The sequence below is a fragment of the Aeromonas australiensis genome, assembly GCF_000819725.1.
GTDB classification, from domain to species: Bacteria; Pseudomonadota; Gammaproteobacteria; order Enterobacterales; family Aeromonadaceae; genus Aeromonas; species Aeromonas australiensis.
Map to the genome: position 1 here is coordinate 1 of NZ_CDDH01000051.1, position 112535 is coordinate 112535.

Consider the following 112535-nt stretch of genomic DNA (forward strand, 5'->3'; position numbering starts at 1 on the left):
CAGGTGCGGAATGACGGATGATATTGCGAACGCCATATCTGAATTGTTGCCACTGCATGAAAATATGGTTGGTAGTAAGTGCATCCAGACCATTAATGCTCGTGAGCTTCACGCCTTCTTGAAGTCGGGACAAGAATATTCCCATTGGATGAAAGCCCGTATTGCCGAATATGAGTTTATTGAAGGGGATGATTTCGCCAGATTCGATGAAGTCATTTTGAGCACGATAAATTTATCAGATGCAAATGAGTCGCATCTTTATCGGCGAAATAGCGCCAAAGCACGGCGGCGGAGAGTCAAGGGTTACGCCCTTACTTTGGACATGGCCAAGGAGTTGGCCATGGTCGAGCGAAACACTGAGGGCCGCCGTGCGCGCCGCTACTTCATTGACTGCGAACGGCGGCTGGCCGAGGTTGCCCCGCAACAGCAAGTGTCGGCACAAGCCCATTGGCAAGCCGAACGGGACGCCAGCAAGGACTATCACGGGCTAATGTGTCGCGCTCTGCTGCAGCACCGTACCAAGCAGTGTAAGGAGACTGCCGGTCACCATTACAGCAATGAGCTGGGTATGATCAATCGGTTGGTGCTTGGGATGGATGGCAAAGCATGGCTGGCCGAATACGGCCTGAAAGGCGAGGTACGGAAACACCTGAGCGCATATCAACTGGCGTTGGTCGCCTTTCTTGAGCGCAGTAATGCCACTTTCCTGGACGCGGATATGCCTTTCGCGGAACGCAAGATGAGGCTAACAGCCATGCTGGCTACCTGGGTTGAACGCGAGGGTGGCGAAAAATGATATTGCGTGACACGATCCGACACGGTACGATCTTATCCGTTGGGGCTACTAACCCTAACAGTACTACTTCCACGAGCGGTTACCCGCAACCGACAATTAGCGGTTTTTTTGTGCCTGCCATTTGGGCTACTACCCCAGGCTGCCGCACAGATGAACTTCACATTCACGCCCAACGCGGCGGGAGTGTATCCGCTTTTGCGGTATGGTTGAGAGGCCCCAATAAGCCCGCAAGGGTGAATAAGGCCCGCCTTCTCGTGGAGGTAGTTGACGCCATGCCGCATCCCCATTTGCAGCATGGCCGACTCACTAAACCACGAGAGAGTACAGGCCATGATCTACACCTTCTTGATCCAGCATTCCCGTACCTGCCGTTTGGCAGACCTGCGCCGTATCCGCACCATTTCCGCTTTTGCCAACAGCGAAGCACAAGCCCGTTCTGCGCTGGCCGGTCTACCCCTGGTGTTTTTGTCCCGCACCCCGAACAAGGGGGTTGCAGTATGAAACGCATCACTCGAACTCGCCAGGTTATCCAGGCTGAGGCTCTGTTTGAGCAGTCTGCAATGCTTGCTTCTGCCCTGAGCTGCATCTGTGAGTCCAATACAGAGAGGATGCTCTATTTGGAGCTCTCCGACCTGTTGCATCCATTGCAGACCCAACTTGATGAATTGGAGGCTGGTTGTGCCGGGACGCCATTGGCGGAGCCAGCTGAACGCATCAATCGTTATGCCTCCGTCCTGCTCAAGGTGCTCAATGGCAATCAGTCCCATATCGAGCCGTGTGTGATCAGTGTGTTGCTCGCCCCAGTCATTGCGGAGTTTGAGGCTGTCGAGCTGGCCAAGCTCAGGGAGGGTGTATGACCTATTACGCATGGGCTCCAGCGGCTCAACAACCCACATTCATGGGCCCAGCCAACCCCAACACAGGCAAACGCTCACAAGCGGGCAGTCTGAGTGCCTTTGCCAGCCGTCGGCAGCGCGATGAGTTCATTGCCAGCACCGGCGGTATGGCGGGGGCCGTTACCGCCAAACAGGCCCGCCAGCTGAAGGCTGGGTTGGATGAACGCGCTTTCAATGAGCTGGTGACCGTTCTGGTGGGGGGTGATACATGAGCCAGGCAACATTCGTTTCTGACGTGGCCGCCGCGGCCTGTGGCCACTGGCCCGAACTGCTGGCAAATCTGGGGGTGACGGTACCGCCACGTAAGCAGCATGGGCCTTGTCCGGCTTGTGGTGGGAAAGACCGCTTTCGGCTCGATGACAAGGGCGGGCGTGGTACCTGGATCTGTAGCCAGTGTGGCGCGGGTGACGGGCTGGATCTGATCCGCCGTGTAACCGGTAAGTTGCCGAAGGATGCTGCGGAACTGGTTGCAGGGGTACTTGGCTTTTCTCATGTTGTCATATCAGACGCTGACCGAGAGCAATTGCAGCAACAACAGCGGGCGCAGGCTGATGCAGAGCAACAACAGCAGCAGATTAAGCGCCAGAAAGCCGCCAGACGCGCCGCAGATATCCTGCGCGACTGCAAGCCTGGCCAATCCCCTTATCTGGCACATAAACGCTTGAGCTGGCCCAGTGGGCTGTTGAATAGCACCCTGATCCGAGTGGGGGAAGAGGCGTTCCCCGCTGGCTCCTTGGTGGTACCGCTCTACAACGAGACCGGCGAACTGGTGAACGTGCAGCTGATCCGTCATGACGGGGTGAGGCACTACCTTGCCGGTGGCCAGAAGCAGGCTGCTTGCCACCGGATCTCGGGTAGTGCCCTGGTGGCGGTTTGCGAGGGCTATGCCACTGGGCTATCAGTGCATCTGGCGACCGGGGCAACGGTCTACTGCGCCATGGATGCGGGTAACCTGCTGGCCATCGCTCAGGTGGTGAGGGGGATGGATGACCCCTTGCAACCTTGCCGGTTATGGCTTGCCGCAGACAACGATGCCACCACGACGGGCAACCCGGGCAAGACCAAAGCCGAGCAAGCTGCCGCTGCCGTGGGGGCTGTGGTAGCACTACCGCCCACTGCAGGCGACTGGAACGACTATTACCAGGCCAATGGGCTTGAAGAGACCAAGAGATCCATCATGAGTCAGATTGAACAGACCCAGCAGCAAGGCGCCAGCCAGAAGGAAGGGCCGCGAGCCGAAGTGATCCCATTGCATTCTGTGCCAGATGTGCAAGGCGAGCAGGATCAACCAATTGATGGTGAGGAACTGCCTGAGGGCTATGAGATCCGGGACGGTATGCTCTACGTGCATGAATGGGTTGGCTCTGGACAAAACGGTAGGCAGGAGGAAACCCTGATTTCCCCTGAGCTTCGGGTGGTTGCCGAAACTTCTGATGAGGCAGGGTATGGCCAAGGGCGCTTGCTGGAGTGGCAGGATCGGGCTGGCCGTACCCGGCAATGGGCGATGCCGGTCAGCATGTTGGTCCACCGTGGTGGCCAAGAGGCGCTGGCGTCCTTACTCAATGGCGGCTTGCCCTTTGTGAACCTCAAGAAGCTCGACAAGTTGGCGGTCTATCTGATGATGAGCCAACCCGAGCGGCGGGTGACCTGTGTCGAACGTACCGGCTGGCACGGCAAAGCCTATGTGCTGCCGGGTGGGGGTATCGGGCCGGATGCTGAGCAGGTGATCCTACAATCTGCCGGCTATCTGAGTAGCGACTTCACCAGCTCGGGGGAGCTGGCCTGTTGGCAGCGCCAGATCGCTGCTATGGCCGTGGGTAACTCCCGCCTGTGCTTCGCCTTGTCGCTGGCCTTTGCCGCCCCCTTGTTGTCACTGGTGGGGCTGGAAGGTGGTGGTTTCCACCTCAAGGGTGAGAGTACCGATGGCAAGTCCACCATCATGAAGGCAGCAGCCAGCATCTATGGCCAGCCCGATCGCTACTGTCACACCTGGCGGGCGACTGGCAATGCCATCGAGGGGATCGCCAGTCGGCGTAACGATGCCTTGTTGTGTCTGGACGAATTGGGCGAGTTGGACGGGCGGGAAGCTGGGCAGGTGGCCTACATGCTGGCGAATGGCCAAGGCAAGGGTCGCAGCAAGCAGGATGGTGAGCTGAAAGAGCGCAAGGCGTGGCGGTTGCTGTTTCTCTCCACGGGTGAACTATCCCTAGAAGATCATGCCGCCGAAGCGGGTAAGCGTACTCAAGCTGGGATGGAAGTGCGTACTATCCAGATCCCGAGTAGCACCGGTAAGCATGGTGCGTTTGAGGAACTGCACAACCAACCAGACGGGCGCTCCTTTGCCGATGCCCTCAACGAGGCCTGTAAGCACGAATACGGCACCGCATTTCGGGCCTACATCGAGACCTTGGCAACAGGACTGGATGCATACAAGGAGCGCCTGAAGGCGGAGATCAAGCGTCTGGCGGTCGAACTGACCCCCGTAGGGGCCGGTAATCAGGTCGGGCGGGCTATCAATCGCTTTGCCATAGTGGCCGCAGCGGGTGAGCTGGCCACTGAACTGGGGATCACCGGTTGGCCCCAGGGTGAAGCTACCCGTGCTGTGCGGGTATGCCTCAAGGCGTGGTTGGATGAACGGGGGCATCTGGGCAACAAGGAAGACAAGGCCACCCTGGAGCAGGTGCGCGGCTTTGTGGTTGCGCATCAGAATAGCCGCTTTGCCGACTGGTTCGATCACACCCATCGTCCGGCCAATATGGTCGGCTATCGCAAGAAGGATACTGATGGCGTGAGCTTTATCGTGCTGCCCTCTGGTTGGAAAGAGATCACCATCGGTCGGGATCCCAAGCGGGTGGCCCAGCTTTGTTTGGAGGCGGGCTATCTGTTGCCCTCGAATGATGGAAAACGAGTCCAGCGCAAGATCCGTCTGAGGGATGGCAGCGCACCGGTCTGGATCTACATGCTGACCGAGAGAGTGCTAGCCGATGAGGCTGATGGGCCGGAAGACGAATAGCCATCCAGAAGAAAATAAGGGGTCGCCATCGCGCGGTCCTTTACTTTTTCCAGATCATCATGCTATTCGCGCATGTGCGCGCACAGGGAGGATTTAAGAAAAAGTATGGGAACAGTGGGAACAAGATAGATAAATGACCTTCAAAGCCTTATCCAGCAAGTGATACTAATGTTCCCACACTCACAGAGTTTCGTGGGAACACATTGGGAACAGTGGGAACAAGTCGGAAATGTTCCCAACCCATGTTCCCTTTGTTCCCACACCTTCCAGCGATTGTGGGAACAGAGAAACCCAGTCATGGTGCGGGTTAGCGGGAAATGTTCCCATGTTCCCACTGTTCCCATCGTTTTTACATCACACATGCATGTGTGCGTGCGCGAATAGCAAGAAGTGTGGCTGTTCGTCAACTCCTTTCTCTGGCTGGCCGTGTTTAGGGCTCGCTGTTTCCCTCCCAAGATCTGCTGTTGCCAGCCGTGCCCGCGCCCCGCAGGGCCGACGCTTATGCCGAAGAGGACGAAGGACTCAAGCGCATAAGCCAAGTCGGTCACTATGCGTATTTTTCCCACCACCAAATTTCTCTTTTGCAGTAGCGTGGACTGAAATAACGCGGGAGAGCCATGTATGGCGGGATATCAGTTTGCACATATTGACGGGTATGCACGACAAGGCGGGAAGACAAAGACGGGGCGGGTACTGTCAGCACAGCAGATAGCGGATGAGGCTGAGCGCAGACTCGGCGCCCATCCACATGTCAAAGACCCTAAGCCGCCGATCCAACGGTTTGGGGTAACGCCATCGGAGGTCGTACAGCAGGCCACCGCATGGGCGGAGCAGGCCGTAGACCCGCGAGGACGTAAGCTGAGGATTGACGGGCTGTGTTTAGGTGCTGGTGTGGTCAGTGTCCCGGAGAACCTGCCAGATGAGCTCTGGCCAGGGTACCGTGACGCCATGATCGGGTATCTGAAAACCAAGCATGGTGACAGGCTAAAATCGGTGGTCGAGCATAGTGATGAACGGCATCGACACATCCATTTTTATCTGGTCCCGCTGCCCGGAGAATCGTTCGGTGCGGTACATCCTGGTGTGGCTGCTGCGCGGGCCTCAGCTGCGCGAGGGGAGCGAAAGGGTCTGCAACGTCTCGCGTTCAATCAGGCCATGAGAGCTTGGCAAGACGAGATCCACTCGGTATCCGCAGACTTTGGGCTTGCCCGGATCGGCCCGCGTCGGCGGCGACTGTCGAGGGAAGAGTGGAACGCCGAGCAACGGGCGTTGTCTGCCCATGCTGCGCTCATCGGGGCAACGCAACCGAAAGGGCCAGCCATGAGTAAAATCAATCAGATCATCGCTATGCAAGAGGTTGAGCACCGAACCGGGTTGTTGGGACGGGGCGAGCCGCTCTACACAAAAGATCAGCTACTGGCCGCGACGAAGGCTGCTGCGCTGTATGGTGCCAGGCACAATGCCTCCCAGCGTCAAGCCATGCTTGAAACAGTGCTCCTTCGTACCCCCGAGATCGACGCCGCAGAGACCAGATTGGCTGAACTGGCTGCCCATGAGGCCACGATAGCGCACCGGATGATTGAGGTGACCGAGAGGGTCAGGGAGGCTGAGGAACAGGCTCAGGCACGCATAGAGGTGTCTTTGCTGAAGGTCAAGCAGGCCGAGGCAATGGCCATTCGAGCTGAACGCTGGGCCAAGCAGACTGTCACAGCGGCTGAAGCGCGGATGAGAGTAATCTTGTCACCTATCTTGGCCGCATTTGCGGCGATTCTTCGAGATCCCCAGGCGATAGAACCAAAGGCTGAAGCTGATGCCGCGATTGCGGCGTTGGCGGAACTTCGCCCGCTCGCCACAGAGATCCAGCAAGCCCTCTATCCGGTTGCAAAGGCAGTCAAAAAAGCCAACAAAGTTAACCAAGCACTCGGGTTTGACCTGCATCCATAGTGATCCGATCACCGTTAACCCGATTTGGCTTCCCACCTCACCAGTCCCGCCGCAATCTCTGACCCAGCCAGTGTATCTGACAGTGGATACACTGGCTGTCGCTCACATTTCGTTTGATACCTCCGCATCATCGCTTATAGCCGGGATAGTGAAAACCGCCATTGTGTAACGCTGTTTCACAACAGCACTTGATCGCTTCCCTGCCTAAAACATTGCAACCTTCGTAAAGCAATCAACCGCATCATCCGTGGGTGTGTAGCGTCTCCACACACCCGGGCAAGGTCGCTGTATGCACCAGAGTCGTTGCAACATTCAAAGGCGTTAAAAACATCGAGGGATGCAAAATGTCAGATTCCGTATTTATCGAACGAAAAAGGCTAACGGTCCTTATTGGATGCCGTCACGACACGATTGACCGCATGGTTGAACGTGGAGAATTACCGCGCCCAATTCGCCTCGGGCGCAATGGCCGGCACCGCTTCATTCGTGCCGAAATTGAACCTGCGTTAAAGCTGCATGGGATCGATCTGGCAAAGTTGGAAGCCGCCCATGCTGGAAGTGCTGTCTGATCATGCCAATCACCACGACACATGACCGAGGCGGGATCTTCCAGCCCGGCTCGACCTGGTTAACGATTTGCCAGGCTGTGTGTGGTGTATTGCACATAGCAGGACCGCTTTCTCCTGAACAGGCAGGACTGCTACTTACGAGCTTCCGCAGTGAACTGGCGAAAGCCTCCCTACCGGCTCAGTCCGAGGCTAGGTTAGATCCTTGGCACTACCTTACCGAACACACCTGTGGGGTGGTCGTCTTGAGTGCTTCAGGTCAAAACATCTTGCGACAGCAGCCTAATCGAACCGCCCAAACCCTCGTCAAGAACACCATCAACCACTGGAGAGAAAATCATGACCAAGCCGCTTAATCATGGCGCCATTTGCGGTCGTATTTTTGCCGCCATGCCCAAGCTGAATCTGCAACAGGAGGCAGTGTTGCTGGATAACCTGGATGGCATGACCAACAGCGAACTACGCGAATATGCCTCCAATGCCAGCGAGTTGGCAAAGACTCCGCTTCACCTACGTGACGAAAAGATGCTGCTCAGTTTGTCGCAGCAGTTGGGGTCTGTATCCATTGGCCAGGCTGGAGTTATGAACTTCACGGCTGAAAACGTGGAACGCCTAACTAGTGACTTGAAACACCTGACCGAAACAGATTGCTGAATTGCCCCCAATTTGGAGACCGGAAATGAATAACATCACAGACTTAGTACAAGTAGCCCAACAAGCGCACCATGAATATATGGGGTGGCATGAAGGCGAGCATCGGTTGCTGACCTGTATCAGCACCACACGTATCGATGAAATCAAACAGGATATCCAGAGGGGGCGTGAGCTCCGGCGAGCAGCGATCGCCCAAGGGAAGACGTCTGGAAAAGAGTACCGCCAGCTCTCTACTCATATCTCGTCACTTGAGAGTGAGCTGGCTGACATGGAGGTCGTTGCCGAAGAGTTAGAAGGCGGCGCATTTGAGCGCTCATGTTCTGGGCAGGCGTTGTGGCGCCAGCACCTTAAGCAACGTTCAGCTCTTGCACAAACCTATCTGGATGAATTGATCGCCAGTGATTTGGATGAAGCCCGCGAAGCCCTCGCTCCACTCTTGCCAATGCTGGCCAGATTAGTATCAAGAGGCAGACAGAAGGCGGCCATCGGTTCATTCTTGCAAGATGACACCAGTACTGTATTCACTCCAGCCGGCCTGATAGAGCCAGCAGAAGCACACCCGCTCGATATGGTGAAATCATTGGTGGATGAGTTGCTTGAGCCAATCTGGAGAGATACTGACCCGGAACTGGAGCCGGTGGTCATGGAAGAGATTAAGCGTATTCCGCCGAGCAATCTGATCCGTCTTGATTTGGTCGGCAGCCCATCAGCCAAATGTAGTGCTCGTGCAAAACAGGCCGTGCGCATGGATCAAACGGAAGAACCAAAATCTGCAGTGCAGGCAAGCCGCGATAACTGGTCACCGGATGCAATGTTGGCCCGCAGCAAGAATTTGCGAGAGGCATGACTCCGGTTTTCGCACGCAGTGTGCATTGAGCCCGCCCCGCGCGGGCTTTTTTTCGCCATCAAATATAAGAGCAGAGCCTCTTTGGCTACCAAAACACATAGAACTTCTTCGGGAGCAATTTGCTGCATGTAGACATTTCGATCTGACACAGCACTGATTGCAATCCAGCTCGCCACATGACGGGCCTTTATTGGCTTGCACCAGAGCGCCTGCACGGCTCGCTGTAGCATTGGCGGAGTTGTGGCACCTTGCACACTCTCAGATCCTTTCATGCGCCCCCAGAGCGGCTGATGCAGCCTGCCAGCCCCCACAGCGCGCAGAGTAACCCCCGCCACTCCTGCCCGCTTTATGTGTTGAAAATCGTGCACATGACAGATTGGGTGCAAGCCGCGCCATATCTGGGGCGGGATAGCGAAAGTACCCTCGAAAAAATCCTTCAGAATCCTTCAAAATCTTTCACTTTCCGTCATGTCGATTTGGTGGCAGGGGAGTGTTCATGAAAAACGAGGCTAAAACCGCGATTTTGGGCATGGTTGTATCTGTCTTGAGGGTTATGCCGTGTTTGCACTTGGCGTTGCGGAGTTCATATGAATTTTATATCTGGGGGTACTTATGGGGGTACATTCGATCTTTTGGGTGAACTTACACCTTATAAATCATTGCGTTATACTCTAAATTCGATAGAGACCCCGGCACCATCAAATTTATGACAAAAGGCCATCAGCAATGATGGCCTTTTGTTTTTGGCGCTACAGCGCCGTGAGTCGCCACAATTGGTCCGGCGATACTTCCAGTTATTTCCTGGTATTCTGTCCCGCAATCCCGCAATCCCGCAATCCCGCAATCCCGCAATCCCGTAATCCCGCAATCTCCCTTGTTTCCGTTTCTTGCTGGGCTGGCCAACTATATGGCTATCCTCTGCCAGTTTGCCCTGTTGTTCTCGTGGCGGTTATCGCGACGCGATAGCATGCGGCTTTAAAACTCGTATGCGATTTCGACAAACGGGCCAGCCATAGCCTACGTTGCGGGCTCTTCACTTAATTCATCATGATGGAGGCAACGTTTAGTCTCAGGGCCAGATGTCGCAGCCAGGGGCTGTCGGTGGAATTCAGTATCAGGGCAGGGTAAAAAACTGGCCAGCAGAGGCTGGCCAGTGTGAGAGAGGGGGGATCAGAAGCGGTAGGTGCCGGTCAGAGTGAGTTGGCGAGGTGTGCCTGGCATGATCTGGGTGGCCCCGGTCGCGCTGACGAAGTAGTCGTGGTCGGTCAGGTTTTCGGCGCTCAGCTCGGCTTCCCACTGCTGCCAGCGATAACCGGCGCGCGCATCGAAGCGTGCGTAACCGGGCAGTGCCGTGCTGTTGGCGTTGTCGGCGAAGCGATCACCCACCGCTGTCACGCCGGTTTCTCCGAACCAGCCCTGCTCACCACTCTTGTAGCCGAAATAGAGCTGGCCATTCTGACGGGAGACGTTCATTGGGCGTTTGCCCTGCAGGTCCGCATCTGCCTTGACCTGCTCCGCATCCTGAAGGGCGAAGCCGCCACGCAGGTAGATTTCGTCGGTCAGTGCGGCGCGGGCGCTCAGTTCGACACCCTCGGTACGCTGCAGGCCGGTGAGGATCATCTTGGTGGGCTCCAGCGGATCCTTGGTGCGCTTGTTGTACATCTCCAGTCGATAGAGGGAGAGGGTGGTCGCCAGCTTGCCGTTCAGCCAATCACTCTTCACGCCACCTTCGTAGAGGCGGGTGTGCTGTGGTTCCAGCCCGTTGTTCTTGTCACCCGGGGTGATGCCGATCAGCTCGCCGCCCACCGGAGTGAAGGTCTTACTGTAGGAGGTGTAGAAGGCGTGATCCTCGAGGGGGTTCCACACCAGACCAAGGCGCGGGCTCAGGCTGTTGACCGAGACGCTCTCCTCCTTGTTGAGGTCGTAGCGGCGACTGGTGACAGTGAAGTCGTCACGGCGCAGCCCGCCCACCAGATGCCAGTCACCCAGGCTGAGCTGATCCTGCAGATAGAGGCCATTGCCGCGCACCTTGTGTTTGGCGTCGCTGGAGAGCTTCATGGCGCCATTGTAGGTAGGCAGTGAGCCCGGATCGTAGAGATTGCCAGACGGGATGGCGGTGGCGTTCTGGTAGAGCTTGGGTGTGCGCTGCTGCCAGTTCTGCTCGAAGCCAACCAGCAGGCGATGTTCCACCGGGCCGGTCTGGAACAGACCTTCGGCCTCGGTGTTGCTGATCAGGTTCTTCGCTTTCAGATCCTGCTGCCAGCGGGAGCGGGTCACCTTATCCCCTTTGACGCTGGTGACATAGGTGTTGTCAAACTGGCTGTCGAGGGTGGAGTAACCGAGCTGCTGGCGCAACTGCCACTGATCGTTGATATCCCAGGAGAGGCGGGAGCGGGTGGATTGTGCCACGTCATCGATGAAGTCGCGGCTGGTATCGCTGTAGACATACTCTCGCGGCACATCAGCCGGGCGGCCATTGACCCCGGGAATGCCCCGATCCGGGGTGCGATCATGTTCGTTGCGCTCGTACTGCACCAGCCAGTTGAGGTTGTCGCTGATCTCCCAGTTGGCGGAGGGGGCCAGTAGGGTGCGCTTGCTCTTCACGCCGTTGCGGAAGCTGTTTTTGTCCTCTTGCGCCATGTTGAGGCGCAGCTGTACCTGCTCACTCGCCTCACCATTGAGGTCGGCGGCCAGCCGCTGACTGTCAAAGCTGCCGGCCCGGGCGGTGACGCTGGACTCCTGCCCTTTTTGCGGCTTCTTGCTGACCCGGTTGACGATGCCCCCCGTGCTGCCACGGCCGTAGAGCACGGCAGCCGGGCCCTTGAGCACTTCTACCCGCTCGATATTGCCGAGATCCCGGGTGTACTGCATGTCGTCGCGGAACCCGTCGAGATAGAAGTCGTTGCTGGCGCTGAAGCCGCGGATATTGACCCCGTCGAAGCGGGTATCACCGCTGGCGTTGACCCCGGGAATGCCGCTCAGGGCTTCACTCAACGTCGGTTGGCCAAAGGCGGTCAGCTCGCTGACCTTGACGCTGTCGATGGTCTGGGGCACCAGCTTGGCTGGCGTATTGGTACGGGTAGCGGTGGCAACTTCCTGATGCTGGGAACGTTTACCAACCACAGTCATGGTTTCATCGGCGGCCTGGGCAGTGAAGCCGGTGCCCAGCAGTGCCAGCGAGACCAGCGTTCTGCGAAAGTGAGGGTGCTGCATATTCAATATTGACTCTTTGGATGTCGACCTGACGGCTCGAACATATTGATTTAATTATAATTAGCCTGACCCGCAGAAGCGGGATGCCAATGATATTGATTTTCATTTTGCTGGCAAGGTGAAAGTGATTCTGATGCTGTGGTGTTGGTGTAACGACAGGCCTGGAGCGGATGGGGCAACAAGGATGGCTGTGTTATTTAAAATTTCAGGCGGTTTTCACGTATTGATAGGTGAGCATGAGAGCAAGAGAGAGTGAGCAGGTAGCCTGATTTTGAGCTGGTGTGACGGGATCTGCTTCAGCTGTGGTGGTAAATAGAGCGAGGCTGATGCCTCGCTGCTGGTGGGGGGTTACTGATGAGTCAGTAGTTTGGTCTGATTAGCCGCCAATGTGGTGTTACCGGCACTTTCCAGCCATCTCTTAACCTGCTTGGCATCGGCAACCCTGGCCCCAGGTGTGTCTGCATTGAGCAGCACCATGATGACTGGTTCCTGACGAATCTTGGTTTGCATCACCAGACAGCGACCCGCCTCACGGATATAACCTGTCTTGGAGAGGCTGACCGGCCAGTTTTCATGTACCAAGCGGTTGGAATTACGGTAGTGGAGTTGATGCTTGCCTGTGCGCACCTGACTCTGTTCGGCAGAGGAGTATTGGCGTACCAGGGGGTAAGTCGATGCAGCAGTGACCAGTTTTGCCAAATCATGAGCAGTAGACACATTGCGTGGATTCAATCCGGTGCTGTCGGCAAAACGGGTATTCCACATCCCAAGCATACGAGCCTTGGCATTCATCGCCTCGATAAAGGCCTGCTGGCCACCAGGATAGTGACGAGCCAGTGCCGATGCGGCACGATTTTCTGAAGACATCAGGGCAATATGTAGCATCTCGGCACGAGTCAGCTTGCTACCAATGGGTAGCCTGGAGCCGGTACCTTTGAGGCGATCTATATCGCTGTTGGTAATAGTCAGGGTTTCATTAAGCCGCTGGTTGGCATCCAGCACCACCAGTGCCGTCATCAGCTTGGTAATGGATGCGATAGGCATGACCCGGTTGCCGTTACGTTCAGAAAGGATCTCTCCTGTCCCGGGATGCGTGACGACAAAGGCAGCAGAGCTTAGTGAGGGACCATCACGTCGCTCCAGAAAGCGGCTCTGGGAAGGCGCCGGGGGAGTAAGAAATGAGCCCGAGGTGGCGCTGGCTTGCTGGAGTATACCGGGAGCCACTAGTGCTCCAAGAACTAAAGTGATAAGTGAACGCATCATCATCTGCTCTACCGAACAAAGGTTATCTGGTTATTTTATATGTCGTGAACTGACGCGCCACAATCATTCTTCACTATTTTTTACTGGCAAGAAGAGCTGGCGTTTATTATGGCATGATGGTTGAGCGGTCAGCCTTGGTGGGGATGATTCATCCGGAGGGGCGTTATCTCCTGATGTCGACATCGGGTTGTTCAAACGAGTTCATTATCAACCTTGGGTTGGCATCTGTTTGCAGCGGAATATCCTGCAGCTGTGCGCCTTGCTGATGGCGATGGATGATCCCTGCAGCCATCTTGCCGAGTGACTCGTAGCTGCTGATGGTGCCAACGGTGCAGCCGTGTTCTACAAACAGCTCGGCGCTGCAGATGGTGGGGATAGATGCCGCGTTGAGTGCATTCAGCAGGCGAGGGGCGATGGAGAGTAGATAGCTGTCAGTTGCCAGGAAGACGATGTCGTTTTTGGCATCTTGTTGCAGCCGTTTCAGTTCGTTGTCCAGTCGCCGTGGATCTGGAGCAATCCGCCACGTGGCGACTCGCCACTGGTAATGTTTGGCTTCGTTGAGCAAGATATCGGCGATGAGCAGGGTATTTTGTTCCCGCGGATTGAAAGGTAGCAACAGCCGCTTGTCGGTCGAGAGATATCTGCTGGCGTTGGCCAGCTGCAGCGTCATCGGCACCATGTTGCTCACCCCTGCGACCATGCGGTTCTGAGACTTGTCCTCAGAGAGAAAACCCGCACCTACAGGATCTGAAACTGCGTTGAATATCAGAGGTTTGCGATTGGCTATCAGACTCTTGGCCATGGCGGTGGCGGTGGTGCCAAAGGTGTAGATATAGTCGTATTCATCCAGCTTAGGCAGCATCTGCTGGCGCAACAGGGTGGCCAGTGTGTTGCGATCCTGATCGGCGTTATAGGTGGTGATGGTGGCCTGATAGCCAAGGCGGGTCAGCTCAGCCCGAAAGCTCTCTTCGGCTGCGGTTTCGCCGCGCCATAACACCATAGCGATAGAGAGGGCGTGAGCGGGAAGAGCCAGCAGCAACAGCATAACGAAAAGCAGCCTGACCATGATCATCTCTCCGGTGATTCACCTACTGTTGAGCCTAGGCCAGTTTATGATTTTCTGAGTGACTGCGATGAAAAAGCGCGATGGCAAGCCATCGCGCTTTGGGGATCCGCAAAAACTCGATTAGAAGTCGTAGCGGGCAGCCAGCTGGAAGTCATCTTTCACATCAAAGCGACCGCTTTCTTTGCTATCAAGATTGTTGATGCGGTACTCGCCAATCACCCGCAGGTTCTTGTTAAATTTGTACTGGGCACCCAGAGTGTAGTAATCAACAGCATCGGTTTTCTTGCCGCCAGTGACTTCCTGCTCTTGCTTGTTCCACAGAGCCATCAGGCCGAAGCCGTTCTCGAAGTTGTAGCCCAGCGCGGCTTCCCAACCGGTGTGATCGGTGCCGGTTTTGACAAAGTCTGCGCCATCAGCGTAGGTCAGTGCTGCATACAGAGCCTTGTTATCGTATTTGGCGGAGATCAGCCACAGTTTGGCATCCTTGGCGTCTTTATCCTGACGCTGGCCGACGTTGTAGGCGGTACCCAGCGACAGATTGAACGGGAAGGTATAGGAAAGCGCAGCACCATAGGCTGGGTCGCTGTTCTTGTTACCCTTGTCTTCTACTTTACCACCGTCGAACTTGTAGCTGGTGTCGAACTGGAAGCCATTGAACAGGCCGGAATACTTCAGTACGGAGCCAGCGCGGTTAGTGGCAAACGAGTCAGTGCCTGCCCCGGTGGCATCAGCGCCATAACCATCGGACAGTGCCACATCAGTCCAGTCAACCAGAGTTCCCATGGCCCCTTTTTGGCGTCCGAAAGTGATATTGCCCCAATCGGCGCCAACACCAGCAAAAGCCAGGCGGGTACGCAGGTTGTCTGCATTGCCATCTTTACCCAAGGTCCTTTCGCTGTCGTTGATGTACATCTGCACTTCGTACTGGGCCAGTGCCTTCAGACCGCTCTGGATTTGGGTTTCAGCCTTGGCGCCGAAACGGACAAACTGGTTTGCCCCCTGTTTGTTGCTGTATTCCTTGGTAGCATTGGTGTCGTCTTTCTTGTCACCGAAGAAGTGACCCGCGTAGACGCGGCCATAGAGATCGACCAGGGAGCTATCGTTTTTATACACTTCAACGGCTTGAGCCTGGAAGGCGGCAGTCAGAGCCAGAGCCACTACAGTCAGCTTTTTCATCTTAATCCCTTGTGTTGCAAGCTTGTTTGTCCAAGACGGGGTCATCCTAGGTCGCAGGGATGACAGCGGGGTGACAGTTGGATGAACAGTCGATTGCAGTTAGGTTGCATTTGGATGAATCGGCGGCATTTATCGGCCCAATGACACCTTTTATGCGCAAAGGTTTGCCCTTGTGGTAGAATGCCGCCCGTTTTTCGAGCTCCATAGGTTGGATATGCGATGAGACGTGAACTGGCAATCGAGTTTTCCCGAGTGACGGAAGCGGCTGCTCTGGCTGGCTACAAGTGGCTCGGACGTGGTGACAAGAATATCGCTGATGGGGCGGCTGTTGCGGCCATGCGCCATATCCTCAATCAGATCCATATTGATGGTGAGATTGTGATCGGCGAGGGTGAAATTGACGAAGCCCCCATGCTCTACATTGGCGAGAAGGTGGGAACCGGCGAGGGCGACTCGGTGGATATCGCGGTCGACCCCATCGAGGGTACCCGCATGACCGCCATGGGGCAGGCCAATGCGCTAGCAGTGCTGGCTGTCGGTGACAAGGGCTCCTTCCTGAAAGCGCCTGACATGTACATGGAGAAGCTGATCGTCGGGCCCAAGGCTAAAGGTGCCATCGACCTGTCTCAGGCTCTCGAGCTGAACCTCAAGTCCGTTGCCAAGGCGCTGGGTAAGCCGCTCTCCCGCCTGACCGTCATCACCCTGGCCAAGCCGCGTCATGACAAGGCGATCAAGGAGATGCAGGGGTTGGGTGTGCGGGTGTTCGCCATTCCTGATGGTGACGTTGCCGCCTCCATCCTCACCTGTCTGCCGGACAGCGAAGTCGACATGCTCTACGGCATCGGCGGTGCACCGGAAGGGGTTATTTCGGCTGCGGTGATCCGTGCGCTGGATGGTGACATGCAGGCCCGTCTGGTTCCGCGTCATCGGGTCAAGGGCGATAGCCCGGAAGTGCGTGCGCTGGGTGAACAGGAGATTGCCCGCTGCGAAGCGCTGGGTATCGACGTGAATAAGGTGCTCAAACTGGAAGACATGGCGAAGAATGACAACGTCATCTTCTCCGCCACCGGCATCACCAAGGGTGATCTGCTGGATGGCATCACCAGCGATGGCGTGATGGCGACCACCGAGACTCTGTTGATCCGTGGTAAATCCCGTACCATCCGTCGTATCAAGTCGATCCATTACCTTGAGCGCAAAGACAGCGTGGTACGCGATATCATCCTGTGATGATGGCTCGCTGAACCGGCTGTGTTGTCTGAAGCCCGATCGCCCGTACGGTCGGGCTTTTTGTTGTGCGCCAGCTACGTTTGTGCCGCCGCTTCGGCTATGGTGGCTCAGACCGTCCCAAAGGAGTGGAGTCTATGGAGTGTCGTAGCGGCTGCGCTGCCTGTTGCATCGCCCCCAGTATCAGCAGTGCCATTCCCGGTATGCCAGATGGCAAACCGGCTGGCGTCCCCTGTATCCAGCTCGATAGCGCTCTTGGCTGCAAGATCTTCGGTCAACCGGAGCGGCCGGCGGTGTGCGGCGGTTTTCGCCCTATGCCGGATGTATGTGGCAGCCACCGCGCCGAGGCCATCTGGCTGATCGGCGAACTGGAGCGGCTCACCACCTGACGAAGGCAGGGCGAAGAGATAAAAAAAGAGGCCGCATCATGCGGCCTCTCGCGTTTCTGTTCACCGGGGATCAGACCCCTGCCAGTTCCAGTGCTTGACGATAATACTCGTTGGCCTTGTTGGTGAGGCGGCGTTTGTCCATCACCTGACCGAGGGCGTGGTAGGCGGCGGCGCTTGGTTCCCGCACCACCTCCTGCTCCAGCAGCTTCTGGGCATCGTCCAGCTGACCGGCCAGCAGATAGAGCTGGGCCAGTGCGGCATCCACTTCCGGTTGGCCCTGCTGTTTTTGCAGCAGCGCCAGCAGCGGTTGGTAACTGTCGAGTTTCAGCTTGGGCAGGCGAGTTAGCAGTTGGGGCATCGGCTGTTTGCGCAGCGCTTCCTGCCACAGGGTGGCCGCTTCGCTGTCGGCGCCCAGCTGGCGCAGCAGATCGCCGTAGCAGGCCAGCAGTTCCGGCTCAAGGCGCAGCTTGCGCGGCAGATCCTGCCACACCGCTTTGAGGGTTTCGAGGCTGCCGGCAGCCTGTTGCAGCCGACCACCCCAGGCCTGTTGCAGCAGATCCTCTTCCTGTTTCGGAGTCAACTTGCCTACCTTATGCAGCGCCGGGATCAGGTCGCACAGGGCGCTCCACTCCTGACGGGCCAGATGTACCTGACGCAGCTGATCCAGCACCATGGGGTGGCGCGGGTTGAGGGCGTAAACCGACTCCAGCATCGCCAGCGCGGTATCGTACTGGCCCTGCTCGATCTGCAACTGGGTCTGGGTCAGGGTGAGCGCCAGCTCTGCCTTGGGGTTCTCCTCCTGCGCTTTTTGCAGGTATTGATCCCGGCGGGCATCGTCCCCACGGGCCTGTGCCGCCTTGGCGGCGCTCAGGTAGTTGAGCAGCGGGGTGTCGCTGTTGCTGGCCCCCTTGATCATCAGCTTTTCTGCCTGACTGTAGTGCCCTTCGGCCATCGCCAGGGTGGCGGCAACAGTCTGTTGATTGGCTTTGCGGCGGCGGCGCGAGCCGAACCAGCCGAGAGTTTTGCGGCGCAGGCCGAATACCCGGCCCAGCAGCCACTCGATGATCAGCAGGGCGCCGTAGAACAGCACTGCCAGGATCACCGCGCTGGTGACGGAGGATTCAATGGTGTAATTGCCAAGGGCAATCAGCACATAGCCCTTGTTGCCGGAGGCCTGTGGGCCAAAGATGAGGCCCGCCACCATCACGGCTACCAGAATGATTATACGGATCATGGTGCCCTCCTCAGCTACTTGCCAGAATGCGTTGCAGGCGTTCGGTCAGCACCTGCTCCAGCATGGCCTGGGTCTTGAACTGGGCTGGATAGTCGATCTGGATCTGCTCACCCTTGAGCTTGTCGAGCTCGCCCTGCATGTAGCGGGTAGCGCTGTTGTCGGTATCGAAATACTGGGTCAGCCAGCGCTGAGCCTTGTCCAGACTGTCTTCGTAGAGCGCCTGCTGCTCGCGATAGACGGAGAGCTGGGCCTGCAACAGCTTGGTCTTGAGGTTTTCCCGCAGGAAGATCTCCTGCTGCGGCGAGAGCAGCGCCTCTACCGCGCCATCGCGGCGACGGATGGTAATGAAGTTCTCGGTGAACTTGACCCAGTTCTTCTTCAGGTTGCTCTCCCACTCGTCTGGATTGGCGCTGACCGCCTGATCCTGCTCGGCCTTGGCTTCCGGCATGCTGACGGTGGAGAGGGGCAGCAGCTCGATCTGGTTGGACAGGGCAGCCAGCTTGAGAGTCAGCCCCTCACGGTCGATGCGCGGCATCCCCTTGAGCTGGGCGATATCCTCGGCCAGCCCCTTGCGGATCGGCATCAGGCTGGGGTCGTTGAGGGCGGCGATCCGTTCATCGGCGTTGCCGAGCAAGGTGATAGCGGAGACCAGGTCATGCTCCAACCACAGCTTGCGGCCCGCCATCCGAACCAGATACTCGGATTCGGCCAGCATCCAGTCGTTAGGGCGCTTGTCGTTGAGATCCAGCACCCGGTTTTGCAGTCCCTGCATCTCCCCTTGCAGCCGCTGCTGGGCTTGATCCAGCGCGGCCAGCTGTTCGGCGTCCTTGCTGCTGGTCTGGTCGAGCTTGCTCATGGCGCTCGCCAACTGCTGCTTGAGCTGGGCCAGTTCGGCTTGCTGGGCAACGGCATTCTTGTGGCCGTGCAGATAGAGACCGCCGGTCAGACCAAGGGCCAGCAGGATGGCGACCCCGCCCAGTACGGTACCGGAGCGGCTCTTGCTGCCATTGACCGCAGCGGTCGGCTGGGGTTTGAGCTGGGATTCTTGTTGTTCTGTCATTCCATCTTCCTCAGTTCCAGTGCGGCCGTCAGGGCCTGGTTGGATGCACCTTGGGCAATCGTGATATGGATAAAGCCCGCAGCGCTGGCCATCTCGGCCACGCGCGGGCTGGGGACCACCAGCAGGCGGTCAAAAAGCCAGGGCCGCTGGTGGTCGGGAACCAGCTCCAGCAGCCGTTGCAGCAGTTCACCACTGGTAATGAGCAGGCTGTCCAGCCCCGCTGCCTGCCAGTGGCGGGTTAATCTGTCCCCGTCAAACTCGGGGTAGTGGCGCTCATAGGCCGCACAATAGTGCACCAGAGCACCGCGTGAGGCCAGCGTGCTGGCGATGAGATCCCGCCCGCCATTGCCGCGCAGGATCAGTACCCGTTTGCCTGCTACCTGCTGCAGGGCGGGCAGGGCCAGCAGCCCTTCGCTGCGCGGGTCATCCGGGCAGATCGCCGCGATGCCGATGGCGGCAAACGCATCTGCGCTGGCCTGACCCACCGCAAAGTACTCAATATGTGGCCAGGTCTGACCAGTTTGCAACAGAAAATCGTGTGCAAAATGAACGGCATGGATGCTGACGGCGATAACCGCGTCGGCACTGCGCAATAGGTCGGGCAGGAGAGGGAGTTCGCTGCCCGCCACGGTTTCCAGCAGCGGGCAGCAGAGTGGCGCATGGCCGTGCTGGCGCAGCAACTGCACCAGCTCGGCGGCCTGAGTGGCCGGGCGCACCACCAGCGGGGTCATGCGCGGTAGACCTCGGCCAGGATCTCGTCGGCACCGGCAGCCAGCAGGCGCTGGGCCAGTTGCTCGCCGAGGGTCTCTCCATCGGCCAGCGGGCCGCGGATCTCGTCGCGGATTACTTGGGTGCCGTCCGGGCTCCCCACCAGACCGCGCAGCCAGATCTGCTCGCCTTCGACCAGAGCGTAGGCACCGATAGGCACCTGACATCCCCCTTGCAGGGCACGGTTCATGGCGCGTTCGGTCAGCACCCGGGCGCGGGTCTCGGCGTGCTCCAGCGGTGCCAGCAGGGCGTGCAACTCAACATCGTCGAGGCGGCATTCGATACCGACGGCGCCCTGGCCGTTGGCGGGCAGGCTCTGCTCCGGCTCGATAAAGGCGGTGATGCGCTGTGTCATCTCCAGTCGTTTCAGACCGGCGGCGGCGAGGATGATGGCGTCGTACTCACCGGCATCCAGCTTGGCGAGGCGAGTGTTGACGTTGCCACGCAGGTCGCGGATCACCAGGTCGGGGCGGGCGGCGCGCAGCTGGCACTGGCGGCGCAGGCTGGAGGTGCCGACCACTGCCCCTTGCGGTAGTTCGGCAATGGCCTTGAAACGGTTGGAAACGAAGGCATCGCGGGGATCTTCCCGTTCGCAGATGGTGTGCAGGCCGAGCCCCTCGGGAAACTCCACCGGCACATCTTTCATGGAGTGAACGGCGATATCGGCCCGCCCTTCCAGCATGGCGGTCTCCAGCTCCTTGACGAACAACCCCTTGCCGCCGACCTTGGCCAGCGGGGTATCGAGGATCTTGTCACCCTGAGTGCTCATGGGCACCAGTTCGACCACCAGCTGCGGGTGCAGGGCTTCGAGCCGGTCTTTGACAAAGTTGGCCTGCCACAGGGCCAGCGGGCTCTTGCGAGTGGCAATTTTCAGGGTTCGGGCTGCCATATCAATCAGTTGTTTCATTTTTAGAAGGAAATCGATATTACCACCCTTTGCCCGGGCTTTCATGGCGGAGCCGGCAAAAGCGGGGCCAAGCTCAAAAATGCATGCTGAAAATGATTTTCATTAAGTAAGTGGCATTGATTAATTCATTGAATATATTGGAATTTAATAATTTCCCCTGATACTTGGTGTGGTCATACCAGAAATAATCTGACGTTTAGCTGAAGGCTTGTTTACCACCGCTGTTTGCATTGTTAACATGATCACACTTTTTTGACGTATCCCACTTTTGGTGCGTCATTTTTAGCTTGGTGATAGGCAGGGCATTGCAGGAACACATCGATACGCTGGTTGCGCGTTATGACGACATTACCCGTCTCAAGACGCAACGGGCGTTAGGCCTCATGAGTCGCTATGGGCAGCAGGTATTCCAACTGCTGCCTGTCATGCTGCACTTCAATCACCCCCTGCTGCCCGGTTATGTCTCCGGTGATGTCCCTCATGGCATCTGGAGCTTCAGCGCCACTGCCGAGCAGCAAGCCTTTATTGATGACCTCTGCCGCAACGCCAACTGCCAGAGCGGTCTTGCCCCCCATGATCGGGCCATTCAGGGGCTCTACTCCATGGGCAGCACCTCCTCCATCGGTCAATGCTGTCACTCCGATCTCGATATCTGGGTCTGCCACGTGGCTGGTTTGTCGCAGGAGCGGCTCGATCTGCTGGAGCTGAAGTGCCAGCAACTCTCCAAGTGGGCCGAACAGCGCGGGGTCGATCTCAACTTCTTCCTGATCCCGGAAGACAAATTCCGCCAGACCAATGATGCCCAGATGCAGGGAGAGAGCTGCGGCAGTGCCCAGCACTTGCTGCTGCTCGACGAGTTCTACCGCAGCGCCATGCATATCGCGGGTAAACGCTTGGTCTGGTATCTGGTGCCCACCGAGGGTGATCAACGTTACGACGATTATGTGAACGAGCTGTTCGAGAGCGGCACGCTCAAGCAGGATGACTGGCTCGATCTGGGCAGTTTCGACCGTATTCCGGCCGAAGAGTATTTCGGCTCTGCCCTGTGGCAGCTCTACAAGGGGATTGACTCCCCCTACAAGGCGGTACTCAAGTCGGTGCTGATGGAAGCCTACTCCCACGAGTACCCCAACACTCGCCTGCTGTCGATGATTGGTCGCGACTGGTTCCAGCACAACGAAGGGATGCACTACCGGCTCGACAACTACTGTCTGATGCTGGACAAGGTAACCAACTACCTCAAGTCCATCGGCGACATGGCGCGGCTCGATCTGGTGCGCCGCTGCTTCTACCTCAAGGTGTGTGACGGCCTCAGCCATCCCAAGGATGATCACTCCCCCGAGTGGCGTCGCGAACAGATGAACCAGCTGGTCTCCTACTGGGGCTGGAGTCAGGGCAAACTCTATCAACTCGATCACCGCCACGAGTGGAAGATCGAAGAGGTGAAGATCGCCCACGCCGAGCTGCTGGAAGCCCTGATGCAGAGCTACCGCAACCTGATCCAGTTTGCCCGTCGTAACAACATCAGCGAGTCGATCAACCCGGAAGATATCGGCATTCTGTCGCGCAAACTCTATGCCGCGTTCGAGAGCCTGCCGGGCAAGGTACAGCGTATCAACCTCAAGATCGCGCCAGATCTGAGCGAGCCGGATCTCAGCTTCGTACAGGTACCCCACGGCCGCCTCAACCGCGCCGGCTGGTATCTCTACAAGCATTCGCTGGAGCCGGTGGACATCATTGGCCGTGCCCCGCTCGAGTTCAACGGCTACATCAGCAAGCTGGTTTCGTGGGCCTATTTCAATGATCTGCTCACCCCCCAATCGCGGGTGCACCTGTTCAATCAGGGATCAGATCTGCACATCGACAATCTGCACCAATTTTGTCGCGATCTCTCCGGCTGTTTCCCCGAGAAGTACCCGCTGGCCACCAACCTGGCCCTCAGTCGGCCGTGCGAGATCCGTCAGCTCTCCATCTTCCTCAATCTGGAGATGGATCCGACCAGTCACTGGGTCGGTCAGGTGATCGAATTTGACGCCAACACAGTGGATATCTTCTCGTTTGGTCGCAATCAGGAGTGTCTGGTAGGGTCGGTGGATCTGGTCTATCGCAACTCCTGGAGCGAGATCCGTACCCTCCACTTCCAGGGGGACGAGGCGGTGGTCGATGCCCTCACCACCATCCTTGGCAAGATGCATCAGGATGCTGCCGCCCCCGAGATGATCGAGGTGTTTTGCTACAGCCAGCACTTCCGCTCTCTGGTGCGCTCCCGCTTCCAGACGCTGGTAGCGGAGTGTATCGACCTGCGTCTGGCCCGTGACAAGCCGCAGCTGGTCAAGACCATGGCGTTAGGCCGCGAGAAGTACGGCATCTTCTTCGAACGGCGTGGGGTGTCGGTGAAGAAGCTGGAAAACGCCATCGATTTTTACCGCCATATCTCCCACAACAAGCTGGATCACCTGCCGCTGCGGCTCGACAAGACCCACAGCCAGCATCTGCCGAGCATCGTCGATGCCTACGCCAGCGAAGGGTTGGTGCAGTTCTTCTTCGATACCCGGGATGCGGGCACCAACATCTATATCCTCGATGAGGCGAACCGGGTGGAGATCTACCAGCACTTTGCCGGCAACAAGGATGAGCTGGTGGCGGGGGTCAACCGCTTCTACACCTCCAATCACGAGCGGTTCAGCGATGATGGCCAGTTTATCAACTTCAACCTGCCCCAGTACTACGAGATAGTGCAAGTGAATGGGGAGCTGGATGTTATCCCTTACCGTAGTCAGGGGATTCCGCGGGAGTGCGGTGGTTCCGGGCGTGAACTCGGTTCTGCTGCGGGGTAGTGCAGGGGGCGGCACGGCTGGTGCGCAAACATGCCGTGCTTGCTCCCTTGTTGCAGAGGATCATCGCGCATATCAAATAGAACGGCCTGCAGATGCAGGCCGTTTGCTTTACCGGAGAGGCTCAGGCGCCGAGGCGGGCCAGCAGCCAGCTACGAATGTCGCCGAGCTGCGGGCGGCAGATCTCGTGACGCATCGGGTACTCGTGCCACTCGGGGGCGAGTCCGGCGGTTTGCAGCCGGTTCTTGGCATCCCAACCGAGCGACAGGCTAACCACATCGTCGTAGATGCCGTGCATATAGCAGATGGGCAGAGCACGAGCGGATTCGCTCATTTCGCCGAGCAATTTGTCGGGCGCGGCCAGATAGGTGGACATGCAGAGCAGGCCCGCCAGCGTTGCCTGATAGCGCAGCGCGGTGAAGGAGGCAATTACCCCGCCCTGAGAGAAACCTGCCAGCACGATGCGCTCGGGGGCAAACCCGTCGGCCACCAGCTGATCGAGCAATGCGGCAATCTGGTCGGCCGATTCCCGGACATGGGACTCCACGGCCCGCTCGTCGGGATCCTCGAAGCTCCTGATGTCGTACCAGCCGCGCATCTTGTAGCCCATATTGATGGTGATGGGGCGCTCCGGCGCATCCGGCAGCAGGTGACGCACCGGTAGCTCGGCGGGCAGGTCCAGCGCCTCCACCAGCGGGGCGAGACCGGCGCCGGAATCCCCCAGCCCATGCAGCCAGATCACCGCGTGACGGGCGCCCTGCGGGTGCAGGTCGATCATGGGAACACCACCTCTTCGCCCGCCTGGGCGCTGCAGGATTGGCTCAACAGCGCCTTGAGCTCGTGGCCGAAGCGGTTGTCGATCCAGGTGTCACCCTGTAGCTCGAAGTGGAAGCCGTTCTCGCGGGTGGCGACCCAAATCTGGTGCAGTGGCTCCTGCTTGTTGATGATGACTTTGGTCTTGTTCTCGAAAGAGAGGGTCAATACGCCGCCGCTGCGTTCGCAGTCGATATCCGGATACCCCTCGTCGAGCGTGTCTTCCACATATTGGAAAAAGGCGTCGGTCAGGGCGTGATACTCGTGATCCTTCATCGGTTTATCCTGTTGCTTTTAACAATGTGAGTGCGATTATAGAGGGCCAAAAATTTTTTCGCAGCGAACCATTATGATCACTCAGTTCACCAAGTGTCTGCTTGCTACTCTTCTCTCTCTCGGATTGGCCGCCTGCGGTCTGAAGGGGCCGCTCTATATGCCGCCACCCGAGCAGTCCCAGAGCCAGAGTACACCGCAAGCGGCATCGCCTGCGACCCCTGCGACCACCACCGAGGCCGCGCCGCACTGATACCATACTCATGCCGCCCCCGTTTTAGGAAGGAACCGCCCATTTGGATCACTTTAACTACGATGCCGACGGTCAGCTGCTGGCCGAGCAAACCTCACTGCAACAGCTTGCCGAACAGTACGGTACCCCGCTTTACGTCTACTCCCGGGCGACCCTCGAGCGCCACTGGCACGCCTTCGACAAGGCCGCTGGCGATATTCCCCATTTGATCTGCTATGCGGTCAAGGCCAACTCGAACCTGGCGCTGCTCAACCTGCTGGCCCGACTGGGCTCGGGGTTTGACATCGTCTCAGGTGGCGAGTTGTCGCGGGTACTGGCGGCGGGTGGCGATCCGGCCAAAGTGGTCTTCTCCGGGGTTGCCAAGAGCGAAGCCGAGATGCGCCTCGCGCTGGACAAAGAGATCCTCTGTTTCAATCTGGAGTCTGAGGCCGAGCTGGAGCGCCTCAATCGGGTGGCGGGCAGCATGGGCAAGAAAGCCCGAGTCTCGGTGCGGGTCAATCCGGATATCGATGCAGGCACCCACCCTTATATTTCCACTGGCCTCAAGCAGAACAAGTTTGGCATCCCCATCGAGCAGGCCCCAGCCATCTATCGCAAGGCTGCAGCGATGGCGCATATCGAGATCGTCGGGGTGGATTGTCATATCGGCTCGCAACTCACTGAATTGAATCCCTTTATGGAAGCGGCTGACAAGCTGCTGCGGCTGATCGACACGCTGGCGGCGGAAGGGATTCATATCCACCATCTGGATGTTGGGGGCGGCCTTGGGGTCAACTATGGTGCCGAGCAACCACCGCACCCGACCGAGTATGCCGAAGCGCTCAAGCAGAAGCTGGCGGGGCGGGATCTGACCCTGCTGTTCGAGCCGGGCCGCGCCATCGTTGCCAATGCCGGCGTGTTGCTGACCCGGGTCGAGTATCTGAAACCGGGTGAGACCCGCAACTTCGCGCTGATCGATGCCGGTATGAACGACATGCTGCGTCCCTCGCTCTACGGTGCCTGGATGAACATCATCGAGGTGGACAGTCATGCCGGCCATCCCCCGGCGCTCTATGACGTGGTGGGGCCGGTGTGCGAGACTGGCGACTTCCTCGGCAAGGAGCGCACTCTGGCTATCGCCGAGGGTTCCCTGCTGGCGGTGCGCTCAGCCGGTGCCTACGGCTTTACCATGTCATCCAACTACAACACCCGTCCCCGTGCCGCCGAGGTGCTGGTGGATGGTACGCAATCGTTCCTCATCAGAGAGCGCGAGCAGTTGGCCGATCTCTGGCGCGGTGAGCACCTGCTGCCTTAAGCTGCCTTTCAAAGAGCCTTGAGCGCGCGCCCAAATACAGGAACGCACGATGTTGATAGATTTTTCCAAGATGCACGGGCTGGGTAATGACTTCATGGTGGTGGACGGTGTCACCCAGAAGGTCTTTTTCAGCAACGACGTCATCAAGAAGCTGGCGGATCGCCACTTCGGGATCGGTTTTGACCAGCTGTTGCTGGTGGAGCCCCCCTATGACCCCGAGCTTGATTTTCACTACCGTATCTTCAATGCCGATGGCAGCGAGGTGGAGCAGTGCGGCAACGGCGCCCGCTGTTTTGCCCGTTTCGTGCGTCTCAAGGGCTTGATAAACCGGGATCGCATCGCGGTCAGCACCGCCCGGGGCCGTATCGTATTGCAGCTGGAGGGGGAGAATCAGGTCACGGTCAATATGGGGGTGCCCCAGTTTGAGCCGGGCAAGATCCCGTTTCGAGCCCAGAAGGCGGAAAAAACCTATCTGCTACGGGCGCAGGAGCATACCGTGATGTGCGGCGCCGTCTCCATGGGCAACCCCCACTGCGTCATCGAGGTGTCGTCGGTGGCCGATGCGCCAGTGGCGACGCTGGGGCCTATCATGGAACGTCACGAGCGCTTCCCCGAGCGGGTCAACGTCGGCTTCATGGAGATGGTCAACGCCACCGAGATCAAGCTGCGGGTATTCGAACGCGGGGTGGGGGAGACCCTTGCCTGCGGTACCGGTGCCTGTGCGGCGGCGGTGATTGGCATGAGCCAGGGCAAGCTCAAGGAGCGGGTCACCGTCAGCCTGCCGGGTGGCAAGCTGACCATCGCCTGGAAAGGGCCGGGTCAGCCTGTCTATATGACGGGCCCCGCCGAGCATGTGTTTGACGGCCAGATAGAGGTTTAGCCGATAAAGGTTCAGGTACGGGGGGTTGGCCCCCTTTGCCCATGATGTCGGGGCTGCGAGCCCCATTTCTTTGATGGATCAACCAATTTATGAGCGAACTCAAACGGCAGGAGCAACTGGTGGACGAAGCCGGTGTGCTGGAGTACCTGGCCCGTTCCCCCGAGTTTTTCCAGCGCCATGGTGCCGTGCTGGACCGGATCCGCATTCCCCATGAACGCAAAGGGTCGGTCTCGCTGGTAGAGCGCCAGCTGGAGCGTCAGCGCGAGCGGATCGAACAGCTGGAGCAGGAGATCACCGAACTGATGGGGATCGCCAGTGAGAACGAGCGGATCTTTCGGGTCTATGCAGATCTCTATGGCGAGCTCTATGGCTGCCAGACCCTGTTCGAGGTGAGCGCCGTGATGGGCAAGGCTTTTGTCCAGCGGCTGCGCCTGACCGGGCTGCGGCTCTGGCTCAATCCCAAGAAGTTTGCCCTGAGCGGGCCCGAGGCGCGCTTTATGGCCGAGGGCAGGCAGCTGGAATCCCTGTTGGGACAGCGTCTGCCGGGGCAGGATTACTACTTTGGCCGTTTAAGCCAGAGTGAGAAACAGGCGCTGTTTGGCCACGATGTACTGGTCAACTCGGTGGCCCTGATGCGGCTCGGTGATCTTGGTGTGCTGGCCTTCGCCAGCTCGGATCCCGGCCATTTCACCCCCCACAATGACACCCTGCTGCTGGGCCAACTGGGACGCCTGCTGCAACTGCGTCTGCCCGAGCTGACTCATGGCTAGGGCGTCCACCAAGGCTCCCCTCGTCGCGCCGCCACTGCCCGCAGCACTGGCGGACGAGCTGGCGGCCTTTATCGAATACCTGAGGGTCGAGCGCCAGCTCAGCCCTCACACTCGCAATAACTATCAAGCCCACCTGGAAGCGATGACCGCCGAGCTGGTGACGCAGGGGCTCAATGACTGGGGCCGGCTCGAGGCGAGCCAGGTGCGCACTCTGGTGACCCGGATGCACAAGGGGGGGCTGGCGCCGCGCTCGCTGGCCACCAAGGTCTCTGCCCTGCGCAGCTTTTGTGACTGGCAGGTGCGGCAGGGTCGGCTGACCGCCAATCCGGCCCGCGGCATCGTCACCCCCAAACAGGGGCGACCGCTGCCAAAAAACCTCGATGTGGACGAGATGCACCAGCTGCTCAACATCACCGACGAGCAGGATCCGCTGGCGGTGCGGGATCGCGCCATCATGGAGCTGATGTACTCTTCAGGGCTGCGTCTGGCCGAGCTGGTGGGGATCAATCTGGTGGATCTGAAGCTCAACGACCGCCAGCTCAAGGTGACTGGCAAGGGCTCGCGGGAGCGGGTGCTGCCCATCGGCCGGATGGCGGTCGAGTGGCTGCAGAAGTGGCTCAAGGTGCGCCCGCTGCTGGCCGGGGACGAGAGCGAGGCGCTGTTTGTCTCCAGCCGCAAGCAGCGGCTGTCGGCCCGCTCGGTGCAGGCCCGCCTCGATGGCTGGGGCAACAAGCAGGCGCTCAACGCCCATGTCCATCCCCACAAGCTGCGCCACAGCTTCGCCACCCATATGCTGGAGTCCTCCGGCGATCTGCGGGCGGTGCAGGAGTTGCTGGGGCATGCCGATCTCTCCACCACCCAGATCTATACCCACCTCGACTTCCAGCATCTGGCCAAGGTTTACGACAGCGCTCACCCAAGGGCCAAGCGTGACCCGGATGCGCAGGACGATGAATAACGGGCCCTGAGCCCCCGTGCAGAGGAGAGTCCATGCACTTCTATCGCCGCTGGCAGCCGGTTGCTGCCATCTCGTTTGACCTCGATGACACCCTCTATGACAACGGCCCCGCCATCGTGCGGGCCGAGCAGTGGATGCTGAGCCATCTGCGCAGTGAATATCTGGCCACCGCCATGCTCGACCAGCCGCGCTGGCTGGAGCTCAAACGCAGCGTGCTGAACGGTGCCCCCGAGCTGCGCCACGATGTCAGTCTGGCGCGCCAGCAGACCATCCGCGCTGCCATGGTCGAGGGGGGGATGGCCGACCAGCAGGCCAGTCGCGCGGCGGAGCAGGTCTTTGCTGCGTTTTTGGCAGAGCGCTCGAAGATCGAGGTGAGCGAGTCCACTCATCAGCTGCTGGCCAGATTGGCCGAACGCTATCCGCTGGTGGTGATCACCAACGGCAATCTGGATCTGGCGCAGGCCGGGCTGGATCGCTACTTCACGCTGGTCTGCAAGGCGGGGGCGGGCGCCAGAATGAAACCGGCGCCAGATATGTTCGAGCATACTTGCAGCGCCCTCAAGCTGTCAGCTGAGCGGATCCTCCATGTGGGGGATCATCCCGAGACCGATGTGCTGGGTGCCCGCTTGCACGGCTTTCGTACCGCCTGGCTCAACGAACGGCAGCAACCGTGGCAACAGCTGCAACTGTTGCCGGATGTGGAGTTGAGGGCATTGGAGGAGCTGGCCGAGCTGCTGCTCTGATGGCGCTGGCGGGTAGCCAGGCTCAAGCGGCAATGGTTATCGGTAGATGGCTGTCACCGGGGACCATCCAGGCTCACTATTTGCGACAAACCAGCCCGAGCAGGGTGTAGCGGTCGCGCTGGTTGACGCGGCAGTAACTGATGCCGACGGGCAGCGCCTGCTGCAGGGTGATGGCACTGTTGCGATAGTGGCAAACCAGATAGAGGGGGCGCAGGCTGCCATCGAGCTGGCTCCAGTAGTGGGTTTCGTCGCTGTCGCCATTATCCGGTTTGAGTTGGGCCAGCTCGGCAGGATCTCCGTCGAACAGGGCCAGATTGTCGAGCCGGTGGCTGAGGGTTTCGTCCGGTTTGCCATCGTCGTTGCGGGTCACGGCCTGCCAGCCCTGCTGCGGGGTCAGCAGCTGCTGGCGAGTCTCGATGGTGGCTGGACAATCAAATTGCAGGCTGGCGGCCAGGGCCAGGGTGGTCAGTAACATGGCTGCTGTTCTCTCTTCAGATTTTCAATACCGGGCCATGCTACGTTATCTTCCGCCGAACAGCTGCATCAGTTTATCAAGCAGGTCACGTTGTTGTGGTGGTTGTTTCATGGCTTCCGCCTCCCGTTCCAGCAGGGCTCGCTGCTCCTGCTGGCGGTCGCTCAATACCCGGTAGAGGGGCTCGACCAGCGACTCGCGCTGCATCACCAACTCCTGAAACATTGCCTGATTGATGCGATAGGTTTCGACGGTGGCCACCGCTCGTACCGTGAAGGAACTGGGCTCACCGGTGAGCAGGCTCAACTCGCCAAAGAAGTCCCCGGCGTCGAGTGTGCCTAGCTTCAGCTCTTTCCCCTCCAGATTGACCAGCATCTCGGCCTCCCCTTTGACCATTACGAACAGCCAGTCTGAGACCTCCCCCTGTTCCAGCATGATGTCGCCGCTGACGAAGGGGGCGAATTTTACCTGATCGGCTAGCTGGATCAGCTCGTGCTCCTGCAACATGGCAAACAGCGGCAGCTTGCGCAGGGTGGCGGTACGTTCAACGGTATGGCGCTTGTGGCGGGCGTCCAGATGCTGCTTCTCCTTGGCCATAAAAACATTGAAGATCGGTGGGGTGAGGCGGCGATCGCTCCGGCGCAGAGCCGCATCAACCAGACTGCGCACCATGGAGTCGGTTGGGTCATCTCGAGCCAGGTCGGTTAGCCAGTAGCGCACCGCATAACGGGCGATGCCCCCTTCGACATTCATCAGCAGGCAGTCCGGTTGCGGATGCTTGGCAACGCAGGGGAGCTTGGTCTCCCGCAGGGATTTCTCAATCAGCGCGATAATCTGGGTGGGTAGGGTATCCAGGGTCAGATCGAACCAGACCCAGCGGCGCCACTGCAGCGGTTCGCCTCGACGGCGGCCAAGCACGGTGAAGCGCTGTTTGAGCAGGTGGCTGTTGGGGATGACGACGGTCTCCCAGTTACGGGTCTCGATGGTGGTGGCTCGCCAGTTGATCTCTACCACCCGGCCCTGGGTGGTGTCGACCTGCAGCCAGTCACCGATGGCGATGGAGTTGTCGAGCTGGATTGAGACCCCGGCCAGCAGATTGCCCAGAGTATCCTGCATGGCGAACGCTATGATGGCGGTGATCACCGCCGAGGTAGTCACTATCTCGCCGAGCGCCATGCCAGAGGCGTAGAGACGAAACAGGCACCAGCCGATATAGCCGATAGTGATCACGATATCGGCGATGATCCGCGGGATCCTTATCTGGCAGAGAGGCAGCAGAAACTCAAACAGCAGGATCCCCCAGATCTTCACCAGGATTAGCCCGGCCAGCAGGGTGGAGAGTTCGACCAGCAGGTGATGAGGTAGTGGCAGCCGGAACCAGCCCCCCTCTAGTTGGATTAACAGGATCGCCACCATGCTAATCATTACGAAGCTCAGTTCGGAGAGCAGTTCACGCCGTTGTCCCGGGCGGCGCCAGAAGTGGATCAGCATCAACAAGAGGGTTAGCAGGGTCCAGAACGGGTGCTCGCGGATCCAGATCAGGGTGGGTAGCGCAGTGAGGTTGTCGCTGAACATGGCGGCCCCTTGTGGTGGTTCTAGTTCCAGCATAGCTGCTTCGGCGTGGGGAAATGATGCGTTGGAACGCCATTTTATTTATCCTGTCCAGCACTGGGAAAAGGAGTGAGATGTAGTGAAATTATCAAAGAGAATCATCTGTTTGATGACCTTGTTGCCATTGGCTGGCTGCGATCTGCTGGTCGACAAGTACCGGGTCGAATTTCGTGATGGCTCCTGGCGCGAAATTGCCATTACCCCATTCTCGGACGAGGCCCGCTGGCGCGAGGGGTGTGCCACCGGCGAGGTGCTCAGTGATATGTTGCTACCCATCAAGCGCGGCGAGAAGGTCAATGGCAGGGTGCAGTTACTGATTGGCGGCGAGCAGTTTGAGTTGGATGGCAAGCACCTCTATCGCAGCAACGGCATGGTGTTTGGCCAGTCCCCCGAGCATATTCAGCGCGGGCTCAAGGGGATGGATGTCTGTCGTACCCTGCGCCCCGAGCGGGGCGGACTGCCCAAGCTCAAGGCGCGCGGATTTGGTGATTAAGGGTTAGCTGCTGCTGTTGTGCCGATGTCGGCAGGCATCGCCAAAGGCTTGAAAGATCTTGATGGAGTGGGGGTTTTCACTGGCTTTCCACTCTGGATGCCACTGCACAGCCAGCAGGAAAGGGGAGAGAGACGGGGCATGGATGGCCTCGACCAGTCCATCTTCGGCGTGGGCCAGCGGTTCAAGCCCCTCTCCCAATCGGTTGATGCCCTGGCCATGCAGGGAGTTGACCAGAATCTGTTCTTCCCCCATCAGCTCGGCAAACCAGCTGCCCGGCAGCAGTTCAATCTGATGGCTTGGCCCATACTGATCATCAACCGGATCATCGGCATCCTCCCGGTGGTCATCGTAACCCGGCTCGTTATAGACCTTCTGATGGATGTCTCCCCCCAGCGCCACGTTGATCTCCTGCATGCCGCGGCAGATCCCGAGGATCGGTAAACCACGGGCGAGCGCTCCCTTGATGAGGGGCAGATCGAACAGGTCGCGATCCCTGTCCTGCTGTTTCTCCGGGGTGAGGTTCTCCTGACCGTAGAGGGCCGGATCGATGTTGGAACCGGCACCGCTCAGATAGACCCCATCGGCCAGATCCAGATACTGCTCCAGGTCAGCGGTCCCGCAGCAGGTGGGCACCATTAGTGGGATGCAGCCGCTGATCTCCACCAGCGGCATGATGTATTTGTGGGTCATCACCTGATAGGCGTGGCCGTTGCGAGGCTGGGCCCCCATGGTCATCAGCACGACAGGTTTACGGGTGGCGGGAGGCTGGGGATGTGGCATAGGGCACCTTGATTATCCTTGGCGTTGAAGTCTCATCCTGCGCCTTGGGCAGGCCCTTGCAAACTGGCAGGGCAAGGGCATGCCTCAAGGCATGGTCATGGGATCCCGCGTCGGGCCGGGTGACAGAATCGTTGGTCAGCCTGGGCAGCGACGGCATGGATCCTCTCTTCAGTCTGCCAAGGCCGTTCAATATGTCAAACAAAATGATGCCGAATTGTTAACGGAATGGTTGTGGGCAGCTCTGGATCGGCGATTTACCTGGGTGGGACGATAGGTAGGCATGGTCTGGGCGTCAGGGTGGTGGATATATTAAACGCACCGGGGGAATGGGGGCAATGTCACCAATAGCAACACGCCTCCGCAAAGGGAGGCGTGTTTCGGGGATCACAACAGGTCTTCGATCTCGCCGCGCAGATACTGGTACATCTCGCGGTAGGCGACCGGCGGCTTGTTCAGCTCCCGCTCCTTGTTGGCAGAGCGGATCAGCTGGCGCAGCTTCTGGCGATCCAGTTCGTGGAACTGGGACATCAGCTCGTTGAGGGCGCTGTCACCTTCGGTGATCAGCCGCTCGCGCCACTGCTCCAGCCGATGCAGGCGTGCATTCACGGTGGAGTGACGGTTCTTGATGATGGAGAGCGCTTCGGCAATCGGCTCGATATCGCGGCTGCGCATCAGGCGGCCGATGAACTGCAGATGGCGACGGAAGGACTCATCCTTCTTCGGCTTGAGTTTGCGACCCAGCTCGACCGCTTCTGCAAGCTCTTCATCCAACGGGATTTTTTCCAGCTCGCTGTGGCTGAGGGAGACGATCTCTTCCCCCATTTTCTGCAATGCTTCGGCATCGCGCTTGAGCTGGCTCTTGCTGGGGCCCCACTCTTCGAACTCGTTGTCGTCTTGATATTGACTCATCGGTCTCTTGATTCCTGTCATTCACGTTTGGCGGATATGTTACCAGCTTCTCCCGCTGGACGCAGGGGTCTGATATGCTTACCCCCTTTCCTTCCTTCATATAGATGTGAGTTATGGATCAGCAAGACCAAATCCGCCAGGATCAAGCCCATCTCGAGGCCGTGGTTGCCGAAGCCCTGGAGATAGCCAAAGGACTGGGGGCCGGGCTTGCCGAAGTCTCCATCAGCAAGCAGACCGGGTTGTCGGTGAACACCCGGGGTTGTGAACTGGAAAGCATTGAATTCAATAAGGATGGCGCCCTCGGCATCGCCGTCTATCGCGATGGTTGCAAGGGATCCTCCTCGACCACCGATCTGAGCAAGCCTGCTATTCGTGCCGCCGTTGAAGCGGCCATCGAGATTGCCCGCCACACCTCGGCGGATGATTGCGCCGGTCTGGCGGACGCCGAGCTGCTGGCCTGGGATGCCCCCGATCTGCAACTGTGTCACCAAATCGAGCTGGATCCCCAGCGCGGGATCGAGCTGGCCATCGAGTGTGAACGCTTGGCGCTGGGCCGCGATGCCCGTATCAAGCACTCCGACGGCGCCGGTTTCTCCAGCCATCTTGGCATCAAGGTCTATGGCAACAGCCATGGCTTCGTCAAAGGCTATGCCGCGTCGCGCAACTCCCTGAGCTGTGTGTTGATCGGCGAGCAGGATGGCGAGATGCAACGGGATTACGGCTACTCCTCCAGCCGCACCCTCGGCGGGCTCTGGAGCCCGCAGCGCATTGCCGATGAGGCAGTGGAGCGGACCGTCTCCCGCCTAGGCGCCCGCAAGATCTCTACCCGCCATGCCCCTGTGCTGTTCCACCCGGACACTGCCTCTGGCCTGTGGGGCCATCTGGTGATGGCCATCAGCGGCGGCAACCTCTATCGCAAGTCGAGCTTCTTGCTCGACAAATTGGGCAAGCAGATCCTGCCAGAGTGGCTGACCATTCAGGAGTTCCCCCACCTGTTGGGCGGGCTCGCCAGTACCCCGTTCGATGGTGAAGGGGTGCGTACCCGCGACATGGATATCATCCGTAACGGCGAGCTGATGAGCTGGCTGCTCACCTCCTACTCCGCGCGCAAGCTGGGGCTGACTACCACGGGCCACGCCGGTGGCATCCACAACTGGCAGGTTTCCAATACCGGCCAGGATTTTCAGGGGATGCTGAAAGAGATGGGCACCGGTTTGCTGGTGACCGAGTTGATGGGGCAGGGGGTCAACATCGTCAATGGTGACTACTCCCGCGGCGCCGCCGGTTTCTGGGTCGAGAATGGCGAAATAGCCTATCCGGTCGAGGAGATCACCATCGCCGGCAATCTGGCCGAGATGTTCAGCCATATCGTGGCAGTGGGTTGTGACGAGGATGAGCGCTCCAGCCTCAAGACCGGCTCGGTGCTGGTGGAGAATATGAAGCTGGCGGGTCACTGATCCCGGGTTCAACAGAACCGAAGCCATGAAAAAGGCCCCCTCGCCAACGCGAGGGGGCCTTTTTATCGGCCAGCAATCAGGGGTTATCAGCCCTTGATGCGCTCGATGCGGCCACCCAGACCCTGCAGCTTCTGTTCGATGTCTTCGTAGCCACGGTCGATGTGGTAGATACGGTCGACGATGGTGGAGCCTTCAGCCACGAAGCCGGCCAGCACCAGACTGGCGGAGGCGCGCAGATCGGTCGCCATCACCTGGGCACCCTTGAGCTGCTCGGTGTCACGGCAGATGGCTACGTTGCCCTGCAGTTCGATGTCTGCCCCCATCCGTACCAGCTCGGGAACGTGCATGAAGCGGTTCTCGAAGATGGTCTCGGTGACCATGCCGGTGCCTTTGGCAACGGCGTTCAGCACGGTGAACTGTGCCTGCATGTCGGTCGGGAAGGCCGGGTAGGGGGCAGTCTTGATGTTGACCGGCTTGAGGGGGCGGCCAGTCATGTCGAGGGTGATCCAGTCTTCACCCTTCTCAATCAGGGCGCCAGCCTCTTCCAGCTTGACCAGCACCGCTTCCAGCAGAGTCGGGTCGGTCTTGCGGCAGGTGATCTTGCCGCCGGTGACCGCTGCGCCCACCAGGAAGGTACCGGTTTCGATGCGGTCAGGCTGCACGCTGTAGTTGCCGCCGTGCAGACGCTCGACACCGTCGATGGTCAGGGTGTCGGTACCCGCCCCCTGGATCTTGGCGCCCAGGGTATTGAGGAAGTTGGCCAGATCGACCACTTCCGGCTCGCGCGCGGCGTTTTCGATCACGGTGCGGCCATCAGCCAGGGTGGCGGCCATCATCAGGTTTTCGGTACCGGTCACGGAGACCATATCCATCAGGATGTGGGCGCCTTTCAGGCGGCCATCGACACGGGCCTTGATGTAACCATCTTCGATGGTGATCTTGGCACCCATCAGCTCCAGGCCGTGGACGTGCAGGTTGACCGGGCGGGCACCGATGGCGCAGCCGCCGGGCAGAGAGACGTCAGCCGCACCGAAACGGGCAGCCAGCGGGCCCAGCGCCAGAATGGAGGCGCGCATGGTTTTCACCAGCTCGTAGGGGGCTACGTGGTTATTCACTGCACCGGTCAGCACGGTGACGTTACCGTTGACCTTGGTGGTGGCGCCCAGCATCTCCAGCAGCTTGATGGTGGTGCCCACATCTTTCAGGCGTGGCACGTTGGAGAGGTGTACCTCTTCATCACAGAGCAGGGTCGCGAACAGGATCGGCAGCGCGGCGTTTTTGGCGCCGGAGATGGTCACTTCGCCGTTGAGAGTACAACGACCATCGATTTTGAATTTGTCCATTTTTCTACTTGGTTACCAAATCAGGAGGGCATTAGGAATTTACGTTCGCGTTTCCACTCGGCGTCGGTGAACGCCTTGATGGAGAGGGCGTGAATGGCGTTGCTGGCGATCTTGTCCATCAACGGGGCATAGATGGCCTGCTGCTTCTTGACCCGGCTCATGCCGTCAAACATGTCACCGACGGCGATCACTTGGTAGTGACTACCGTCCCCTTTGACATGGACTTCAGACAATGGCAGAGCCTCAAGGAGTATCGCTTCAATTTCAGAGACTTGCATTATGCGTCCTCAGTTGTGAGCGGGGTTGAGTGAAACAAATCGGCCACACCGTAGAGGTTGGCCAGGGTATAGAAGTCGCTGGAGGCGCCCACCAGTTGCGGTGTGGCGCCTCGCGCTAATACGGCTTTGGCCCATTTGACCAGCAGGGCCAGTCCGGCAGAGTCGAGGGTGGTGACGTCGCCAAGTTCGAGGCGTTCGTGCTGCCACCATTCGGTGCGGCGTTGCCACAGGTCATTGACCTGTGGCGCCTGCAGCTCACCGCAGAGGGTCATGATTTTAGCACCAGCGGCTTGGCGTTGTGCTCGCGCAGCTGGGCGATCACTGCATCGATGCCATTCTGGCGGATCAAACCGCCGAGCTCGCTCTGTTTGGCGGAGAGCAGGCTGATCCCCTCTGCCACCATATCAAAGGCTTTCCACTCACCGGTCTTGTTGTTCTTGCGTAGCTTGAATTCGAGGGAGATGTCCGGCTTGCCGGCCTCTTTCACGCTGACGTTGACGGCAGTGATGTTGCCGCTGGGGGCTTTGCCCGGCTCGACCTTGACGGTCTGCTTGTCAAAATGGGCCAGCGCATCGGCATATGAGCTCACCATGTACTCGGTGAACACCTCGACAAAGGCGTCACGCTGGGCAGGGGTAGTCTGCTTGATCTGGTTGCCAAGTACCTTGTAGGCGGCGAAGCGGTTGTCCACATAGGGCAACAGCTCTTCGCGGATGATCACCCGCAGGTGATCCGGATTGCTCTTCACTTGGGCCTGATCGGCCTTCAGGCGGGCAAAGGTCTGCTTGGCAGCCTGATCCACCAGCGCGTTGGGGTCGGTGGCATCGACTGCGGCCTGGGCAGACAGGGAAAAGAGCATGCTGGTCATCAGACCCAGCAGCAGGGCGATTTTCTTGAACATGATTACTCCTTCTTGCTGTCTGATTTGCTGTCGGGGGATTGGCTGTAGAGGAACTTGCCAATCAGGTCTTCCAGCACGATGGCAGATTTGGTGTCTTCAATCAGGTCGCCATCCTTGAGCATCTCGGTGCCCATCTCCTCATCGCTGAAGCCGGGGGCCAGACCGATGTACTGCTCGCCGAGCAGACCGGAGGTGAGGATGGAGAGGGAACTGGTATCGGCGAACTCACCCGCGCTCTTTTGCATCATCAGGGTCACTTCGGGCACCTGGGTTTTCGGGTCCAGTACGATGTCGCTGACCCGACCGACCACCACGCCGCCGACCTTGACCGGTGAACGGACTTTCAGGCCGCCGATATTATCGAAATGCGCGCGCAGGGTATAGGTTTCTCCTTCCGGTTTGAAGCTCAAACCGGCCACTTGCAGGGCCAGTGCCAGAATGGCACCGATGCCAGCCAGCATGAAGGTGCCGACCAGGAATTCTACTTTGCTGAACTTCATCTTTACCTTATCCAAACATGACTGCAGTGAGTATAAAATCCAGGCCGAGCACGGCGAGGGATGAGTGGACCACGGTACGGGTCGTGGCCTGACTGATCCCGGCCGAGGTCGGCTTGGCATCATAACCGTTAAAGAGCGCAATCCAGGTAACCACCAGGGCGAAGATCAGGCTCTTGATGGCGCCCTGCATGATGTCTTCACCCCAATCGACGGAGGCTTGCATGGCAGACCAGAAGCCCCCTTCGTCTACGCCGAGCCAGTCTACACCGACCAGTTTGCCGCCGAAGATGCCGATCAGGCTGAACATAAAGGCCAGCAGCGGCATGCTGATGACGCCAGCCCAGAAACGGGGGGCAACCACCCGGCGCAGCGGGTCGACTGCCATCATCTCGAGGCTTGAAAGCTGTTCGGTGGCCTTCATCAAGCCAATTTCAGCGGTCAGGGCTGAACCGGCACGGCCAGCAAACAGCAGTGCCGTGACCACAGGGCCCAGCTCCCGCAGCAGGGAGAGGGAGACCAGCGGCCCCAGACTCTGCTCGGCGCCAAAATCCTTCAATACGTTGTAACCCTGCAGCGAGAGCACCATGCCGATAAACAGGCCGGAGACCAGAATGATGGCTACCGACTGCACGCCCACTACATAGAGCTGCTGCACCAGCAGCGGGAAGTGCTTGCGCGGCTCGGGTTTGCCCACCAGCGCATGAAACAACATGATGGTGGCGCGGCCGACGGAGCTGATGAAGTGCACTCCGACCCGCCCCAGCTTGCTTATTTGATTTATCAACATCAGAGATCCTGTAGCAGATCGCCTGCCGGAAAATGAAACGGAACAGGACCATCGGGCAATCCTTTGAGGAACTGCTCGACTTCGGGATTGTGCTCCTCGCGCAGCTGATCCGGGGTGCCGTGCGCTACGACTTTACGATTGGCAATGATGTAGGCGTAATCGGCGATGCTCAGCACCTCGTTCACATCGTGAGTGACGATGACAGAGGTGATGCCGAGGGCATCGTTCAGCTCCTTGATCAGCTTGACCAGCACCGCCATGGTGATGGGATCCTGCCCGACGAACGGCTCGTCATACATGATGAGATCGGGGTCAAGGGCGATGGCCCGAGCCAGCGCCGCCCGGCGCGCCATGCCGCCGGAGAGCTCGGAGGGCATCAGTTTCGCCGCGCCGCGCAAGCCCACCGCCTGCAGCTTCATCATGACGATGGTGTGGATCAGCTCCTCCGGCAGGCCTGAGTGCTCCCGCAGTGGGAAGGCTACGTTGTCGTAGACCGTCATGCCGGTAAACAGGGCGCCGCTCTGGAACAGCATGCTCATCCGCTTGCGCACTTCATAGAGGCGCGAACGGGAGAGGGTGGGGATATCCTCCCCGTCAAACAGAATCTGACCGGACTCCGGCTTGAGCTGGCCACCGATCAGCCGCAGCAGGGTGGTTTTACCGATGCCGCTCGGGCCCATGACGGCGGTCACCTTGCCACGAGGAATGGTCAGGTTGATCCCGTCATACAACAGCCGATCTCCGTGACTGAAGGTCAGATCGGAGATGGTGATCAGGTCATTGTTCAAACAATTGTCCATCCGGTGTAAATGAGGTGCGAATTTTATGGGCTAGTCTAGGTCTAAGCAACATCAAGGAACAACTATTGAACAGGCTGCCAGCCTATTTGCACGACAGTTTTCTGTAACAAAGTGCGTCATTGGGAGCGGGAGTTGCCATCCGATTCGCTTATCCGGGCAGACTTTTTTATAATCCCGCAGCTAATTTCGGCCCGGAGCTGTGCCTTTATGTCTGTAAAGCCTGAGAAAGTGTCTGAACTGTTCGATTTTCGTCGCAGTGCCCGTGCGGTGCTGGACACCGAAAAGCAAGCCATTGATGGACTCTACCAGTATCTGAACGACGCCTTCGACAAGGCGTGCGAGATGGTGCTGCGCTGCGGTGGCAAGATAGTGGTCACCGGCATGGGCAAGTCGGGCCATATCGGCAGCAAGATCGCCGCTACCCTCGCCAGTACCGGCACCCCGGCTTTCTTCCTCCACCCGGGGGAAGCGAGTCACGGTGATCTGGGGATGATCTCCAGCGGCGACCTTATCATCGCTATCTCCAACTCCGGTGAGAGCGACGAAATCCTGGCCCTGCTGCCGGTGCTCAAGCGCCGCGGCATTCCGCTCATCTGCATGACCGGCAATCCCGCCTCCACCATGGCCAAAGAGGCCAACGTGCACCTGTGCATCAAGGTGGAGAAAGAGGCTTGCCCGCTGGGTCTGGCACCTACTTCCAGTACCACGGCAACCCTGGTGATGGGAGATGCCCTGGCGGTCGCCCTGCTGGAAGCGCGCGGTTTTACCGCCGATGACTTCGCCCTCTCTCACCCGGGCGGCTCTCTTGGCAAGCGGTTGTTGCTGCGGGTCGGCGACCTGATGCACCGCGGCGAGCTGTTGCCCCGGGTGGGGATAGATGCCACCATCAGCCAGGCGCTGCTGGAAGTGAGCCGCAAAGGGCTCGGCATGACGGCGGTGGTCGATGACAATGGCCTGCTGGCCGGGCTCTTTACCGACGGCGACCTGCGCCGCATTCTCGACCAGCAGATCGATATCCATCACACCCCCATCAGCCGTGTGATGACGGCCAACTGTGTTACCGTAGGCCCGGAGATGATGGCGGCAGAAGCCGTCAAGCTGATGGAAACGAGAAAAATCAACGGATTACTGGTAGTGGATGAAGAGAAGCGCCCGCTCGGCGCCTTCAACATGCACGACCTGCTGAAAGCCGGAGTAATTTGATGCAAAACGTACCGACCCTCTATGGTCCGGTGACGCGCAGCCAGTTCGACAAGGCGGCGCAAATCCGCCTGCTGGTGTGCGATGTGGACGGGGTGCTCTCCAACGGTCTCATCTACATGGGAAACAGCGGCGAAGAGCTGAAAACCTTCTGTACCCGCGATGGTGCGGGCATGCGGGCGCTGCTCAATGCCGGGATCGAGATCGCCATCATCACCGGGCGCAACTCCCGTATCGTCAGCGATCGGATGAAAAGCCTGGGTGTGGCTCACGTGGTGCAGGGGGCTGATAAAAAGCTGCCTCATTTCGAGGCGTTGCTGGCCAAGCTGGGGCTGAGCCCGGAGCAGGCTGCCTATATGGGCGATGACACCATCGATCTGCCGGTGATGGCCGCCTGCGGCCTGGGTATCGCGGTGGCCGATGCTCATCCGCTGGTGTTGAGCCGTGCCGATATGGTGACCCGGCTTGGCGGTGGCATGGGCGCGGTGCGCGAGGTGTGTGACCTCATTTTGCAGGCGCAGGGCCACGACGATTATCAGCCCGAGGCCTCGGTATGAGCAGACAGACCCTGTTGTTTGCCCTGCTGTTTCTGGTCGCGCTGGTTGCCTGGCAGTTGGGCAAGGTTGAGCTGGTGCCGGAGAGCGCCGTCAAAATCGAAAACTATCAGCCGGATTTTGTCGCCAAAGATTTGGTGACCACCCGTTTTGATATCAATGGCAAACGCACCGAACGGCTGGAAGCGACCTACGCCGAGTATTACCAAATCCTCGAGCAGGCCACCTTCGACAAGCCGGTAGTCTATTTATATGACGATCAGGGTGCCGCCGAGTGGAAAGTCACCGCTGAAACCGGTGTGCTCAATACAGATGACAACGTGATCCTGCGGGACAAGGTGCATCTGGCTGGTCTGCTGCCCACCGCCTTTATCTCCACGCTGGATACTCCCTATCTGGAGCTGGATCTGGTGACACAAGATGTGCGCAGCAACCGGGAAGTGAAGATTCTGGGTCAGGATTTCCAGACCCAAGGGGTTGGCCTTAAGGGCCATCTGGACCGCAAATATTTTGAGTTACTGGATCAAGGCCATGCCATTTATTTCAATGAAAAACGCTAATCTGGCCCTCGCAGCCCTGTTGTTGTGTGGTGCGGTGACTGCCAAAGAGTCCGACTTTGCCGAGAAGGTCTACGTTGATGCCGTCAAACAGGTGGCCGAGATGCAGGATAACCGCATCACCTTCGAAGAGGACGTGACCATCAATCAGGGGACTATCCGGATCAAGGCCGACAAGGTGGTCGTGACCCGTTCCGGTGAGAAAGGGGCCGAGGTAATGACTGCCTACGGCAAACCCGCCACCTTCTTCCAGATCCTGGATAATGGCAAGCCGGTCAATGCCCACGGCAACACCATCCGCTATGAGCTGAAGAACCGGCTGGTGACCATCACCGGCAACGGTCAACTCAAGCAGGAAGATAGCCAGGTTAATGGTGATCTGATCCGCTATGACATCGTCAAACAGCAGATGATTGCCGAGAGCAAGAGCCCGAGTCAGCGGGTCAAGACCGTGTTCCTGCCGGATCAGGTAGAGAATTTCGACAAGCCCGCCGACCAGCAGAAGCAGGGAAAATAAGCCATGGCAGTGTTAAAGGCAGTGGGCCTGCAGAAGAGCTACAAGCGCCGCATGGTGGTGAGTGACGTCAGTCTTGAGGTGGGCACCGGTCAGATTGTGGGCCTGCTCGGCCCCAACGGGGCGGGCAAGACTACTTCGTTTTACATGATCGTAGGGCTGGTACAGCGCGATGCCGGTCTCATTACCATCGACGATCAGGATATCAGTCTGCAGCCCATGCATGTGCGTGCTCGCAACGGCATCGGTTACCTGCCGCAAGAGGCTTCCATCTTCCGTCGCCTGTCGGTGTTCGACAACCTGATGGGGGTGATGCAGACCCGCAAGGGGTTGAGTCGTGAGGAGCGTGAGGACAAGGTTCAGCAGCTGCTGGAAGAGTTCAACATCACTCACATTCGTGACAGCCTGGGTCAAAGCCTCTCCGGCGGTGAGCGTCGCAGGGTCGAGATTGCCCGTGCGCTGGCGGCCGAACCACGTTTTATTCTGCTGGATGAGCCCTTTGCCGGGGTTGACCCGATTTCTGTGATAGACATCAAGAAGATCATTCAGCATCTGAAAGATAGGGGCCTTGGCGTCTTGATTACCGACCACAACGTCAGAGAGACTCTGGATGTATGTGAGAAGGCCTATATCGTCAGCCACGGCAAAATGATTGCCGAAGGTGCCCCGGCTGATATCCTCGCCGATGAACAGGTCAAGCGCGTCTATTTGGGCGATCAATTCAGTCTATAGTAAGGGAGCATGCCTTCTTTGCCTTTGCCGAGAGCCTCGCTGAACATAAGGATATCCCGACGTAGATGAAGCCGACATTACAGTTGCGTCTCGGTCAGTCCCTGACCATGACGCCGCAATTACAACAAGCGATTCGTCTGCTCCAGCTCTCCACACTGGAACTTCAGCAGGAAATTCAGCAAGCGCTCGAAAATAACCCTCTGCTGGAGCAGGAAGAGAGCGAGGCGCAAGAGACCAGCCCGGAAGCGGTGGTTGATGCCAGTCAGATGGATTCCAGTGAGGCCATGGCTCAGGAGCAGATGCCGGACGAGTTGCCGGTGGATACCACCTGGGACGAGGTTTACTCTGCCGGCACCGCCCAGAGCGCTGGCCCCATCCACGATGGGGAAGATAGCGTCTATCAGGGTGAAACCACCGAAAACCTGCAGGATTATCTGCTGTGGCAGATGCGCCTTACCCCGTTCAGCGATGTGGATGCCGCCATCGCGCTCGCCATCATCGATGCCATCGACGAATCGGGTTATCTGACCGTTGCGCTGGAGGATATCCAGGCTGCCGTCACCAGCGATGACGTAGAGGTGGAGCTCGATGAGGTCGAGGCAGTGCTCAAGCGGGTGCAGCATTTCGATCCGGTCGGCATTGCTGCCCGCTCTGTGCAGGAGTGTTTGCTGATCCAGCTGGATCAGTATGACCCGCAGACCCCCTGGCTCAACGAGGCCAAAGAGGTGATCCTCGAGCACATGGAGCTGCTCGGCAACCGGGATTACCGCACCCTGGCTCGCAAGACCAAACTCAAGGAGGGCGATCTCAAGGAGGTGCTGGACCTGATCCAGCTGCTGGAGCCGCGCCCCGGCAACGGCATCATCCAGAGTGATTCGCAGTATGTGATCCCGGATGTCTCCGTGATCAAAAAGGGCAGTAAGTGGGTGGTCGAGCTCAATCCCGACTCCTCCCCCCGTATCCGGGTCAACGAGACCTATGCTGCTATGGTCCGCAATGCCCGCAGCAGCACCGACACCCAGTTTATCCGCTCCCATTTGCAGGAAGCCAAGTGGTTCATCAAGAGCCTGGAAAGTCGCAATGACACCCTGCTGAAAGTGGCCAGTTGTATTGTCGAGCAGCAACAGGGCTTTTTCGAGTATGGTGAAGAAGCGATGAAGCCCATGGTGCTCAATGACATCGCCGAAGCGGTGGAGATGCATGAGTCGACCATCTCTCGGGTGACGACCCAGAAGTACATGCATACCCCCCGTGGTATCTTCGAATTGAAGTTTTTTTTCTCCAGCCATGTGAACACCGAAGGAGGAGGAGAGTGCTCATCGACCGCAATTCGCGCGCTCATCAAGAAGCTGGTCACGGCAGAGAATCCTGCCAAGCCGTTAAGTGATAGCAAGATCGCGGATTTGCTGGCCGAACAGGGTATTATGGTGGCGAGACGCACGATCGCTAAGTATCGCGAATCCTTGTTTATCCCACCTTCCAATCAGCGCAAACGCCTGGTTTAGGCAAAACAAAAGGATGATGTTATGCAAATTAACCTGACCGGACACCATGTCGAGATCACCGAAGCTCTGCGTGATTATGTGAATAACAAATTTGCCAAACTCGAGCGTCACTTCGACCACATTAACAATGTTCATGTGGTGCTTAGCGTGGAAAAACTGAACCAGATAGCGGAAGCCAAATTGCACGTCAGTGGCGGCGAAGTGTTTGCCAACTCTGAACATGCCGATATGTATGCTGCGATAGACACCTTGCTCGACAAGCTGGACAGGCAGATTATCAAGCACAAAGATAAGTTAAATAAAAAATAACCATGCAACTTGAACACATACTGAGTCGGGACTGCACCAAGAGTGCAGTCCCTTGTACCAGCAAGAAACGCGCCCTCGAAATCATCAGTGAGCTGGCCGCCGAACGTCTTGGCACCTCCCGTCAGGCGTTGTTTGAATGTTTGCTGGCCCGCGAAAAAATGGGCAGCACCGGGATCGGTGCCGGTATCGCGATCCCCCATGGTCGCATAGACGATCAATTCCCGCCAACCGCGATCCTGATGACCTTTGCCGACCCTATTCCTTTCGACGCCATCGACAATCAACCGGTTGACCTGCTATTTGCTTTGCTGGTGCCGGAAAGCGAGTGCAAGCAGCATCTCAAGACCCTTTCTCTGATGGCTTCCAAGCTTGGTGACAAGGCGGTATGCCGCCAGTTGCGTCAGGCAAGCAGTGACGAAGAGCTCTATCAGATCATGACCTCGGCCTGACAGCAGGCCAAGGATGAGACACCCGTTTTGGCGTGAGGGAACAAGATGCAGTTAATCGTGGTAAGTGGTCGCTCGGGCTCCGGCAAAACGGTAGCCCTGCGAGTGCTGGAAGATCTGGGTTACTACTGTGTGGACAACCTGCCGGTCAATCTGCTGCCCCAGCTGATTGTCTCGGTCGAGAGCCAGTATGACAAGCTGGCGGTCAGTATCGATGTACGCAACCTGCCTAGCGATCCGGAGAAACTGGAAAATCTGCTGGCTCAGGTGCGCAATGAAGGGCGGGTGGAGTTTTCCAGTTTCTTCTTCGATGCAGACAATACAACTCTGCTCAAGCGTTATGGCGAGAGTCGCCGCCTGCACCCCCTGTCACGCAACAAGCTGTCGCTGGACGAGGCGATCCGGGAAGAGACCAATCTGCTGGCCCCCATCTCCTCGAGCGCTGACCTGCGCATCGACACTACCAGCCTCAGCATTCATGACCTGAGTGAACTCATCAAGACCCGGGTGCTTGGCAAGAAAGAGAACGAGCTGGTGCTGGTGTTCGAGTCATTTGGCTTCAAATATGGCATTCCCAAAGATGCCGATTTCGTGTTCGATGCCCGCTTCCTGCCTAACCCGCACTGGATCCCCGAACTCAAGCCGTTTACCGGCAAGGATGAGCCAGTCGCCAACTATCTCTCGGCACAAGCTGACGTGATGCTTTTTACCCAGCAGATCGAAAACATGCTGGTGACCTGGTTGCCCCATCTGGAGCGCAACAATCGCAGCTACCTCACGGTTGGCATCGGTTGTACCGGTGGTCAGCACCGCTCGGTCTTTATTGCAGAGCGGCTGGCCAGCGCGTTCCGCCTGCTTGGTAAGAACGTGCAGATCCGCCACCGCACTCTCGACAAGAGTGCCCCCCAATCCTGACGGACCAATAGGACGACCCGATGACTGTTTCCGCCTCGGTTGAAGTGAAAAACAAGCTGGGTATTCATGCCAGACCGGCCATGATGCTGTTCGAGTTGGTGCAGGGATTCGATGCCCACGTACTGCTGCGCAATGAAGATGGTGTGGAAGCCGATGCTGACAGCATCATCGGCCTGCTGATGCTGGATTCTGCGCAAGGGCGGCAGGTGGAAGTACAGGTTGAGGGGCCCGAAGAGGTCGAGGCCCTGGCCGCCGTGGTGGAGCTGTTCACCTCCGGCTTCAATGAGGAGTAGTTACTCCTCGTTTTATGTTATGAACCGGTACGCGCCAGCGCTTTGAAGCTGGCAAAATCCCGACAAGCCAGCAGATTCCTGCTGGCTTTTTCGTTCATCAGTGCCAGAAACAGGTCGTAGAGACCCATCGCCTCCTCGTAGTCGGCCTTGCTGATGGCCAGCACGAAGATGAGCGTTGCGATTTCACCACTCCCCCAGTCAATCCCCTGCGGGGCCAGCACGGTGTAAACCAGAGTGCGGCGCGCCAGCAGACCGAGGGAGTGGGGCAGGGCAATCCCTTCTCCCAACATGGTGGAGACAATCCGCTCCCGCTCCTGCAGTGAGGCTCTGAAGCCGCTCTCCACCAGATCTTCCGCTTCCAGCTGATCACAGATGCGGGCAAACAGTTCGGCCTGGGTAAGGGGTTCTTTGACCACCATGAAGTGGTCGGCATCGAAATATTTGTCGAGCATGTAGGGGCGGGTGCGGTCGATCAGCACCAGCTTGCCAAGCTGCTCCAGCTGGTATTGGGTCGGGAAGGGGGCAACGAGTACCACGGGGGCGTTTTTTTCGTTCACCTTGACGGTACTGATGACAAAGTCCTGCGCGATCTGCGCCAGTCCTTCATAATCCCGCACCGATTCAAGCGTGGTCAGCTGCAACTGGGGATACTCCCGCTTGATGCGTGCTTCCAGCACCCGGAAGGTGGCGTTGCCCGCATCGCAAAGCAATAGCGCCTGCGGGCGGCGGGTGTAGCCGATATCGTAATGGCGCTCCAGCCCGACCCCGATATGGATCACCAGATAGCCGATCTCGTGGTGGGTCAGCCGGTAGGGGGTCTGCTTGATCCACTCCGAAATGGCCGCCAACGTGATGTCATAGGCGAGGGGGTAGTACTGCTTGATGTGATCGGCCAGCGGGTTGTGGTTGCCAATCTGGTATTTGACCCGTAGCAGCATGGCGCTGATATGGGTTTGCAGGTCGGCCCGCAGCTGTTGGTCGTCTCGCAGGTCGTAAGGGTAGTGTTGATGAATGTAGGTCAGCAGATGTTCCACCAGCTGTTCGCTCTCGGCGGCCATTGCCGGGCTGAGCTGGGGAGTATCGGCAATCAGGCGCGCCTGGATCTGGATACCGAGACCGGCGATCTCGTCCTCTACGGGGGGCGTCAGGGTTGGCAATGCCGCATATATATCGCGAGATACTGCCAGCAGCGGTAGAGTCAGGTCCTCGCTGGCGAAGTGGCGCAACTCGTGACCGGATGCCTGACGCAGCAGGGCAACGGCGCAGTAGATGGCGAGCTGCTGCAGGCTCTCGTCAGCGAGACGCAGCTGATGTCGGGCAAGCTGGGCATGGATATGATTGCCCACTACCTCCATCGTCTTGCTGGGGCAGAGATTGGGTAGCAGGGTTTGCAACTGGTTGTTGTGCAGCAATTCCTGATAGAGCAGTTGGGTCAAACAGGCCCGGATCGCCGTCTCCTCCCCCTGAATGCGCATCCCCAGGCGGGGTTTGCTCTCGACACTGAGCCTGAAGTGGCTGAGTTGCTCACGGACTTCCGCCATATCCCCCTGCAGTGCCGCCCGGCTCAGATACCAGGTATCAGCCAGCTCATCGAGCTTGATCCCCTGCTCTGCCGTCAATAGCAGGATCTGCAGGTGCAGCACCCGCTCGCGGCTGGTGCGTGGCAGGCCGCTATCCTGACCCTGGGCCGCCAGCAGAGCGTCGAACAGTCCCTGATTGTAGATTTTCAGCTGGTAGCCGCTGCCACGCTGGTGGATTAGGTGAGCACCGTGCGTGGCAATCAGTTCGTTGAGGGTCGCCACATCGGTGCGCACCGTGCGGGTGGAGACATTGAGGCGGCGAGCCAGCTCCTCCTGTGGCAGCGGTTCGGCATGGAGCTGGATCAGCAGTTGATGGAGCCTGGGGTGTGGCAGCTTGATCATAGAGGGTATGCAAGACTCCTGTTGCGAGATAAAGGGTCGATGTTAACAAGTGGGTCATCAACAAGCCAGGCACCGGTCAGTGATTAAACCGGCGCCCGTGACTGCTGCCATCAGGCCAACAGTCGTTTCACTATGGCCAGCAGAGTCCGCACATCCTCGGGGCGAGTGTGCCCGCTCGCGCTGTCGATGATGGAGCTGTAGACGTGCGGGATCACCTTCTCGACTCCGGCGTCCAGCGCAATCCGCACTATCTCCTCGAAGTTCTCCAGATCGATGCCGCCGGTGGGCTCCAGCCAGAAGTTGTTGCGGGCACAAGCCTCGGCCACTGCCTGATACTCGTCGCGGCAGGCCAGTCCACCCATGGGGAAGAACTTGACCGAGCTGCCGCCCATGTCCTTGAGCAGGGCAATGGCGGTATCGATGGGCACGATGCCATCCGGCTGCCCGGCGCTGAGTGGACCGGTGGAGATCTTCACCATGCCCGGCCTGCCGGTAGGGGAGATCAGCCCATTCACCAGCGTTTGTGACTGGCCGAGCAGCGCCCGGCTGGCGCCGACACCGGTGAACACCTGATTGACGTGCTGGGGCTGCAACTGGCAGGCCAGTTCGGCCACCATGGCCGATTGGCGCGGATCCCCGGCGCCCAGCCCGATGGAGAGGGCGTTGTCGATAAGCTTGGCGTACTCCTTCATATCGGCAACTGCGGAGGGAATATCCGGGTAGTTTTTGGAGAGCACACCGACCAGCACGTGGCCTTCAGCTGCGTCGTACACCTCGACGGCATTCTCCTTGGAACCTGCCAGCACGTTGAGACAGACCCGATCACGGTAGTAGTTGGGGGTAAGGGACATCAGCGATTCTCCTGAACGAGGTTGGCAATGGCGGAGTGGATTTGGTCGAGCTGGGGCACGGTGACGCTGCGCACATCGATCTCGATATGCCCCTCGTTGGCCTTGTAGCCACGACAGTAGATGGCAGGCGTGCCCTGTTGCAGACGGGTGACAACCTGCACTGTGGTCATGCCGATCTGCTGGTGGTCAAAGGCGATATCGGTGCGGGCGATGTCACGTCCTGCGCTGTCCCATGCCACCTTGGCGGTGACGCCGGGCAGCTGGTTTAGGCGCTCGATAAAGGGGCTCATCTTGGCGACCATGGCGGCGCCGCTCTCTTTCTCTTTGACCAGATAGCGCTCGATGGCGTGGGTCAGGCCGAGGATCCCCTCCTTGCCCACCTTCATGGCGCGACCGATGCCATTGGCCTGCTGTTTGACCCACTCCACGTACTGACGCTTGCCAACTACCAGCCCGCTGGTGGGCCCTTCAATGGCCTTGGCGCCGCTGTAGATGACCAGGTCCGCCCCCTGGTTGTAGTAGAGGCGCAAATCCTCTTCGGCAGCCGCATCGACGATGAGCGGGAGCCCGTGGGCCCTGGCGACCTCGGCGGCTTCTGCCACCGACAGAATGCTCTTCTGCACGCAGTGGTGGGACTTGATGTAGAGGATGGCTGCTGTGTTGGCATTGATGGCGGCTGCCAGCTGGGAAGGGGAGCACTCGTTGGCGTAACCGGCTTCCACTACTTTGCCGCCACCCAGATTGACCATGGTGCCGACCGGGGCGCCGAAGTTGACGTTATGCCCCTTGGGAAGCACGATTTCACTCGGCACCTCATGGTGATGGGCATGCAGGTGCTCAAGGCGATAGGGGTCGCCGCGCACTATCATGGCGGCGACTGACTGGGCGATGCCGGCGCTGGCGCAGGAGACCACCACCGCATCTTCCACATCCAGTAAACCAGCCAGATAGGCGCCGGTCTTGTTGACCAGATCCTTGACCTCGAAGTAGTGGCCGAGGCCAAAATTGACCGCATCGACCACCTCCTGCTCGGGGGTGGAGACGCCGAGAATGGTCATGCGCCCGGAGGCGTTGATCACCGGTTTGAGCTGATATTTCTCATAAACAGAAGGCATGGTGTGATTTCCCATAGTGAGTCAGAACCAGTTCGCCACCGACCAGGGCGGCGAGAGGCTGCAGTTGTTGGTCACCGCTGCGGGACTGGGCTTCGGTATCCATAAACAGGGTCGGGCCGCTGGTGACCTCGAACAGGGTCAGGTCGGCATCGGCGCCCACCTCGAGCCGCCCCTTGCCGGAAAGGCGCAGGGCATCGGCGGCCTGATGGGTGACGCAGGCGATCACCTGCTCCAGCGTCATGCCGATGGCGAGAAACTTCGACATCACGTGGGCCAGACTGTAGACCGGCCCCTTGATGCGGTTCTTGCAGTAGATGTCGGAGCTGATGGTGCGGGGCAGGATCCCTTGGGCAATGGCCAGCTCCGCCACCTCGAAGCTGAAGCTGGCGCCGCCGTGGCCGATGTCGAGCAAAAGGCCCCGCTGCATCGCCTCGCGCACCGCCTGACGCAGCTCGCCAGCCGGGGTCAGAATGCGGTTCGGTTTGCCATTGAAGCAGTGGGTCAGCAGATCGCCATCCCCCAGCAGGGCAACTATCTCGTCCAGATCCGGCGGCGTGTTGCCCACGTGCACCATCATCGGCAGCTGGCCGTGAGCCTGTTGCAGGGCCTTGGCCATGCGCAGCGGTTGCAGACCGTTTTCTCCGACCACGCTGCCGCTCATCCTCGCCTTGATGCCGACAATAAAATCGGGGTGGCGACGAATGGCTGCCGAGGCGAGATCCATATCGAGGTCCCGGCTATCCGCCAGCTCGTTCTGGCGTAGCAGACCGATGCGGGAGATGTTGAGCAGGGCATGCACCCGGGTCTTGCAGCCCGCAGCGATCTGCTGGAAGTCATCCACATCGTCGGCTCCGGTGCTGCCGGCGTCGATCACGGTGGTGACGCCGGACTCTACGCCCACCTTGTCCGGCTCATCGTGATAGATGGGGGAGGCGGGGTAGCAGTGGGTGTGGCCATCGATCCAGCCAGCGCTCACATGCACCCGGCCGCCGAGATCCAGGACCTGCTGGGCCGTTGCGGTCTCCGGCAGGGAGCCGATGGCGACGATTTTGCCCTCCTTGATGGCAATATCGACGAGCTGGCCATCTCCCTGGCGCCCGGCTCTGATGATGATGTCGTACATGCTGATAACCTCTGGCGAGCCGCCCCGCAGGGCGGCTGGTACTTACACAAGTGCGACCGGGAAGAAGGTGCCCAGCAGCATGGCTCCCAGAATGGCGCCACCGGTGATGGGCTTGCCCCACACGTAGAACAGCAGCGCACCCAGCAGGGAACCGATACCGATGGGAATGGAGGCGCCCATGGCGGAGAGGATGATGAGTGGGCCGAGGAAGCGGCCAGAGCTGTTGCCAGCTCCCATCATCACGTCAGCACCGTAAGTGGAGTTGCTCTGGTTGATGGTGAACTTGCGCGCCAGAATGATGATGTAGCCGATGGCCAGACCAATCCCCATGCCGGTTGCCAGCGAGGCGCCGAAGTTCTCCACCGGATAGACGATGCCAGCACCCAGCAGCAGGGCGGGGACTCCCAGCCCAACACCGGTCTGGAGGGCGCCACCGATATCAAGGATGCCAACCAGAGAGCCCTCAATGATGCGGGCGAACAGGAAGCTGGCACCGAATGCCGCGACCGCACCGTAGGCACCTGTGTCCATTCCGGCTTTGAGCATGGCAACGAAAGCCACCTCGTTGAAGGCACCGACGCCGTACAGGTAGAACATGTGGGTTCCGGCAAAGATCCCGGCGGAGAGCAGACCCACGAAGATGGGGAATGACCAGTCGGCATACCAGAAGTTGTTTTTCAATTTCTCATCCATGGTGTAACCCCTTATTTACCGCATCAGCAGGTGATGGACGTTTTCCAGCCACAGGGGAACACCCAGGTGGAAGGACTCAATCAGTTGCATGTCAAAGCCGCGGAAGAAGCCGCTCAGCACGAACAGCAGCACGATGGCGGTCATCATCACTTTGGTGACGTGGTTCCAGCCGCTCTCTTCCACCCCTTTGCCGATCAGGATACCCAGTACCAGCCCTGGTACCGCATTACCCATGATGAGCTGGGCCAGGCCGCCGAAGATGGTGCCCCAGAAGCCGGATTTTTTGCCCGCCTCGATGGCGGCCAGCCAGAAGATCACTGGCATGACGGTGTTGACCAGCAGGTTGGCAGCGGGCACCAGCACCTTGACCGCGGTGACCTGCAGGGCGGCCGGCACGGCAGCGGCCGTGCTGTTGAGGAAGGCAACCACGATGGCGCCGATGATGCCGCAGGCGATGGCCATCTTTTTGGGATCGTGCAGGGTGGTGGCAAGATCACGGTTCTTGACCATCAGAGCCGCTGCACCCCAGTTCGGCAGAATGCGGTGATCCACATCCTGAGTGAAGGCGCCTGCTGCTACGGTCGAGGCCCAGGCGTTGAAGAAGAAGCCAAGGCCGAACGAGAAGTGGGAGGCGGGATCCCCTTCGCAGGAGTTAAGTTCGCCGAGAGTCCGGAAGGCCCCCATACCCTGCACGGTCGGGGCGTGGAACATCCGCGCCGCACCGGCACCCACCCCGACGCCAACCAGGCCGCCGATGATGAGTGACTTGATAAATATGATGACAAACATCCAACGTATCCTTCTTGTAGGTGGTGCCGGTCAGGGCATCACGGCTGAGTGAACGTCACTTTGGCGACATCCAGAGTGGTGACCTGAACCTTGATCTCCAGCTGGACGCGGTATTCGCGGCGCTGGCGAGGCAGGAAGAAGAACAGGAACTTCTCCACCCGGACCGACTCCTCGGCTTTGAGCACCTGTACATCGACCGGCTCAATGCGCAGCAGTACCTGCTGGTTGTCCTTGAGCAGTGTGGGTTGCACCTGGCTGAGGGCGGAGGCAAACGCCTGCTGGCGGGTCGTCCCCTTGCCGTTGACGATGACCTGGGTGGTGAAGTTCTCTTTCATCAGGCTCGTCCGTGTTTCTTGGCGAAGGCTTCGACCAGCTTCTGGCCCAGCTCTTCCTTGTCCATGAAACCGAAGCCCAGCACCACGCACCCTTCGTTGATGGCGGTGACGCCCTCTTCAACAGAGCGCATGCCGTAGCGGCACTTGTAGCCGTACTTGGTCTGGGCGGTGATGGCCCCTGCGCCGCCGCTGCCGCAGAAGGAGATGCCGAGATCCGCCTGCTCTTTGTTCATTACATCGCCAAGCTTCATATCAGCGGCCATGCCGGGGATGATGGTCACGTTGGCCCCAGCTGCTTCCGCGCCTGCGCCCACTTTCTGACCCTTGCCGAGCCGATCTCCGATCACGAGTTTGATGGCTGTCATATCGATTTCTCCTTGAGTTACTGGTTCTGCACCGAGCTGAGTTCGTTTTCTTTGGCGACTTCAAAATGGACGGACAAGAGGTGTGCCTCCTCATAAGCAAGCTGATCCAGCCAGCTGACGACCTGTTCGGCGAGACGCAGTGAGAGGGGGGAGATCTCTTCAAACAAGCTGAGGTCAACTTCTGGCAGGGGCTCGCCGCTGTGGGAGCGCCACACCATGGCTTTGACATGGGAGGCCAGCATCTGCCGTTGCACCTCGTTGGGGATGATGCCCTGTTCGGCCAGCAGGGGATAAATGCGCGCCAGGATATGATCGGTCTGGCGCAGCAACTCCGGGCTGTTCGGGGTCTGGGTCTGGTCGTGAGTCTCTGTTTGCAATGTCTGCTCTCCAAGGCTGGCAGAAGGTATGGAGTTACCCTAAGCCTGCGCGTCAATGTGGAGGAGGCAGCGTTTTTCCGATTCGAAGCGGAAATTCCTGAGGAAATGGCCCCAAAGTGAGCGTTTGGATACTGAAAAGACAAAAAGAGTGCTTATTGGGACCGGTTTTGTGTGATCGGTAGCTCACTAATCGGGGGGCGGGGGCAGGGCAAGCGTTGCGGGAAACTGTGAGTCATCTCACGGTAAGAGACGTAGCCGAGGGGACAGATATGGAAAAGGGCGGTTTCCCGCCCTTCTCATAAAAAGGAGTGACGCTAGCTGGCCGATGCTGCGCTCGAGCTGGCCATCCTCTGCTGATAGCGCAGGTCTTCCTCTATGGTGACCACCACTTCCAGCGGCTTGCCTGCGCGGAATACCGAGATGGTCAGCTGGGTGCCGGGGCGGCTCTCGACAATCTTGTCCATGGCACTGCGCACCCCGGTGATGGCTTCTCCATTGATCTTGAGCAGCACATCCCCTCGCTGCAAACCCCCTTTGGCTGCCGGGCCGTTGGGATCCAGACTCTCGACCACCAGACCGCGCAGGTCGCCGAGGTTCATCATCCGCGCGACGATAGGATTGATCTCGACGCTGGAGACCCCAAGGTAGCCACGGATCACCCGACCGTTGGCGATCAACTCATCCATGATCCGTTTTGCCAGCCGGTAGGGGATGGCGAAGCTGATGCCGTAGCTCTCCTGATTACCGCGAAGGTGATAGGTGGCGGTGTTAATGCCCACCAGATCGCCACGGCCATTGACCAGTGCCCCGCCCGAGTTGCCCTCGTTGATGGCCGCATCAGTTTGCAGCAGGTCCTGACGGCCATTGCTGTCTGGCCCCATGCTGGAGAGACCGGTGCGGCCAGTGGCACTGATGATGCCCTGGGTGATGGTTTGGCCGACGTTGTAGGGATTGCCGATGGCGAGCACCACATCGCCCACTTCTGGCAATCGCTCCGGGTCTTGCGGAATAACCGGCAGGTTGTCTGACTCGATATAGAGTACAGCGAGGTCGGTGAGCTGATCGGTGCCGACCAGTTCAGCGCTAAAGACCCGGCCATCCTGCAACGCGACGATGATCTGATCGGCATCGGCGATGACGTGGTAATTGGTCAGCACATGGCCGCGCTGGTTCATGATCACGCCGGAACCCAGCCCTTGCGGGTGTAGTTCCCCCTGATTGCCCTGATTGGGGGCAAAGCTGCGGGTGTAGATGTTGACGACGGCAGGGCCTGCCCGATGGGCGGCATAGGAGAAACTCAGCTCACGGGCATTGGTAATGATACCGGGCAGTTGGGCGCCACCGCGAAAATGGGGAAACAGCAGCAACAACAGTGCAGCGACGGTCAAACCGAAACCGACAGACTTGGCCAAGTAACTGACTAAAGGGGGGATTTTCATGTCATTCTCATCCGTACAGGCTGCGCGCAGAGAATAACACTATCGATGGATAAAAATCACCCGCGGTGAGGGCCGCGGGTGATAGAGAGGTTGGCGAATAACCCGGGAGTTAGCGGATAACCAGATAGAGCGAGGAGTCGCCGCGCTGGATATTGAGTGCCAGTACCTCAGGCTTGCTCTTGAGCGCCTTGCTCAGCTCACCCAGGGTGTTGATGCGCAGACGGTTGACCCCGATGATGATGTCCCCCTTCTGCAGGCCGGAGGCGGCAGCTGGGGAGCGGGCGGCGATGTCAGAGACAACAACCCCGCTGACCGGTTCAGTGGTGGTGCTCAGCTTGGCACCCTCCAGGGCTGGGTGCAGCGCACTGGCACGCACTTCAGTGTCATCAGCCTGCTTCAGGGTGACCTTGACGCTCTGCGCCTTGCCATCACGGATCAGACCCAGCTCAACCTGCTTGCCCGAACCCATGGTGGCGATCTTGGCACGCAGCTCGCCGAAGGAGCGAACCGACTTGCCATCAATGCTGACGATGATATCGCCCGCCTTGATACCTGCCTTGGCAGCAGCAGAGTCTGGCATGACCTGGTTGACGAAGGCGCCATCCTTCTTGTTGTAACCAAAGGTTTTGGCGATGTCGGAGGTGAGCTCAGAGCCGGTGATCCCCAACTGGCCACGACGTACTTCACCGAATTTCACGATCTGCTCGGTCAGATCCCGCACCATGTTGGAGGGAATGGCAAAGCCGATGCCGATGTTGCCGCCGTTCGGGCCCAGAATTGCGGTGTTGATACCGATCAGCTCGCCACGCAAGTTGAGCAGGGCACCACCGGAGTTGCCGGAGTTGATGGCCGCATCGGTCTGGATGAAGTTCTCCAGATTCTCGATATTGAGGCCGCTGCGTCCCAGTGCGCTGACGATGCCAGAGGTGACGGTTTGACCCAGGCCAAAGGGATTGCCGATGGCCAGCGCATAGTCGCCCACCCGCAGTTCATCGGAGTCGGCAAACTTGATCTGTACCAGATCTTCGGCCTTGATCTGCAGCAGGGCGATGTCGGACTGCTTGTCTTCCCCGATCTTCTTGGCCGCATATTCACGACCATCCTTCAGGTTGACTTTGATCTCGTCCGCTTCGTGGACCACGTGGGCGTTGGTGATCACATAGCCCTTTTTAGCATCGATGATGACGCCAGAGCCGAGCGCCTGGAACGGCTGCTCACTCACCTGCTCATCGGGCATGTTGGGGCCGAAAAAGAAGCGGAATTGCTCGGGCAGGCGCTGGCGAGTGACCTTTTTACCTGAAACAGAGATATTAACTACCGCCGGAGTGACCTGTTCCAAGACCGGCGCCAGACTTGGCATCTCCTGATTGGTACCGAGCAGGGAAGGCAGTGCTGCCTGAACAGGGGCCGCAGACATGGCGATACCGACACTGAGGGCTAGCACACTGAGCATGGAAAGAGGTTTACGCATATGAAAAACAGCTCCCAGAAAAAGTTGCATTGCAATCGTCAAGGTCAGACCACGGGACTGGTCAATTAGTTCCGCGAGGAACTAGTTTGGTTGTTTGAGCAGTCCAGAAGAGGCGCCAGCATAGTCACGAGGTGGCTCGCCCGGCTCTTCTGCTACGGTGGTAGGGACTTCTTCTACCAATGACTCGCGGAACAGCGGTTCCTGCGCTTTGGCCAGGAATTTGCTCTGCTCGGCCATGTGGCGATAGAGAGTCTGATACTGCTCGGCCAGTTGCTCCATCAGCGCCGCACTGTCGGCGAAGTGGCTGTTGATCTGGCCCTGATAACTCTCGAGCTCCTTGTGGGCCTTCTTCAGTTCCTGTTCCAGACGGCCTGCATCACGGCTACGCACCGAAAAACGGCCGAGAACGATACCGATAATCAAGGCCGCGACAGCCAGCAGGATCCCAGTTAACAGACTCATAGATGCTCCTTGTTACAGCGAAAACAGAGTGAGTTTATGCGGTCGTTATAACCGCCATGCCTTGATGGCACTATACCGTGCGTCCTGAGGCCGTGATACCATTTTGTCCTCAATTCAGGGACTTGGAGAGGCACTCAAGGATGACACCGCAGCAAAAATACCAGCAGGATCTGCTGCGCCCCGGCGTTGTGGCCGACCCCGCGCAAGGGATGGCCATCAGTAGGCTGGAGCGACTGTATCAGGATTTGCTACGGCGCCCGACTCCGACCAGATCGCGAGGGCTGTTTGGTTGGCTATACAAGCCCACGCCGCCGGAGCCCATCCTGGGGATCTATATGTGGGGCGGAGTGGGCAGAGGCAAGACCTGGTTGATGGATACTTTTTTCGACAGCCTGCCGGGGGCGCGCAAGATGCGCAGCCATTTCCACCGTTTCATGCACCGTATTCACGATGAACTGCAGGGGTTGAGCGGGCACTCCGATCCGCTCAAGCTGGTGGCCAGCAAGCTTGCCAGCGAGACAGACATCATCTGTTTCGACGAATTTTTTGTCTCAGACATCACCGATGCCATGCTGCTGGGCACCCTGTTCCAGGAGCTGTTTGGCCATGGCGTTGTGTTGGTTGCTACCTCCAATATTCCGCCGCAGGATCTTTACCGTAACGGGCTGCAGCGCGCCCGTTTTCTACCAGCTATCGAGCTTATCGAGCGTCATTGCGAGATACTTAACGTGGATGGTGGAATCGACTATCGCCTGCGGACGCTGGAACAGGCCGAAATTTATCACTATCCGCTGGATTTGCAGGCAAAAGCCAATCTAGATCGCTATTTTCAGCAGTTAACTGGTGGGCACAAGGCTTGCGAAGGGGAGTTTGAGATCAATCATCGCCAGCTGACATCGCAAGGGATGGGGGAGGGAGTGCTCTATATGGATTTCGAGCAACTTTGTTGTACTCCCCGCTCTCAAAACGACTATATCGAGCTGGCCAGGCTGTTCCATACCGTGCTGCTGGCCAATGTACAGCCAATGGGTACTGGCTCGGATGACGCGGCCCGTCGCTTCATTGCCATGGTCGATGAGTTCTACGAGCGGCACGTCAAGCTCATCATGTCGGCGGCGGTACCCATGGCAGAACTCTATGGCCAGGGGCTGCTGAATTTCGAATTCCAACGTTGTCTTTCGCGGCTTCAGGAAATGCAATCGCACGAATACCTTGCCAGAGTGCACCTTCCTTAGTCACAATACCACGCCTGCCAGTCGGATGGGCATCTGCGGCAGGTAGGGCCGGGCGACATTTGCTGGTTTCATGGCAGTGAAATTAGCAGGTGATATTTAAGGCAACTTCACTTATAATCGCCCGGCCCACGTTACAGCTGTCGATAAGACAGCAACACTTTAAGCTTTACTTGTATTCGAAGGGGTACAGGTAGGCCATCGTTTGTTGTTTGTGGGAGAGCCCCCATAAGCAATTGGGTCTGTAACAGGTAATTGGGTTTAACTTAATGAAAACTTTCGTTGCCAAGCCAGAAACCGTAAAACGTGACTGGTACATTGTAGACGCAGAAGGTAAAACTCTGGGTCGTATCGCAACCGAGATCGCTGCTCGTCTGCGTGGTAAGCACAAAGCTGAGTACACTCCGCACGTTGACACCGGTGATTACATCATCGTTGTAAATGCCGAGAAGGTACGTGTAACCGGTAACAAAACTACCGATAAAATGTACCATGCTCACTCCGGTTTCCCGGGTGGTATCAAGTCCATCAGCTTCGACAAGCTGATTCAGCGTAAACCGGAAATGGTAATCGAAGCTGCTGTTAAAGGCATGCTGCCGAAAGGTCCTCTGGGCCGTGCCATGTTCCGTAAACTGAAAGTTTACGCAGGCGCCGAGCACGCTCATGCTGCTCAGCAACCTCAAGTACTGGATATCTAATCGGGAACTGGCAACATGGCAGAAAATCAATACTACGGTACCGGCCGTCGCAAAAGCTCCACTGCTCGCGTATTTATCAAAGCGGGTAGCGGCAAAATCGTAATCAACCAGCGCTCCCTGGAGCAGTACTTCGGCCGTCCGACTGCCCGCATGGTAGTTCGTCAGCCGCTGGAACTGGTTGAGATGACCGAAAAACTGGACCTGTACATCACCGTTAACGGTGGTGGCATCTCCGGCCAAGCTGGTGCGATCCGCCACGGTATCACTCGTGCTCTGATGCAGTACGACGAAACCCTGCGTTCCGAACTGCGTAAAGCTGGCTTTGTTACTCGTGACGCCCGTAAGGTTGAGCGTAAGAAAGTCGGTCTGCACAAAGCTCGTAAGCGTCCGCAGTACTCCAAGCGTTAATTCGCTTTTGGTACGCACTCTTTCGAGTGTCAAAAAAGCCTGGCAACTGCCAGGCTTTTTTTATTGGTAATATTGCCGACATCAATGCTAACCACGCGTCACAAAAGACAAAAAATTGTTTCTTTATTGTTTTTATTGCTCACCGCTCTTTCTTGTCAACTTGTTATCTTTTCTTTAAAATTTCCCCTGCTTTCTGTGGCAATTGTAAATCCAGCTTCCGCCGCTGTTGTCACGGGAAAAAATGGGGAACAGGGACACTATAAGAATGTGCGGAGTCCACATGGGAGAGTTTTTGGATGAGCAATGCGCCAGTTGATACCGGTCGCCGCAGATTTCTTACCTGGTCAACGGTTGCCGTTGGTGGGGTAGGAGCTGCGTTTACCGCAGTGCCGTTTATAAAGTCATGGAATCCGAGTGCCAAGGCTAAAGCCGCCGGTGCGCCGGTAGAAGTCGATATCAGCAAGTTGGAACCGGGTCAGCTTATTCGCGTTGAGTGGCGAGGTAAGCCGGTGTGGGTAGTCAACCGTACCAAGCAGACTCTGGATGCTCTCCCGGCGCATGATGCGCAACTGCGGGATCCGGCCTCTGATGAGCCGCAGCAGCCTGACTATGCCCATAACGGTTACAGATCCATCAAGCCGGAAATCTTTGTTGCGGTTGGTATTTGTACCCACTTGGGGTGTTCACCTTCCTACCTGCCTGACAGCTTTGGTGAGCAGGTGCAGGGCGTCACGTCCGGCTTCTTCTGCCCGTGCCATGGCTCCAAGTTTGATATGGCCGGTCGCGTGTTCCAGGGGGTCCCTGCACCACTGAATCTGGTCATTCCGCCCTATCAATTCATTAACGACACCACCATTCTGGTCGGTGCCGATGGCAAGGAGGCCTGATCATGTTGAGTAAACTGATGGGCTGGATTGATGATCGCTTCCCGCTCACGGCCATGTACAACGACCATATGGCCAAGTATCCGGCGCCGAAGAACTTGAACTTCTGGTACTTCTTCGGCTCATTGGCCATGCTGGTGCTGGTCAACCAGATCATCACCGGCATCTGGCTAACCATGAACTACAACCCCTCTGCCGAGGGCGCGTTTGCTTCCATCGAATACATCATGCGTGATGTGGAGTACGGTTGGCTGCTGCGTTACATGCACTCTACCGGCGCGTCCGCGTTCTTTGTGGTGGTCTATCTGCACATGTTCCGCGGCATGATCTACGGCTCTTACCAAAAGCCGAGGGAGTTGCTCTGGATCTTCGGCATGCTGATATTCCTGGTGCTGATGGCGGAAGCCTTTATGGGCTATCTGCTGCCTTGGGGCCAGATGTCTTTCTGGGGCGCGCAGGTCATCATCTCGCTGTTTGGTGCCATTCCTGTCATAGGTGACGATCTGACCCTGTGGATCCGTGGAGATTATGTCATCTCCGGTGCGACCCTGAACCGCTTCTTCGCACTGCACGTTATTGCGTTGCCGCTGGTACTGGTGATGCTGGTTGCCATGCACATTCTGGCGCTGCACGAAGTGGGGTCAAACAACCCGGATGGCATTGATATCAAGAAGCACAAGGACGAAAACGGCTGGCCGCTGGATGCGGTGGCGTTCCACCCCTATTTTACCGTCAAGGATATGATCGGTGTGGCGGGCTTCCTGTTTTTCTTCTGTGCCATCATCTTCTTCAAGCCGGATATGTGGGGGTACTTCCTCGAGAAGCCGAACTTTGAAGTGGCTAATGGCTTGAAAACCCCGGAGCACATTGCACCAGTCTGGTATTTCACTCCCTTCTACGCCATTTTGCGCGCGGTGCCGGACAAGCTGCTTGGTGTCATCATGATGGGCCTCTCCATCGTGGTATTGTTCCTGCTGCCTTGGCTGGATCGCTGCAAGGTACGTTCGGTTCGCTATCGCAGTACCCTGCACAAGTTGAACATCGCCCAGTTTGTGGTCTGCTTTATCATCCTGGGGGTGCTTGGGGTGTTGCCATCGACGCCGACACTGACACTGGTTGCTCAAGTCTGTTCACTGGGATACTTCGGGTTCTTTGTCCTGCTGTTTTTCTATAGCAAGAATGAAAGTACCAAGCCGCTGCCAGAGAGGGTGACATTTAAATGAAAAAAATAATATTTGCAGTGCTGGCCCTGCTGCCTGGTTTGGTGATGGCTGCGGGCAGCAGTTTCCCGCTGGAGAAGGCCAATTATGACCTTGCTGACAAGGCCTCCTTGCAGCGTGGCGTTGCGACCTTCATGAATTACTGTGCCGGTTGCCACTCGACCCAGTATCAGCGTTATAACCGGGTCGCCGAAGACTTGGGCATCCCTGAAGATCTGATGAAAGAAAACCTGATCTTCACTGACGCCAAAGTCGGTGATCTGATGAAGATAGCGATGTCCGAGACAGATGCCGCCAAGTGGTTTGGTGCCCCCCCTCCCGACCTTACCTTGGTTGCCAGGGTGCGTGGTGCGGATTGGATCTACACCTATCTGCGTTCCTTTTATGTGGATGAGAGCCGTCCGTTTGGGGTGAACAACGCGGTATTCCCGTCCGTGGGTATGCCCCATGTACTGGAGCCGCTGCAGGGCACCCCCCGTGCGGAGTTCGCCACACACACGGTCGATGGAGTGGAAACCGCACAGGTTGTCAGCATCAAATCTGACGGTAATGGTGAAATGGATGACGAAGAGTATGATCAGACGGTACGGGATCTGGTAAACTTCTTGGTCTACTCTGCTGAACCGATGCAACAGGAGCGTGAACGTATGGGCTTCTGGGTGCTTGGTTTCATCGCAATCTTCTTCATCTTTACTGTGCTGTTGAAGAAGGAATTCTGGCGCGACGTTCACTAAGCGACCAGATCCGGGTAATATAATGCACGGCAATGAAGACCAAGAGGCTTCATTGCCGTTTCTGCTTTTTAATGACGGGAGGGTTCAATGGCTGTAGCTGCCAATAAGCGTTCGGTAATGACGCTGTTTTCCGGTGCCAACGATATGTTCAGCCATCAGGTGCGTATTGTCCTGGCGGAGAAGGGTGTTAGCGTGGATATCTGCCAGGTTGACCCTGCCAATCTGCCGGATGAGCTGGCCGAGCTGAACCCGTACAACTCTGTACCGACCTTGGTTGATCGTGAGCTGGCTCTCTACACCTCGCGCATCATCATGGAGTATCTGGACGAACGTTTCCCGCATCCGCCCCTGATGCCTGTTTACCCGGTTGCCCGCGGTAACAGCCGTCTGATGATGCACCGCATCGAGCTGGACTGGTACTCGCTGGCCGACAGGATCATGGCCGGTACCGATGCTGAAGCGGCACGCAACGAACTGCGTGATAACCTGCTGGCCATCGCGCCGATCTTCGGTGAAATGCCCTACTTCATGAGCGAAGAGTTTGGTCTGGTGGATTGCTACATGGCCCCGCTGCTGTGGCGTCTGCCGAGCCTGGGGATCGACCTGACCGGTCGTGGCGCCAAAGAGCTGAAGGCCTACATGGTTCGTCTGTTCGAACGTGAGTCCTTCCAGGCTTCTCTGACCGAAGCCGAACGCGAGATCCGTGCTGGCGTATGAGCATGGAACCGACAATGACACCGAGCCGCCCGTACCTGTTACGGGCGTTCTTTGACTGGTTGCTGGATAATGACCTGACCCCCCATCTGGTGGTCAACGTCAACATTCCCCATGTGATGGTGCCGATGCAGTTTGCTCAGGACGGGCAGATAGTGCTGAACATCGCGCCCCGTGCCGTGATGCAATTTCACATGGATAACGAGGCTATCAGCTTCAGTGCCCGCTTTGGCGGGGTCTCCCAACAGGTCTATATCCCGATGGCTGCTGTGCTGGCTATTCATGCCCGGGAGAACGGCGTGGGCACCATGTTCCCACCCGAGCCGGGTTACGATATCTGGCTGGAGCAGGCTGAAGCGCCGGTGGAGCCTGAGCCGGAACCGCCGCGTCCAAGCGGTCGTCCTACTCTGAAAGTCATCAAATAAAAAACGCAGCCGATTGGCTGCGTTTTTTTATGTGCGCCCGGGGATTAGTTCTGGGCGAATTCGAAGGCCTTGATCACACGCTTCACACCGCTAACGTGGCGGGCGATGTTGACTGCTTGCTCCCCCTCCTGGCGGGTCACCAGACCAATCAGGAACACCTCGCCGTTCTCGGTGACTACCTTGACCTTGGTACTGTCGAAGTTCTTGGTGCCGAACATGTCGGCTTTCACCTTGGAGGTGATCCAGGAGTCATTGCTGCGAGTGGTGAAACTGGCAGGTTGGCCGATGCGCAATTCGTTGTAGACGTGGCGAACCCCTTCGATGCGACTGACAATCTTGCCCGCCTCAATCTTGTAAACGTCAGAAGGTGTCTGGCCGACCAGCAGGACGCGGCCATTGTTGCTGTAGACGCTGATCTTGCTTGCTGCGCTGAGGGGTTTGTTGTCGGCCAGCAGATTGGCTGCTTTCAGCTCGATGGTCTGGTCATCCCATTGCGCGCCCAGGGTTCGGCGATCGCCAGAAGCCTTGGCAGTCCCTGCTGCGCCGCCAACGACCACAGCTGCACAACCTTGCAGCAGCAGAGTGCTGATCAACAGACCGAGCAGGATAGTTTGCTTTGTCATGGTTTCAATCTTCCTGTTGCGGGAAAAGTGTCTGGTCGATGAGATCACACAGGCAGTGCAGGGTCAACAGGTTCACCTCCAGAATGCGAGGCCGACGGGCGGATGGCACGCGGATCTCCACATCGTTCGGACCGAGCAGACCTGCCATTTCGCCACCGTCCCCCCCGCTCAGCACCACTATGGTCATGTCGCGGGAGAGGGCAGCCTCGGCGGCCTTGATCAGGCTGCGGCTGTGGCCGGAAGTGGTGATGACCACCAGGATGTCGCCAGGCTGGCCCAGCGCGCGGATCTGCTTGGCGTAGACCTCTTCAAAACCGTGATCGGTGGCGATGGCGCTGATGGTCGCCATGTCCGGGGTCAGGGCCATACCGGGCAGGGAGGGGCGCTGGGTCTCGTAGCAGTTGACCAGCTCGGAGATGAATAGTTGCGCCAGTGCGGCAGAAGGACCGTTACCGCATGCCAGCACCTTGTGGCCATTGAGCAGGCAGATGGTGATCATCTGGGCTGCAGTATGGATGGCATCCGGCAGCGCCTCGGCAGCGGCTATCTTGGTCTGGATGCTTTCGGTGTAGTTCTCTTTGATGCGGTCAGTCATAGGGTCCTCTTAAAATGCGTTCTGGATCCAGGCTGGCTGGTCGCCCTCGAACGCAATCACATCGAATCGGCAGGCCTGATGGGCCTCGTTGATGGCATGTTGCTTCAAATAGTGGCGCGCTGCCAGCACGATCTTGTGCTGTTTGCTGCGGGTGACCGAGCTGGCGGCCCCGCCATGGCTACCAGTGGCCCGGTAGCGCACCTCAACAAACACCAGGGTCTGGCCCTGGTGCATGATGAGATCTATTTCACCGCCACGGCAGCGATAGTTGCGAGCTACCGGTTGCAGGCCCCGGGCCTGCAACCAGCGTTCAGCGACTTGTTCAAAGTGCTGTCCCTTGCTCGTCGGTGAGGGGAACAGGCTCGGCAACTGCTGGCGCATTCGTTTCCATAGTTCCTTCATTGGAGGGCTCCTCCAGTTGCTGAGCGGCGTTCTCATCGATCAGCTTGCCGTTCTGGTAAGTGCCCCAGCTCAACATTCGCACGATATTACCTTTGGCATCGACACTCAGTTGGCCGCTCATGCCCGCTTGTTGCATGCCACCTACTTTGCGCATCTGCTGCAGGTTTTCAGCCAGGCTGACGGCATCGTAGCCCATGGCAAACAGACGCAGCAGGTCACCCTGGGTTTGTGGCCAGAGCAGGGTAATCTGTTCACGCTGTCTCTCATAACCACCAAGCAGCAGCGGCATATCGGCGATATGCATGCCGTTGAGCTCGGAAGCCACTTCGGTAGCTGCGCTGTCATAACCACGGGCTCCGGTAAAGATCGGCAGGCTGCCCATCGGATTGACCGAGATATCCACATAGGGTTTGATCATCCGGGTTTCCAGGCTGTTGGCTACCACGTAAACGGCATCGATACTGCGCGGTGCGGCATCAGAGAGTTGCACTACCTCGCCAGCACGGGCGGTAGAGCGGCCGCTCAGGGCATTCTTGACCATCCCCTGCACTTCGTTGCGGGCACCGAAGGTGGCAACCACCGGCTTATCCTGGCTCAGGGTGGCCCAGCTCTGCTCGAACGCCTTGATGCTGCTGTAACCGATCCGCCCCTGGGCGGCGATCAGCAGTGGTTTGCGGTAGCCCTGGGTGTAAAGGTACTGGGCTGCCTGCGCGGCGTCTGCAGCGGCAGAGAGGGAGAAGTAGTAGGTGGTGTCGTTGACGATCGGCTGGTCCAGCTCGTTGAGTGCCAGTACCGGCACGGTCGGATTGGCCTTTAGCAGCTCCTCGACCCGGTCTTTCAGCAGCGGGCCGATGATCATGTCAGCCCCTTCCTGAATTGCCTGCTTGTAAAGATCGCCGATCGACCTGCCCTGGGTGTCGTAGAAGTTCAGGGTAAACTGCCCCTGATTTTCCTTATAAGACATCAGCATACCGTTACGGATAGCTGCGCCCTGCGGCTCCAGATTGCCTGAAAGGGGGAGCAGCACCGCGATCTGCTGTACCGAGGTGCTTGCAGTGGCCGCCAGATCGCCCAATCCCGCCGGCATATCTTTCTGGGCCGGATGGTTGGGGAAGTCACGCTTCCAGCCTGCCAGCTGCCGCGCCAGCAGGTTCGGCTGGGCGCCAAACTCGTTGACCAGTGCCGCCAGACGCAACCAGCCGGTGGTCACATCGGGTGTCGGAGCCTCTTCCAGCGCTTGCAGGGTGGAAGGGGTCATGCTTTTGAGCAACGACCAGATCTGCTGATGGTTGGTCGCCAGCTCACTCTGATTGAGATAGGGCTCCATTGCAATCAACGACTTGGCGGCGCCAAACTTGTTATTGATATCGAGTTGCAGCACCACCCTTTGGCGATACCAGTTTTTCTGGGTATCGGCGTCCAATGCCACCGCGGGTTTTCCTTCCAGCAGGATCAGTGCTTGATTGGCGTGCCCCTGAGCCAGCAACAGATGGGCTTGCAGCAGTTGTAGCTGTGCCTTCTGGGCGGGGTCTTTGGCCTGCTTTTGCAGTTGCTGGAACAGCGCAGAAGCCGGTTGGGTCTGGCCCAGAGCCAGATAACTGCGTGCCGCCAGCATCTGCCAGGTAAAGGCTTCGGCTGGCTTGGCCGGATCAACCTGCTCAAGATACCACTGGGCATTCTTGGTCAGATTGGCGAACGCAGAGGGCATCTCTGCCTTCCCTGACGGTTGATTGGGCTCCGACGCACAGGCGGCGAGCAGTACTGCCGCGAGTATGATGCCGAAGAGTCGTGATACACTTAGCTGCTTTGTAACCCGGTTCAAGTTCATTCCCCGACCAGTGTTGAAGTTCCCCATAGTGTAAACGGGCCAATATGGCGACACAATTGTCGGGGCACTCGGAGATCCCATGAGTGACATCCCAACCCTGTATATAGTCCCCACTCCGATCGGCAATCTGGCGGACATCACCCAGCGTGCATTGGACATTTTACGCAGTGTCGATCTGGTGGCAGCCGAAGATACCCGTCATACCGGTATCTTGCTCAGCCACTACCAAATCTCGGTGCCGACCTTCGCCCTGCACGATCACAACGAGCAGCAGAAAGCCGATGTACTGATCGGCCGGATAAAAGAGGGCAAGAGTGTTGCGCTGGTCTCCGATGCCGGCACTCCGCTCATCAGCGACCCCGGTTATCACTTGGTCACCCGCTGTCGTGACGCCGGGGTCAAGGTGGTGCCGCTGCCCGGCCCCTGTGCTGCTATTACAGCCCTGAGTGCAGCCGGTCTGCCCACCGATCGTTTTGCCTTTGAAGGCTTTCTGCCTGCCAAGAGCAAGGGACGTGACGATCGTCTGCAAGCGGTTATCGAAGATACCCGCTCGCTGGTGTTCTACGAGTCGCCCCGTCGGGTGCAGGATACAGTAGAAGCGATTGCTCGCATTCTTGGTGAGCGCCAGGTGGTGGTGTGCCGCGAGCTGACCAAGACTTTTGAGTCGATCCATGGTCTGCCTGCGTCCGAAATGCTGAGCTGGCTTGGTGAGGATGATAACCGCTGCCGCGGCGAGATCGTGCTGGTCGTGGCTGGCGCCTCAAAAGAGGAAGAAGATCTGCCGGCTGAGGCGATCCGAACCCTTGGGTTGCTGGTAGCCGAGTTGCCACTGAAAAAAGCGGCCGCCCTGACCGCCGAGATCCACAGCGTAAAGAAGAATGCCCTCTACAAATACGGTCTCGAGCACTATTAATTGCTGTAAGCGGGAATTGCCGGTTTACCCCATGCATATTGCAAGGCTATAATCCGCGCCTCGGAGTTGGCTGGGCAATCGCTGCTTCGTCGTTGTGTCCCTCGGGACAGACGGGCGGAGGGGAGGAAAGTCCGGGCTTCACAGGGCAGGGTGCCAGGTAACGCCTGGGGGGCGTGAGCCTACGACCAGTGCAACAGAGAGCAGACCGCCGATGGCCCGCAAGGGATCAGGTAAGGGTGAAAGGGTGCGGTAAGAGCGCACCGCGCGACTGGCAACAGTTCGTGGCACGGTAAACTCCACCCGAAGCAAGACCAAATAGGCCCCTATTGGCGCGGCCCGCGTTGGGGGCGGGTAGGTTGCTTGAGCCAGCGAGCGATTGCTGGCCTAGAGGAATGATTGCTACCCGGGGCAACCCGGTACAGAACCCGGCTTACAGGCCGACTCCGACCTATTTCAAATCAAAGGCTTAGCGGTAAAACGCTAGGCCTTTGTCATATGTGCAACAAACTGGGGAACAAAACGGGGAATATCCCCCACTATCTGACCCGCCGTAATGGCGTTTTCTACGCCTGTTTTCGTCTGCCAACAGCACTTACCGACCGACCAAAAGTGATACGTCGCTCGCTTCAAACCCGCGATGCTGGCTTGGCCCGTTTGCGTCTGGCAAAGTGGTTGCCAATCTTTCAGCAGATCAAGGAAATGGCGCAGGTGAAGAGTGAAAAGGAGCAGTTAGAGGATCTTGTCCCTTCTATCCAGCGATTGAATGAGCTGACCGCCCAAGATGAACAGAGCGTGGTCAAGGTGGTGGCTGATCTGAATGCCCCTTTCGAGGATTTCCCAGAAGAAGGACTGTATGCCGAGCAAGATGCCATAGATGACTTTATCGCGCCGTATCTGCAAGAGAAGCTGACTCTCTTGGAAAGTATTGAGACGGAGTACGATGCCGAGCGGATCTTTGCGCAATCCCCGCTCTCTGGCCTTGATATCGCCGCTTCTGAGCGGGAAGCCTACAGGGATGAACTCCTTTACCTCAAAGCGCGACTGGCGAAGTTACAGGGGGATTCTGGCCTCTATGACCTGATGCGTAGCCAACTGGTGGAGCGGTATCTCACCCCTGAACTGGTGGCGTATCGTGAATACGAAGCAGCCAAGGAAGCCCAAGACAAGGTGCTTGCTGTTGTCGCCAGACAAAATATTGCAGGTGGGGTTAGTCGTGCTCCTGCCATGACCAAAACATCCCCACTACTATCAGAATCTTATAAAAGCTTTATCAAATTTAAAAAAACTCTGACGAAAAAAAACATAAAGGATTATGACCGGCATCTTGATTTTACGCTGGCGATGTTAGGTGATATTGAAAGCCACAAAGTTACCAAACAAGCATTACGTGAATGTCTTGAGGTCTTTCAGCAGATGCCTTTGGGGAATAGATCACCGTATAATCGGCTGAGCATGGCCGAAAAAGTCAGTTTGGCGAAAGCTGGTGAGATCCCTGAAGAGCATCTGATTAAGGTGAAAACAGTTATCGAATTACTTAAATTTTATCAGGGACTCTTCAGTGCTTTCCTGACTGATGAACGCGATATTTTTGAAGTTGCGCCGACAAAAGGACTTAAAAAACCAGAAGGAGATAATGTGAGCTGGGGGGCCTACAACAAGGCACAAGGCCGAAAAATCTATGAATATTGGTTAGCACAGCCCGATAGCCCCATGCGCTGGGTATTTTTACTGGTGCTTTTTACAGGGATGCGCCGTAGCGAAATCGCCAATGTTTCTCGTGACTCATTAAAAAAGAATCAGGATTCTGGCCGCTATTACCTGTGGATACAAGAGGGTAAAACTGCTGCCGCAACCCGTCCGGTAACGATAGCGAAAGAGCTTGAGACATTAGGATTTGTCGAGTATCTCCAACCACTGGATGGAATGCTCTATCCGACGGAAAGACTGAACGACATTACCGAGACTGCGAACAAAGTTCGTCAGTTTCTTGAGATTGGGGAGACAGAAGAAAATGGTAAAGGTCGCTTGGTGTTCCATAGTTTCCGCCACTCCTTTATTACGTTCAAGCAGGAAAAAAATGTGGATTATCAGCGTTTGCAACGCTTTGTCGGTCATGAAGGTGTAAGGAGTATTACCACACGCTATACCCACGCTCATATGATCACCGATTATAGTGATATCGCCGATGGTGCTTGGTGGGTTTAATTGGTGGGCAAAATCGTAGTAAAAACGCGTTGAATGAGCTGTGTTGCATTTTGTAGGGTAGGGTAATACCTACCCACGCAGTACGACACTAAACTCAAGTCTGGTGATTATATGTCCAATTTTATGGTGCATGATAATTTTTCTGGTGAGGAGTTGATTTTTTTAACTTTATTAGTTAACCTCTATAACTGAATCAGCAAAAAACAATTCACCCCCATTAAAATATGCTCATCGGCCTTTTTGCCTGTGGGCTTTGCTGTATTCTAAACATAGGTTTTTAATAATATCTATAATCTATCTCTATTTATAGATTAAAGTTAAGTTGAATTGAATGTAAGGAATGACAATATAGATACAGGAGGAATATGGAAACTATAGTTCAATACAAACTAAATGATATGGGAGACAAGGCTAGTCTTGATGCTACGGTATTAGATAAAATGATCCGGCAGGTTGAGACGTTATTGAATAGGTACAGTAAGTTATTAGTTGTCAGGGTTGATCTACATGTGCCGGATGATGTGTGGTTAAATGATTCAAAATTGATAGATAAATTACTGAAAAATATAAGAAAAACAAAATACAAAGATCACTTGTTCGGATACTTTTGGGTATTGGAACGAGAGAAGAAGAAGCAAGGGCATTATCATATGGTGTTCTTCTTTGATGGTCAGCAGCGGCAAAGTCAGTGGGCCGCACAGGATATGATTGAGGGCTGTTGGCAGCGAGTTGTCAGCAGTGGAACGATACACCGCACCAAGGGCACTGGCACTGGGATGTTATTGCATGGCGATCAGCAAAAAAGAGCGGATACCATTTACGCCCTCTCTTATCTATGCAAGAAACGAGGCAAGAAACGTCTTGAAAAAGGGCAACGATTATACGGATTCTCTCGTTTACCTAAACCGCCACTAAAAACCAGTCAAATAGCCGCCTAGAACGCCCTGTAATTGCATTCACAACCCCTACCCTGTAGGGTGGTATTGGGTAAGGGTTATAATTTAAATTAGAGCGTTTTAAGTGCAATTGTTTAACGGCGACCTTACCCCCCCTATTATAAATCAATTATTTTCTGCGGAAATTTGATTTACTTGTTGAACCATCAGGATATTTTAGTTGTATTTCAATTGTATCTGGTTGAACTTTATAAGTAATCGTAGCATCATCATTTTGAAAACCATTGGAGCCATCGCGCCAGCGACCCACCTCATTTATTTCTGAACCGGGCAGTACTCTCCATATGATCTTATTATCATACTTATTGATTTGGCACTCATAATTCCATGTGGTGTTGTCTGCTGGTCTGATATAGCCAACAATAACTTTATTATAACCCTCCTTGTAGTGATCTTTTACTTTTATTGTATGCGGTTCTTTTCTAAATTCTAGCGAAATTGCATGTTGGCAAATATTATTGAATTCTTTTTCTGACACTTGAGAGGCATTGATAGCCATGTTGGTACTTTTAATCTTATCCAAGCTCATAATTTCATCCTTCCCTGATTGTGTTGCTATAAGCATGTTTACTAGCTGCTGCGATAGAGATTTTCTAAAGCTATATTCATTGCCATCTTTACCTTTTCTCATCCATTCTGAGTATGTAACGCCACCATCTTTGGACACTCTAAATGAGATACTCTCTTCGTGAAAGCTACATTCGTAATATTTTTTATTGTTAGAGACGATCACTGACTTGACCGATGGAGTATGAAATCTATGGAATATAATTTCATCTTTGTCTGTTTTTTCCTCCACGCTATAAACACCCACACAAAGAGCATTGTAGTCACTGTCATGTAAATTCTGTAAGTTATTTTGGGCGGTCTCAGGAGCAGACGCAACATTATCATTGTCTACTTTTTTTTCTAAAAAATAGTTATAGAGGCCAAATGAAAACAAAAGAAAAAGTATAATTTTTACAGTGTTTGACACAATAGTTAATCCTTTATATTTGTTCGGCAATGCTTGGCTATTTTTGCAATCGTAGCTCGACTGCATTTATACATATCCTCAATCTTGCTATAAGACCATCCAGCAGACAAGGCCAATTGAATCTTTTCGTGAAGTGCCGCATCTATCGGGCGGCCTTTATAGCGTCCTTCTGCCTTGGCTTTGGCGATGCCTTGAGCCTGACGGCGGCGACGGTCGGTATAGTCTTTGCGAGCAATGGCGGCGAGCATATCAAGCATCATACTGTTCAATGCGTCCAGCATCCGGCTGGTGAACTCGTCCCCTGTCGTCATAAGCTGGTGGCTGGTGGGCAAATCCAGTGCCACGATCCGCACACCTTTAGCCTTGATAATGGCTTTCAGGCTTTCCCAGTCCTCACCGTTAAGGCGGCTGATACGGTCTACCTGTTCCACCAGCAGGCAATCCCCTTGCTGGGCGATATCAAGTAGGCGGAACAACTCGGGACGTTTGAGACTGGCCCCCGATTCGTTTTCAACAAACCATCCGGCAATCTGTTGCCCTTGGCTTTGGGTAAACTCGATCAACTGTTCTTTTGCGCGGCTGGCGTCTTGTTCGTCGGTACTGGCTCGCAGGTATCCATAGATCCGGTTGCTCATAATGCCCTCTGGTTTCCTTTGTGTGGTTTCGTAATTATAGTTTGTTTTGAGTGGTTTAGTAAATGAGAGACCAGAGATAATCGAGATAGAAAGCCAATTTTCTTTAGGTATACCCAATGAAACTGATGAAAACCTGTACGATATTTCAAAATTTAAAAAAATTTAACAAAGGGGTTCGTTTGGTTTCGTTAATTGGTGTTGAGCACTTTCTGAACAGTTATGATGACATCAAGATTTCAGGGAGGGGGAGCGGAAGCGATGTTATTGAGAATTATTATCATATTGGTCATGACTACGGTATCGCAGGTGAGCCATTCAACTGCATACAGTCAATACAACCTGATCCGCGATGAAGTGGTGAAGCAACAGCGCGTCTGTACCTATGAGAACAAGCGCGGTGAGATTCATGTGATTACCAAACCCAAGGCAAAGCGGTGTGCGAAGTACATAAACACCGACCGCTTGTAGGGATGAACTGTGGTTCAAGGTGTGCAACAATGTGGATTCTTGCCAGCAGACGATAGAGAGTATAAATCTATAACTTGCTGATTTTAAACAACAATCCGCTGTTGCTCTGTTGATGTAGAGGACGGCTTACAGGCCGACTCCGACCTCATTGCGAAGAGCCCCGCGATTTATCGCGGGGCTCTTTTTTAATGCATGAGAAAATATGGTTTCGTTGGCAGGATATTGTCGGCCTTGTCATTTTGAATGAAATTATATGTTTTAAATCAATCGAATAGTTTCGTACTTGGCACGATGGCAGCGATAGATGGTGACAGAACCAAGGATGGCTGTTCGCACTCGCATATTGTGTGTGCTCTCAGTTCATTCACTTATTTCAATTAATCACCGGAGTTTAACGCCAAATAACTTGTGGAAAATCAACCCACTCAATCTGCGGTATGCAATCGCTGCGTCAATATGTTCCCTCTGTCCCATCTCCTTGCTTGAAAAGCCCTCTACTCGTCCTTAAACTTCAGCGTGGGGAAAAGTGGATAAAAGTGGTTTTTAGAGGGGCAATCTGCCTGCTCACTCACCTTCAGGGACTGCAATTTGTTGCGTGGCGCTCATGCCATCAGCCTGGACAGTAAAGGGCGGCTGGCAATTCCGACCAAATTCCGTGATTGGCTGCGCGATGAAAGCGACGGCCAGCTGGTTTGCACCATCGACATAGCCCATCCCTGTCTGCTGCTTTATCCCCTGAATGAGTGGGAAGAGGTCGAGCGCAAGCTCAAGACCCTTTCCAGCATGAATCCCGCTGAACGCCGTTTGCAGCGACTGCTGCTGGGACATGCAACCGAATGCGAGCTGGATGGCAATGGCCGTCTGCTGCTCAGTCAGCCACTGCGCAACCATGCGGGGCTGGACAAGAAAATCATGCTGGTGGGCCAGCTCAACAAGTTTGAGCTGTGGGATGAAGCCCGCTGGCAACAACAGGTCAATGACGACATCTTGGGTCTGCCCGGGGATGAATGGGCAAGCTCACCACGACTACAGGATTTCTCTTTATAAATGACCCAAGCCGCTGAACACATCACAGTGCTGCTGCACGAAGCCGTTGAAGGTCTGGCCATCAAGCCGGACGGTGTCTACGTCGACGGTACTTTTGGCCGGGGTGGTCATTCTCGCCTGATCCTGCAGCACCTTGGTCCCAATGGCCGTCTGATCGCCATCGACCGCGATCCCCAGGCGATCGCCGAAGCGGCCAAGATCCAGGATCCCCGTTTCGAAATCGTCCATGGTCCCTTCTCCGGCATCACTTCTTATCTGGATGAGCGCGGTTTGCTAGGCAAGGTGGATGGCTTCCTGCTGGATCTGGGGGTCTCTTCACCCCAGCTGGATGATGCCGAGCGCGGATTCAGTTTTATGAAAGATGGTCCGCTCGATATGCGGATGGACCCCACCTCCGGTCAGAGCGCTGCCGAGTGGTTGGCCAAGGCCGATGTGGATGATATCGCCTGGGTGCTGAAGACCTTCGGCGAGGAGCGTTTCGCCAAAAAAATCGCCCGTGCCATCGTGCACGACCGTGTGACCGAGCCTTACGTGCGTACCCGTCAACTGGCGGAGATGATTGCCCGGGTCAATCCGAGCAAGGAGAAGGGCAAACATGCGGCAACCCGCAGCTTCCAGGCCATCCGCATCTATATCAACAGCGAGCTGGACGAGATTGAAACCGCGCTCAATGGTGCGCTGCAGGTGCTGGCACCGCATGGCCGCCTGTCAGTGATCAGCTTCCACTCACTGGAAGATCGGCTGGTTAAACACTTTATCCGCAAGCACGAGAAGGGACCTGAGGTACCACATGGCATACCGCTGACCGAAGCCCAATTGGCAGGCGGTCGCAAATTGAAGTCGGTCGGCAAGGCGCTCAAGCCTTCTGAACATGAGGTATCTGAAAACAGCCGCTCGCGCAGCTCGGTGCTACGCGTAGCGCAGCGGTTGATGGAGTAAGTCATGAGCGAGGTGCGTGTTCATCTGGCCAAGGAGATCGTTGCCGATCTTTGGCGGCACAAGCTGCAGATCCTGTTGTCGGTTGCCGTGCTGGTGACCGCGTTTGCGGTGATCCTGGTGACCAACATGACCCGTGGCTTGACTGCCAAGCAGAATGACCTGATGGCAGAAGAGGATCGTCTCAATATCGAGTGGCGCCATCTGTTGCTGGAGCAGGGCACCCTGGCCGAGCACTCCCGGGTGGCGAGTCTGGCGATGGACAAGCTGCAGATGGGGCGTTCGTTGGTGACCACCGAGAAGGTAATTACCCAACCATGAAACGCAAGGCTACAGCCAAAGCTGCCAAAGCGAATGTCAAAGCGCCATCGATCTATCCGTGGCGCTTTCGCACGCTTGCGGTGTTTATCGGCATCGCGTTTGTGGGTCTGATCTTGCGTCTGGCCTGGATCCAGGTGATCAATCCGGATAGGTTGCGTCAGGAGGGGGACATGCGCTCCCTGCGTACCACCTCCACCCAGGCGGTGCGCGGTATGATCACCGATCGCAACGGTGAGCAGCTGGCAGTCTCGGTACCGGTCGAGGCGGTCTGGGCCGATCCCAAGACAGTGCACGAGTCCGGTGCCATTCACAACGAACGTGCCTGGCTGGCGCTGTCGGCTGTTCTCAAGATTGACATCAACACCCTGAAACATCGCATCTCTAATCCCAACAAGCGCTTCGTCTATCTTCAGCGCCAGGTGACTCCCGCTGTGTCCGAGTATATCAAGGGGCTCAATCTGGGCGGCGTTTACCTGCGTCCCGAATCTCGCCGCTTTTATCCAACCGGGGAGATCAGCGCCCATCTGGTGGGGGTAACCAATATCGATGGTAGCGGTATTGAAGGGATTGAGCGTAGCTATAACGAGTGGCTGACCGCGACACCCGGCGAAATGCGGGTGCGCAAGGATCGACAGGGGCGGGTCATCGAGCGGCTGGGGATAGTGAAAGAGGGCAAGAATGCCAACGATCTGCAGCTCAGCATCGATCAGCGGGTGCAGGCGCTGGCCTATCGCGCTCTGAAGCGGGCAACCGACGAGAACAAGGCGACCTCCGGCTCCATGGTGATGCTGGATATCAAGAGCGGGGAAGTGCTCGCCATGGTCAACACCCCCTCTTACAACCCCAACAACCGGGGGCAATACCAGAGTTTTCGGGTGCGCAACCGGGTGGTAACCGATACCTATGAACCTGGCTCAACGCTAAAGCCATTGATTTTGCTCAGTGCCCTTCAGGCGGGAGTCACCAGCTGGAAGGATTTCATTCCCGGCGGTCCGCTCTTTATCGGGGCCAAGCAAATCAAGGACGTCAGTATCCACAAGGCGACCAACCTCTACGATATCCTGCGCTACTCCTCCAACATCGGTATGTCGCGCATCGCCTTGCGGATGCCGGCGCAGGAGATGATCAATACCCTCAGCATGTTCGGTTTTGGCATGGATACCGGCAGCGGACTGATGGGCGAGAGCAGCGGCATGTTGCCCCAGCGCCGTCGTTGGTCGGATATTGAGCGGGCCACACTCTCGTTCGGCTATGGCCTGCGGGTGACGCCGCTGCAGCTGGCTTCTGCCTATGCCACGTTGGCCAACAAGGGCAAGCGGGTGCCACTCTCCATCGTCAAGGTGACAGAGCCGCCCAAGGGTGAACAGGTTATCGACCACAACAATGCTGCCGCCATGTTGCAGGCACTGGAGTATGTGGTCGACAACGGCATACCCAAAGCCAAAATTCCTGGCTATCGAGTGGGGGGTAAGAGTGGTACTGCCAAGGTCGCCGTCGCCGGTGGCTATGGCAAGGATTACATGGCCTGGTTTGCCGGTTTTGCGCCCGCTAGCGACCCTCGTTTCGTCATGGTGGTGGTGATCAATGAGCCAAAAGGCAGCGCCTATTATGGTGGCGCCGTGGCAACGCCACCTTTTGCAGAGGCCATGGGTGGGGTACTGCAACTCTTCAATATTCGGCCCGATGCGTTACCGCTTTCGGTTCCCCCCAAACTTGCCCGTACGGAGGCACACCTTGTCCCGCGCACTTGATGCATTACTGCGCCCCTTTGGTATCCAGGCGCCGGCACTCGCCCTGACCGATATCCAGCTGGATAGTCGGCGGGTTGGCCCCGGCTCTCTTTTCGTAGCCATTCGCGGTCATCAGATGGATGGCAGACGGTTTATCGAACAGGCGGTGGCTCAGGGAGCTGCCGCTGTTGTGTTTGAAGAGGATGGTGAATTTATTGCGCCGGCGACGCCGGTTCCCTGTATCGGGATGCGGGATCTGCCCGCTCACCTCTCTGCACTTTCCGGATATTTCTACGACCAGCCAGCCAAAAAACTGGCGCTGGTGGGGATCACCGGGACCAACGGCAAGAGCACCACGGCACTGCTGGTCGCTAACTGGCGCACCCTGCTGGGTGGCAAGGCTGGCGTGATGGGCACCATCGGTAACGGCTTGTTTGGCAATCTGATCGAAGCGGAAAATACCACCGGCAGCGCCGTTCAGGTGCAGGCCAATCTGGCCGCGCTGCAAGAGCAGGGGGCGGACCTGGTGGCGATGGAGGTCTCCAGCCACGGTCTGGTACAGCACCGCGTCGCAGCCCTGCCATTTGCCGCGGCGGTTTTCACCAACCTGAGCCGGGATCACCTCGATTATCACGGCACCATGGAAGCCTATGGCGCCGCCAAGGAGCAACTACTGCAGTTGGTCGATGAGTCTCATGCGGTGATCAATCGGGATGATGAATTGGGTGTCAAGTGGCTCGATAGATACCCGGCTGCGGTGGCCTTCAGTGTGGCCGGCCCGATTGAAAACCATCCTGGCCGTCAGATAACGGCGCAGCAGCTCGATTTTCACCAGCAAGGTTTTCGTGCGCTGATTAACTCCAGCTGGGGGAATGGTGTATTATCCGCCCCCTTGCTCGGGCGCTTCAACGTCAGCAATGTGCTGGCGGCGATGGGTGTGATGCTGGTGCTCGGTTACGACTTCAACGAACTGCTGGCAACCGCGCCCCAATTGCAGCCGGTGACCGGTCGCATGGAGTGTTTTGGCGGTGGCGATACGCCGCTGGCGGTGGTCGATTACGCCCACACCCCCGATGCGCTGGAGAAGGCATTGCAGGCCCTGCGAGTGCACTGCACCGGCCAGCTCTGGTGTCTGGTTGGTTGTGGTGGCGACCGAGATCGCGGCAAACGCCCCATGATGGCCGCCATGGCCGAGCAGTATGCGGATCGCGTGATCCTGACCGATGACAATCCCCGTACCGAGGAGCCGGCCCGGATCATGGCCGACATGGTGGCGGGTCTTCGCGATCCTGCTGCGGTGCAAGTGGAGCACGACCGGGTCAAGGCGATCGCGCTGGCCATCGGTCAGGCGAACAAACAGGACATCATCCTGGTGGCCGGTAAAGGCCACGAGGATTATCAAATCATAGGAACCGACAAGCGGCACTACAGCGACCGGGAAACCGTTGCAGCCGCCTTGCACACATTATCGGAGTCATTCACATGATGACCCTCAGGCTTGCCGAGCTGGCACAGGTACTCGATGCCCGTCTGATTGGTGACGATGGCGAGATCACCGTCGTCAGTACCGACACTCGCACCCTTGGTGCGGGTGCCCTGTTCGTTGCCCTGCGCGGCGAGCGCTTCGATGCCCACGATTTTTGCGAGCAGGCCGTTCAGGCCGGGGCCTCTGCCCTGCTGGTGGAGCGTGAACTGCCGCTGGCCATCCCCCAACTGGTGGTGACCGACAGCCTGAAGGGGCTGGGCCGTCTCGGCAAACTGGTGCGCGAACGGATCAACCCGAAAGTGCTGGCCATTACCGGCAGCTGCGGCAAGACCACGGTGAAGGAGATGGCCACCGCTATCCTGCGCCACGAAGGGGAGGTGCTGGCTACTGCCGGCAACTTCAATAACGAGGTAGGCGTACCACTCACTCTGCTGCGTCTCGAACCACAGCACCAGTTCGCGGTGATGGAGTTGGGGGCCAACCACAAGGGCGAGATCGCCTGGACCACCTCGCTGGCCAAACCCGATGCCGCCATCATCAACAACGTGGCAGCGGCTCATCTGGAGGGATTTGGTTCGCTTGAGGGGATCTACCACGCCAAGAGCGAAATCTTTGAGGGCTTGAGCGAGGGTGGCACCGCCATCGTCAACGCCGACAACGAATTCTGGCCGAAGTGGCGCGAAAGCGGCATTCGTTGCGCCTTCTCCATTGAGGATCAGAGCCAGCCGTTCCACGCCCGCGACATGGTGCTCAACGAGCAAGGTTGCGCCGAGTTCGTGATGGTGACCCCGCAGGGTGAGCTGAGCCTGACTCTGGCGATCCCGGGTCGCCACAACGTGGCCAACGCGCTGGCTGCCACTGCAGGCTGTCTGGCCCTCGGCGCATCCCTCGATTCCGTCAAGGCGGGGCTGGAGCAGATGGCACCGGTCAAGGGGCGCTTCTGCGTCCAGCGCTGGGGCGGGCTGACCCTGGTGGATGATACCTACAATGCCAGCGTGGAGTCCGTGCTGGCGGGCATCGATGCCCTGACTGCCATGAGTGGCTTCAAGGTGCTGGTGTTCGGTGATATGCGGGAACTGGGTGAGGAGTCTGCCGAGCAACATGCCCGGGTGGGCCATCATGCCCGCGAGCGCGGTCTGGATGCCGTGCTGACAGTGGGAGAAGATAGTCGCCATACCGCAGATGCCGCGGCGGGCCGACATTTCGATAACAAGGCGTCGTTGTTTGAAGTGCTTGCGCAAATGATAAATACACATCAGGAAATTTCGATTCTGGTCAAGGGGGCCCGTGGCTCCCGCATGGAAGATATCGTCGAGATGGTCAAGCACCATCAGGAGTCCGCACCATGCTAGTCTGGCTGGCGGAACTGCTCACCCCGCACTTCACCTTCTTCAACGTCTTCTCCTACCTGACGTTTCGCGCCATCCTGTCGATCATCACCGGACTGGGGGTGGCGCTCTGGATGGGGCCGCATCTCATTCGCCGCCTGCAGATCCTGAAATTCGGCCAGGTGATCCGCAACGACGGTCCCGAGTCCCACCTCAGCAAGCGGGGCACCCCGACCATGGGTGGCCTGATGATCATTGCGGCCATTTTTACCTCGGTATTGCTCTGGTGTCGTCTCGACAATCCCTATGTCTGGCTGGTGCTGTTTGTCCTTGGCGCTTACGGTGCCATCGGCTTTGCCGACGACTACCTCAAGGTGGTGCGCAAGAACACCGACGGCCTGATCGCGCGCTGGAAGTACTTCTGGCAATCCGCGGTGGCGCTGGGGGTCGCGGTGTTCCTCTATGCGACCACCACCCATGAGGGTCAGACCCAGCTGGTGGTGCCCTTCCTCAAGGATGTGATGCCGCAGCTTGGCCTGATGTTTATCGTGCTGGCCTACTTTGTCATCGTTGGCACCTCCAACGCGGTCAACCTGACCGATGGTCTTGACGGGCTGGCCATCATGCCGACTGTGATGGTGGCGGGCGGTTTTGCCTTCATCGCCTGGGCTACCGGCAACGTCAACTTTGCCAATTATCTGCATATTCCCTATGTGCCCTATACCTCCGAACTGGTGATCGTCTGTACCGCCATCGTCGGGGCCGGTCTGGGTTTCCTCTGGTTCAACACCTATCCGGCGCAAGTATTCATGGGGGATGTCGGTTCCCTGGCACTGGGCGGGGCGCTCGGCACCATTGCCGTATTGGTGCGACAGGAGTTCCTGCTGGTGATCATGGGTGGCGTCTTCGTGATGGAGACTGTCTCGGTGATCCTGCAGGTGGGTTCATACAAGCTTCGCGGCGTGCGGATCTTCCGCATGGCGCCGATCCATCACCACTACGAGAAGAAGGGCTGGCCGGAGCCGCGCGTTATCGTGCGTTTCTGGATCATCACCCTTGTGCTGGTGTTGCTGGGTCTTGCCACCCTGAAGGTGAGGTAAGCCATGGTTATCATCATCGGCCTCGGCAAAACCGGACTCTCCTGTGTCGATTACTTCCTCGGCCGTGGCGTGACGCCACTGGTGATGGATACCCGTATCAACCCGCCCGGCAAGGATCAATTGCCGCCGGAGGTTGAGCTGATCCATGGGCTTGACGAGGCACTGCTCAAGCAGGCGCACATGATAGTGGCTAGCCCGGGTATCGCCCTGGCTACCCCCGAGCTGAAAGCGGCCGCTGAGTGCGGCGTGCAGATCGTCGGTGACATCGAGCTGTTTGTGCGTGAGACCGAGACCCCCGTGATTGCCATCACCGGCTCCAACGGCAAGAGCACGGTCACTACCCTGGTGGGCGAAATGATTGCCGAAGCCGGCCTCAAGGTCGGCGTGGGTGGCAATATCGGCACGCCTGCGCTGGAGCTGCTCAAGCAGCCGATGGATCTCTGCGTGCTGGAGCTCTCCAGCTTCCAACTGGAAACTACTCACAGTTTGCGTGCTGCCGCCTCCGTGGTGCTGAACCTCTCCGAAGATCACATGGATCGCTATCAAGGCATGGCCGACTATCGCGCAGCCAAGATGGAGATCCATCAGTACTCCAAACACATTCTGGTCAATCGTGACGATGCCCAGACCCTGCCTGATGTGGGTCAGGTGTGGCAGAGCTTTGGTCTCGACTGCAATGGCTATGGCCGTTGCCTGCTGGATGGCCACTACTGGTTGACCCTGCACGGCGAACCGCTGTTGGCAGTGGACGAGATGAAGATCGTCGGCGCCCACAATCAGGCCAACGCCCTTGCCGCCATGGCCCTGTGCGATGCGGTCGGCATTCCTCGTCCGGCTCAGCTTACCGTGCTGCGCCGCTTTGAAGGCTTGCCGCACCGTGCCCGCTTTGTGCGCGAGGTGAACGGAGTGCGCTGGATCAACGACTCCAAGGCAACCAACGTGGGAGCCACGCTGGCTGCCGTGGCCGGTGTGCGCGAGTCGGTAAAGGGGCGCCTGCTGCTGCTGGCCGGTGGTCAGGGCAAGGGGCAGGATTTTGGTCCGATCCAGGCGCTGCTCGGCAACCAGATCGATCACATGTACTGCTTCGGTCAGGATGCCGAGGTGCTGCTGGCACTGGGCGAGCAGACCGAACGGGTGGCCGATCTGGCCGCCGCGGTCGCCAAGGCGGCTGCCGATGCCAGGCCCGGTGACTGGGTGCTGCTGGCGCCAGCCTGTGCCAGCCTAGATCAGTTCAAGTCGTTCGAGGTGCGCGGCGATCGCTTCACCGAAATGGTGCTGGCACTATGAACGCCCTTCGCGCAGCAGCAGGTCTGTTCCAGCGCTGGTTGTTACCGGCGCGTCCTGCCGGTCTCTACGATCGGCAGCTGGTACTGCTGGCGCTCTCCCTGATGGCGGTCGGGGTGGTGATCGTGGCCTCGGCGTCGATCCCCGAGGGGATTGCGCTGGGGGATGACCCCTTCATGTTTGTGAAGCGTCACGCCCTGTTTCTGGTGATGGCGCTCGGTATCTCCTGGTTTGTGTTGCAGGTGCCGATGGCTCGCTGGCAACAGCACAATGGCCCCATGTTGTTGCTGGCTATCTTGCTGCTGGTATTGGTGCTGCTGGTGGGACGCAACGTTAACGGTGCAGTGCGCTGGTTGCCGCTTGGCCCTTTCAACCTGCAACCAGCAGAGTTTGGCAAGCTGGCATTGTTTGTCTATCTGGCCGGTTATCTGGTGCGGCGGCAGAATGAGGTCCGTGAAGCCTGGATCGGCTTCCTCAAGCCGTTGGCTGTATTCGCTGTGCTGGCAGTCTTGTTGCTGCTGCAGCCAGATCTGGGCTCTACCGTGGTGATGTTCGTCACCTCATTCGGCATGCTGTTTCTGGCTGGAGCTCGGCTGGGGCAGTTCCTTACTCTCATTGGGGCCGGCCTTGGTGCTGTCATCATGCTGGTCATCGCGGCACCTTACCGAATGCGACGGGTGACCTCCTTTATGGATCCCTGGGCCGATCCGTTCGGCAGCGGCTACCAGTTGACCCAGTCGCTGATGGCATTTGGTCGTGGCAGCTGGTTTGGCGAAGGGCTTGGCAACTCTATCCAGAAGATGGAGTACCTGCCGGAAGCGCACACCGACTTCGTGTTTGCGATCCTCGGTGAAGAGCTGGGTTACGTCGGGGTGCTGGGCGCCCTGTTCCTGATTTTTGCGCTGGCGGTCAAGGCGCTCAAGCTGGGGCATCGCGCGCTGGAGGCAGAGCGGCTCTATGACGGTTATCTGGCGATCGGCATCGGCATCTGGTTCAGCTTCCAGACCTTCGTCAACGTCGGCGCGGCCAGCGGCATGATGCCGACCAAGGGCTTGACCCTGCCGCTGGTGAGTTACGGTGGTTCCAGTCTCATCATCATGTCGGTGGCGGTGAGCATGTTGATTCGAATCGATTTTGAGTTGCGTCAGGCGACAGCCCAGGCGCGCGTGCGGGAGGTTTAGTGAGCAAGACTCTGTTGGTGATGGCAGGTGGTACCGGTGGGCATGTGTTCCCCGGTCTGGCCGTGGCCGATCGCCTGAAGGCCCAGGGCTGGACTGTCCACTGGCTCGGCACTGCCGACCGGATGGAGGCGGAGCTGGTGCCCGCCCACGGTTATCCCATCTCCTTCATCGATATTCAGGGGGTGCGTGGCAACGGCATCAAACGACTGCTGGTGGCCCCCTATCGCATCGTCAAATCGATCCTGCAGGCGCGTCAGGTGCTCAAGACCGTTCGCCCTGATGTGGTGCTCGGCATGGGTGGTTTTGCTTCCGGCCCGGGTGGCGTGGCGGCCTGGTTCTCCGGCATCCCCTTGCTGCTTCATGAGCAGAATGCCGCTGCCGGCATGACCAACAAGCTGCTGGCCCGTATCGCCAGGCGGGTCTTGATGGCTTTTCCGGGCGCCTTCGCGCCGAGCCGTCGTACCGCCGTGGTGGGCAATCCGGTGCGTCCCGAAGTGGTCGCCCTGCCGGATCCACAACTGCGCAGTGGAGCCGAGCCGCTCCATCTGCTGATCGTCGGCGGCAGTCTGGGCGCTCGGGTGCTCAACGAGCAGGTACCTGCTGCGGTGGCGGCGTCCGGTGTGCCCATTGAGGTGCGTCACCAGTGTGGCAAGGGCAATGCCGAGTCAGTTTCTGCTGCCTATGCCCAGCACGGCATCCATGCCGAGGTGAGTGAGTTTATCAAGGATATGGCAGATGCCTACGCCTGGGCCGACCTGGTGGTATGCCGCGCCGGGGCGCTGACTGTTTCCGAAGTGGCTGCCGCCGGTGTGGCTGCCATTTTTGTGCCGCTGCCCCATGCGGTGGATGATCACCAGACCCGTAATGCCCTGACCCTGGTCGATGGCGGTGCCGCCGAGTTTCTGCCCCAGTCCGAGCTGAATACCGCCTCACTGGCGGCGCGCTTGACCTGGCTCGCTGGTCGCAGGGAAACCCTGTTCAACATGGCTCAGGCCGCCCGTCGCGTTGCCATCACCGATGCGGCCGAGCGGGTTGCGGATGAGTGCAAGCAGCTCGCAACCGGGCAGCGTGGTAAAGATTGATGAGCAAGGTTGCCGCGGTAACACCGTGCCGCCTTGTACCTGTATGTATTGATGCCGCCGTGCAGCTGCGTTTTGACAGCACATGGCCTGCGGCAGACTAAAGAGACGATTATGACCAAGGTTGAACTGGCAAAACTGCGTACTGTGATCCCCGAAATGCGCCGCGTGCGTCGCATCCACTTTATTGGCATCGGTGGTGCCGGTATGGGCGGGATCGCCGAAGTGCTTGCCAACGAAGGGTATCAGGTAACGGGCTCTGATCTGGCTCGCAACGCCGTGACCGAGCGGTTGGCTGGACTGGGTGCGCATACCTTCATCGGTCACAGTGCCGAACACGTTGAGGGAGCCAGCGTGGTGGTGGTCTCTACCGCCATCAAGCAGGACAATCCGGAGCTGCTGGCTGCCCGCGAATTGCGCATTCCCGTGGTGCGCCGCGCCGAGATGCTGGCCGAGCTGATGCGTTTCCGTCACGGTATCGCCATTGCCGGTACCCACGGCAAGACCACCACCACCAGTCTGGTGGCGAGCATCTATGCCGAAGCCGACCGCGATCCGACCTTCGTCATCGGCGGCCTGCTCAACAGTGCCGGCACCAATGCCCGTCTGGGCAGCAGCCGTTACCTGATTGCCGAGGCAGACGAGAGCGACGCCTCTTTCCTGCATCTGCAGCCGATGGTCTCTATCGTGACCAACATCGAAGCGGATCACATGGATACCTACGGCGGTGACTTCTCCAAGCTGAAGGCTACCTTCATCGAGTTTCTGCACAACCTGCCTTTCTACGGACTGGCGGTGGTCTGCATCGATGATCCGGTGATCCGTGGCATGTTGCCGGAGATTGCCCGCCCGACCCTGACATACGGTCTCTCTGACGATGCCGACGTACAGGTGCTGGACTTCGTGCAGACCACCAACCACAGCTGCTTCCGGGTACGCCGCAAAGAGGGTGGGGAACTGCAGGTCACCCTCAATTTGCCGGGTATTCACAACGCATTGAACGCCGCAGCGGCGATAGCTGTCGCGACAGAGGACGGGGTCAGCGATGAGGCCATCATCCGTGCACTGGCCAAGTTTGAAGGGGTTGGTCGCCGCTTCCAGCAGTATGGCGAGTTTGAAACCGGTCGCGGCAAGGCGATGCTGGTGGACGATTACGGTCACCACCCGAGTGAAGTGAAGGTCACCATCAATGCCGCTCGTGCCGGTTGGCCCGAGAAGCGTCTGGTGATGGTGTTCCAGCCGCACCGTTATACCCGCACCCGCGACCTCTACGAGGACTTCGCCGATGTGCTCTCCAAGGTAGATGTGCTGGTGATGCTGGAGGTTTATGCTGCCGGCGAGGAGCCGATCCCGGGCGCCGATGGCCGTGCCCTGTGCCGCTCCATTCGCTCGCGCGGCAACCTGGAACCCATCTTTGTCGCTACGCCAGATGACGTGCCAACCGTGCTGGCCGACCTGATCGGCGAGGGGGATTTGGTGCTGACTCAGGGTGCCGGCAACGTCGGAGCGCTGGCCCGTCGTCTCGGAGAGATGAAATTGAGCATAGATAGCATGAAATCTGGCGCCTGAGGGCCCAATGAGTATTTTGACCGCCAAGCCGGGGCCTATATAATGGCGAACCGGTCTGTCAAAAGGCCGGTTTAGCGCGTTACACGGGGATTGATCGGGTGGAGGCAAGGGCAGAGGGGCGCACCAAGGGGGGCTTCATCGCAGGGGTAGCGTTTTTCCTGCTGGTGATATGGGGCTGCTACCGGACGGCGCTGGATGTTAAAGGTTGGCTGACAGATGCCAACCGGTTGCCCATGAGCGAGTTGTTGCTGCAGGGGCAACAGCAGTATTTGCAAACCGAAGAGCTGCGGATGGCCGTGCTGGATGGCGCCGAGCTGCGCAACTTCTTCGAGTTGGACGTCAACGAATTGCAGGCACGGCTCAATGCCCTGCCATGGGTAGCTCAGGTCTCGGTACGAAAGAAGTGGCCGAACAAGATCAAGATCTATCTCACAGAACAAGATGTAGCGGCGCGCTGGAATGGCAACCGCTTCGTCAACACCAAGGGCAAGGTATTCAGTGCCCCGGATCGGGTCAAGGCACCGCTGATGCAGCTGTCAGGGCCGGATGATCAGGCCCTCCGGGTGTTGCAAGAGAGTCGGCAGTACGAGTCGCAACTGGCTGCCAAGGGATACACGTTGCTGGGGGTTAATCTGACCCCACGCCATGCCTGGGAGCTGACCCTGGATGGCAATATCAAGTTGTTTCTGGGGCGCAATGATGTAGCGCTCCGGTTACAGCGGTTTATCGATGCCTTCCCGGTTATCGAACCCCGTGCGCAAGTTGCCTACGTGGACCTTCGATACGATACCGGAATGGCGGTTGGCTGGAAGAAGAGCGAAGAGAAAGGGCATGACCAACACCGCAGATAGGAATTTGATTGTCGGACTGGATATCGGCACAACCAAGGTGGCGGTTCTGGTCGGAGAAGTATTGCCGGACGGTGAACTGAACGTCATCGGTATGGGCAGTCACGCTTCTCGCGGAATGGAGAAGGGCGGGGTCAATGACCTCGACTCCGTGGTCAAGTCACTGCGTCGTGCGGTAGAAGAGGCCGAAATGATGGCTGATTGCCAGATCAGCTCGGTTTATCTGGGATTGTCCGGCAAGCATATCGACTGCCGTAATGAGACCGGAATGGTGCCCATCTCCGATGAGGAGGTGACTCAGGAGGATGTGGACAACGTGATCCACACCGCCAAGTCAGTGCGATTGTCGGACGAACTGCGAGTGCTGCATGTGCTGCCTCAGGAGTTTGCCATTGATTATCAGGAAGGGATCAAGAATCCGGTTGGCCTCTCCGGGGTGCGTATGGCGGCCAAGGTTCACCTGATCACCTGCCACAACGACATGGCCCGCAACATTGAGAAGTGTGTGGAGAAGGTCGGCTTGCGGGTGGATCAACTGATCTTCTCCGCGCTGGCCTCCAGCTATGCGGTGTTGACCGAAGACGAGAAAGAGCTGGGTGTCTGCGTGGTGGATATAGGTGGCGGTACCATGGATATGTCGCTGTTTACCGGCGGTGCCCTGCGCCACACCAAGGTGATCCCCTACGCCGGCAGCACGGTGACCAGCGATATCGCCTACGCCTTCGGCACCCCGCCGCTCGACGCAGAAGCGATCAAGGTACGCTACGGCTGTGCCCTCGGCCGTCTGGTCAGCAAGGAAGACAACATTGAAGTACCCAGTGTCGGCGGTCGCCCGGCGCGCAGCCTGCAACGGCAGACACTGGCTGAAGTGATTGAGCCCCGTTACACCGAGTTGCTCTACATGGTGAATGATGAGCTGGTGCGGGTACAGAGCGAGTTGAAAGCGCAGGGGGTCAAGCATCAGCTGGCAGCAGGTGTGGTCTTGACCGGCGGCGCTGCCCAGATCGAAGGCATTGTGGAGTGTGCAGAGCAGATCTTCCAGAGCCAGGTCCGGGTGGGAGAGCCCATGAACATACGTGGTTTGAGTGATTACGTGCAGGCACCTGTCTACTCGACTGCGGTCGGGTTGCTGCAATATGGCCGCACCCATCAAGCCACAGGTAGCAACAAAGAATATGCCGCCAAGGCAAGCGTCGGTGGCCTGGTCAAACGGGTTAGCAACTGGCTGCGTGGCGAGTTCTAAGAATTTTGCTGAGTCAGGCAAATAAAGCGGAGAGACAATATGTTTGAATTTATGGATAGCCACACTGACGAAGCCGTCATTAAAGTGATCGGTGTAGGTGGCGGCGGCGGTAACGCTGTCGAGCACATGGTTCGTCAAAATATTGAGGGTGTTGAGTTTATCACCGTCAACACCGACGCCCAGGCACTGCGTAACTCCAGTGCCAACACAACCCTGCAGATCGGTGGTGGCATCACCAAGGGTCTGGGAGCCGGCGCCAATCCGGAAGTGGGTCGTGATGCGGCCATGGAAGATCGCGAAGCGTTGCGTGAGCTGCTGACCGGTTCCGACATGGTGTTCATCGCCGCCGGTATGGGTGGCGGTACCGGTACTGGTGCTGCGCCGATCGTGGCCGAAGTAGCCCGCGAGATGGGTATCCTGACCGTTGCCGTGGTCACCAAGCCGTTCTCCTTTGAAGGGAAGAAGCGGATGGGCTTCGCCGCACACGGTATCGAAGAGCTCTCCAAGAACGTGGACTCCCTGATCACCATCCCCAACGACAAGTTGCTGAAGGTGCTGGGTCGCGGTATCTCCCTGCTGGACGCCTTCAAGGCGGCCAACGATGTACTGCTTGGTGCGGTACAGGGCATTGCCGAGCTGATCACCCGTCCGGGCTTGATCAACGTCGACTTCGCGGACGTGCGTACCGTAATGCGCGAAATGGGTACCGCCATGATGGGTACCGGTTCCGCCTCCGGTGATGACCGTGCCGAAGAAGCGGCCGAGAAAGCCATCTCCAGCCCGCTGCTGGAAGACGTGGATCTGGCCGGTGCCCGTGGCATCCTGGTCAACATCACCGCCGGTATGGACATGACCATCGAAGAGTTCGAAACCGTGGGTAACGCGGTCAAGGCCTTCGCTTCCGAGAACGCTACCGTTGTTGTGGGTACCGTAATCGATCCGGAAATGCACGACGAACTGCGTGTGACTGTGGTGGCCACCGGTATCGGTGCCGAGCGCAAGCCGGACATCACCCTGGTCAAGAGCAGCCAGGTGCAAGAGCGCCCGGTACGTCAACCGCTGGTCAGCGACATGATGCAGGGCCGCGTGATGGACGAAGCGCCGGCCAAGGTGGTTAACGCCGAGCCGCAAGCTCGTCGCGAACCGGATTACCTGGATATTCCGGCATTCCTGCGCAAGCAAGCTGACTAAGCTCCCTATGGAGCTCGTTTGTCTGTTGTTCAAGGAATATGCTAAGATGGCCCGTCAACGACCATCTGGTCCGGATTTTAAGCTGTTTAGGGTACACCCATGATTAGACAAAGAACCTTGAAAACGAGTGTACAGGCGACTGGTGTCGGCCTGCATTCGGGTCGGAAAGTCACTATGACGTTCCGTCCGGCACCTGTGAACACAGGGATCGTTTACTTGCGTACCGACCTGAATCCTGTGGTGGAGCTGCCAGCCAATGCCGATCAGGTGCGCGATACCGTGCTCTGTACCGCGCTGGTCAACGAAGCCGGTGTTCGGGTCTCTACCATTGAGCACCTCTCTGCCGCGCTGGCCGGGATGGGGATCGACAACCTCTACGTTGAGGTTGACGCGCCCGAGATCCCGGTGATGGACGGCAGTGCGCATCCCTTTATCTACCTGCTGCAGGAAGTCGGGATCCGTGAGCAGAATGCTGCCAAGCAGTTTGTGCGGATCAAGAAGAGCATCCGGGTTGAAGACGGCGACAAGTGGGCGGAATTCCACCCTTATCGCAACGGCTTCAAGATGGATCTCGAGATCGATTTCCAGCATCCGGTCTTTGCAGGGCGCAATCAGCGTTGCGTACTGGATTTCTCCGGTGCCTCCTTCGTGAAAGAGATCAGCCGTGCCCGTACCTTCGGGTTCATGCGTGATATCGAGTACCTGCGTTCCCAGAACCTGGCGCTGGGCGGAAGCCTGGAAAACGCCGTGGTACTGGACGACTATCGGGTGCTGAACGAAGACGGTTTGCGTTATGAGGACGAGTTCGTCAAGCACAAGATGCTGGACGCGATCGGTGACCTCTATATGTGTAACCGCAGCATCATCGGTGAGTTCCGTGCCTACAAGACCGGACATGCCCTGAACAACAAGCTGCTGCGTGCCTTGCTGGCCGAGCAGGAGGCCTGGGAACTGGTGACCTTCGAGGGTGAGGGCGACAAAGCGCCTATCGCTTACTACGATAACGGTCTGGTTCTGGCCTGATAGCTGTGCAACGGAACGTCGGTCCTCTCTCCGCACCGACGTTCCGTCATTTGTTTACTCCATCCTTTAATACCGATTATCTCCCGGTTTTATTTCCCGTGCAGGCTCCTGGCCGCACCTGACCGAGCAGACTGATTTCTATGAGCATTACCCTGATCCTCCACGGCAAGCAGCGACGCAAGTTGCACCTGCCCAAACAACGTCTGGCCTGGGTCGGCGGTATTCTCTTCTCCCTGTTGGCCCTTGGTGGTGGTTGGCTCTGGCAGAGCTGGCACCAGAAAATGGAGGCGCTGGAAGCCGCGCTTGCCGTTGCCGAGCAACAGTCCGTCGACCAGAGTGGCGATGAAGCCCGTGAACAGTTGGCGATGCTGGCGGCTCAGGTGGGCACCATGCAGGGACAGCTTGGCCGTCTCAATGCCCTCGGCGAACGCTTGACCGAGCAGGCCGATCTCGATCCCGACGAGTTCAATTTCAAAGAGCTGCCCCCGATGGGCGGCCCCTCTTATGATGCAGATCTGGAGGTGAGCCTCAACGAGCTGCAAGCCTCGATGAAACACCTCAGCCAGCAGCTTGGTAGCCGGGAAGAGCAGCTGTCGGTACTTGAATCTTTCATCATGAATCACCATATCACTGATGCCGGTTTTATTTCCGGCTCGCCGGTCAAGCAGGAGCGGGTCTGGATCTCCTCCGGTTTTGGCGGCCGGGTCGATCCGTTCAACGGGCGCGCCAAGATGCACAAAGGGGTCGATTTCCGTGGCAAACCCGGCACCCCGATTCTGGCCACCGGGCCCGGCGTTGTCAGCTGGGCGGGCCGCCATCCGGAATTTGGCAATATGGTGGAGATTAATCACGGCAATGGCCTGGTCACCCGCTATGCCCACAACTCCAAGTTGCTGGTCGAGGTGGGCACTCTGGTGGGGCAGGGTCAAAAGATTGCCTTGATGGGACGTACCGGTCGGGCGACCGGGGTCCATTTGCATTACGAAGTGTTAAAAGATGGTCGTCAGGTCAACCCCGCACGCTTTCTCAGTGCCAGCCGGGGTTAGTTTTTTTCTTCAGGTTCCAGTGACGGAACGCTTTTATAACCAGAAATAGTTGGTACCCATGATTAGCACACTGCTTACCAAGATTATCGGCAGCCGGAACGACAGAACGCTCAAGGCTTTGCGCAAAATTGTAAAACAGATCAATGCCATGGAGCCGCAGTTCGAGGCTCTGTCCGATGCCGAGCTGCAGGCCAAGACGGCTGAATATCGTCAGCGTATCGAGCAGGGCGAGACCCTGGAGCAGTTGCTGCCGGAAGCATTCGCCACCGTGCGTGAAGCCTCCAAGCGGGTGTTCGGCATGCGTCACTTCGACGTCCAGTTGATCGGCGGCATGGTGCTGAACTCCAACCGCATCGCGGAAATGAAAACCGGTGAAGGTAAGACTCTTACGGCGACTCTGCCGGCCTACCTGAACGCCCTGAGCGGTCGTGGTGTGCACGTGGTAACGGTGAACGACTACCTGGCCAAGCGTGATGCGGAAGCGAACCGTCCGCTGTTCGCCTTCCTCGGCATGACCGTCGATTGCAACGTGCCCGGCATGGATGCATCCCAGAAGCGTGACGCCTACGCAGCCGACATCACCTACGGTACCAACAACGAATTCGGTTTTGACTACCTGCGCGACAACATGGCGTTTTCGCCGGAGCAGCGTGTCCAGCGTCCGCTCAACTACGCGCTGGTGGACGAAGTCGACTCGGTGCTTATCGATGAAGCCCGTACTCCGCTCATCATCTCCGGCCCAGCTGAAGACAGCTCAGAGCTCTATATCCGCGTCAACAAGCTGATCCCGCTGCTGGTCAAGCAGGACAAAGAAGACACCGAAGAGTACACCGGTGACGGTCATTACACGGTGGACGAGAAGAACCGTCAGGCCCTGCTGACCGAAAACGGTCAGATCTTCGTGGAAGAGCTGCTCAAGAAAGAGGGGCTGCTGGACGAGAACGACTCCCTGTTCTCCGCCTCCAACATCAGCCTGCTGCACCACGTCAACGCGGGTTTGCGTGCGCACACCCTGTTCGAGCGCAACGTGGACTATATCGTCCAGAAAGACGAGATCGTCATCGTTGACGAACATACTGGCCGTACCATGCCGGGTCGTCGCTGGTCCGATGGTCTGCATCAGGCCGTGGAAGCGAAGGAAGGGGTCAAGATCCAGAACGAGAACCAGACGCTGGCATCCATCACCTTCCAGAACTACTTCCGTCTCTACAACAAGCTGGCGGGGATGACAGGGACTGCAGATACCGAAGCCTTTGAATTCCAGCAGATTTATGGCCTGGATACCGTGGTTATCCCGACCAACAAGCCGATGGTGCGCAAGGACATGGGCGATCTGGTCTACCTGACCGCCAATGAGAAGTATGCCGCCATCATCGAAGATATCCGTGGCTGTGTCGAACGCGGTCAGCCGGTGCTGGTGGGTACCGTATCCATCGAGAACTCCGAGCTGCTCTCCGGCATCCTGACCAAGGAGAAGATCCCGCACAAGGTGCTGAACGCCAAGTTCCACGCCATGGAAGCGGAGATCGTCGCCCAGGCTGGTCAGCGTGGTGCGGTCACCATCGCCACCAACATGGCCGGTCGTGGTACTGACATCGTGCTCGGGGGCAACTGGCAGGCCGAGATTGCCAAGCTGGAGAACCCGACCGAGGCACAGATTGCCGAGCTGAAAGCGGCCTGGCAGGTGCGTCACGATGAAGTGCTGGCCGCCGGCGGCCTGCACATTATCGGTACCGAGCGTCACGAATCCCGTCGTATCGACAACCAGCTGCGCGGCCGTTCCGGTCGTCAGGGTGACCCGGGTTCCTCCCGTTTCTACCTCTCCATGGAAGATACCCTGATGCGGATCTTCGCCTCCGACCGCGTGACCGGCATGATGAAGAAGCTGGGCATGGAAGAGGGCGAAGCCATCGAGCACCCCTGGGTGACCAAGGCGATCGAAAACGCCCAGCGCAAGGTGGAAGGTCGCAACTTCGACATCCGCAAGAGCTTGCTGGAGTTTGATGACGTTGCCAACGACCAGCGCAAAGTGGTGTACGAGCAGCGCAATGAATTGCTGGATACCAACGACATCTCCGAGACCATCCACGTGATCCGTGACGATGTGTACGGCGCGGTGATCGACGAGTACATCCCGCCCCAGTCGCTGGAAGAGATGTGGGACGTACCGGGTCTGGAAGCACGCCTGAAGGCGGACTTCGCGCTGGATCTGCCGCTGCAACAGTGGCTGGCGGAAGATGACAAGCTGTATGAAGAGAAGCTGCGCGAGCGCATTCTCGATGAAGCCACCAAACTCTATGGCCACAAGGAAGAGCTGGTCGGCAAAGAGGTGCTGCGCAACTTTGAGAAAGCGGTGATGCTGCAAACCCTGGATGGCCTCTGGAAAGAGCATCTGGCGGCCATGGATCACCTGCGTCAGGGCATTCATCTGCGCGGCTACGCCCAGAAGAACCCCAAGCAGGAGTACAAGCGCGAATCCTTCGATCTGTTCACCCAGATGCTGGAAACCCTCAAGCGCGACGTGGTCAGCATCCTGAGCCGTGTTCAGGTGCAGGAGCGTGATGTGGAAGCGATGGAGCAGCAGCAACGCCAGCAGGCGGCCGCGGCTCCCCGTACCTACACCCATGCCGCTGCCGAGAACCAGCTGGCCGATGAAGAGGCCGCAGGCGAAGAGGGTCACACCACCTTTGTGCGCGACGAACAGAAGGTTGGCCGCAATGATCCCTGCCCGTGTGGCTCCGGCAAGAAGTACAAACATTGCCACGGTCAGTTGACCTGATCGACGCAGTGCCATAACAAGGCGGGCCCGGTGCCCGCCTTGTTTTTGTCAGAAGGTGGCGAAGTCACGGTAGTGGCGTCACTTGGCGAAGGGTTATCGGATATCAGGTATCATCGGCCGCTCACCCAGCCGGAGGTTGGGTTCATCTAGCGGTCCGGTCATGCATAGCGTGCAAGGGTAACAAGATGGAACAGAAGAAACGGATCTGGGTGGCGGTTGGCGTCATCGAGAATGAACGGGGCGATATCTTTATCGCCAGACGCTCCTCCGATCGTCATCAGGGGGATCGCTGGGAGTTTCCCGGTGGCAAGGTGGAGTCGGGCGAGGATCTGCTCACCGCACTGGATCGGGAGCTGTGGGAAGAGATCGGCATCCGGGTATTGGATTGTGCCCCCTTCATGGAACTGCAGCACGACTACCCCGAGAAGCAGGTATTGCTGGATATCTGGAAGGTGACCCGTTTCAGCGGCGAGCCGTTCGGCAAGGAGGGGCAGGAGTGCCTGTGGGTGCCGGTGGACGAGCTGCACAACTACCACTTCCCCGATGCCAATGGCCCGATTGTAGCGCGGCTACAGGGTCTGCTAGCGTGAGCCGGCAGCAATCAACAAGCATCAAAAAAGGGCCAATCGGCCCTTTTTCATATTGCAGAGGTGAGTGACCGGAGGCTTATAGCCACTGATCGCCCTCTTCCGGCTCTGGCAGCAGATCCGGGTTGATCTCCCCGGGGATCCGCTTCTCTTCATCGGCCCATTCGCCGAGATCGATCAGCTGGCAGCGCTTGCTGCAGAAGGGGCGGAACGGGCTTTGCGGGCCCCACTCCAGCTCGGTTTGGCAAGTAGGGCACTTGACCTTGGTGACCATGGCGACTCCTTAGCAGCAGGCGAGCTGGAATGGCACATCGCCAATCGGTTGCTCTGTGCTGGGCAGAAAGCGCAGGGCGAAGCGGTTCTTGTGGCCGCTCAGGGTCGGGTAGCAGAACAGATTACCCGGCAGCTTGATGCGGATAAGCTCGGCACTCTCGGCGGTGTCCTGGAAGAAACCGTTGCAGGCAACCTGTTCACTGAAGCTGCCTGATTCGCGCCACAGCCGCAGCAGCAGGGTGATGGCATTCATCAGCAGGTTGATGTCGTTCAGCCAGCCTTGCATCTGCTGGTGACGGGTGATGGCCGGGGTCCCGAGCCAGTGGTGCAGTTGCGGTACATCGAAGCCACACAGGCCACCGGGGATGGAGAAGCGCTGGCGGATGGAGCCGAGCAGACGATCCTCTTTCAGGCGGGCGCCCGGGCGTGGCGAGTTGAGCAGGTTGCGCGAAAGCTGGCTGCTCTCTTGCTGCATCTGCTTGATCTGCTCCAGATCGACATCCGGCAGGCTGGCCCAGTGGTTCAGACGCTGGCCGAGACGCTCCAGATCCTTGATGAGGTCGGCGCGCAGGTCACCACGCTCCAGCAACTCCTGCAGATCGAACAGTCCCTTGAAGAAGGCGATATGGGCCCAGGGCTGGTCGCTTTCAAGATTGTCGCGAATTTGGGAAAACAGAGACTCCAGACGCAGGTAGGTCCGGCTTTTTTCATTGAGGGGGAAATCGTAAATCATGCCTAATCCTGGCCAGCCATAAACAGCTCTAGTGTACTCACACTTGGCGGCCTTGTTGAGAGGCAAATGCCAGATATGTCTCGTGCAGTGCCAAAATCCGCGCTTTTATCGCCATTTCGCCGCCATTGTGGTTTTCGATGAGATCATCCGCCGCGGCGAGCCGCTCCGATCTGCTCGCCTGGGCGGCGATGATGGCCCGGGCCTGCTCGGCCGATACCCCATCCCGGCGGCAAGTGCGCTCAATCTGGGTCGCTTCATCCACATCGATCACCAGCACCCGGTTGGCCAGGCCGGTCAGCTTGTTCTCCACCAGCAGTGGCACCACCAGCAGGCAATAAGGTGAACTGGCGGCGGCACACTGGCGCTGCATTTCGCTACGAATAAGCGGATGGAGCAGGGCATTGAGCCACCCCTTGGCTTGCGGGTCGCTGAAGACCCGCTCGCGCAGGGCACGACGGTCGAGTTGGCCACTCTGATCGATCACATCGGTGCCAAAATGGTCGGCGATGGCGGCAAGGGCCGGGGTGCCCGGCGCAACCACCTCGCGGGCGATCACATCGGCATCCACCACCTCGATACCCAGCGCGGCGAACTGATTGGCGATAGTGGTCTTGCCGCTGCCGATACCACCGGTAATAGCAACTACATACATGGGGGCCTCTTGCTCAAAGCAGGGTAGAGAGATACCAGCGGGTGATGGTATCGCCCCACAGCAGGGCAATCCAGCCCGCGATAGCGAGGTAGGGGCCGAAGGGGATAGGCTTGCCCTGATGGTGTTTGTGCAAGGCGATCAGGCTGATGCCGATCACGGCGCCGACCAGGGAGGAGAGCAGCAGAATAATGGGCAGCGCCTGCCAGCCGAGCCAGGCACCCAGCGCCGCCAGCAGCTTGAAGTCGCCATAGCCCATCCCCTCCTTGCCGGTGAGCAGCTTGAAGGCCCAGTAGAGGCTCCAGAGCACCAGATAGCCGGCCATGGCGCCGATCACCGCATCCGCCAGCGGCACCAAGCCACCTGCCAGATTGAACAACAGCCCGCCCCACAGCAGGGGCAGGGTGAGCTGGTCGGGCAGCAACATCTTGTCGAGATCGATAAAGGTGAGGGCCACCAGCACCCAGGTGAGCAGCAGGGCGGCCAGGGTGCCCCAGCCCGGCGTTATGACCATGGCTACGGCCACCGAGAGCAGGGCGGTCAGCAGCTCCACCAGCGGATAACGGGCCGAGATGGGGGCCTGACAGTCGCGGCAACGCCCTTTGAGCCAGAGCCAGCTCAACAGCGGGATGTTCTCCAGCGCAGTGATGGCGTGGCCACAGTGAGGGCAGGCAGAGCGCGGCACCATCAGGTTGTAGCGTTCGGTCGTAGAGGCCGTCTCATCGGGTGAAAAGTAGCTGCGATACTCGGCCTGCCACTCCCGCTCCAGCATGATGGGCAAGCGGTGGATGACCACGTTAAGGAAGCTGCCGATCATCAGGGAGAAGAGAAAAACCAGCGAGAAATAGAGCCAGGGCAAGCTGTGAGCCAGCTCGAGAAGAAGTGTCATAACCAACCGTCAGTCATTAAATAGGGGAAGGGCATGGCAGTGGTGCCATGCCCTGATAAATCAGCCTACCACTTCGCCAAGCTTGAAGATGGGCAGGTACATGGCGATCACCATGCCGCCGACCAGCACCCCGAGCACCACCATGATGAGGGGTTCCAGCAGGCTGGTGAGGCCATCGACCAGATCATCCACCTCCTGCTCGAAGATGGTAGCGACCTTGGAGAGCATATCATCGATGGCGCCGGACTCCTCACCGATCATTACCATCTGGATCACCATATCGGGGAAGAGATCGACGGTGCGCATCGCCACGTTGATCTGCATACCGGCCACCACCTCGTTGCGGATCGCCATGACGGCGGTGCGATAGACGTAGTTGCCGGAGGCGCCGGCCGCCGAGATCAGCGCATCCACCAGCGGAATACCGGCGGAGAAGGTGGTCGACAGGGTACGGGCAAAGCGGGCCATCGCCGCCTTGTGCAGGATCATCCCGACCACCGGAATGGTGAGGACAAACTTGTCGGTATTGTCTTTCACCTTCTGGGAGGCGCGCCAGGCACGGACATAGAGAAAGATGGCCAACCCGGTGCCACCGAAGAAGACATACCACCAATCCTGCATAAAGCGGGAGATGCCGATAACGAACTGGGTAAAGATGGGCAGCTCGGCACCAAAGCTCTTGAAGATATCCTCGAACTGCGGAATGACAAACAGCAGCAGGATGGAGGTGACCACAATGGCCACCAGAATCACCATGGTGGGGTAGAACATCGCCTTCTTGATCTTCGACTTGAGTGCTTCCGACTTTTCCCGATAGGTAGCGATACGGTCGTAGATGGTCTCCAGCGCACCGGATTGTTCACCGGCTTCCACCAGATCGCAGTAGAGATCATCAAAGTAGAGGGGGTGGCGACGCAGCGCTTCCGACATGGGGGTGCCGGTCTCCACATCGGCGGCAATCTGCCCCATCAGCTCGCGCATCGAGGCTTTTTCATGGCTGCGGGCGATGATCTGCAGGCTCTGCACCAGCGGTACACCGGCGGAGAGCATGGTGGTGATCTGGCGTGAGACGATGGCGATATCCATCGGCTTGATCCTGGCGCCGCCCTTGGAGAAGAGCCCCTGGGATTTCTTGGCCACCTTGGTGACATTGACCCCCTGCTTGCGCAGCTCCGCCTTGACGGTATTGATGCTGTCGGCCTGCAGCTCGCCGGAGACCTTCTGCCCCTTGCGGTTTACCCCGTGCCAGCGGAAGGCGAAGACTTTCTTGGGGGCATTGTTCTTTTTCGTGAGGGTTGCCATCTTTGCATCCTGCAATTGGGTCGGGCGCCAGCCCTTATGATACAAACGCCCGGTTAGGTGGCGTACATCCTGTTTTCCTGCGCGAATGTCTGATTACGTGTGCCTGATTCCGCGAATGTCCGATTACGCTACGCTAATCGAACCTACGAAGAACCTACCAACCTACGAAGAATCTACCAACTAATCACTGGCGACGGTTTGCGCCACGGGCATTAGTTGGTGGTGACCCGGTTGATCTCAGCCAGACTGGTGACCCCGAGCCGGGCCTTCTCCAGCCCTGAAGTGCGCAGGGTTCGCATCCCCTCTTTTTGCGCAATAGCGGCGATTTGCAGGGAGTTGGCCCCCTGCATGATCAATTTGGCGATGTTCTCCGACATCAGCATGATTTCGTAGATGCCGACCCGCCCCTTGTAGCCGCCGGAACACTCCTTGCAACCGACCGGTTTGAACAGCCGCAGCCCGGCCGCCAACTGCTGCTGGGTAAAGCCCAGCTCCAGCAGTTCGGCTTCCGGCACCACCTCCGGCTCCTTGCAGTGGTCACACAGTTTGCGGGCCAGCCGCTGGGCCATGATCAGGGTGACCGATGAGGCGATATTGAAGGCCGGTACCCCCATATTCATCATCCGGGTCAGGGTCTCCGCTGCGGAGTTGGTGTGCAGGGTGGAGAGCACCAGGTGACCGGTCTGGGCCGCCTTGATGGCGATCTCGGCGGTTTCCAGATCCCGTATTTCCCCCACCATCACCACATCCGGGTCTTGCCGCAAGAAGGAGCGCAGGGCGCTGGCGAAGGTGAGCCCCGCCTTGGGGTTGACCTGCACCTGATTGACGCCGGGCAGGTTGATCTCCACCGGATCTTCGGCGGTGGAGATATTCACCTCTGTGGTGTTGAGAATATTGAGGCCGGTATATAGCGAGACCGTTTTGCCCGAGCCGGTGGGGCCGGTCACCAGGATCATCCCCTGTGGCTTGGTGAGGGCGCGCAGGTATTGCGCCTTCTGGCGGTCATCAAAGCCGAGTTGCTCGATATTGAGCCGCGCCGCCGAGGAGTCGAGCAGCCGGATAACGATCTTCTCCCCCCACATGGTGGGCAGGGTGTTGACCCGCATATCCATCGACTTGTTGCGCGACAACTTCAACTTGATGCGGCCATCCTGCGGCAGCCGCCGCTCGGCGATATCGAGCCGCGCCATCACCTTGAGGCGGGCGGAGAAGCGGTTGGCCAGATTGACCGGTGGTGTGGCGATCTCATGCAAAATGCCGTCGATACGAAAGCGCACCCGGTACTTCTGCTCATAGGGCTCGAAGTGGAGGTCGGAGGCGCCGCGCTTGATGGCATCCATCAGGATCTTGTTGATGTACTTGACGATGGGAGCGTCGTCATCGGCGGTATTGACGCTCTCGTCCAGCCGGCTGTTCTCGTCGGAGACCTCGAGATCCGAAATTTCGGATTCGTCGATATCCTCCATGCCGAGGGCGTCATTTTCGCTCTCCAGCAGTTTGCCGATGGCGGCGGTGAGCTTGTTTTCCTCCACCAGCAGCGCTTCGGTATGCAGGCCGAAGCTGAAGCCAAAGTCCTCCAGTGCCGAGACATTGGTCGGATCCGACATGGCGATATAGAGGGTGTGGCCCTGGGTATAGATGGGCAGGACGTGGTGCTTGTCGATCAGCTTTTGATTGAGGAACTTCTGCGGGATCTCGGCCAAGTCGAAGGCGGCAAGATCCAGCAGAGGTACCCCATACTCCAGCTCGCAAAAATCGGCGAGCGCCTTGCTGTCGAGGATCTCGTTTTCGATCAGAAATGTCACAAAGGGTTTGCGCTGGGCCTTGGCCTGGCTCAGATAGCGCTGGGACTCCTCTTCACTGATCAATGAAGAGGCGGCCAGGCTTAACGCCAGGCCGCTATTGGGGCTAGAGGTCATGCGTTAGCAGTTTGGTACAGCCCAGTTAATTACTGAGCCACTAACTGGGCCTGTCAGAGTGCAAGTCTTTGATGCTAGGTCACCTCTGCCGGTTGCTGTAATGGTTGCGGTTCCACCAGAAACGCCACCCTCAACAGCGCTAACATTTTGTGTTGTTGTAGTTGCGCTATATGTACAGCTTGCAGCAGATGTAGATGTTTGAACGCAAACTTCCAGAGCTGTTTTACCTGCTCCAGTAGCAGATACAAGCTCTGTCATTTTTGCTTTCTCTGTATAACTCTGATACGCCGGCAGTGCTACCGCCGCCAAAATGGCCACAATTGCGACCACGATCATCAGTTCAATAAGGGTAAAACCCGATTGTTTCTTCATTTGGCTTTGCATGGAAAATATCCTTTTATCCTTGGTTCCAGTGACGCGGGCTGAAAAATAATCCGCACGTCAGCATCTTATCCGAGCTGTCAGGTGGGGCAACAGAGTTTGCCCATTTTGTTAACTACATATCAGTCATTTAACAAGAAACTTGATGCGTGTCATAAAAAAAGTAGCTTCTTATGACTCTTGGTTACCGGTGAAAGCGGGTCCGTTATCACACTCCTTTACTGCGGGAACCTGCATAAAGAAAAGGCGCCCATGGCGCCTTTTGCAAGTTGTTGTTCCGGTTAGTCCGAGTATTTACTCAGGTCTGTGGGGTGAATCTCACGGCTGGATAAAGCGCATGGAGAGATCGAGCGCCCGCACATGCTTGGTGAGCGCCCCGACAGAGATAAAATCGACGCCGGTAGCTGCAAATTCTGCCAGGGTATCGAGGGTGACATTGCCGGAGACTTCCAGCTTGGCGCGGCCCTGATTGATGGCGACCGCTTTCCGCATCATGGTCACGTCGAAGTTGTCGAGCATCACGATATCGGCCTGTGCCGCCAGCGCCTGCTCCAGTTCGGCCAGTGATTCCACTTCTACCTCTACCGGTTTACCCGGATTGAGCCGGCGCGCCTCGTTAATCGCCTCGGCGATGCCGCCACAGGCGAGGATATGGTTCTCTTTGATGAGGTAAGCGTCATAGAGGCCGATGCGGTGATTCTTGCCGCCACCGCAACTGACCGCGTACTTCTGGGCGGTGCGCAGCCCCGGTATGGTTTTGCGGGTGTCGAGCAGGCGGCAGTCGGTGCCTTCCAGTTCAGCCACATAGCGAGCAGTGAGGGTGGCAACGCCGGAGAGGGTCTGGACGAAGTTCAGCGCATTGCGCTCGCCGGTCAGCAGCAGGCGGGCAGGGCCGTGCAGGCGAAACAGCTCCTGATTGGGGGAGAGCACTTCCCCATCCTGCACCTGCCACTCCACCTTCACTTCGCCGCCGAGCTGGGCATTCAGTTGCAAGAAGACTTCATCCACCCAGGGCTGGCCGCAGAATACCCCCGCTTCGCGGGTAATAACCCGGGCGCTGGCCATCCGATCCGCCGGGATCAGCTGAGCGGTGATATCGGCGCTGGCGTCCGGTTGGTCCAGCGTGGTGAGGGCATCGCCCAAATCTTCGAGTAGTGCGGCGCGCACGGCGCGGCTGACATCCTGTTGAAACATGCCTTATTCCTGCAAGGGTCTGAGCAGCAACTGCCGCTCCTTTTGAACCAGCTCCAGTCGACCGAGGGCGTTCATGCCCACCAGCACTTCATCACCACTGGCCACCGGATTGATAAAGATGGCCAGATCGTACAAGGTCAATGGCCCCATCGCCAGCGTTTCGATGGTGCCGTTGCCGACCCGGATCGGCCCTGCGGCGGTATTGACCTGGCTGCTGCCGCGGGCGGTCAGGCCGAGCCGCTCGGCCACCCGCAGGGGGATGGTGACGCGGGTGGCACCGGTATCGAGCAGCAGTTGCACCGGTTGACCGTTGATGGCACCCTCCAGACGATAGTGGCCGCTCTGGTCGGCCCGCAGCAGCAGTTCGCCGCTGGCGGTGACGCCCGGTTGGTTGCGGGAGTGAAAATAGAGGGTCAGCAGGCCCATCAAAGAGAGCCAGGCCAGTAACCACATCCAGCGTGCCGTTTGCTGCATAATCCATCCATATCGAGCGGAAGATGACTCAGCCTACCATACCCTTTTCCCCTGTTTCAGTGCGCCGGCGCTGGTCTGCCCGGCATCTTTCTGCACTGTCCAGCCATCTGTCAGCCAATTCGAGTAGCCGATGACTCAACTCACTTCGCAACCTTGTTTCTCTATCGATGCTGCCGGCTGGTGCCAGCAGGCGCGCCGGGTGCCTTCTCCCCATCACAACCAACGGGCAGCGCCGGATGATATCTCCCTGCTGGTGGTGCATGGCATCAGCCTGCCGCCGGGAGAGTTTGGCGGCCCCTTTATCGACGATCTCTTTATGGGGCGACTCGACCCGGATGCTCACCCCTATTTTGCCGCTATCCATCAATTGCGAGTCTCGGCCCACTGCCTGATCCGCCGTGATGGCGAGCTGGTGCAGTATGTGCCGTTCGGCGCGCGCGCCTGGCATGCCGGTGTCTCGAGTTGGCAGGGGAGGGAGGCATGCAACGATTTTTCCATCGGTATCGAGCTGGAAGGGACCGACGAGACCCCCTATACCGAGGCCCAGTACCGGGTGTTGGCAGGGCTCACCCGAGCCATCTCGGTGCGCTACCCGGCGATTACCCACGAAAAAATTGTCGGTCATTGCGATATCGCACCAGGGCGCAAGACGGATCCGGGTGCCAGTTTTCAGTGGGATTACTACCGGCAACTACTCAACAGCTAAAGTAAATGCTCAAATTTAGTTTGGGTTTTAAAATCAATGGCTTGCAGATCTGGCAGGCCATTGTTGTCTCTGGTTGCGCAAATGTTATTTGTGAGCGCAGTCAAGAATATTGGTCAGACCATTTTCTATGAGCTAAATCATGTTTCCCCTGCTTTACCCCTTAAGTGGTGGGGTTGATTCTTGACTCAGATCATCTTTTGAGTGGACTTTTCAAAAGCCCTCTGCTAATTTTCGCCCCATCCATGAAATTGGTAATACCAATTTAACAAAGTAGCCTCATGCCCTATCGCAAGATTACGCAACCCAAGTTGGCCGACTCCATTGTCGCCGAGCTGGAACAGATGATTCTGGAAGGCAGCCTGCAGCCGGGGCAGAAATTGCCGCCCGAGCGGGAACTCGCCATCCAGTTTCAGGTATCGCGCCCCTCTTTGCGCGAAGCCATCCAGCGGCTGGAAGCGCGCGGGTTGCTTTATCGCCGTCAGGGCGGCGGCACTTATGTGCAGAATGCCCTGAGCAAGGGGATCGCCGATCCCCTGTTCGAACTGCTCAGTACCCACCCGGAAGCCCAGTATGACCTGCTGGAGTTTCGCCACGCGCTGGAAGGCATCTGTGCCTACTACGCGGCCTTGCGGGGAACCGGGTCTGACTTCGAGCGCATTCGTCAGGTGCAAACCACTATCGAAGAGGCGGGCCAGTCCGGTTCGCTGGTGGCCGAATCGGCAGCCGTGACCCAGTTTTATCTGGCGGTGGCCGAGGCCTCCCACAACGTGGTGCTGCTGCACCTGCTGCGGGCCATGAGCCCGATGCTCGAGCAGAACATTCTGCAAAATAACGAGATTTTGAATCGCCGCCCGGGAGTTGTCGCCAAGATACGTCGCCATCGCGCGAACCTTATCGAGGCTATTCTTTCGGGGGCTCCGGAGCGGGCCAGAACTGCTTGTCATGAGCATCTGGCCTTTATCGAGGACACCTTGTTGGATATGCAGAGGGAAGACAGCCGGATCCAGCGATCCATGCGTCGGATCCGTCAGCAGGAAAACTAATCCCACAAGGCTCTATTGTCGAATGCTTGCGCCCTTCGCCGTGCAATGCCGTGCAATCACAACAACATAGGAACCAGCCATGTCTGATATCCTGAAGAACGATGTGGACCCGATAGAAACGCTGGAGTGGCTTGCCTCTCTGGAATCCCTGCTGCGTGAAGAGGGCCCGCAACGCGCTCAGTTCATCCTTGAACAGTTGGCCGAGAAAGCCCGCGTAAGCGGTGTGGACGTGGCTGCCAAGGCAAATCGCGATTACATCAACACCATCCCGTCCAGCGAAGAGCCGGACTACCCGGGCGATCTGGAGATGGAGCGCCGCATTCGCGCCATTATCCGCTGGAACGCCATGATGATCGTGTTGCGCGCCTCCAAGAAAGACCTGGACCTGGGTGGTCACATGTCTTCCTTCGCCTCTTCCGCGACCATCTACGAAGTCTGCTTCAACCACTTCTTCCGTGCTCGCAACGAGAAGGATGGTGGCGATCTGGTCTACTTCCAGGGTCACATCTCCCCGGGTATCTACGCCCGTGCGTTTGCTGAAGGTCGCCTGACCGAAGAGCAGCTGGACAACTTCCGTCAGGAAGTGGACGGCAAGGGTATCCCTTCCTATCCGCACCCGAAACTGATGCCGGACTTCTGGCAGTTCCCGACCGTATCCATGGGGCTGGGCCCCATCGCCGCCATCTATCAGGCTCGCTTCCTGAAGTACCTGACCGACCGTGGTATCAAGGATTGCTCCGAGCAGACCGTTTACGCCTTCTTGGGTGATGGCGAGATGGACGAGCCGGAAGCCAAGGGTGCCCTGACCGTTGCCGTGCGTGAAAAGCTCGACAACCTGGTGTTCGTGGTTAACTGCAACCTGCAGCGTCTGGATGGTCCGGTTGTCGGTAACGGCAAGGTCATCAACGAGCTGGAAGGCCTGTTCGCTGGCGCCGGTTGGGATGTCACCAAGGTTATCTGGGGTCGCAAGTGGGATGAGCTGCTGAAGAAAGACACTTCCGGCAAGCTGATCCAGCTGATGAACGAGACCGTGGACGGTGACTACCAGACCATGAAGTCCCGCGACGGTGGCTACATCCGCGAGCACTTCTTCAACCGTTATCCGGAAACTGCCGCGCTGGTCAAAGACATGACCGACGAGGAGATCTTCGCTCTGAACCGCGGTGGCCACGATCCTCGCAAACTGTTCGCTGCATTCAACAAGGCGACCCAGACCAAGGGCAAGCCGACCGTTATTCTGGCCAAGACCATCAAGGGTTACGGCATGGGTGAAGCGGCTGAAGGCAAGAACATCGCTCACCAGGTCAAGAAGATGGAGCTGGACTCCGTGCGTCACCTGCGTGACCGCTTCAACCTGCCGGTGGCCGACGAGCAGCTGGCCGATCTGCCTTACCTGAAGATCGAAGCCGGTTCTGCCGAGCACAAATACCTGCACGACCGCCGCACTGCCCTGAAAGGCTATGTGCCGACCCGTCTGCGCGAAAGCACCACCAAGCTGGAAATCCCGGCGCTGGATGCCTTCGGCCCGCTGCTGGGTGAGCAGGCGCGCGAAATCTCCACCACCATGGCGTTCGTGCGTTCCCTGAACGTGATGCTGAAAGACAAGTCCATCGGCAAGCGCATCGTTCCGATCCTCGCTGACGAAGCCCGTACCTTCGGTATGGAAGGTCTGTTCCGCCAGATCGGTATCTACAGCCCGCACGGTCAGCAGTACACCCCGCAAGACCGCGACATCGTCTCCTACTACAAGGAAGACAAGCAGGGTCAGGTTCTGCAAGACGGTATCAACGAGCTGGGCGCCATGTCCTCCTGGCTGGCTGCTGCGACCTCTTACAGCACCAACGACTGCCCGATGATCCCGTTCTACATCTACTACTCCATGTTCGGCTTCCAGCGGATCGGCGACATGGCGTGGGCAGCCGGTGACCAGCAAGCCCGTGGCTTCCTGCTGGGTGCGACCTCCGGTCGTACCACTCTTAACGGCGAAGGTCTGCAGCACGAAGATGGTCACAGCCACATCCTGGCGAACACCATCCCGAACTGCATCTCCTACGACCCGTCCTACGCCTATGAAGTGGCGGTGATCGTACAGGACGGCCTACGCCGCATGTACGGTGAGAACCCGGAGAACGTGTTCTACTACATCACCACTCTCAATGAAAATTATGCGATGCCAGCCATGCCGGAAGGCGCCGAGGAAGGCATCCGCAAGGGTATCTACAAGCTGGAATCCGTCGCCGGTGCCAAGGCGAAAGTTCAGCTGCTGGGTTGTGGCTCCATCCTGGGTCACGTGCGCAAGGCTGCCCAGATCCTGGCCAGCGAGTATGGCATCGGTTCCGATGTATTCAGCGTCACCTCCTTCAACGAGCTGGCTCGTGACGGTCAGGACGCGGATCGCTGGAACATGCTGCACCCGACTGCCGAAGCTCGCGTACCGTACATCGCTCAGGTACTGGGTTCTGAAGCCACCATCGCTGCGACCGACTATATGAAGTCCTTCGCCGATCAGGTTCGCGCCTTCGTTCCGACCGAGAACTACCGCGTGCTGGGTACCGACGGTTACGGCCGTTCCGACAGCCGTGCCAACCTGCGTCGTCACTTCGAAGTGAACGAGTTCTACGTGGTGGTTGCTGCCCTGACCGAACTGGCCAAGCGCGGCGAGGTAGACAAGCAGGTTGTGGCCGACGCCATCGCCAAGTACGGCATCGATGCCGACAAGGTCAACCCGCTGTACGCGTAAGTGGATCAAGGGTCGCGCCGTATGACGGCGCGACCCTGCCAGGATTTAAAACGGTTAACGCGAGATGTGCGTGGCGGCATCAGCCAGTCACGCGGATCGACGCAAGAGGATAAAGCACAATGTCCAAACAGATTATGGTGCCGGATATCGGCGCCGATGAAGTTGAAGTCACCGAGATCATGGTGGCCGTGGGTGACAAGGTCGAGCTGGACCAGTCCATCATCGCGGTAGAAGGCGACAAGGCCTCCATGGAAGTGCCGGCCCCGTCCGCCGGTATCGTCAAAGAGATCCTGATCAAGGTGGGCGACAAGGTTGCCACCGGTTCCCAGATCATGATCTTCGAAGCCGAAGGCGCTGCCGCCCCTGCTGAAGTGGCTGCACCGGTTGCTGCTGCTCCGGCCGCCGCACCTGCCGCTGCCGCGCGCAAAGATGTGCACGTACCGGACATCGGTGACGACGAAGTGGACGTGACTGAAATCATGGTTGCCGTGGGCGACATGGTAGAAGCCGACCAATCCATCATCGCCGTGGAAGGTGACAAGGCCTCCATGGAAGTGCCGGCACCGTTCGCCGGTCGCGTGGTCGAGATCAAGGTTGCCGCTGGCGCCAAGGTCTCTACCGGTTCTCTGGTGATGGTATTTGAAGTGGCTGGCGCTGCGCCTGCTGCCGTTGCTGCTCCGGCCCAAGCTGCCGCGCCGGTGGCTGCCGCCCCGGTTGCCGCCGCTGCCAAAGAGGTCAACGTACCGGATATCGGTGGTGACGAAGTGGAAGTCACCGAGATCATGGTTGCCGTGGGTGACAAGGTTGAAGCCGACCAGTCCCTGATCGCCGTGGAAGGTGACAAGGCCTCCATGGAAGTGCCTGCGCCGTTCGCCGGTGTGGTCAAAGAGATCAAGGTGAAGGCGGGTGACAAGGTCTCCACCGGTTCCCTGATCATGGTATTCGAAGTGGCTGGTGCTGCCCCTGCCGCCGCGCCGGTTGCTCAAGCTGCCGCGCCGGTCGCCGCTGCCCCTGTGGCTGCTGCTCCGGCTCCGGTTGCCCAGGCTGCTGCCGCTGCGACCGATTTCGTTGCCAACGACGCTTACGTACACGCCTCTCCGGCAGTACGCCGTCTGGCGCGCGAGTTTGGCGTCAACCTGGCCAAGGTGAAAGCCTCCGGTCGCAAGGGCCGCATCGTCAAAGAAGACGTGCAAGCCTACGTGAAGGATGCCATCAAGCGCGCCGAGTCCGCTCCGGCTGCTGGCACCGGTACAGGCAACGGTATGAGTGTTCTGCCGTGGCCGAAGGTAGACTTCAGCAAGTTTGGTGATGTGGAAGAAGTCGAGCTGACCCGCATCCAGAAGATCTCCGGCCCGAACCTGCACCGCAACTGGGTCATGATCCCTCATGTCACCCAGTTCGACGAAGCCGATACCACCGAGCTGGAAGCGTTCCGCAAAGAGCAGAACGCCATGCTCGAGAAGCAGAAGGCTGACGTGAAGATCACCCCGCTGGTGTTCATCCTGAAAGCCGCCGCCAAGGCGCTGGAAGCTCACCCGCGCTTCTGCAGCTCCCTGTCCGAAGATGGCAGCAAGCTGATCATGAAGAAGTACATCCACATCGGTGTGGCGGTGGATACCCCCAACGGTCTGGTTGTGCCCGTGGTGCGCGATGTTAACAAGAAGGGCATCATGGAGCTGTCTCGCGATCTGGCCGAGATCTCCAAGAAGGCCCGTGCCGGCAAGCTGACCGCTGCCGACATGCAGGGCGGTTGCTTCACCATCTCCAGCCTGGGTGGCATCGGCGGTACCAGCTTTACCCCGATCGTCAACGCGCCGGAAGTGGCCATCCTCGGTGTTTCCAAGTCCGAGATGAAGCCGAAGTGGAACGGCAAAGAGTTCGCGCCGCGCCTGATGCTGCCGCTGGCTCTGAGCTACGACCACCGGGTGATCGATGGTGCCGATGGGGCTCGCTTCATCACCACCATGAACGGCGTGCTGTCCGACATTCGTCGACTGGTCCTGTAAGTGAGAGGGCGGGCCCAGAGCCTGCCCTTTTTACTTCTCATTTCATTAACATGATCGTAAACTTGCCCCGTTTTTTTCACGGCTGCAGCCACCCGTTTTGGTATAAGACTGCGCTGTCCGGGGATATAAGAACGACAAAGAGGTCATGATGAGTAAAGAAATCAAAACCCAGGTCGTAGTACTGGGTGCTGGCCCTGCCGGTTATTCCGCTGCTTTCCGTGCAGCCGATCTGGGTCTGGATACTATTATCGTCGAGCGTTACTCCACCCTGGGTGGCGTCTGCCTGAACGTGGGCTGCATCCCCTCCAAGGCCCTGCTGCACGTTGCCAAAGTGATTGAAGAAGCCAAGGCGCTGGCCGAGCACGGTATCGTCTTCGGTGCCCCGCAGACCGACATCGACAAAGTGCGTCTGTGGAAAGAGAAGGTGATCAACCAGCTGACCGGCGGTCTGGCTGGCATGGCCAAGATGCGTAAAGTGCAGGTTGTGAACGGTTTGGGTAAATTTACCGGCCCGAACACCCTCGAAGTTGAAGGTGCCGATGGCAAGACCACTGTGACCTTCGACAACGCCATCATCGCGGCCGGTTCCCGTCCGGTGAAGCTGCCGTTTATCCCCCACGATGACCCGCGCGTATGGGACTCTACCGATGCGCTGGAGCTGAAAACCGTTCCCGGCAAACTGCTGGTTATCGGTGGCGGTATCATCGGTCTGGAGATGGGGACTGTTTATTCTTCTCTGGGCTCCGAGATCGACGTGGTGGAATTTGCCGACCAGCTGGTTCCGGCTGCCGACAAAGATATCGTCAAGATTTACACCAAGCGCGTCGCCAAGAAATTCAACATCATGCTGGAGACCAAGGTCACCGCAGTTGAAGCGCGCGAAGACGGCCTGTACGTCTCCTACGAAGGCAAACATGCTCCGGCCGAGCCGGTTCGTTACGACAACGTGCTGGTTGCCGTAGGTCGTGTGCCGAATGGCAAGATGCTGGATGCCGAGAAAGCTGGCGTTGCCGTGACCGAGCGCGGTTTCATCGAGGTGGACAAGCAGCTGCGTACCAACGTGGCGCACATCCACGCCATCGGTGACATCGTGGGTCAGCCGATGCTGGCGCACAAAGGTGTGCACGAAGGTCACGTTGCCGCCGAAGTGATCGCCGGCAAGAAGCACTACTTCGACCCGAAAGTGATCCCGTCCATTGCCTACACCGAGCCAGAGATGGCATGGGTGGGTCTGACCGAGAAGGAAGCCAAGCAACAGGGCCTGAACTTCGAAGTCGCCACCTTCCCGTGGGCTGCATCCGGTCGCGCCATCGCCTCCGACTGCTCCGACGGCCTGACCAAGCTGATCTTCGACAAGGAGAGCGGCCGCGTCATCGGTGGTGCCATTGTGGGTACCAACGGCGGTGAACTGCTGGGTGAAATCGGTCTGGCCATCGAGATGGGTGCTGACGCCGAAGATATCGCGCTGACCATCCACGCTCACCCGACTCTGCACGAGTCCGTGGGTCTGGCTGCTGAAGTGTTCGAAGGCTCCATCACCGACCTGCCGAACGCCAAGGCCAAGAAGAAAAAGTAATCTTCAGTCCGCTTCATAAAAAAAGCCGCTCGCATGAGCGGCTTTTTGTTTTCTCCTGGCAGCCCCGACTTCAGCAAAGCCCAATATGCTAAAGATAGGTTTTGGCACTAACCGGAGAGGCACGATGCTAGAGGCACCCATTCCACCCGATGAGGCATTGCGGCTGGCGACCCTGCGGCGGTTCTCTTTGTTGGATTCCGAGGCCGAGGAGCGGTTTGACCGGCTGACCCGCATGGCCCGACGGATGTTCAATGTCCCCATCGCGCTGGTGAGTCTGGTGGATGAAGATCGCCAGTGGTTCAAATCCTGTATCGGATTGGAGGTCAGCGAGACCGCGCGGGATATTTCATTCTGTGGCCACGCCATCATGGGCAATGAGACCTTCATCGTGCCGGATGCCTCGCAGGATCCCCGCTTTGCCGACAATCCGCTGGTGGTGGGTGGGCCCGGTATCCGCTTCTATGCCGGACAGCCACTGCGGATCGCCAACGGTTGCAAACTGGGGACGCTCTGCATCATCGATACGGTGCCACGGGAATTGAGCGACGAGGATGTGGGGTTGCTCAAGGATCTGGCTGCGATGGTGGTGCGGGAGATCGAAGCGGTGCAGCTGGCCACCATTGATGAGTTGACCCTGATCTCCAATCGGCGCGGGTTCGTGATGCTGGCGGAGAAGAGCCTCTCGCTGGCCAGTCGCTTGCAGATGCCACTGGCGCTGCTCTATCTGGATCTCAATGGCTTCAAGGGGATCAATGATAGGTGGGGACATGCGGAAGGGGATCGGGCCCTGATCGCCTTTGCCACTCTGCTCAAGCAGGCTT

Annotated in this window: 114 protein-coding genes and 1 other RNA gene (1 of these 115 running past the window's edge); 67 read left to right on the forward strand and 48 right to left on the reverse strand. The window is 58.0% G+C overall.

The features are described 5' to 3' along the window. The 9 genes from BN1117_RS07545 to BN1117_RS07580 form a co-directional block, all read left to right on the forward strand. Positions 1-796 (forward strand): antA/AntB antirepressor family protein (locus BN1117_RS07545; protein WP_040096422.1); only part of this gene is annotated, 796 nt, incomplete at its 5' end. Between the two features lie 330 nt (positions 797-1126). Beyond that, the gene (locus BN1117_RS19405; protein ID WP_156129917.1) at positions 1127-1297 is read left to right on the forward strand and encodes a hypothetical protein; all 171 of its coding nucleotides are present in this window, start codon (positions 1127-1129) and stop codon (positions 1295-1297) included. Beyond that, positions 1294-1653, forward strand: a complete 360-nt coding sequence (locus BN1117_RS07555; RefSeq protein WP_040096207.1) for a hypothetical protein — start codon at positions 1294-1296, stop codon at positions 1651-1653. Before BN1117_RS19405 ends, BN1117_RS07555 begins: the two co-directional genes overlap by 4 nt. After that, positions 1650-1904: a hypothetical protein gene (locus tag BN1117_RS07560; protein ID WP_040096208.1), complete on the forward strand. Its 255-nt coding sequence runs from the start codon at positions 1650-1652 to the stop codon at positions 1902-1904. Before BN1117_RS07555 ends, BN1117_RS07560 begins: the two co-directional genes overlap by 4 nt. Beyond that, the gene (locus BN1117_RS07565) at positions 1901-4705 is read left to right on the forward strand and encodes a DUF927 domain-containing protein (RefSeq protein ID WP_040096210.1); all 2805 of its coding nucleotides are present in this window, start codon (positions 1901-1903) and stop codon (positions 4703-4705) included. Before BN1117_RS07560 ends, BN1117_RS07565 begins: the two co-directional genes overlap by 4 nt. Positions 4706-5653: 948 nt before the next feature. After that, complete coding sequence (locus BN1117_RS19835; protein ID WP_244463526.1) at positions 5654-6649, forward strand: hypothetical protein; 996 nt, start codon at positions 5654-5656, stop codon at positions 6647-6649. 344 nt (positions 6650-6993) lie between these two features. Next, a complete protein-coding gene (locus BN1117_RS18950; RefSeq protein ID WP_082032562.1) occupies positions 6994-7218 on the forward strand; it encodes a helix-turn-helix transcriptional regulator in 225 nt (74 codons plus the stop codon). A 336-nt stretch (positions 7219-7554) separates the two neighbouring features. Beyond that, positions 7555-7869, forward strand: coding sequence for a hypothetical protein (locus BN1117_RS07575; RefSeq protein WP_040096212.1), 315 nt, complete (start codon positions 7555-7557; stop codon positions 7867-7869). A 25-nt stretch (positions 7870-7894) separates the two neighbouring features. Next, entirely contained in the window at positions 7895-8716 is an 822-nt protein-coding gene (locus BN1117_RS07580) for a hypothetical protein (RefSeq protein ID WP_040096214.1), read from the forward strand. A gap of 1170 nt (positions 8717-9886) precedes the next feature. Here the strand turns inward: BN1117_RS07580 and BN1117_RS07585 are convergent. The 4 genes from BN1117_RS07585 to BN1117_RS07600 all read right to left on the reverse strand — a co-directional run bounded on the left by BN1117_RS07585 (position 9887) and on the right by BN1117_RS07600 (position 15434). Further along, a complete protein-coding gene (locus BN1117_RS07585) occupies positions 9887-11929 on the reverse strand; it encodes a TonB-dependent receptor (protein WP_040096216.1) in 2043 nt (680 codons plus the stop codon). Between the two features lie 348 nt (positions 11930-12277). After that, positions 12278-13192, reverse strand: coding sequence for a D-alanyl-D-alanine endopeptidase (gene pbpG, locus BN1117_RS07590; RefSeq protein ID WP_425283259.1), 915 nt, complete (start codon positions 13190-13192; stop codon positions 12278-12280). 163 nt (positions 13193-13355) lie between these two features. After that, positions 13356-14258: an ABC transporter substrate-binding protein gene (locus tag BN1117_RS07595; RefSeq protein WP_082032569.1), complete on the reverse strand. Its 903-nt coding sequence runs from the start codon at positions 14256-14258 to the stop codon at positions 13356-13358. A 120-nt stretch (positions 14259-14378) separates the two neighbouring features. Beyond that, positions 14379-15434, reverse strand: a complete 1056-nt coding sequence (locus BN1117_RS07600) for a porin (RefSeq protein WP_040096219.1) — start codon at positions 15432-15434, stop codon at positions 14379-14381. Positions 15435-15653: 219 nt separating this feature from the next. Here BN1117_RS07600 and glpX point away from each other — a divergent pair, with 219 nt between their 5' ends. Both glpX and BN1117_RS07610 read left to right on the forward strand, forming a co-directional pair. Next, positions 15654-16664, forward strand: a complete 1011-nt coding sequence (glpX, locus tag BN1117_RS07605; RefSeq protein WP_040096220.1) for a class II fructose-bisphosphatase — start codon at positions 15654-15656, stop codon at positions 16662-16664. 134 nt (positions 16665-16798) lie between these two features. Next, positions 16799-17050 carry a YkgJ family cysteine cluster protein gene (locus tag BN1117_RS07610; protein ID WP_040096222.1) on the forward strand — a complete coding sequence of 84 codons (252 nt, stop codon included), beginning with the start codon at positions 16799-16801 and terminating at the stop codon, positions 17048-17050. A 70-nt stretch (positions 17051-17120) separates the two neighbouring features. Here the strand turns inward: BN1117_RS07610 and BN1117_RS07615 are convergent, their stop codons facing one another. From BN1117_RS07615 to hemC, 4 genes are read right to left on the reverse strand one after another with little or no spacing between them, the layout of a single operon-like run. Further along, positions 17121-18284, reverse strand: coding sequence for a heme biosynthesis HemY N-terminal domain-containing protein (locus tag BN1117_RS07615; RefSeq protein WP_040096223.1), 1164 nt, complete (start codon positions 18282-18284; stop codon positions 17121-17123). Between the two features lie 10 nt (positions 18285-18294). Then, a complete protein-coding gene (locus BN1117_RS07620) occupies positions 18295-19344 on the reverse strand; it encodes a uroporphyrinogen-III C-methyltransferase (RefSeq protein ID WP_040096225.1) in 1050 nt (349 codons plus the stop codon). After that, positions 19341-20075: a uroporphyrinogen-III synthase gene (locus BN1117_RS07625; protein WP_040096226.1), complete on the reverse strand. Its 735-nt coding sequence runs from the start codon at positions 20073-20075 to the stop codon at positions 19341-19343. Before BN1117_RS07625 ends, BN1117_RS07620 begins: the two co-directional genes overlap by 4 nt. After that, positions 20072-21001 (reverse strand): hydroxymethylbilane synthase, encoded by a 930-nt coding sequence (hemC, locus tag BN1117_RS07630; protein ID WP_156129924.1) that lies wholly within the window; start codon positions 20999-21001, stop codon positions 20072-20074. Before hemC ends, BN1117_RS07625 begins: the two co-directional genes overlap by 4 nt. Positions 21002-21324: 323 nt before the next feature. On the opposite strand from hemC, the gene BN1117_RS07635 reads away from it, so the two are divergent. Then, positions 21325-23856 carry a class I adenylate cyclase gene (locus BN1117_RS07635; protein WP_040096230.1) on the forward strand — a complete coding sequence of 844 codons (2532 nt, stop codon included), beginning with the start codon at positions 21325-21327 and terminating at the stop codon, positions 23854-23856. A gap of 121 nt (positions 23857-23977) precedes the next feature. On the opposite strand, the gene BN1117_RS07640 is transcribed toward BN1117_RS07635, so the two are convergent. Both BN1117_RS07640 and cyaY read right to left on the reverse strand, forming a co-directional pair. Beyond that, positions 23978-24631: an alpha/beta hydrolase gene (locus BN1117_RS07640; protein ID WP_040096231.1), complete on the reverse strand. Its 654-nt coding sequence runs from the start codon at positions 24629-24631 to the stop codon at positions 23978-23980. Continuing rightward, a complete protein-coding gene (cyaY, locus tag BN1117_RS07645; RefSeq protein ID WP_040068798.1) occupies positions 24628-24942 on the reverse strand; it encodes an iron donor protein CyaY in 315 nt (104 codons plus the stop codon). The genes BN1117_RS07640 and cyaY overlap by 4 nt, the downstream gene beginning before the upstream one ends. Positions 24943-25015: 73 nt before the next feature. Here cyaY and lptM point away from each other — a divergent pair, with 73 nt between their 5' ends. The 6 genes from lptM (at position 25016) to BN1117_RS07670 (ending at position 29837) form a co-directional block, all read left to right on the forward strand. After that, positions 25016-25192 carry an LPS translocon maturation chaperone LptM gene (lptM, locus tag BN1117_RS18955; RefSeq protein ID WP_082032563.1) on the forward strand — a complete coding sequence of 59 codons (177 nt, stop codon included), beginning with the start codon at positions 25016-25018 and terminating at the stop codon, positions 25190-25192. Between the two features lie 43 nt (positions 25193-25235). Beyond that, complete coding sequence (gene lysA, locus BN1117_RS07650; protein WP_040096233.1) at positions 25236-26486, forward strand: diaminopimelate decarboxylase; 1251 nt, start codon at positions 25236-25238, stop codon at positions 26484-26486. A 49-nt stretch (positions 26487-26535) separates the two neighbouring features. Further along, positions 26536-27366, forward strand: a complete 831-nt coding sequence (gene dapF, locus BN1117_RS07655; RefSeq protein WP_040096235.1) for a diaminopimelate epimerase — start codon at positions 26536-26538, stop codon at positions 27364-27366. Positions 27367-27455: 89 nt separating this feature from the next. Then, complete coding sequence (locus BN1117_RS07660) at positions 27456-28136, forward strand: DUF484 family protein (RefSeq protein WP_040096237.1); 681 nt, start codon at positions 27456-27458, stop codon at positions 28134-28136. Beyond that, entirely contained in the window at positions 28129-29094 is a 966-nt protein-coding gene (gene xerC / locus BN1117_RS07665; RefSeq protein ID WP_040096239.1) for a tyrosine recombinase XerC, read from the forward strand. The genes BN1117_RS07660 and xerC overlap by 8 nt, the downstream gene beginning before the upstream one ends. Positions 29095-29126: 32 nt before the next feature. Next, positions 29127-29837 carry an HAD-IA family hydrolase gene (locus BN1117_RS07670; protein ID WP_040096241.1) on the forward strand — a complete coding sequence of 237 codons (711 nt, stop codon included), beginning with the start codon at positions 29127-29129 and terminating at the stop codon, positions 29835-29837. 76 nt (positions 29838-29913) lie between these two features. On the opposite strand, the gene BN1117_RS07675 is transcribed toward BN1117_RS07670, so the two are convergent. Further along, positions 29914-30312: an STY0301 family protein gene (locus BN1117_RS07675; RefSeq protein WP_040096243.1), complete on the reverse strand. Its 399-nt coding sequence runs from the start codon at positions 30310-30312 to the stop codon at positions 29914-29916. 45 nt (positions 30313-30357) lie between these two features. Next, a complete protein-coding gene (locus tag BN1117_RS07680; RefSeq protein ID WP_040096245.1) occupies positions 30358-31884 on the reverse strand; it encodes a mechanosensitive ion channel family protein in 1527 nt (508 codons plus the stop codon). Positions 31885-32029: 145 nt separating this feature from the next. On the opposite strand from BN1117_RS07680, the gene BN1117_RS07685 reads away from it, so the two are divergent. Next, positions 32030-32413 (forward strand): hypothetical protein, encoded by a 384-nt coding sequence (locus BN1117_RS07685; RefSeq protein WP_040096247.1) that lies wholly within the window; start codon positions 32030-32032, stop codon positions 32411-32413. A gap of 3 nt (positions 32414-32416) precedes the next feature. Here BN1117_RS07685 and BN1117_RS07690 read toward each other — a convergent pair whose 3' ends face one another. After that, complete coding sequence (locus BN1117_RS07690; RefSeq protein ID WP_040096249.1) at positions 32417-33193, reverse strand: gamma-glutamyl-gamma-aminobutyrate hydrolase family protein; 777 nt, start codon at positions 33191-33193, stop codon at positions 32417-32419. A 384-nt stretch (positions 33194-33577) separates the two neighbouring features. Next, a complete protein-coding gene (yjgA, locus tag BN1117_RS07695; protein ID WP_082032564.1) occupies positions 33578-34102 on the reverse strand; it encodes a ribosome biogenesis factor YjgA in 525 nt (174 codons plus the stop codon). A gap of 113 nt (positions 34103-34215) precedes the next feature. On the opposite strand from yjgA, the gene pmbA reads away from it, so the two are divergent. Continuing rightward, the gene (gene pmbA / locus BN1117_RS07700; RefSeq protein ID WP_040096252.1) at positions 34216-35559 is read left to right on the forward strand and encodes a metalloprotease PmbA; all 1344 of its coding nucleotides are present in this window, start codon (positions 34216-34218) and stop codon (positions 35557-35559) included. An 86-nt stretch (positions 35560-35645) separates the two neighbouring features. Here pmbA and murA read toward each other — a convergent pair whose 3' ends face one another. The 7 genes from murA to mlaF are packed head-to-tail and all read right to left on the reverse strand — an operon-like array spanning position 35646 to position 40168. Beyond that, positions 35646-36902 carry a UDP-N-acetylglucosamine 1-carboxyvinyltransferase gene (gene murA, locus BN1117_RS07705; RefSeq protein ID WP_040096253.1) on the reverse strand — a complete coding sequence of 419 codons (1257 nt, stop codon included), beginning with the start codon at positions 36900-36902 and terminating at the stop codon, positions 35646-35648. 20 nt (positions 36903-36922) lie between these two features. Next, positions 36923-37180 carry a BolA family iron metabolism protein IbaG gene (ibaG, locus tag BN1117_RS07710; protein WP_033115468.1) on the reverse strand — a complete coding sequence of 86 codons (258 nt, stop codon included), beginning with the start codon at positions 37178-37180 and terminating at the stop codon, positions 36923-36925. Continuing rightward, the gene (locus BN1117_RS07715) at positions 37180-37452 is read right to left on the reverse strand and encodes an STAS domain-containing protein (RefSeq protein WP_040096255.1); all 273 of its coding nucleotides are present in this window, start codon (positions 37450-37452) and stop codon (positions 37180-37182) included. The genes ibaG and BN1117_RS07715 overlap by 1 nt, the downstream gene beginning before the upstream one ends. Further along, on the reverse strand, positions 37449-38081 hold the full coding sequence (gene mlaC / locus BN1117_RS07720; protein ID WP_040096256.1) for a phospholipid-binding protein MlaC: 633 nt from the start codon (positions 38079-38081) through the stop codon (positions 37449-37451). The genes BN1117_RS07715 and mlaC overlap by 4 nt, the downstream gene beginning before the upstream one ends. A gap of 2 nt (positions 38082-38083) precedes the next feature. Then, positions 38084-38581, reverse strand: a complete 498-nt coding sequence (mlaD, locus tag BN1117_RS07725; RefSeq protein WP_040096258.1) for an outer membrane lipid asymmetry maintenance protein MlaD — start codon at positions 38579-38581, stop codon at positions 38084-38086. Positions 38582-38588: 7 nt separating this feature from the next. After that, positions 38589-39368 carry a lipid asymmetry maintenance ABC transporter permease subunit MlaE gene (gene mlaE / locus BN1117_RS07730; protein WP_040096259.1) on the reverse strand — a complete coding sequence of 260 codons (780 nt, stop codon included), beginning with the start codon at positions 39366-39368 and terminating at the stop codon, positions 38589-38591. Then, positions 39368-40168: a phospholipid ABC transporter ATP-binding protein MlaF gene (mlaF, locus tag BN1117_RS07735; RefSeq protein ID WP_040096261.1), complete on the reverse strand. Its 801-nt coding sequence runs from the start codon at positions 40166-40168 to the stop codon at positions 39368-39370. The genes mlaE and mlaF overlap by 1 nt, the downstream gene beginning before the upstream one ends. A gap of 207 nt (positions 40169-40375) precedes the next feature. On the opposite strand from mlaF, the gene BN1117_RS07740 reads away from it, so the two are divergent. The 10 genes from BN1117_RS07740 (at position 40376) to npr (ending at position 47193) form a co-directional block, all read left to right on the forward strand. Continuing rightward, the gene (locus BN1117_RS07740) at positions 40376-41371 is read left to right on the forward strand and encodes a KpsF/GutQ family sugar-phosphate isomerase (protein WP_040096263.1); all 996 of its coding nucleotides are present in this window, start codon (positions 40376-40378) and stop codon (positions 41369-41371) included. Continuing rightward, positions 41371-41925, forward strand: a complete 555-nt coding sequence (kdsC, locus tag BN1117_RS07745; RefSeq protein WP_040096265.1) for a 3-deoxy-manno-octulosonate-8-phosphatase KdsC — start codon at positions 41371-41373, stop codon at positions 41923-41925. The genes BN1117_RS07740 and kdsC overlap by 1 nt, the downstream gene beginning before the upstream one ends. Then, on the forward strand, positions 41922-42482 hold the full coding sequence (lptC, locus tag BN1117_RS07750; protein ID WP_040096266.1) for an LPS export ABC transporter periplasmic protein LptC: 561 nt from the start codon (positions 41922-41924) through the stop codon (positions 42480-42482). Before kdsC ends, lptC begins: the two co-directional genes overlap by 4 nt. Then, a complete protein-coding gene (gene lptA / locus BN1117_RS07755; protein WP_040096268.1) occupies positions 42469-42996 on the forward strand; it encodes a lipopolysaccharide transport periplasmic protein LptA in 528 nt (175 codons plus the stop codon). Before lptC ends, lptA begins: the two co-directional genes overlap by 14 nt. 3 nt (positions 42997-42999) lie before the next feature. Next, positions 43000-43725 (forward strand): LPS export ABC transporter ATP-binding protein, encoded by a 726-nt coding sequence (lptB, locus tag BN1117_RS07760; RefSeq protein WP_040096270.1) that lies wholly within the window; start codon positions 43000-43002, stop codon positions 43723-43725. A gap of 65 nt (positions 43726-43790) precedes the next feature. Then, positions 43791-45230 carry an RNA polymerase factor sigma-54 gene (locus BN1117_RS07765; protein WP_040096271.1) on the forward strand — a complete coding sequence of 480 codons (1440 nt, stop codon included), beginning with the start codon at positions 43791-43793 and terminating at the stop codon, positions 45228-45230. Between the two features lie 21 nt (positions 45231-45251). After that, a complete protein-coding gene (gene hpf, locus BN1117_RS07770) occupies positions 45252-45539 on the forward strand; it encodes a ribosome hibernation promoting factor (protein ID WP_005336323.1) in 288 nt (95 codons plus the stop codon). A gap of 2 nt (positions 45540-45541) precedes the next feature. After that, complete coding sequence (ptsN, locus tag BN1117_RS07775; protein ID WP_040096273.1) at positions 45542-45988, forward strand: PTS IIA-like nitrogen regulatory protein PtsN; 447 nt, start codon at positions 45542-45544, stop codon at positions 45986-45988. A gap of 45 nt (positions 45989-46033) precedes the next feature. Next, positions 46034-46900, forward strand: a complete 867-nt coding sequence (gene rapZ / locus BN1117_RS07780) for an RNase adapter RapZ (RefSeq protein ID WP_040096275.1) — start codon at positions 46034-46036, stop codon at positions 46898-46900. Between the two features lie 20 nt (positions 46901-46920). Further along, positions 46921-47193 (forward strand): PTS phosphocarrier protein NPr, encoded by a 273-nt coding sequence (npr, locus tag BN1117_RS07785; RefSeq protein WP_005336318.1) that lies wholly within the window; start codon positions 46921-46923, stop codon positions 47191-47193. Between the two features lie 17 nt (positions 47194-47210). Here the strand turns inward: npr and BN1117_RS07790 are convergent, their stop codons facing one another. The 12 genes from BN1117_RS07790 to BN1117_RS07845 all read right to left on the reverse strand — a co-directional run bounded on the left by BN1117_RS07790 (position 47211) and on the right by BN1117_RS07845 (position 58135). Continuing rightward, complete coding sequence (locus tag BN1117_RS07790) at positions 47211-49115, reverse strand: BglG family transcription antiterminator (RefSeq protein WP_040096276.1); 1905 nt, start codon at positions 49113-49115, stop codon at positions 47211-47213. A gap of 110 nt (positions 49116-49225) precedes the next feature. Further along, positions 49226-49966, reverse strand: coding sequence for a 2-dehydro-3-deoxy-phosphogluconate aldolase (gene dagF, locus BN1117_RS07795; protein WP_040096278.1), 741 nt, complete (start codon positions 49964-49966; stop codon positions 49226-49228). Further along, positions 49966-51081 (reverse strand): DgaE family pyridoxal phosphate-dependent ammonia lyase, encoded by a 1116-nt coding sequence (locus BN1117_RS07800; RefSeq protein ID WP_040096280.1) that lies wholly within the window; start codon positions 51079-51081, stop codon positions 49966-49968. Before BN1117_RS07800 ends, dagF begins: the two co-directional genes overlap by 1 nt. Next, positions 51065-52204 (reverse strand): amidohydrolase/deacetylase family metallohydrolase, encoded by a 1140-nt coding sequence (locus BN1117_RS07805; RefSeq protein ID WP_040096282.1) that lies wholly within the window; start codon positions 52202-52204, stop codon positions 51065-51067. The genes BN1117_RS07800 and BN1117_RS07805 overlap by 17 nt, the downstream gene beginning before the upstream one ends. A 42-nt stretch (positions 52205-52246) precedes the next feature. Further along, positions 52247-52897, reverse strand: a complete 651-nt coding sequence (locus BN1117_RS07810) for a DUF4310 family protein (RefSeq protein WP_040096283.1) — start codon at positions 52895-52897, stop codon at positions 52247-52249. 15 nt (positions 52898-52912) lie between these two features. Then, positions 52913-53686, reverse strand: coding sequence for a DUF4311 domain-containing protein (locus tag BN1117_RS07815; RefSeq protein WP_040096285.1), 774 nt, complete (start codon positions 53684-53686; stop codon positions 52913-52915). A 38-nt stretch (positions 53687-53724) separates the two neighbouring features. Beyond that, positions 53725-54021, reverse strand: a complete 297-nt coding sequence (locus BN1117_RS07820; protein ID WP_040096286.1) for a DUF4312 family protein — start codon at positions 54019-54021, stop codon at positions 53725-53727. Then, positions 54021-54386 carry an SFCGS family glycine-rich protein gene (locus BN1117_RS07825; RefSeq protein ID WP_005355141.1) on the reverse strand — a complete coding sequence of 122 codons (366 nt, stop codon included), beginning with the start codon at positions 54384-54386 and terminating at the stop codon, positions 54021-54023. The genes BN1117_RS07820 and BN1117_RS07825 overlap by 1 nt, the downstream gene beginning before the upstream one ends. 17 nt (positions 54387-54403) lie before the next feature. After that, positions 54404-54763: a transcriptional regulator gene (locus BN1117_RS07830; RefSeq protein WP_040096288.1), complete on the reverse strand. Its 360-nt coding sequence runs from the start codon at positions 54761-54763 to the stop codon at positions 54404-54406. 314 nt (positions 54764-55077) lie between these two features. Further along, a complete protein-coding gene (degS, locus tag BN1117_RS07835; protein ID WP_040096289.1) occupies positions 55078-56202 on the reverse strand; it encodes an outer membrane-stress sensor serine endopeptidase DegS in 1125 nt (374 codons plus the stop codon). A gap of 109 nt (positions 56203-56311) precedes the next feature. Next, positions 56312-57673 (reverse strand): Do family serine endopeptidase, encoded by a 1362-nt coding sequence (locus tag BN1117_RS07840; RefSeq protein ID WP_040096291.1) that lies wholly within the window; start codon positions 57671-57673, stop codon positions 56312-56314. Positions 57674-57754: 81 nt separating this feature from the next. Continuing rightward, positions 57755-58135, reverse strand: coding sequence for a Z-ring associated ZapG family protein (locus BN1117_RS07845; protein ID WP_040096292.1), 381 nt, complete (start codon positions 58133-58135; stop codon positions 57755-57757). A 140-nt stretch (positions 58136-58275) separates the two neighbouring features. Here BN1117_RS07845 and zapE point away from each other — a divergent pair, with 140 nt between their 5' ends. The 8 genes from zapE (at position 58276) to BN1117_RS07885 (ending at position 64450) form a co-directional block, all read left to right on the forward strand. Continuing rightward, entirely contained in the window at positions 58276-59370 is a 1095-nt protein-coding gene (gene zapE / locus BN1117_RS07850) for a cell division protein ZapE (protein WP_040096300.1), read from the forward strand. A gap of 266 nt (positions 59371-59636) precedes the next feature. Next, entirely contained in the window at positions 59637-60065 is a 429-nt protein-coding gene (gene rplM, locus BN1117_RS07855; RefSeq protein ID WP_026456103.1) for a 50S ribosomal protein L13, read from the forward strand. A 15-nt stretch (positions 60066-60080) separates the two neighbouring features. After that, complete coding sequence (rpsI, locus tag BN1117_RS07860; protein WP_005336286.1) at positions 60081-60473, forward strand: 30S ribosomal protein S9; 393 nt, start codon at positions 60081-60083, stop codon at positions 60471-60473. A gap of 296 nt (positions 60474-60769) precedes the next feature. After that, positions 60770-61360 carry a ubiquinol-cytochrome c reductase iron-sulfur subunit gene (gene petA / locus BN1117_RS07865; protein ID WP_040096308.1) on the forward strand — a complete coding sequence of 197 codons (591 nt, stop codon included), beginning with the start codon at positions 60770-60772 and terminating at the stop codon, positions 61358-61360. 2 nt (positions 61361-61362) lie between these two features. Further along, entirely contained in the window at positions 61363-62580 is a 1218-nt protein-coding gene (locus tag BN1117_RS07870; RefSeq protein ID WP_040096310.1) for a cytochrome b, read from the forward strand. Then, positions 62577-63311 (forward strand): cytochrome c1, encoded by a 735-nt coding sequence (locus tag BN1117_RS07875; protein ID WP_040096311.1) that lies wholly within the window; start codon positions 62577-62579, stop codon positions 63309-63311. The genes BN1117_RS07870 and BN1117_RS07875 overlap by 4 nt, the downstream gene beginning before the upstream one ends. Positions 63312-63398: 87 nt before the next feature. Further along, the gene (sspA, locus tag BN1117_RS07880) at positions 63399-64028 is read left to right on the forward strand and encodes a stringent starvation protein SspA (protein WP_040096312.1); all 630 of its coding nucleotides are present in this window, start codon (positions 63399-63401) and stop codon (positions 64026-64028) included. Then, a complete protein-coding gene (locus BN1117_RS07885) occupies positions 64025-64450 on the forward strand; it encodes a ClpXP protease specificity-enhancing factor (RefSeq protein ID WP_005336278.1) in 426 nt (141 codons plus the stop codon). Before sspA ends, BN1117_RS07885 begins: the two co-directional genes overlap by 4 nt. 44 nt (positions 64451-64494) lie before the next feature. Here the strand turns inward: BN1117_RS07885 and dolP are convergent, their stop codons facing one another. The 4 genes from dolP to BN1117_RS07905 are packed head-to-tail and all read right to left on the reverse strand — an operon-like array spanning position 64495 to position 67778. Next, positions 64495-65073: a division/outer membrane stress-associated lipid-binding lipoprotein gene (gene dolP / locus BN1117_RS07890; protein ID WP_040096313.1), complete on the reverse strand. Its 579-nt coding sequence runs from the start codon at positions 65071-65073 to the stop codon at positions 64495-64497. Positions 65074-65077: 4 nt separating this feature from the next. Further along, positions 65078-65668 carry a D-sedoheptulose-7-phosphate isomerase gene (locus tag BN1117_RS07895; protein WP_005336275.1) on the reverse strand — a complete coding sequence of 197 codons (591 nt, stop codon included), beginning with the start codon at positions 65666-65668 and terminating at the stop codon, positions 65078-65080. A 9-nt stretch (positions 65669-65677) separates the two neighbouring features. After that, a complete protein-coding gene (locus BN1117_RS07900) occupies positions 65678-66049 on the reverse strand; it encodes a YraN family protein (RefSeq protein ID WP_040096314.1) in 372 nt (123 codons plus the stop codon). Continuing rightward, positions 65991-67778 carry a penicillin-binding protein activator gene (locus tag BN1117_RS07905; protein WP_040096315.1) on the reverse strand — a complete coding sequence of 596 codons (1788 nt, stop codon included), beginning with the start codon at positions 67776-67778 and terminating at the stop codon, positions 65991-65993. The genes BN1117_RS07900 and BN1117_RS07905 overlap by 59 nt, the downstream gene beginning before the upstream one ends. Before the next feature lie 199 nt (positions 67779-67977). Here BN1117_RS07905 and rsmI point away from each other — a divergent pair, with 199 nt between their 5' ends. The 4 genes from rsmI (at position 67978) to BN1117_RS07920 (ending at position 71954) form a co-directional block, all read left to right on the forward strand. Beyond that, positions 67978-68811 (forward strand): 16S rRNA (cytidine(1402)-2'-O)-methyltransferase, encoded by an 834-nt coding sequence (gene rsmI, locus BN1117_RS07910; RefSeq protein WP_040096316.1) that lies wholly within the window; start codon positions 67978-67980, stop codon positions 68809-68811. 62 nt (positions 68812-68873) lie between these two features. Further along, positions 68874-69260, forward strand: an RNA gene (gene rnpB, locus BN1117_RS18755) — RNase P RNA component class A. Between the two features lie 46 nt (positions 69261-69306). Further along, a complete protein-coding gene (locus tag BN1117_RS07915) occupies positions 69307-71016 on the forward strand; it encodes a tyrosine-type recombinase/integrase (protein ID WP_082032566.1) in 1710 nt (569 codons plus the stop codon). 365 nt (positions 71017-71381) lie between these two features. Continuing rightward, positions 71382-71954, forward strand: coding sequence for a YagK/YfjJ domain-containing protein (locus tag BN1117_RS07920; RefSeq protein WP_040096318.1), 573 nt, complete (start codon positions 71382-71384; stop codon positions 71952-71954). A gap of 127 nt (positions 71955-72081) precedes the next feature. Here the strand turns inward: BN1117_RS07920 and BN1117_RS18750 are convergent, their stop codons facing one another. After that, complete coding sequence (locus BN1117_RS18750; protein ID WP_167334819.1) at positions 72082-73014, reverse strand: hypothetical protein; 933 nt, start codon at positions 73012-73014, stop codon at positions 72082-72084. Continuing rightward, positions 72954-73583 (reverse strand): recombinase family protein, encoded by a 630-nt coding sequence (locus tag BN1117_RS07930; RefSeq protein WP_040096319.1) that lies wholly within the window; start codon positions 73581-73583, stop codon positions 72954-72956. Before BN1117_RS07930 ends, BN1117_RS18750 begins: the two co-directional genes overlap by 61 nt. 116 nt (positions 73584-73699) lie before the next feature. Here BN1117_RS07930 and BN1117_RS19410 point away from each other — a divergent pair, with 116 nt between their 5' ends. The 19 genes from BN1117_RS19410 (at position 73700) to mutT (ending at position 95832) form a co-directional block, all read left to right on the forward strand. Further along, positions 73700-73936 (forward strand): hypothetical protein, encoded by a 237-nt coding sequence (locus tag BN1117_RS19410; protein ID WP_156129920.1) that lies wholly within the window; start codon positions 73700-73702, stop codon positions 73934-73936. 703 nt (positions 73937-74639) lie between these two features. Continuing rightward, positions 74640-75098, forward strand: coding sequence for a division/cell wall cluster transcriptional repressor MraZ (gene mraZ / locus BN1117_RS07940; RefSeq protein WP_040096322.1), 459 nt, complete (start codon positions 74640-74642; stop codon positions 75096-75098). Next, complete coding sequence (rsmH, locus tag BN1117_RS07945; RefSeq protein WP_040096324.1) at positions 75099-76037, forward strand: 16S rRNA (cytosine(1402)-N(4))-methyltransferase RsmH; 939 nt, start codon at positions 75099-75101, stop codon at positions 76035-76037. Between the two features lie 3 nt (positions 76038-76040). Continuing rightward, on the forward strand, positions 76041-76355 hold the full coding sequence (gene ftsL, locus BN1117_RS07950) for a cell division protein FtsL (protein ID WP_040096327.1): 315 nt from the start codon (positions 76041-76043) through the stop codon (positions 76353-76355). Then, entirely contained in the window at positions 76352-78106 is a 1755-nt protein-coding gene (locus BN1117_RS07955; RefSeq protein WP_040096328.1) for a penicillin-binding transpeptidase domain-containing protein, read from the forward strand. The genes ftsL and BN1117_RS07955 overlap by 4 nt, the downstream gene beginning before the upstream one ends. Further along, positions 78039-79571: a UDP-N-acetylmuramoyl-L-alanyl-D-glutamate--2,6-diaminopimelate ligase gene (gene murE, locus BN1117_RS07960; protein ID WP_052441450.1), complete on the forward strand. Its 1533-nt coding sequence runs from the start codon at positions 78039-78041 to the stop codon at positions 79569-79571. The genes BN1117_RS07955 and murE overlap by 68 nt, the downstream gene beginning before the upstream one ends. After that, a complete protein-coding gene (locus BN1117_RS07965) occupies positions 79568-80923 on the forward strand; it encodes a UDP-N-acetylmuramoyl-tripeptide--D-alanyl-D-alanine ligase (RefSeq protein WP_040096332.1) in 1356 nt (451 codons plus the stop codon). The genes murE and BN1117_RS07965 overlap by 4 nt, the downstream gene beginning before the upstream one ends. Continuing rightward, complete coding sequence (gene mraY, locus BN1117_RS07970) at positions 80917-81999, forward strand: phospho-N-acetylmuramoyl-pentapeptide-transferase (protein WP_040096333.1); 1083 nt, start codon at positions 80917-80919, stop codon at positions 81997-81999. Before BN1117_RS07965 ends, mraY begins: the two co-directional genes overlap by 7 nt. Before the next feature lie 3 nt (positions 82000-82002). Continuing rightward, positions 82003-83286, forward strand: coding sequence for a UDP-N-acetylmuramoyl-L-alanine--D-glutamate ligase (murD, locus tag BN1117_RS07975; RefSeq protein WP_040096335.1), 1284 nt, complete (start codon positions 82003-82005; stop codon positions 83284-83286). After that, complete coding sequence (ftsW, locus tag BN1117_RS07980; RefSeq protein ID WP_040096337.1) at positions 83283-84464, forward strand: cell division protein FtsW; 1182 nt, start codon at positions 83283-83285, stop codon at positions 84462-84464. Before murD ends, ftsW begins: the two co-directional genes overlap by 4 nt. After that, on the forward strand, positions 84464-85546 hold the full coding sequence (gene murG, locus BN1117_RS07985; protein WP_040096339.1) for an undecaprenyldiphospho-muramoylpentapeptide beta-N-acetylglucosaminyltransferase: 1083 nt from the start codon (positions 84464-84466) through the stop codon (positions 85544-85546). The genes ftsW and murG overlap by 1 nt, the downstream gene beginning before the upstream one ends. A gap of 111 nt (positions 85547-85657) precedes the next feature. Then, positions 85658-87112 (forward strand): UDP-N-acetylmuramate--L-alanine ligase, encoded by a 1455-nt coding sequence (gene murC, locus BN1117_RS07990; RefSeq protein ID WP_040096340.1) that lies wholly within the window; start codon positions 85658-85660, stop codon positions 87110-87112. Positions 87113-87210: 98 nt separating this feature from the next. Further along, a complete protein-coding gene (locus BN1117_RS07995) occupies positions 87211-87963 on the forward strand; it encodes a cell division protein FtsQ/DivIB (RefSeq protein WP_040096342.1) in 753 nt (250 codons plus the stop codon). Further along, positions 87944-89203, forward strand: a complete 1260-nt coding sequence (gene ftsA / locus BN1117_RS08000; protein WP_040096344.1) for a cell division protein FtsA — start codon at positions 87944-87946, stop codon at positions 89201-89203. The genes BN1117_RS07995 and ftsA overlap by 20 nt, the downstream gene beginning before the upstream one ends. Positions 89204-89242: 39 nt before the next feature. Beyond that, positions 89243-90394, forward strand: a complete 1152-nt coding sequence (gene ftsZ / locus BN1117_RS08005) for a cell division protein FtsZ (RefSeq protein ID WP_005336147.1) — start codon at positions 89243-89245, stop codon at positions 90392-90394. A gap of 99 nt (positions 90395-90493) precedes the next feature. After that, entirely contained in the window at positions 90494-91417 is a 924-nt protein-coding gene (gene lpxC / locus BN1117_RS08010) for a UDP-3-O-acyl-N-acetylglucosamine deacetylase (RefSeq protein WP_040096346.1), read from the forward strand. A 140-nt stretch (positions 91418-91557) separates the two neighbouring features. Beyond that, on the forward strand, positions 91558-92463 hold the full coding sequence (locus BN1117_RS08015) for a M23 family metallopeptidase (protein ID WP_040096348.1): 906 nt from the start codon (positions 91558-91560) through the stop codon (positions 92461-92463). A 58-nt stretch (positions 92464-92521) separates the two neighbouring features. Then, a complete protein-coding gene (secA, locus tag BN1117_RS08020; protein ID WP_040096350.1) occupies positions 92522-95242 on the forward strand; it encodes a preprotein translocase subunit SecA in 2721 nt (906 codons plus the stop codon). A 185-nt stretch (positions 95243-95427) separates the two neighbouring features. Further along, positions 95428-95832, forward strand: a complete 405-nt coding sequence (mutT, locus tag BN1117_RS08025; protein WP_040096352.1) for an 8-oxo-dGTP diphosphatase MutT — start codon at positions 95428-95430, stop codon at positions 95830-95832. 76 nt (positions 95833-95908) lie between these two features. Here mutT and yacG read toward each other — a convergent pair whose 3' ends face one another. The 9 genes from yacG to BN1117_RS08070 form a co-directional block, all read right to left on the reverse strand. Further along, a complete protein-coding gene (gene yacG / locus BN1117_RS08030; RefSeq protein WP_033138127.1) occupies positions 95909-96103 on the reverse strand; it encodes a DNA gyrase inhibitor YacG in 195 nt (64 codons plus the stop codon). 9 nt (positions 96104-96112) lie between these two features. Beyond that, the gene (gene zapD / locus BN1117_RS08035; RefSeq protein WP_040096354.1) at positions 96113-96835 is read right to left on the reverse strand and encodes a cell division protein ZapD; all 723 of its coding nucleotides are present in this window, start codon (positions 96833-96835) and stop codon (positions 96113-96115) included. 37 nt (positions 96836-96872) lie between these two features. Then, entirely contained in the window at positions 96873-97487 is a 615-nt protein-coding gene (coaE, locus tag BN1117_RS08040; protein ID WP_040096355.1) for a dephospho-CoA kinase, read from the reverse strand. A gap of 13 nt (positions 97488-97500) precedes the next feature. Beyond that, positions 97501-98373 carry a prepilin peptidase gene (locus tag BN1117_RS08045; protein WP_040096357.1) on the reverse strand — a complete coding sequence of 291 codons (873 nt, stop codon included), beginning with the start codon at positions 98371-98373 and terminating at the stop codon, positions 97501-97503. Between the two features lie 60 nt (positions 98374-98433). Then, positions 98434-99675 (reverse strand): type II secretion system F family protein, encoded by a 1242-nt coding sequence (locus BN1117_RS08050; RefSeq protein ID WP_040096359.1) that lies wholly within the window; start codon positions 99673-99675, stop codon positions 98434-98436. 212 nt (positions 99676-99887) lie between these two features. Next, the gene (gene tapB / locus BN1117_RS08055; RefSeq protein WP_040096360.1) at positions 99888-101594 is read right to left on the reverse strand and encodes a PilB family type IVa pilus assembly ATPase TapB; all 1707 of its coding nucleotides are present in this window, start codon (positions 101592-101594) and stop codon (positions 99888-99890) included. Positions 101595-101597: 3 nt separating this feature from the next. After that, positions 101598-101966 carry a pilin gene (locus tag BN1117_RS18960; protein ID WP_082032570.1) on the reverse strand — a complete coding sequence of 123 codons (369 nt, stop codon included), beginning with the start codon at positions 101964-101966 and terminating at the stop codon, positions 101598-101600. A 327-nt stretch (positions 101967-102293) separates the two neighbouring features. Beyond that, entirely contained in the window at positions 102294-103169 is an 876-nt protein-coding gene (gene nadC, locus BN1117_RS08065) for a carboxylating nicotinate-nucleotide diphosphorylase (RefSeq protein ID WP_040096362.1), read from the reverse strand. A 3-nt stretch (positions 103170-103172) separates the two neighbouring features. Continuing rightward, on the reverse strand, positions 103173-103643 hold the full coding sequence (locus BN1117_RS08070) for a retropepsin-like aspartic protease family protein (protein ID WP_040096364.1): 471 nt from the start codon (positions 103641-103643) through the stop codon (positions 103173-103175). A gap of 130 nt (positions 103644-103773) precedes the next feature. Between BN1117_RS08070 and ampD the strand changes: the two genes are divergently transcribed. The 6 genes from ampD to BN1117_RS08100 form a co-directional block, all read left to right on the forward strand. Further along, a complete protein-coding gene (gene ampD / locus BN1117_RS08075) occupies positions 103774-104349 on the forward strand; it encodes a 1,6-anhydro-N-acetylmuramyl-L-alanine amidase AmpD (protein ID WP_040096366.1) in 576 nt (191 codons plus the stop codon). A 278-nt stretch (positions 104350-104627) separates the two neighbouring features. Next, positions 104628-105392 (forward strand): pyruvate dehydrogenase complex transcriptional repressor PdhR, encoded by a 765-nt coding sequence (pdhR, locus tag BN1117_RS08080; RefSeq protein WP_040096368.1) that lies wholly within the window; start codon positions 104628-104630, stop codon positions 105390-105392. 79 nt (positions 105393-105471) lie between these two features. After that, positions 105472-108132: a pyruvate dehydrogenase (acetyl-transferring), homodimeric type gene (gene aceE, locus BN1117_RS08085; RefSeq protein WP_040096370.1), complete on the forward strand. Its 2661-nt coding sequence runs from the start codon at positions 105472-105474 to the stop codon at positions 108130-108132. Positions 108133-108251: 119 nt separating this feature from the next. After that, on the forward strand, positions 108252-110138 hold the full coding sequence (gene aceF / locus BN1117_RS08090; protein ID WP_040096371.1) for a pyruvate dehydrogenase complex dihydrolipoyllysine-residue acetyltransferase: 1887 nt from the start codon (positions 108252-108254) through the stop codon (positions 110136-110138). A gap of 148 nt (positions 110139-110286) precedes the next feature. Next, the gene (gene lpdA / locus BN1117_RS08095; RefSeq protein ID WP_040096373.1) at positions 110287-111714 is read left to right on the forward strand and encodes a dihydrolipoyl dehydrogenase; all 1428 of its coding nucleotides are present in this window, start codon (positions 110287-110289) and stop codon (positions 111712-111714) included. Between the two features lie 124 nt (positions 111715-111838). Then, positions 111839-112535 carry the 5' portion of a sensor domain-containing diguanylate cyclase gene (locus BN1117_RS08100; protein ID WP_040096375.1) on the forward strand. It continues 266 nt past the right edge of the window, so only the first 697 of its 963 coding nucleotides appear in the window; the start codon lies at positions 111839-111841; its stop codon lies beyond the right edge, outside the window.

Excerpts from the sequence above, each read along its gene's own strand:
- ftsZ (WP_005336147.1), top strand. The coding sequence starts at position 89,243 with ATGTTTGAATTTATGGATAGCCACACTGACGAAGCCGTCATTAAAGTG.
- mraY (WP_040096333.1), top strand. The coding sequence starts at position 80,917 with ATGCTAGTCTGGCTGGCGGAACTGCTCACCCCGCACTTCACCTTCTTC.
- ptsN (WP_040096273.1), top strand. The coding sequence starts at position 45,542 with ATGCAACTTGAACACATACTGAGTCGGGACTGCACCAAGAGTGCAGTC.
- BN1117_RS07555 (WP_040096207.1), top strand. The coding sequence starts at position 1,294 with ATGAAACGCATCACTCGAACTCGCCAGGTTATCCAGGCTGAGGCTCTG.
- ftsW (WP_040096337.1), top strand. The coding sequence starts at position 83,283 with ATGAACGCCCTTCGCGCAGCAGCAGGTCTGTTCCAGCGCTGGTTGTTA.
- BN1117_RS07580 (WP_040096214.1), top strand. The coding sequence starts at position 7,895 with ATGAATAACATCACAGACTTAGTACAAGTAGCCCAACAAGCGCACCAT.
- rplM (WP_026456103.1), top strand. The coding sequence starts at position 59,637 with ATGAAAACTTTCGTTGCCAAGCCAGAAACCGTAAAACGTGACTGGTAC.
- BN1117_RS07930 (WP_040096319.1), bottom strand. The coding sequence starts at position 73,583 with ATGAGCAACCGGATCTATGGATACCTGCGAGCCAGTACCGACGAACAA.
- BN1117_RS07870 (WP_040096310.1), top strand. The coding sequence starts at position 61,363 with ATGTTGAGTAAACTGATGGGCTGGATTGATGATCGCTTCCCGCTCACG.
- BN1117_RS08050 (WP_040096359.1), bottom strand. The coding sequence starts at position 99,675 with ATGGCAACCCTCACGAAAAAGAACAATGCCCCCAAGAAAGTCTTCGCC.
- yjgA (WP_082032564.1), bottom strand. The coding sequence starts at position 34,102 with ATGAGTCAATATCAAGACGACAACGAGTTCGAAGAGTGGGGCCCCAGC.
- aceF (WP_040096371.1), top strand. The coding sequence starts at position 108,252 with ATGTCCAAACAGATTATGGTGCCGGATATCGGCGCCGATGAAGTTGAA.
- lptC (WP_040096266.1), top strand. The coding sequence starts at position 41,922 with ATGAGCAGACAGACCCTGTTGTTTGCCCTGCTGTTTCTGGTCGCGCTG.
- BN1117_RS07825 (WP_005355141.1), bottom strand. The coding sequence starts at position 54,386 with ATGACAGCCATCAAACTCGTGATCGGAGATCGGCTCGGCAAGGGTCAG.
- zapE (WP_040096300.1), top strand. The coding sequence starts at position 58,276 with ATGACACCGCAGCAAAAATACCAGCAGGATCTGCTGCGCCCCGGCGTT.
- BN1117_RS07685 (WP_040096247.1), top strand. The coding sequence starts at position 32,030 with ATGACCTTGTTGCCATTGGCTGGCTGCGATCTGCTGGTCGACAAGTAC.
- BN1117_RS07845 (WP_040096292.1), bottom strand. The coding sequence starts at position 58,135 with ATGAGTCTGTTAACTGGGATCCTGCTGGCTGTCGCGGCCTTGATTATC.
- rapZ (WP_040096275.1), top strand. The coding sequence starts at position 46,034 with ATGCAGTTAATCGTGGTAAGTGGTCGCTCGGGCTCCGGCAAAACGGTA.
- BN1117_RS07955 (WP_040096328.1), top strand. The coding sequence starts at position 76,352 with ATGAAACGCAAGGCTACAGCCAAAGCTGCCAAAGCGAATGTCAAAGCG.
- BN1117_RS07640 (WP_040096231.1), bottom strand. The coding sequence starts at position 24,631 with ATGATCGACCTGCACCCGCAGGGCGCCCGTCACGCGGTGATCTGGCTG.
- secA (WP_040096350.1), top strand. The coding sequence starts at position 92,522 with ATGATTAGCACACTGCTTACCAAGATTATCGGCAGCCGGAACGACAGA.
- pbpG (WP_425283259.1), bottom strand. The coding sequence starts at position 13,192 with ATGATGCGTTCACTTATCACTTTAGTTCTTGGAGCACTAGTGGCTCCC.
- BN1117_RS07600 (WP_040096219.1), bottom strand. The coding sequence starts at position 15,434 with ATGAAAAAGCTGACTGTAGTGGCTCTGGCTCTGACTGCCGCCTTCCAG.
- BN1117_RS18960 (WP_082032570.1), bottom strand. The coding sequence starts at position 101,966 with ATGAAGAAACAATCGGGTTTTACCCTTATTGAACTGATGATCGTGGTC.
- BN1117_RS07805 (WP_040096282.1), bottom strand. The coding sequence starts at position 52,204 with ATGTACGACATCATCATCAGAGCCGGGCGCCAGGGAGATGGCCAGCTC.
- yacG (WP_033138127.1), bottom strand. The coding sequence starts at position 96,103 with ATGGTCACCAAGGTCAAGTGCCCTACTTGCCAAACCGAGCTGGAGTGG.
- BN1117_RS07965 (WP_040096332.1), top strand. The coding sequence starts at position 79,568 with ATGATGACCCTCAGGCTTGCCGAGCTGGCACAGGTACTCGATGCCCGT.
- lptB (WP_040096270.1), top strand. The coding sequence starts at position 43,000 with ATGGCAGTGTTAAAGGCAGTGGGCCTGCAGAAGAGCTACAAGCGCCGC.
- pdhR (WP_040096368.1), top strand. The coding sequence starts at position 104,628 with ATGCCCTATCGCAAGATTACGCAACCCAAGTTGGCCGACTCCATTGTC.
- sspA (WP_040096312.1), top strand. The coding sequence starts at position 63,399 with ATGGCTGTAGCTGCCAATAAGCGTTCGGTAATGACGCTGTTTTCCGGT.
- hpf (WP_005336323.1), top strand. The coding sequence starts at position 45,252 with ATGCAAATTAACCTGACCGGACACCATGTCGAGATCACCGAAGCTCTG.
- murD (WP_040096335.1), top strand. The coding sequence starts at position 82,003 with ATGGTTATCATCATCGGCCTCGGCAAAACCGGACTCTCCTGTGTCGAT.
- BN1117_RS07885 (WP_005336278.1), top strand. The coding sequence starts at position 64,025 with ATGAGCATGGAACCGACAATGACACCGAGCCGCCCGTACCTGTTACGG.
- murC (WP_040096340.1), top strand. The coding sequence starts at position 85,658 with ATGACCAAGGTTGAACTGGCAAAACTGCGTACTGTGATCCCCGAAATG.
- lptM (WP_082032563.1), top strand. The coding sequence starts at position 25,016 with ATGATCACTCAGTTCACCAAGTGTCTGCTTGCTACTCTTCTCTCTCTC.
- BN1117_RS07670 (WP_040096241.1), top strand. The coding sequence starts at position 29,127 with ATGCACTTCTATCGCCGCTGGCAGCCGGTTGCTGCCATCTCGTTTGAC.
- kdsC (WP_040096265.1), top strand. The coding sequence starts at position 41,371 with ATGCAAAACGTACCGACCCTCTATGGTCCGGTGACGCGCAGCCAGTTC.
- BN1117_RS07765 (WP_040096271.1), top strand. The coding sequence starts at position 43,791 with ATGAAGCCGACATTACAGTTGCGTCTCGGTCAGTCCCTGACCATGACG.
- ftsL (WP_040096327.1), top strand. The coding sequence starts at position 76,041 with ATGAGCGAGGTGCGTGTTCATCTGGCCAAGGAGATCGTTGCCGATCTT.
- tapB (WP_040096360.1), bottom strand. The coding sequence starts at position 101,594 with ATGACCTCTAGCCCCAATAGCGGCCTGGCGTTAAGCCTGGCCGCCTCT.
- ibaG (WP_033115468.1), bottom strand. The coding sequence starts at position 37,180 with ATGCAAGTCTCTGAAATTGAAGCGATACTCCTTGAGGCTCTGCCATTG.
- BN1117_RS07820 (WP_040096286.1), bottom strand. The coding sequence starts at position 54,021 with ATGAAAGAGAACTTCACCACCCAGGTCATCGTCAACGGCAAGGGGACG.
- BN1117_RS19405 (WP_156129917.1), top strand. The coding sequence starts at position 1,127 with ATGATCTACACCTTCTTGATCCAGCATTCCCGTACCTGCCGTTTGGCA.
- coaE (WP_040096355.1), bottom strand. The coding sequence starts at position 97,487 with ATGTATGTAGTTGCTATTACCGGTGGTATCGGCAGCGGCAAGACCACT.
- BN1117_RS07875 (WP_040096311.1), top strand. The coding sequence starts at position 62,577 with ATGAAAAAAATAATATTTGCAGTGCTGGCCCTGCTGCCTGGTTTGGTG.
- mlaC (WP_040096256.1), bottom strand. The coding sequence starts at position 38,081 with ATGTTCAAGAAAATCGCCCTGCTGCTGGGTCTGATGACCAGCATGCTC.
- hemC (WP_156129924.1), bottom strand. The coding sequence starts at position 21,001 with ATGGCAGCCCGAACCCTGAAAATTGCCACTCGCAAGAGCCCGCTGGCC.
- lptA (WP_040096268.1), top strand. The coding sequence starts at position 42,469 with ATGAAAAACGCTAATCTGGCCCTCGCAGCCCTGTTGTTGTGTGGTGCG.
- BN1117_RS08045 (WP_040096357.1), bottom strand. The coding sequence starts at position 98,373 with ATGACACTTCTTCTCGAGCTGGCTCACAGCTTGCCCTGGCTCTATTTC.
- nadC (WP_040096362.1), bottom strand. The coding sequence starts at position 103,169 with ATGTTTCAACAGGATGTCAGCCGCGCCGTGCGCGCCGCACTACTCGAA.
- dolP (WP_040096313.1), bottom strand. The coding sequence starts at position 65,073 with ATGACAAAGCAAACTATCCTGCTCGGTCTGTTGATCAGCACTCTGCTG.
- BN1117_RS07800 (WP_040096280.1), bottom strand. The coding sequence starts at position 51,081 with ATGCCTTCTGTTTATGAGAAATATCAGCTCAAACCGGTGATCAACGCC.
- BN1117_RS07790 (WP_040096276.1), bottom strand. The coding sequence starts at position 49,115 with ATGATCAAGCTGCCACACCCCAGGCTCCATCAACTGCTGATCCAGCTC.
- lpdA (WP_040096373.1), top strand. The coding sequence starts at position 110,287 with ATGAGTAAAGAAATCAAAACCCAGGTCGTAGTACTGGGTGCTGGCCCT.
- murE (WP_052441450.1), top strand. The coding sequence starts at position 78,039 with ATGCGTTACCGCTTTCGGTTCCCCCCAAACTTGCCCGTACGGAGGCAC.
- BN1117_RS07615 (WP_040096223.1), bottom strand. The coding sequence starts at position 18,284 with ATGATCCGTATAATCATTCTGGTAGCCGTGATGGTGGCGGGCCTCATC.
- glpX (WP_040096220.1), top strand. The coding sequence starts at position 15,654 with ATGAGACGTGAACTGGCAATCGAGTTTTCCCGAGTGACGGAAGCGGCT.
- xerC (WP_040096239.1), top strand. The coding sequence starts at position 28,129 with ATGGCTAGGGCGTCCACCAAGGCTCCCCTCGTCGCGCCGCCACTGCCC.
- BN1117_RS19410 (WP_156129920.1), top strand. The coding sequence starts at position 73,700 with ATGAAACTGATGAAAACCTGTACGATATTTCAAAATTTAAAAAAATTT.
- BN1117_RS07660 (WP_040096237.1), top strand. The coding sequence starts at position 27,456 with ATGAGCGAACTCAAACGGCAGGAGCAACTGGTGGACGAAGCCGGTGTG.
- rsmI (WP_040096316.1), top strand. The coding sequence starts at position 67,978 with ATGAGTGACATCCCAACCCTGTATATAGTCCCCACTCCGATCGGCAAT.
- BN1117_RS19835 (WP_244463526.1), top strand. The coding sequence starts at position 5,654 with ATGATCGGGTATCTGAAAACCAAGCATGGTGACAGGCTAAAATCGGTG.
- ampD (WP_040096366.1), top strand. The coding sequence starts at position 103,774 with ATGACTCAACTCACTTCGCAACCTTGTTTCTCTATCGATGCTGCCGGC.
- mlaF (WP_040096261.1), bottom strand. The coding sequence starts at position 40,168 with ATGGACAATTGTTTGAACAATGACCTGATCACCATCTCCGATCTGACC.
- BN1117_RS07565 (WP_040096210.1), top strand. The coding sequence starts at position 1,901 with ATGAGCCAGGCAACATTCGTTTCTGACGTGGCCGCCGCGGCCTGTGGC.
- BN1117_RS18750 (WP_167334819.1), bottom strand. The coding sequence starts at position 73,014 with ATGCAGTCGAGCTACGATTGCAAAAATAGCCAAGCATTGCCGAACAAA.
- mlaD (WP_040096258.1), bottom strand. The coding sequence starts at position 38,581 with ATGAAGTTCAGCAAAGTAGAATTCCTGGTCGGCACCTTCATGCTGGCT.
- aceE (WP_040096370.1), top strand. The coding sequence starts at position 105,472 with ATGTCTGATATCCTGAAGAACGATGTGGACCCGATAGAAACGCTGGAG.
- BN1117_RS07905 (WP_040096315.1), bottom strand. The coding sequence starts at position 67,778 with ATGCCCTCTGCGTTCGCCAATCTGACCAAGAATGCCCAGTGGTATCTT.
- dapF (WP_040096235.1), top strand. The coding sequence starts at position 26,536 with ATGTTGATAGATTTTTCCAAGATGCACGGGCTGGGTAATGACTTCATG.
- BN1117_RS07900 (WP_040096314.1), bottom strand. The coding sequence starts at position 66,049 with ATGCGCCAGCAGTTGCCGAGCCTGTTCCCCTCACCGACGAGCAAGGGA.
- BN1117_RS07560 (WP_040096208.1), top strand. The coding sequence starts at position 1,650 with ATGACCTATTACGCATGGGCTCCAGCGGCTCAACAACCCACATTCATG.
- BN1117_RS07810 (WP_040096283.1), bottom strand. The coding sequence starts at position 52,897 with ATGGATGAGAAATTGAAAAACAACTTCTGGTATGCCGACTGGTCATTC.
- BN1117_RS07595 (WP_082032569.1), bottom strand. The coding sequence starts at position 14,258 with ATGGTCAGGCTGCTTTTCGTTATGCTGTTGCTGCTGGCTCTTCCCGCT.
- npr (WP_005336318.1), top strand. The coding sequence starts at position 46,921 with ATGACTGTTTCCGCCTCGGTTGAAGTGAAAAACAAGCTGGGTATTCAT.
- BN1117_RS07610 (WP_040096222.1), top strand. The coding sequence starts at position 16,799 with ATGGAGTGTCGTAGCGGCTGCGCTGCCTGTTGCATCGCCCCCAGTATC.
- BN1117_RS07620 (WP_040096225.1), bottom strand. The coding sequence starts at position 19,344 with ATGACAGAACAACAAGAATCCCAGCTCAAACCCCAGCCGACCGCTGCG.
- pmbA (WP_040096252.1), top strand. The coding sequence starts at position 34,216 with ATGGATCAGCAAGACCAAATCCGCCAGGATCAAGCCCATCTCGAGGCC.
- BN1117_RS07915 (WP_082032566.1), top strand. The coding sequence starts at position 69,307 with ATGTGCAACAAACTGGGGAACAAAACGGGGAATATCCCCCACTATCTG.
- BN1117_RS08070 (WP_040096364.1), bottom strand. The coding sequence starts at position 103,643 with ATGCAGCAAACGGCACGCTGGATGTGGTTACTGGCCTGGCTCTCTTTG.
- BN1117_RS07920 (WP_040096318.1), top strand. The coding sequence starts at position 71,382 with ATGGAAACTATAGTTCAATACAAACTAAATGATATGGGAGACAAGGCT.
- BN1117_RS07715 (WP_040096255.1), bottom strand. The coding sequence starts at position 37,452 with ATGACCCTCTGCGGTGAGCTGCAGGCGCCACAGGTCAATGACCTGTGG.
- murA (WP_040096253.1), bottom strand. The coding sequence starts at position 36,902 with ATGGACAAATTCAAAATCGATGGTCGTTGTACTCTCAACGGCGAAGTG.
- BN1117_RS18950 (WP_082032562.1), top strand. The coding sequence starts at position 6,994 with ATGTCAGATTCCGTATTTATCGAACGAAAAAGGCTAACGGTCCTTATT.
- zapD (WP_040096354.1), bottom strand. The coding sequence starts at position 96,835 with ATGATTTACGATTTCCCCCTCAATGAAAAAAGCCGGACCTACCTGCGT.
- BN1117_RS07625 (WP_040096226.1), bottom strand. The coding sequence starts at position 20,075 with ATGACCCCGCTGGTGGTGCGCCCGGCCACTCAGGCCGCCGAGCTGGTG.
- cyaY (WP_040068798.1), bottom strand. The coding sequence starts at position 24,942 with ATGAAGGATCACGAGTATCACGCCCTGACCGACGCCTTTTTCCAATAT.
- petA (WP_040096308.1), top strand. The coding sequence starts at position 60,770 with ATGAGCAATGCGCCAGTTGATACCGGTCGCCGCAGATTTCTTACCTGG.
- BN1117_RS08015 (WP_040096348.1), top strand. The coding sequence starts at position 91,558 with ATGAGCATTACCCTGATCCTCCACGGCAAGCAGCGACGCAAGTTGCAC.
- BN1117_RS07680 (WP_040096245.1), bottom strand. The coding sequence starts at position 31,884 with ATGTTCAGCGACAACCTCACTGCGCTACCCACCCTGATCTGGATCCGC.
- rpsI (WP_005336286.1), top strand. The coding sequence starts at position 60,081 with ATGGCAGAAAATCAATACTACGGTACCGGCCGTCGCAAAAGCTCCACT.
- mutT (WP_040096352.1), top strand. The coding sequence starts at position 95,428 with ATGGAACAGAAGAAACGGATCTGGGTGGCGGTTGGCGTCATCGAGAAT.
- BN1117_RS07690 (WP_040096249.1), bottom strand. The coding sequence starts at position 33,193 with ATGCCACATCCCCAGCCTCCCGCCACCCGTAAACCTGTCGTGCTGATG.
- BN1117_RS07815 (WP_040096285.1), bottom strand. The coding sequence starts at position 53,686 with ATGTTTGTCATCATATTTATCAAGTCACTCATCATCGGCGGCCTGGTT.
- BN1117_RS07740 (WP_040096263.1), top strand. The coding sequence starts at position 40,376 with ATGTCTGTAAAGCCTGAGAAAGTGTCTGAACTGTTCGATTTTCGTCGC.
- mlaE (WP_040096259.1), bottom strand. The coding sequence starts at position 39,368 with ATGTTGATAAATCAAATAAGCAAGCTGGGGCGGGTCGGAGTGCACTTC.
- dagF (WP_040096278.1), bottom strand. The coding sequence starts at position 49,966 with ATGTCCCTTACCCCCAACTACTACCGTGATCGGGTCTGTCTCAACGTG.
- lpxC (WP_040096346.1), top strand. The coding sequence starts at position 90,494 with ATGATTAGACAAAGAACCTTGAAAACGAGTGTACAGGCGACTGGTGTC.
- degS (WP_040096289.1), bottom strand. The coding sequence starts at position 56,202 with ATGAAAATCCCCCCTTTAGTCAGTTACTTGGCCAAGTCTGTCGGTTTC.
- ftsA (WP_040096344.1), top strand. The coding sequence starts at position 87,944 with ATGACCAACACCGCAGATAGGAATTTGATTGTCGGACTGGATATCGGC.
- BN1117_RS07840 (WP_040096291.1), bottom strand. The coding sequence starts at position 57,673 with ATGCGTAAACCTCTTTCCATGCTCAGTGTGCTAGCCCTCAGTGTCGGT.
- BN1117_RS07585 (WP_040096216.1), bottom strand. The coding sequence starts at position 11,929 with ATGCAGCACCCTCACTTTCGCAGAACGCTGGTCTCGCTGGCACTGCTG.
- BN1117_RS07575 (WP_040096212.1), top strand. The coding sequence starts at position 7,555 with ATGACCAAGCCGCTTAATCATGGCGCCATTTGCGGTCGTATTTTTGCC.
- rsmH (WP_040096324.1), top strand. The coding sequence starts at position 75,099 with ATGACCCAAGCCGCTGAACACATCACAGTGCTGCTGCACGAAGCCGTT.
- BN1117_RS07675 (WP_040096243.1), bottom strand. The coding sequence starts at position 30,312 with ATGTTACTGACCACCCTGGCCCTGGCCGCCAGCCTGCAATTTGATTGT.
- BN1117_RS07895 (WP_005336275.1), bottom strand. The coding sequence starts at position 65,668 with ATGACTGACCGCATCAAAGAGAACTACACCGAAAGCATCCAGACCAAG.